Source organism: Glycomyces sp. L485, from assembly GCF_022548875.1.
Classification (GTDB): domain Bacteria; phylum Actinomycetota; class Actinomycetes; order Mycobacteriales; family Micromonosporaceae; genus Glycomyces.
Window position 1 is genome coordinate 112,302 of record NZ_JAKZEW010000002.1, and the last position, 112,760, is coordinate 225,061.

General features: G+C 67.4%; 108 protein-coding genes, 3 tRNA genes, 3 pseudogenes and 1 riboswitch (2 of these 115 cut by a window edge). Of the genes and pseudogenes, 40 read left to right on the top strand and 74 right to left on the bottom strand.

Annotated features, from left to right (window positions below):
* Together L0U85_RS20400 and L0U85_RS01860 are read left to right on the top strand one after the other, a co-directional pair.
* A protein-coding gene (locus L0U85_RS20400) for a helix-turn-helix transcriptional regulator (RefSeq protein ID WP_277605244.1) crosses the window boundary here: on the top strand, window positions 1-653 show its end. It extends 2,302 nt beyond the left edge of the window; only the last 653 of its 2,955 coding nucleotides appear in the window; its start codon lies off the left edge, out of view; its stop codon occupies window positions 651-653.
* A 111-nt stretch (window positions 654-764) separates the two neighbouring features.
* A complete protein-coding gene (locus L0U85_RS01860) occupies window positions 765-2,297 on the top strand; it encodes a multicopper oxidase domain-containing protein (RefSeq protein ID WP_241375911.1) in 1,533 nt (510 codons plus the stop codon).
* Window positions 2,298-2,440: 143 nt separating this feature from the next.
* Here the strand turns inward: L0U85_RS01860 and larC are convergent, their stop codons facing one another.
* Window positions 2,441-3,613 (bottom strand): nickel pincer cofactor biosynthesis protein LarC, encoded by a 1,173-nt coding sequence (larC, locus tag L0U85_RS01865; protein ID WP_241375912.1) that lies wholly within the window; start codon window positions 3,611-3,613, stop codon window positions 2,441-2,443.
* Window positions 3,610-4,296, bottom strand: a complete 687-nt coding sequence (larB, locus tag L0U85_RS01870) for a nickel pincer cofactor biosynthesis protein LarB (RefSeq protein WP_241375913.1) — start codon at window positions 4,294-4,296, stop codon at window positions 3,610-3,612. Before larB ends, larC begins: the two co-directional genes overlap by 4 nt.
* Window positions 4,297-4,335: 39 nt before the next feature.
* On the opposite strand from larB, the gene L0U85_RS01875 reads away from it, so the two are divergent.
* The 4 genes from L0U85_RS01875 (at window position 4,336) to L0U85_RS01890 (ending at window position 7,236) form a co-directional block, all read left to right on the top strand.
* Window positions 4,336-5,067 carry a glycerophosphodiester phosphodiesterase family protein gene (locus tag L0U85_RS01875; RefSeq protein WP_241375914.1) on the top strand — a complete coding sequence of 244 codons (732 nt, stop codon included), beginning with the start codon at window positions 4,336-4,338 and terminating at the stop codon, window positions 5,065-5,067.
* Window positions 5,068-5,178: 111 nt separating this feature from the next.
* Entirely contained in the window at window positions 5,179-5,676 is a 498-nt protein-coding gene (locus tag L0U85_RS01880; RefSeq protein ID WP_241375915.1) for an ATP-binding protein, read from the top strand.
* Window positions 5,589-6,860 (top strand): glycosyltransferase 87 family protein, encoded by a 1,272-nt coding sequence (locus L0U85_RS01885; RefSeq protein WP_241375916.1) that lies wholly within the window; start codon window positions 5,589-5,591, stop codon window positions 6,858-6,860. The genes L0U85_RS01880 and L0U85_RS01885 overlap by 88 nt, the downstream gene beginning before the upstream one ends.
* Before the next feature lie 88 nt (window positions 6,861-6,948).
* Window positions 6,949-7,236, top strand: a complete 288-nt coding sequence (locus L0U85_RS01890; RefSeq protein ID WP_241375917.1) for a zf-TFIIB domain-containing protein — start codon at window positions 6,949-6,951, stop codon at window positions 7,234-7,236.
* 15 nt (window positions 7,237-7,251) lie between these two features.
* Here the strand turns inward: L0U85_RS01890 and dnaB are convergent, their stop codons facing one another.
* The gene (gene dnaB, locus L0U85_RS01895) at window positions 7,252-8,697 is read right to left on the bottom strand and encodes a replicative DNA helicase (protein ID WP_241375918.1); all 1,446 of its coding nucleotides are present in this window, start codon (window positions 8,695-8,697) and stop codon (window positions 7,252-7,254) included.
* A gap of 324 nt (window positions 8,698-9,021) precedes the next feature.
* Between dnaB and L0U85_RS01900 the strand changes: the two genes are divergently transcribed.
* A complete protein-coding gene (locus tag L0U85_RS01900) occupies window positions 9,022-9,411 on the top strand; it encodes a hypothetical protein (RefSeq protein WP_241375919.1) in 390 nt (129 codons plus the stop codon).
* A gap of 89 nt (window positions 9,412-9,500) precedes the next feature.
* Here L0U85_RS01900 and rplI read toward each other — a convergent pair whose 3' ends face one another.
* Genes rplI through rpsF form a run of 4 tightly spaced genes read right to left on the bottom strand, consistent with a single transcriptional unit; the run spans window position 9,501 to window position 11,109 of the window.
* Window positions 9,501-9,962: a 50S ribosomal protein L9 gene (rplI, locus tag L0U85_RS01905; protein ID WP_241375920.1), complete on the bottom strand. Its 462-nt coding sequence runs from the start codon at window positions 9,960-9,962 to the stop codon at window positions 9,501-9,503.
* A gap of 15 nt (window positions 9,963-9,977) precedes the next feature.
* Entirely contained in the window at window positions 9,978-10,223 is a 246-nt protein-coding gene (rpsR, locus tag L0U85_RS01910) for a 30S ribosomal protein S18 (protein WP_241375921.1), read from the bottom strand.
* 43 nt (window positions 10,224-10,266) lie between these two features.
* Window positions 10,267-10,779, bottom strand: coding sequence for a single-stranded DNA-binding protein (locus L0U85_RS01915; RefSeq protein WP_241375922.1), 513 nt, complete (start codon window positions 10,777-10,779; stop codon window positions 10,267-10,269).
* Between the two features lie 39 nt (window positions 10,780-10,818).
* Window positions 10,819-11,109, bottom strand: a complete 291-nt coding sequence (gene rpsF, locus L0U85_RS01920) for a 30S ribosomal protein S6 (RefSeq protein WP_241375923.1) — start codon at window positions 11,107-11,109, stop codon at window positions 10,819-10,821.
* Between the two features lie 276 nt (window positions 11,110-11,385).
* On the opposite strand from rpsF, the gene L0U85_RS01925 reads away from it, so the two are divergent.
* Entirely contained in the window at window positions 11,386-13,047 is a 1,662-nt protein-coding gene (locus tag L0U85_RS01925; protein WP_241375924.1) for a fumarate hydratase, read from the top strand.
* A 6-nt stretch (window positions 13,048-13,053) separates the two neighbouring features.
* On the opposite strand, the pseudogene L0U85_RS21030 reads toward L0U85_RS01925, so the two are convergent.
* The 3 genes and pseudogenes from L0U85_RS21030 to L0U85_RS01935 form a co-directional block, all read right to left on the bottom strand.
* Window positions 13,054-13,164: pseudogene (locus tag L0U85_RS21030) on the bottom strand (DUF418 domain-containing protein); the annotation flags it as partial.
* 127 nt (window positions 13,165-13,291) lie between these two features.
* The gene (locus tag L0U85_RS01930; protein ID WP_241375925.1) at window positions 13,292-14,185 is read right to left on the bottom strand and encodes a hypothetical protein; all 894 of its coding nucleotides are present in this window, start codon (window positions 14,183-14,185) and stop codon (window positions 13,292-13,294) included.
* 74 nt (window positions 14,186-14,259) lie between these two features.
* Entirely contained in the window at window positions 14,260-15,627 is a 1,368-nt protein-coding gene (locus L0U85_RS01935) for a cystathionine beta-synthase (RefSeq protein ID WP_241375926.1), read from the bottom strand.
* 177 nt (window positions 15,628-15,804) lie between these two features.
* Here L0U85_RS01935 and gndA point away from each other — a divergent pair, with 177 nt between their 5' ends.
* Window positions 15,805-17,235: an NADP-dependent phosphogluconate dehydrogenase gene (gene gndA, locus L0U85_RS01940; protein WP_241375927.1), complete on the top strand. Its 1,431-nt coding sequence runs from the start codon at window positions 15,805-15,807 to the stop codon at window positions 17,233-17,235.
* Window positions 17,236-17,290: 55 nt separating this feature from the next.
* Here gndA and L0U85_RS01945 read toward each other — a convergent pair whose 3' ends face one another.
* Together L0U85_RS01945 and L0U85_RS01950 are read right to left on the bottom strand one after the other, a co-directional pair.
* Window positions 17,291-17,809, bottom strand: a complete 519-nt coding sequence (locus tag L0U85_RS01945; protein WP_241375928.1) for an NUDIX domain-containing protein — start codon at window positions 17,807-17,809, stop codon at window positions 17,291-17,293.
* Entirely contained in the window at window positions 17,806-18,339 is a 534-nt protein-coding gene (locus tag L0U85_RS01950; RefSeq protein ID WP_241375929.1) for an NUDIX domain-containing protein, read from the bottom strand. The genes L0U85_RS01945 and L0U85_RS01950 overlap by 4 nt, the downstream gene beginning before the upstream one ends.
* Window positions 18,340-18,563: 224 nt before the next feature.
* Between L0U85_RS01950 and L0U85_RS01955 the strand changes: the two genes are divergently transcribed.
* A complete protein-coding gene (locus L0U85_RS01955) occupies window positions 18,564-19,226 on the top strand; it encodes a DUF4386 domain-containing protein (RefSeq protein WP_241375930.1) in 663 nt (220 codons plus the stop codon).
* Window positions 19,227-19,279: 53 nt separating this feature from the next.
* On the opposite strand, the gene L0U85_RS01960 is transcribed toward L0U85_RS01955, so the two are convergent.
* The 9 genes from L0U85_RS01960 to metE form a co-directional block, all read right to left on the bottom strand.
* Window positions 19,280-19,804: an NUDIX domain-containing protein gene (locus tag L0U85_RS01960; protein WP_241375931.1), complete on the bottom strand. Its 525-nt coding sequence runs from the start codon at window positions 19,802-19,804 to the stop codon at window positions 19,280-19,282.
* A 42-nt stretch (window positions 19,805-19,846) separates the two neighbouring features.
* Window positions 19,847-20,383 carry an NUDIX domain-containing protein gene (locus tag L0U85_RS01965; RefSeq protein WP_241375932.1) on the bottom strand — a complete coding sequence of 179 codons (537 nt, stop codon included), beginning with the start codon at window positions 20,381-20,383 and terminating at the stop codon, window positions 19,847-19,849.
* A gap of 97 nt (window positions 20,384-20,480) precedes the next feature.
* Window positions 20,481-21,536 carry a tRNA (adenosine(37)-N6)-threonylcarbamoyltransferase complex transferase subunit TsaD gene (tsaD, locus tag L0U85_RS01970; protein ID WP_241375933.1) on the bottom strand — a complete coding sequence of 352 codons (1,056 nt, stop codon included), beginning with the start codon at window positions 21,534-21,536 and terminating at the stop codon, window positions 20,481-20,483.
* Window positions 21,537-21,983 (bottom strand): ribosomal protein S18-alanine N-acetyltransferase, encoded by a 447-nt coding sequence (gene rimI, locus L0U85_RS01975; RefSeq protein ID WP_241375934.1) that lies wholly within the window; start codon window positions 21,981-21,983, stop codon window positions 21,537-21,539.
* A 39-nt stretch (window positions 21,984-22,022) separates the two neighbouring features.
* Window positions 22,023-22,661 (bottom strand): tRNA (adenosine(37)-N6)-threonylcarbamoyltransferase complex dimerization subunit type 1 TsaB, encoded by a 639-nt coding sequence (tsaB, locus tag L0U85_RS01980; protein WP_241375935.1) that lies wholly within the window; start codon window positions 22,659-22,661, stop codon window positions 22,023-22,025.
* The gene (gene tsaE, locus L0U85_RS01985) at window positions 22,655-23,122 is read right to left on the bottom strand and encodes a tRNA (adenosine(37)-N6)-threonylcarbamoyltransferase complex ATPase subunit type 1 TsaE (protein ID WP_277605282.1); all 468 of its coding nucleotides are present in this window, start codon (window positions 23,120-23,122) and stop codon (window positions 22,655-22,657) included. The genes tsaB and tsaE overlap by 7 nt, the downstream gene beginning before the upstream one ends.
* Window positions 23,123-23,138: 16 nt before the next feature.
* On the bottom strand, window positions 23,139-24,353 hold the full coding sequence (locus tag L0U85_RS01990; RefSeq protein WP_241375937.1) for an alpha/beta hydrolase: 1,215 nt from the start codon (window positions 24,351-24,353) through the stop codon (window positions 23,139-23,141).
* Window positions 24,350-25,522 carry an alanine racemase gene (gene alr / locus L0U85_RS01995; protein ID WP_241375938.1) on the bottom strand — a complete coding sequence of 391 codons (1,173 nt, stop codon included), beginning with the start codon at window positions 25,520-25,522 and terminating at the stop codon, window positions 24,350-24,352. Before alr ends, L0U85_RS01990 begins: the two co-directional genes overlap by 4 nt.
* An 87-nt stretch (window positions 25,523-25,609) precedes the next feature.
* Window positions 25,610-27,841 (bottom strand): 5-methyltetrahydropteroyltriglutamate--homocysteine S-methyltransferase, encoded by a 2,232-nt coding sequence (gene metE, locus L0U85_RS02000; RefSeq protein WP_241375939.1) that lies wholly within the window; start codon window positions 27,839-27,841, stop codon window positions 25,610-25,612.
* 38 nt (window positions 27,842-27,879) lie between these two features.
* A riboswitch (cobalamin riboswitch) is annotated at window positions 27,880-28,121 on the bottom strand.
* 64 nt (window positions 28,122-28,185) lie between these two features.
* Here metE and L0U85_RS02005 point away from each other — a divergent pair.
* Window positions 28,186-28,926 carry an SDR family NAD(P)-dependent oxidoreductase gene (locus L0U85_RS02005; RefSeq protein ID WP_241375940.1) on the top strand — a complete coding sequence of 247 codons (741 nt, stop codon included), beginning with the start codon at window positions 28,186-28,188 and terminating at the stop codon, window positions 28,924-28,926.
* On the opposite strand, the gene L0U85_RS20405 is transcribed toward L0U85_RS02005, so the two are convergent.
* From L0U85_RS20405 to L0U85_RS02030, 5 genes are all read right to left on the bottom strand, one after another.
* Window positions 28,923-31,370, bottom strand: coding sequence for a S8 family serine peptidase (locus L0U85_RS20405; RefSeq protein WP_277605248.1), 2,448 nt, complete (start codon window positions 31,368-31,370; stop codon window positions 28,923-28,925). The genes L0U85_RS02005 and L0U85_RS20405 overlap by 4 nt on opposite strands.
* An 83-nt stretch (window positions 31,371-31,453) precedes the next feature.
* Entirely contained in the window at window positions 31,454-31,816 is a 363-nt protein-coding gene (locus L0U85_RS02015; RefSeq protein WP_241375942.1) for a CrcB family protein, read from the bottom strand.
* The gene (locus tag L0U85_RS02020) at window positions 31,813-32,265 is read right to left on the bottom strand and encodes a CrcB family protein (protein ID WP_241375944.1); all 453 of its coding nucleotides are present in this window, start codon (window positions 32,263-32,265) and stop codon (window positions 31,813-31,815) included. Before L0U85_RS02020 ends, L0U85_RS02015 begins: the two co-directional genes overlap by 4 nt.
* A 105-nt stretch (window positions 32,266-32,370) precedes the next feature.
* A complete protein-coding gene (locus L0U85_RS02025; RefSeq protein WP_241375945.1) occupies window positions 32,371-32,616 on the bottom strand; it encodes a hypothetical protein in 246 nt (81 codons plus the stop codon).
* A 9-nt stretch (window positions 32,617-32,625) separates the two neighbouring features.
* A complete protein-coding gene (locus tag L0U85_RS02030) occupies window positions 32,626-33,495 on the bottom strand; it encodes a hypothetical protein (RefSeq protein ID WP_241375947.1) in 870 nt (289 codons plus the stop codon).
* Between the two features lie 225 nt (window positions 33,496-33,720).
* Between L0U85_RS02030 and L0U85_RS02035 the strand changes: the two genes are divergently transcribed.
* Window positions 33,721-34,785: a hypothetical protein gene (locus L0U85_RS02035; RefSeq protein WP_241375948.1), complete on the top strand. Its 1,065-nt coding sequence runs from the start codon at window positions 33,721-33,723 to the stop codon at window positions 34,783-34,785.
* A gap of 95 nt (window positions 34,786-34,880) precedes the next feature.
* On the opposite strand, the gene L0U85_RS02040 is transcribed toward L0U85_RS02035, so the two are convergent.
* The 7 genes from L0U85_RS02040 to L0U85_RS02070 form a co-directional block, all read right to left on the bottom strand.
* Window positions 34,881-35,345 carry a hypothetical protein gene (locus L0U85_RS02040; protein WP_241375950.1) on the bottom strand — a complete coding sequence of 155 codons (465 nt, stop codon included), beginning with the start codon at window positions 35,343-35,345 and terminating at the stop codon, window positions 34,881-34,883.
* Window positions 35,342-35,851, bottom strand: coding sequence for a hypothetical protein (locus tag L0U85_RS02045; RefSeq protein WP_241375951.1), 510 nt, complete (start codon window positions 35,849-35,851; stop codon window positions 35,342-35,344). The genes L0U85_RS02040 and L0U85_RS02045 overlap by 4 nt, the downstream gene beginning before the upstream one ends.
* A 3-nt stretch (window positions 35,852-35,854) precedes the next feature.
* On the bottom strand, window positions 35,855-36,214 hold the full coding sequence (locus L0U85_RS02050; RefSeq protein ID WP_241375952.1) for a hypothetical protein: 360 nt from the start codon (window positions 36,212-36,214) through the stop codon (window positions 35,855-35,857).
* Window positions 36,211-36,582, bottom strand: a complete 372-nt coding sequence (locus L0U85_RS02055; RefSeq protein ID WP_241375953.1) for a hypothetical protein — start codon at window positions 36,580-36,582, stop codon at window positions 36,211-36,213. The genes L0U85_RS02050 and L0U85_RS02055 overlap by 4 nt, the downstream gene beginning before the upstream one ends.
* An 804-nt stretch (window positions 36,583-37,386) precedes the next feature.
* Window positions 37,387-37,830, bottom strand: coding sequence for a hypothetical protein (locus L0U85_RS02060; RefSeq protein WP_241375954.1), 444 nt, complete (start codon window positions 37,828-37,830; stop codon window positions 37,387-37,389).
* Window positions 37,827-38,552, bottom strand: coding sequence for a hypothetical protein (locus L0U85_RS02065; protein WP_241375955.1), 726 nt, complete (start codon window positions 38,550-38,552; stop codon window positions 37,827-37,829). Before L0U85_RS02065 ends, L0U85_RS02060 begins: the two co-directional genes overlap by 4 nt.
* Before the next feature lie 10 nt (window positions 38,553-38,562).
* Entirely contained in the window at window positions 38,563-38,820 is a 258-nt protein-coding gene (locus tag L0U85_RS02070; protein WP_241375956.1) for a hypothetical protein, read from the bottom strand.
* Window positions 38,821-39,112: 292 nt separating this feature from the next.
* Here L0U85_RS02070 and L0U85_RS02075 point away from each other — a divergent pair, with 292 nt between their 5' ends.
* Entirely contained in the window at window positions 39,113-40,267 is a 1,155-nt protein-coding gene (locus L0U85_RS02075) for a DUF418 domain-containing protein (protein ID WP_241375957.1), read from the top strand.
* Window positions 40,268-40,273: 6 nt separating this feature from the next.
* On the opposite strand, the gene L0U85_RS02080 is transcribed toward L0U85_RS02075, so the two are convergent.
* Window positions 40,274-40,648, bottom strand: coding sequence for an MmcQ/YjbR family DNA-binding protein (locus tag L0U85_RS02080; RefSeq protein ID WP_241375958.1), 375 nt, complete (start codon window positions 40,646-40,648; stop codon window positions 40,274-40,276).
* 76 nt (window positions 40,649-40,724) lie between these two features.
* Between L0U85_RS02080 and L0U85_RS02085 the strand changes: the two genes are divergently transcribed.
* Complete coding sequence (locus L0U85_RS02085) at window positions 40,725-41,129, top strand: hypothetical protein (protein ID WP_241375959.1); 405 nt, start codon at window positions 40,725-40,727, stop codon at window positions 41,127-41,129.
* Between the two features lie 40 nt (window positions 41,130-41,169).
* Here L0U85_RS02085 and L0U85_RS02090 read toward each other — a convergent pair whose 3' ends face one another.
* The 3 genes from L0U85_RS02090 to L0U85_RS02100 are packed head-to-tail and all read right to left on the bottom strand — an operon-like array spanning window position 41,170 to window position 44,210.
* Window positions 41,170-42,678: a tripartite tricarboxylate transporter permease gene (locus L0U85_RS02090; protein ID WP_241375960.1), complete on the bottom strand. Its 1,509-nt coding sequence runs from the start codon at window positions 42,676-42,678 to the stop codon at window positions 41,170-41,172.
* Window positions 42,679-43,215 carry a tripartite tricarboxylate transporter TctB family protein gene (locus tag L0U85_RS02095; protein WP_241375962.1) on the bottom strand — a complete coding sequence of 179 codons (537 nt, stop codon included), beginning with the start codon at window positions 43,213-43,215 and terminating at the stop codon, window positions 42,679-42,681.
* Window positions 43,212-44,210 carry a tripartite tricarboxylate transporter substrate-binding protein gene (locus L0U85_RS02100; protein WP_241375963.1) on the bottom strand — a complete coding sequence of 333 codons (999 nt, stop codon included), beginning with the start codon at window positions 44,208-44,210 and terminating at the stop codon, window positions 43,212-43,214. The genes L0U85_RS02095 and L0U85_RS02100 overlap by 4 nt, the downstream gene beginning before the upstream one ends.
* Window positions 44,211-44,310: 100 nt before the next feature.
* Between L0U85_RS02100 and L0U85_RS02105 the strand changes: the two genes are divergently transcribed.
* Both L0U85_RS02105 and L0U85_RS02110 read left to right on the top strand, forming a co-directional pair.
* Entirely contained in the window at window positions 44,311-45,960 is a 1,650-nt protein-coding gene (locus L0U85_RS02105; RefSeq protein WP_241375965.1) for an ATP-binding protein, read from the top strand.
* Window positions 45,957-46,622, top strand: coding sequence for a response regulator (locus L0U85_RS02110; RefSeq protein ID WP_241375967.1), 666 nt, complete (start codon window positions 45,957-45,959; stop codon window positions 46,620-46,622). Before L0U85_RS02105 ends, L0U85_RS02110 begins: the two co-directional genes overlap by 4 nt.
* Window positions 46,623-46,814: 192 nt before the next feature.
* Here L0U85_RS02110 and L0U85_RS02115 read toward each other — a convergent pair whose 3' ends face one another.
* The 13 genes and pseudogenes from L0U85_RS02115 to dnaA all read right to left on the bottom strand — a co-directional run bounded on the left by L0U85_RS02115 (window position 46,815) and on the right by dnaA (window position 60,819).
* Window positions 46,815-47,714, bottom strand: coding sequence for a nucleotidyl transferase AbiEii/AbiGii toxin family protein (locus L0U85_RS02115; protein ID WP_241375968.1), 900 nt, complete (start codon window positions 47,712-47,714; stop codon window positions 46,815-46,817).
* Window positions 47,711-48,316 carry a hypothetical protein gene (locus tag L0U85_RS02120; protein ID WP_241375970.1) on the bottom strand — a complete coding sequence of 202 codons (606 nt, stop codon included), beginning with the start codon at window positions 48,314-48,316 and terminating at the stop codon, window positions 47,711-47,713. The genes L0U85_RS02115 and L0U85_RS02120 overlap by 4 nt, the downstream gene beginning before the upstream one ends.
* A gap of 277 nt (window positions 48,317-48,593) precedes the next feature.
* Window positions 48,594-48,666: transfer RNA gene (locus tag L0U85_RS02125), tRNA-Ala, on the bottom strand.
* Between the two features lie 98 nt (window positions 48,667-48,764).
* Window positions 48,765-48,896: a DLW-39 family protein gene (locus L0U85_RS02130; protein ID WP_241375972.1), complete on the bottom strand. Its 132-nt coding sequence runs from the start codon at window positions 48,894-48,896 to the stop codon at window positions 48,765-48,767.
* Window positions 48,897-49,166: 270 nt separating this feature from the next.
* A tRNA-Ile gene (locus L0U85_RS02135) sits at window positions 49,167-49,240 on the bottom strand.
* Between the two features lie 200 nt (window positions 49,241-49,440).
* Window positions 49,441-49,878 (bottom strand): annotated as a pseudogene (locus L0U85_RS21035) (DUF3566 domain-containing protein); the annotation flags it as partial.
* Between the two features lie 243 nt (window positions 49,879-50,121).
* The gene (gene gyrA, locus L0U85_RS02145; RefSeq protein ID WP_241375976.1) at window positions 50,122-52,620 is read right to left on the bottom strand and encodes a DNA gyrase subunit A; all 2,499 of its coding nucleotides are present in this window, start codon (window positions 52,618-52,620) and stop codon (window positions 50,122-50,124) included.
* A 63-nt stretch (window positions 52,621-52,683) separates the two neighbouring features.
* The gene (gyrB, locus tag L0U85_RS02150; RefSeq protein WP_347177324.1) at window positions 52,684-54,642 is read right to left on the bottom strand and encodes a DNA topoisomerase (ATP-hydrolyzing) subunit B; all 1,959 of its coding nucleotides are present in this window, start codon (window positions 54,640-54,642) and stop codon (window positions 52,684-52,686) included.
* Between the two features lie 274 nt (window positions 54,643-54,916).
* Window positions 54,917-55,366, bottom strand: a complete 450-nt coding sequence (locus tag L0U85_RS02155; protein WP_241375980.1) for a DciA family protein — start codon at window positions 55,364-55,366, stop codon at window positions 54,917-54,919.
* Entirely contained in the window at window positions 55,356-56,492 is a 1,137-nt protein-coding gene (gene recF, locus L0U85_RS02160) for a DNA replication/repair protein RecF (protein ID WP_241375983.1), read from the bottom strand. Before recF ends, L0U85_RS02155 begins: the two co-directional genes overlap by 11 nt.
* A 74-nt stretch (window positions 56,493-56,566) precedes the next feature.
* On the bottom strand, window positions 56,567-57,442 hold the full coding sequence (gnd, locus tag L0U85_RS02165; RefSeq protein WP_241375986.1) for a phosphogluconate dehydrogenase (NAD(+)-dependent, decarboxylating): 876 nt from the start codon (window positions 57,440-57,442) through the stop codon (window positions 56,567-56,569).
* Window positions 57,443-57,527: 85 nt separating this feature from the next.
* Complete coding sequence (gene dnaN, locus L0U85_RS02170; protein ID WP_241375989.1) at window positions 57,528-58,676, bottom strand: DNA polymerase III subunit beta; 1,149 nt, start codon at window positions 58,674-58,676, stop codon at window positions 57,528-57,530.
* Between the two features lie 397 nt (window positions 58,677-59,073).
* Window positions 59,074-60,819 (bottom strand): chromosomal replication initiator protein DnaA, encoded by a 1,746-nt coding sequence (dnaA, locus tag L0U85_RS02175; RefSeq protein ID WP_241375991.1) that lies wholly within the window; start codon window positions 60,817-60,819, stop codon window positions 59,074-59,076.
* A 587-nt stretch (window positions 60,820-61,406) separates the two neighbouring features.
* Between dnaA and rpmH the strand changes: the two genes are divergently transcribed.
* The 8 genes from rpmH (at window position 61,407) to L0U85_RS02215 (ending at window position 67,613) form a co-directional block, all read left to right on the top strand.
* On the top strand, window positions 61,407-61,544 hold the full coding sequence (gene rpmH, locus L0U85_RS02180) for a 50S ribosomal protein L34 (RefSeq protein ID WP_241375993.1): 138 nt from the start codon (window positions 61,407-61,409) through the stop codon (window positions 61,542-61,544).
* 86 nt (window positions 61,545-61,630) lie between these two features.
* Complete coding sequence (rnpA, locus tag L0U85_RS02185; RefSeq protein ID WP_241375995.1) at window positions 61,631-62,041, top strand: ribonuclease P protein component; 411 nt, start codon at window positions 61,631-61,633, stop codon at window positions 62,039-62,041.
* Entirely contained in the window at window positions 62,038-62,373 is a 336-nt protein-coding gene (gene yidD / locus L0U85_RS02190) for a membrane protein insertion efficiency factor YidD (RefSeq protein WP_241375997.1), read from the top strand. The genes rnpA and yidD overlap by 4 nt, the downstream gene beginning before the upstream one ends.
* Window positions 62,370-63,503, top strand: coding sequence for a membrane protein insertase YidC (gene yidC, locus L0U85_RS02195; RefSeq protein WP_241375999.1), 1,134 nt, complete (start codon window positions 62,370-62,372; stop codon window positions 63,501-63,503). Before yidD ends, yidC begins: the two co-directional genes overlap by 4 nt.
* 68 nt (window positions 63,504-63,571) lie before the next feature.
* Entirely contained in the window at window positions 63,572-64,066 is a 495-nt protein-coding gene (locus tag L0U85_RS02200; RefSeq protein WP_241376001.1) for a R3H domain-containing nucleic acid-binding protein, read from the top strand.
* 9 nt (window positions 64,067-64,075) lie between these two features.
* Complete coding sequence (gene rsmG, locus L0U85_RS02205) at window positions 64,076-64,759, top strand: 16S rRNA (guanine(527)-N(7))-methyltransferase RsmG (RefSeq protein ID WP_241376002.1); 684 nt, start codon at window positions 64,076-64,078, stop codon at window positions 64,757-64,759.
* 316 nt (window positions 64,760-65,075) lie between these two features.
* Window positions 65,076-66,509, top strand: coding sequence for a ParA family protein (locus L0U85_RS21040; RefSeq protein WP_347177325.1), 1,434 nt, complete (start codon window positions 65,076-65,078; stop codon window positions 66,507-66,509).
* Window positions 66,510-66,512: 3 nt separating this feature from the next.
* Window positions 66,513-67,613: a ParB/RepB/Spo0J family partition protein gene (locus L0U85_RS02215; RefSeq protein ID WP_241376005.1), complete on the top strand. Its 1,101-nt coding sequence runs from the start codon at window positions 66,513-66,515 to the stop codon at window positions 67,611-67,613.
* A 361-nt stretch (window positions 67,614-67,974) separates the two neighbouring features.
* Here L0U85_RS02215 and L0U85_RS02220 read toward each other — a convergent pair whose 3' ends face one another.
* Window positions 67,975-68,550, bottom strand: a complete 576-nt coding sequence (locus L0U85_RS02220; RefSeq protein ID WP_241376006.1) for a GNAT family N-acetyltransferase — start codon at window positions 68,548-68,550, stop codon at window positions 67,975-67,977.
* A gap of 370 nt (window positions 68,551-68,920) precedes the next feature.
* On the opposite strand from L0U85_RS02220, the gene L0U85_RS02225 reads away from it, so the two are divergent.
* Window positions 68,921-69,394 carry a hypothetical protein gene (locus L0U85_RS02225; protein ID WP_241376008.1) on the top strand — a complete coding sequence of 158 codons (474 nt, stop codon included), beginning with the start codon at window positions 68,921-68,923 and terminating at the stop codon, window positions 69,392-69,394.
* A 49-nt stretch (window positions 69,395-69,443) separates the two neighbouring features.
* Here the strand turns inward: L0U85_RS02225 and L0U85_RS02230 are convergent, their stop codons facing one another.
* Complete coding sequence (locus L0U85_RS02230) at window positions 69,444-70,409, bottom strand: D-alanine--D-alanine ligase (protein WP_241376009.1); 966 nt, start codon at window positions 70,407-70,409, stop codon at window positions 69,444-69,446.
* Window positions 70,406-71,653, bottom strand: a complete 1,248-nt coding sequence (locus tag L0U85_RS02235) for a PLP-dependent aminotransferase family protein (protein ID WP_347177326.1) — start codon at window positions 71,651-71,653, stop codon at window positions 70,406-70,408. Before L0U85_RS02235 ends, L0U85_RS02230 begins: the two co-directional genes overlap by 4 nt.
* 235 nt (window positions 71,654-71,888) lie before the next feature.
* Here L0U85_RS02235 and L0U85_RS02240 point away from each other — a divergent pair, with 235 nt between their 5' ends.
* Entirely contained in the window at window positions 71,889-72,581 is a 693-nt protein-coding gene (locus L0U85_RS02240) for a GNAT family N-acetyltransferase (protein ID WP_241376011.1), read from the top strand.
* Between the two features lie 43 nt (window positions 72,582-72,624).
* Here L0U85_RS02240 and trxA read toward each other — a convergent pair whose 3' ends face one another.
* From trxA to murJ, 6 genes are all read right to left on the bottom strand, one after another.
* Window positions 72,625-72,939 (bottom strand): thioredoxin, encoded by a 315-nt coding sequence (trxA, locus tag L0U85_RS02245; protein WP_241376012.1) that lies wholly within the window; start codon window positions 72,937-72,939, stop codon window positions 72,625-72,627.
* Window positions 72,940-72,978: 39 nt separating this feature from the next.
* Window positions 72,979-73,911, bottom strand: a complete 933-nt coding sequence (gene trxB / locus L0U85_RS02250; RefSeq protein WP_241376013.1) for a thioredoxin-disulfide reductase — start codon at window positions 73,909-73,911, stop codon at window positions 72,979-72,981.
* 210 nt (window positions 73,912-74,121) lie between these two features.
* On the bottom strand, window positions 74,122-74,898 hold the full coding sequence (locus tag L0U85_RS02255) for a hypothetical protein (RefSeq protein ID WP_241376014.1): 777 nt from the start codon (window positions 74,896-74,898) through the stop codon (window positions 74,122-74,124).
* The gene (sigM, locus tag L0U85_RS02260) at window positions 74,898-75,596 is read right to left on the bottom strand and encodes an RNA polymerase sigma factor SigM (RefSeq protein WP_241376015.1); all 699 of its coding nucleotides are present in this window, start codon (window positions 75,594-75,596) and stop codon (window positions 74,898-74,900) included. Before sigM ends, L0U85_RS02255 begins: the two co-directional genes overlap by 1 nt.
* Window positions 75,597-75,601: 5 nt before the next feature.
* Entirely contained in the window at window positions 75,602-77,119 is a 1,518-nt protein-coding gene (locus tag L0U85_RS02265; RefSeq protein ID WP_241376017.1) for a protein kinase family protein, read from the bottom strand.
* 84 nt (window positions 77,120-77,203) lie between these two features.
* The gene (murJ, locus tag L0U85_RS02270; protein ID WP_241376019.1) at window positions 77,204-79,009 is read right to left on the bottom strand and encodes a murein biosynthesis integral membrane protein MurJ; all 1,806 of its coding nucleotides are present in this window, start codon (window positions 79,007-79,009) and stop codon (window positions 77,204-77,206) included.
* A 30-nt stretch (window positions 79,010-79,039) separates the two neighbouring features.
* Between murJ and L0U85_RS02275 the strand changes: the two genes are divergently transcribed.
* Window positions 79,040-80,497 (top strand): CCA tRNA nucleotidyltransferase, encoded by a 1,458-nt coding sequence (locus L0U85_RS02275; protein WP_241376020.1) that lies wholly within the window; start codon window positions 79,040-79,042, stop codon window positions 80,495-80,497.
* Here the strand turns inward: L0U85_RS02275 and L0U85_RS02280 are convergent.
* Together L0U85_RS02280 and L0U85_RS02285 are read right to left on the bottom strand one after the other, a co-directional pair.
* A complete protein-coding gene (locus L0U85_RS02280) occupies window positions 80,397-81,875 on the bottom strand; it encodes a glycosyltransferase 87 family protein (protein WP_241376021.1) in 1,479 nt (492 codons plus the stop codon). The two genes, L0U85_RS02275 and L0U85_RS02280, sit on opposite strands and share 101 nt — an antisense overlap.
* Before the next feature lie 52 nt (window positions 81,876-81,927).
* On the bottom strand, window positions 81,928-85,242 hold the full coding sequence (locus L0U85_RS02285; RefSeq protein WP_241376022.1) for a transglycosylase domain-containing protein: 3,315 nt from the start codon (window positions 85,240-85,242) through the stop codon (window positions 81,928-81,930).
* A 460-nt stretch (window positions 85,243-85,702) separates the two neighbouring features.
* Here L0U85_RS02285 and L0U85_RS02290 point away from each other — a divergent pair, with 460 nt between their 5' ends.
* From L0U85_RS02290 to L0U85_RS02305, 4 genes are all read left to right on the top strand, one after another.
* Complete coding sequence (locus L0U85_RS02290) at window positions 85,703-86,359, top strand: PadR family transcriptional regulator (protein ID WP_241376023.1); 657 nt, start codon at window positions 85,703-85,705, stop codon at window positions 86,357-86,359.
* Window positions 86,352-87,422 (top strand): inositol-3-phosphate synthase, encoded by a 1,071-nt coding sequence (locus L0U85_RS02295; protein ID WP_241376024.1) that lies wholly within the window; start codon window positions 86,352-86,354, stop codon window positions 87,420-87,422. The genes L0U85_RS02290 and L0U85_RS02295 overlap by 8 nt, the downstream gene beginning before the upstream one ends.
* A 78-nt stretch (window positions 87,423-87,500) precedes the next feature.
* On the top strand, window positions 87,501-88,850 hold the full coding sequence (locus tag L0U85_RS02300; protein ID WP_241376025.1) for an MFS transporter: 1,350 nt from the start codon (window positions 87,501-87,503) through the stop codon (window positions 88,848-88,850).
* Window positions 88,805-89,701: a peptidylprolyl isomerase gene (locus L0U85_RS02305; RefSeq protein ID WP_241376026.1), complete on the top strand. Its 897-nt coding sequence runs from the start codon at window positions 88,805-88,807 to the stop codon at window positions 89,699-89,701. The genes L0U85_RS02300 and L0U85_RS02305 overlap by 46 nt, the downstream gene beginning before the upstream one ends.
* A gap of 6 nt (window positions 89,702-89,707) precedes the next feature.
* Here L0U85_RS02305 and L0U85_RS02310 read toward each other — a convergent pair whose 3' ends face one another.
* A complete protein-coding gene (locus L0U85_RS02310; RefSeq protein WP_241376027.1) occupies window positions 89,708-90,391 on the bottom strand; it encodes a lysophospholipid acyltransferase family protein in 684 nt (227 codons plus the stop codon).
* A gap of 78 nt (window positions 90,392-90,469) precedes the next feature.
* Window positions 90,470-91,099 carry a bacterial proteasome activator family protein gene (locus tag L0U85_RS02315; RefSeq protein WP_277605262.1) on the bottom strand — a complete coding sequence of 210 codons (630 nt, stop codon included), beginning with the start codon at window positions 91,097-91,099 and terminating at the stop codon, window positions 90,470-90,472.
* Window positions 91,100-91,338: 239 nt separating this feature from the next.
* Between L0U85_RS02315 and L0U85_RS02320 the strand changes: the two genes are divergently transcribed.
* Together L0U85_RS02320 and L0U85_RS21045 are read left to right on the top strand one after the other, a co-directional pair.
* A complete protein-coding gene (locus L0U85_RS02320; protein WP_241376028.1) occupies window positions 91,339-91,935 on the top strand; it encodes a 3'-5' exonuclease in 597 nt (198 codons plus the stop codon).
* An 897-nt stretch (window positions 91,936-92,832) separates the two neighbouring features.
* Window positions 92,833-93,027 carry a DUF2399 domain-containing protein gene (locus L0U85_RS21045; protein WP_347177332.1) on the top strand — a complete coding sequence of 65 codons (195 nt, stop codon included), beginning with the start codon at window positions 92,833-92,835 and terminating at the stop codon, window positions 93,025-93,027.
* Between the two features lie 33 nt (window positions 93,028-93,060).
* On the opposite strand, the gene L0U85_RS02325 is transcribed toward L0U85_RS21045, so the two are convergent.
* From L0U85_RS02325 to L0U85_RS02355, 7 genes are all read right to left on the bottom strand, one after another.
* Window positions 93,061-95,115: an ATP-binding protein gene (locus tag L0U85_RS02325; RefSeq protein WP_347177327.1), complete on the bottom strand. Its 2,055-nt coding sequence runs from the start codon at window positions 95,113-95,115 to the stop codon at window positions 93,061-93,063.
* Between the two features lie 256 nt (window positions 95,116-95,371).
* On the bottom strand, window positions 95,372-95,602 hold the full coding sequence (locus L0U85_RS02330) for a hypothetical protein (protein WP_241376031.1): 231 nt from the start codon (window positions 95,600-95,602) through the stop codon (window positions 95,372-95,374).
* Complete coding sequence (locus tag L0U85_RS02335; RefSeq protein ID WP_241376033.1) at window positions 95,595-95,912, bottom strand: hypothetical protein; 318 nt, start codon at window positions 95,910-95,912, stop codon at window positions 95,595-95,597. The genes L0U85_RS02330 and L0U85_RS02335 overlap by 8 nt, the downstream gene beginning before the upstream one ends.
* A gap of 163 nt (window positions 95,913-96,075) precedes the next feature.
* The gene (locus L0U85_RS02340) at window positions 96,076-96,342 is read right to left on the bottom strand and encodes a DUF397 domain-containing protein (RefSeq protein WP_241376035.1); all 267 of its coding nucleotides are present in this window, start codon (window positions 96,340-96,342) and stop codon (window positions 96,076-96,078) included.
* Window positions 96,342-96,533, bottom strand: a complete 192-nt coding sequence (locus tag L0U85_RS02345; RefSeq protein WP_241376036.1) for a DUF397 domain-containing protein — start codon at window positions 96,531-96,533, stop codon at window positions 96,342-96,344. Before L0U85_RS02345 ends, L0U85_RS02340 begins: the two co-directional genes overlap by 1 nt.
* Entirely contained in the window at window positions 96,530-96,958 is a 429-nt protein-coding gene (locus tag L0U85_RS02350; protein WP_241376038.1) for a Scr1 family TA system antitoxin-like transcriptional regulator, read from the bottom strand. The genes L0U85_RS02345 and L0U85_RS02350 overlap by 4 nt, the downstream gene beginning before the upstream one ends.
* Complete coding sequence (locus tag L0U85_RS02355) at window positions 96,955-97,125, bottom strand: hypothetical protein (RefSeq protein ID WP_241376040.1); 171 nt, start codon at window positions 97,123-97,125, stop codon at window positions 96,955-96,957. Before L0U85_RS02355 ends, L0U85_RS02350 begins: the two co-directional genes overlap by 4 nt.
* A 498-nt stretch (window positions 97,126-97,623) precedes the next feature.
* Between L0U85_RS02355 and L0U85_RS02360 the strand changes: the two genes are divergently transcribed.
* From L0U85_RS02360 to L0U85_RS02390, 7 genes and pseudogenes are all read left to right on the top strand, one after another.
* Window positions 97,624-99,204: a type I restriction-modification system subunit M gene (locus L0U85_RS02360; protein WP_241376042.1), complete on the top strand. Its 1,581-nt coding sequence runs from the start codon at window positions 97,624-97,626 to the stop codon at window positions 99,202-99,204.
* Window positions 99,191-100,000 carry a hypothetical protein gene (locus tag L0U85_RS02365; RefSeq protein WP_241376044.1) on the top strand — a complete coding sequence of 270 codons (810 nt, stop codon included), beginning with the start codon at window positions 99,191-99,193 and terminating at the stop codon, window positions 99,998-100,000. The genes L0U85_RS02360 and L0U85_RS02365 overlap by 14 nt, the downstream gene beginning before the upstream one ends.
* Window positions 99,997-101,229, top strand: coding sequence for a restriction endonuclease subunit S (locus tag L0U85_RS02370; protein WP_241376046.1), 1,233 nt, complete (start codon window positions 99,997-99,999; stop codon window positions 101,227-101,229). Before L0U85_RS02365 ends, L0U85_RS02370 begins: the two co-directional genes overlap by 4 nt.
* Complete coding sequence (locus L0U85_RS02375; RefSeq protein ID WP_241376047.1) at window positions 101,226-104,336, top strand: type I restriction endonuclease subunit R; 3,111 nt, start codon at window positions 101,226-101,228, stop codon at window positions 104,334-104,336. The genes L0U85_RS02370 and L0U85_RS02375 overlap by 4 nt, the downstream gene beginning before the upstream one ends.
* A gap of 221 nt (window positions 104,337-104,557) precedes the next feature.
* Window positions 104,558-106,141 (top strand): ISAs1 family transposase, encoded by a 1,584-nt coding sequence (locus L0U85_RS02380; RefSeq protein WP_277605263.1) that lies wholly within the window; start codon window positions 104,558-104,560, stop codon window positions 106,139-106,141.
* Between the two features lie 405 nt (window positions 106,142-106,546).
* Complete coding sequence (locus L0U85_RS02385) at window positions 106,547-106,930, top strand: hypothetical protein (RefSeq protein WP_241376051.1); 384 nt, start codon at window positions 106,547-106,549, stop codon at window positions 106,928-106,930.
* Window positions 106,931-107,309: 379 nt separating this feature from the next.
* Window positions 107,310-108,152, top strand: a pseudogene (locus tag L0U85_RS02390) (replication-relaxation family protein).
* Between the two features lie 929 nt (window positions 108,153-109,081).
* On the opposite strand, the gene L0U85_RS02395 reads toward L0U85_RS02390, so the two are convergent.
* The 4 genes from L0U85_RS02395 to L0U85_RS02410 all read right to left on the bottom strand — a co-directional run.
* Window positions 109,082-110,932 (bottom strand): hypothetical protein, encoded by a 1,851-nt coding sequence (locus tag L0U85_RS02395; RefSeq protein ID WP_241376053.1) that lies wholly within the window; start codon window positions 110,930-110,932, stop codon window positions 109,082-109,084.
* Between the two features lie 31 nt (window positions 110,933-110,963).
* Window positions 110,964-111,046, bottom strand: a tRNA-Leu gene (locus tag L0U85_RS02400).
* Window positions 111,047-111,175: 129 nt separating this feature from the next.
* Window positions 111,176-112,153, bottom strand: a complete 978-nt coding sequence (locus L0U85_RS02405; protein ID WP_241376054.1) for an asparaginase — start codon at window positions 112,151-112,153, stop codon at window positions 111,176-111,178.
* Window positions 112,154-112,175: 22 nt separating this feature from the next.
* Window positions 112,176-112,760: the 3' portion of a folate-binding protein gene (locus L0U85_RS02410; RefSeq protein ID WP_241376056.1), read on the bottom strand. Its footprint extends 471 nt past the window's final position; 585 of the gene's 1,056 nt are visible here — the last part of the coding sequence; its start codon lies off the right edge, out of view — the gene reads right to left on this strand; its stop codon occupies window positions 112,176-112,178.

Genomic DNA, 112,760 nt, shown 5'->3' on the forward strand with positions numbered 1-112,760 from the left:
TGGCGCACGCCGCCCGGCGCGAGGGCGACCTCGACACCGCCAAGGACGCGGTCGCCAAAGGCGAACGCCTCCTGGCGCGCCTGCACTTCTTCCTCGAGCACGGCCGCCCGCTCTCCGGCGAGCTCGGCCCCGAAGGCCGCGCCTGGGTCGCCGTCGGCGAGGCCGAGGCCTCCCGCCTCGACGGCGACGGCGAAGCGGACCTGTGGCGCGAGGTCATCGACCTGTTCGCCTACAGCGAGTCCGGTCAAGGCGAGCCCTACCGGCAGGCGTACGCGCGCTGGCGCCTCGCCGAGACGCTGCTCGCGCGCGGCGACACCGCCGCTCGAGGCGACGCCGCCGAGCAGATCGCCGAGGCCAAGCGCACTGCCGGGCGGCTCGGCGCCGACCCGCTCCACACCCAGCTGTGCGCCCTGTCCCAGCGCGCCAGGCTCGACATCGCCAAGCCGACGACCGGCCCGCTCACCCCGCGCGAGCTCGGCGTGCTCCGCCTCGTCGCCAAGGGCCTGACCAACCGGCAGATCGGCGCCGAGCTGTACATCTCCGAGAAGACCGTCTCGGTCCACCTCTCGCGGGCCATGTCGAAGCTCGGCGTCGCCAACCGCGCCGAGGCCGTCAACGCCGCCCACCTGCGCGGATATCTCGCCGAACGCTGAGACGCACTACCGGCGGCGCACGCCGGGCGCGCGCGTAGTCCCTCTGGTGTACGGCGAAAGACCGCTCTCGCCCGATGCCGTCCCCCCTGCCGCCCGGCCAGGATTGCCGCCATGAAACGGCGCAAGGCATTGAAGTGGACCCTCATCGGCGTCGGCGGCGGCGTCGGAGCCCTGGTCCTCGGCGGCGGCGGCACGATCGCCTACCTCTACGGCAACGCGAAGCTCGACACCGTCGGCGAGGTCGACTTCGACAACCCCCTGGGCATCCCCCCGCTGGCCGAATCCGAGACGGACGCCTCGGGCACGCGAGTGTTCAACCTGTCCGTACGGGCCGGAGCGACCCGGTTCAAAGAGGGCGGGGCGACGAGCACGTGGGGCGTCAACGGCGACTTCCTGGGGCCGACGATCCGAGCCGGGCGCGGCGAGGAGGTCGCGTTCTCCGTCCATAACGGACTCGATGAGGCGACGTCGATCCACTGGCACGGCATGCACCTGCCGGCGGTCATGGACGGCGGTCCTCACCAGTGGATCGGACCCGGCGGCGAGTGGCTTCCACAGTGGACGATCGACCAGCCAGCGGCGACGCTCTGGTACCACCCGCACCCGCACGGGCAGACCGGCCGCCACGTCTACCGGGGCCTGGCCGGCATGTTCATCATCGACGACGAGGAGACCGGCGCGCTCAACCTGCCCGGCGAGTACGGCGTCGACGACGTCCCGCTCATCGTGCAGGACCGGAAGTTCGACGGCGGCAACCAGTTCGACGAGTCCGCGTCGTTCATGAGCACCCAGGGCGTCATCGGCGACGAGATCCTCGTCAACGGCACGCTCGGCCCCTACTTCGACGTGACGACCAGGCTGGTGCGCCTGCGGCTGCTGAACGGCTCGAACTCGCGGCTGTACAACTTCGGGTTCTCCGACGACCGGCGCTTCTCGCTCATCGGCACCGACGGCGGGCTGCTGCCCGAGGCTTGGGAGACCGACCGGCTCCAGCTCTCGCCCGGCGAGCGGGCCGAGGTCGTGGTGGCGTTCGAGCCGGGCGAGACGGTCGATCTGCGGTCATACCCGGCGCGCTTCGGTTACACCGGGCCGCTGGCGCGTCTCAACGGAGCCGAGGACCGGCTCGACATCCTCCGGTTCCGGGCCCCGGGGACGCTGGCCGACGAGACCGAGATCCCGGCGGCGATGGGCGCCGCGCCGGACGTGGACGGGGACGAGGTCGCCGAGGAGCGCTCCTTCGAGCTCTCGGGGTTCAACTCGATCAACGGCGAGCAGATGGACCCCGGGCGCATCGATTTCGGGGTGCGGGAGGGCACCGCGGAAGTGTGGGAGGTGACGAACAACGACGGCTTCATGCACAACTTCCACGTCCACGACGTGCAGTTCCAGGTGTTGTCGGTGGACGGGCAGGAGCCGCCGCCGTTTCTGCGCGGATGGAAGGACACGGTGCAGCTGGTGCCACAGGAGCGGTACCGGCTGGCGATGCGGTTCACCGGGTACACCGACCCGAACCTGCCGTACATGTTCCACTGCCACATCCTGGTCCACGAGGACTCCGGGATGATGGGCCAGTTCGTGGTCTTGGGCGAGGGCGAGCGGATCGGCACCGTCCCCGAAGGCGGCGTCGGCCACGGTCACCCCTGATCCTATAGGATATTTCCTATAGGATCTTGGTGGAGGTCCGGCCGGTCCGCAGGCACCGGCGGCCGGAACCCGAACCGTCGCGCCCCCGAGTCACGATTGAATCGGGGGTTCCCAAAGGTCCGATTTGAAGGCCCGCGCCGGATTCAGGAGTATTGCTCCGCCGCCAGCGCCGCGGCCTGCGCGATCACGACCTTCACCGGGCGGCCCAGCGCCGCCGCGGCCGCCACCGCGTCCTCGTACTCCACCGACGCGTTCACCACCTCGCCGTCCTCGACGGCGATCTTCACACCGATGTCGCAGCCGTCGACCGTCACCGAGGCGTACCGGCGCTCCAGCGCGAACTTGTCGATCTCGTAGGAGCGCATGCCGATCGTCGTCGTGTGCCGCACCAGCGCCGACCGGACCCCGGCCACCTTCTCCGCCCGGCACAGCACATGCACCGTGTGCGCGGGGCGGCCCTTCTTCATCAGGATCGGCGTCAACCACGCGTCCGACGCCCCGGCCTCCAGCAGCGCCGCCAGCGCCGCCGGCCACAGTCTCGGATCCAGGTCGTCCACGTTCGTCTCGATGACGACCGGTCTCGGCGCCGCCCCCGCGACCTCCCGGCCGACCACCATCCGCAGCAGGTTCGCCCGCTCGGCCGGGTCGCGCCCGCCCGCGCCGACACCGATCGCCTCCACGACCATCTCCGGCATCGTCCCGAAGGCGTCCGCGCTCGCGGCGATGATCGCCGCGCCCGTCGGCGTGCACGCCTCGTACGGCACCGCCCCCACCGTCGGGGCCTCGGCGTCGGCCAGGATCCGCAGCACCGCCGGCGCGGGCAGCGGAATCGAGCCGTGCGATCCGCGCGTCGTCCCGCCGCCGACGGTCACCGTCGACGCGGTCACCCGCTCGGCCCCGAGCGAGTCGAGTCCGGCTGCGGCACCGATGATGTCGGCGATCGAGTCGAGCGCGCCCACCTCGTGGAAATGCACGTCGTCGACGTCGATGCCGTGCGACGACGACTCGGCCGCCGCGAGCCTGGCGAACGCGTCGAGCGCCCTCGCCTTGATCCCCTCGCCCAGCCCGGAACCCTCGATCATGCCGCGGATCGCCCGCCAGCGCCGGTCGACCTCCACCACGGGCGCCTCGACGTCGACCTTGACGCCGGCCAGGCCGTGGCGCTTCACCGTGGTCGACCTCAAGCGGACCTCCTCGACGCCGAGGGCGTCCACCGCCTGCTGCATGACCGCCAGATCGACGCCCGCGCCCACCAGGGCGCCCAGGAACATGTCACCGCTCGCGCCCGCCGAGCAGTCCAACCAGGCGACCGTCACCGCTCGGCCTTCACGTTCAGGATCCGCGCCGCGGCCATCGCCGCGCCGAAACCGTTGTCGATGTTCACCACCGTCACCCCCGGCGAACAGGAGTTCAGCATCGTCAGCAGCGGCGCGAGCCCGCCGAAGGCCGCCCCGTAGCCGACCGATGTCGGCACTGCGATCACCGGAGCGCCCACCAGGCCCGCCACCACGCTCGGCAGCGCCCCGTCCATGCCCGCCACGACGATCACGCACGCCGCCTCCCGCAGCTCCGGAACCTTGTCCAGGAGCCGGTGCAGGCCCGCGACCCCGACGTCCGCGATGAGCCGGGTGTCCAGCCCGCTCGCGCGCGCGACCAGCTCAGCCTCTCGCGCCACCGGCAGGTCCGACGTGCCTGCGCACACCACCGCCACCGGCCCCGTCTCCGGCTCGGGGAATTCGCCGATCGCCGCGACGCCCCGGTCGCACACCGCCTCGTCCCCGAAGGCCTCCTTCACCTGCGCGACGCACGCCTCGTCGCACCGGGTGGCGATCGCCACCCGGCCCGGGTGGGACTCTCGGAGCGCACGGAGCGCGCCGACCACCTGGTCGGGCGTCTTGCCGGCCGCGAAGACCGCTTCGGCCGCGCCGGTGCGCGCCAGGCGGCCCGTGTCGATCTTGGCCCAGCCCAGATCCGTATATCCCTGCTCGTCGTACTGCACTCCACGATCCTCGCATCCAGCACAAGTTATCGTCATGGTGTGTCCCAACCGCTGATCATCGCCCACCGGGGCGCGAACGAGCTCTTCCCGGAGCACTCGCTGGCCGCGTACAGGCAGGCGATCGTCGAAGGCGCCGACGGCTTCGAATTCGATCTCAGGCTCACCGCCGACGGCCACCTCGTGCTCCACCACGACCGCACCGTCAAACGCACCTCCGACGGCAAGGGCGCCGTATCCGACCTCACGCTCGCGCAGCTGCGCGAGTTCAACTTCGCGGCGCTGCGTCCCGACTGCGGCGCCGATCCCGAAGCCGCCCTCATCCCGACCGTCGAGGACCTCTTCGGCCTCGTCGTCGACTCCGGCAAGGACCTCAAGCTCCTCATCGAGGCCAAGCACCCTTCCAGGTTCGGGCCGCGCCTGGAGATGCGGCTGTGGGAGACGCTGCGCCGGTGGCCAGGGCTCGACGTCACCGTCATGTCCTTCTCGCGCGCGGCCTTGAAGACCTGGCGCGAGCTCGATCACGGCACGCCCCTGGTGTGGATCTTCGAATACCCGTTCCGTCGCCCGCCCGAGGGCGTGCAGGCGCTCAGCGCGAAGGTCGACTACGTCGACTCGGCCCCGACGTTCATCGACCGCACGCACGATCAGGGCTACGAGGCCTACGTGTGGACCGTCAACGACGCCGAGACCGCCCTGAAGGTGGCCGGCGCCGGAGCCGACCTGTTCTTCACCGACCGGCCGGCCGCGATGCGGGAAGCGCTCGCCGTCTGAGGGGAGCGGAGACGGACCCGGGGTCCGTCCGTAATGCTGGCGTCAAGTCGAGGTAACAGGTAGGTTGCTGTATAGCTTTCGATGGTGCGGACCACGGGTGGGGAGGGGGTCATGATGCCAGCGGCGACACCGGCGCCCGAGCGGCTCCGCGTCCCCCATCAAGCGGGCGCCCCCACCATCGTCCGCCGATGGCTGCGCGAATCCCTGCCCCACCTGCCCGACGACGTCCGCGACGACCTGCTCGTGTGCGCCACCGAGCTCGTCTCCAACGCCGTGCGCCACGCCAGGCCGCTGCCGGCCGGGGACCTGTGCGTCACCTGCATCGTCGGGCCGCGCGACGTCGAGGTCCGCGTCGTCGACGGCGGCTCGGTCACCCAGCCCCACGTGTGCTCCATCAACCTCGACTCCGCCCATGGCCGGGGCATGTTCATCGTGTCCAAACTGTCCGCCGTCTGGGGCGCGAAGTCGCTCGACGACGGCACACAGGAGGTCTGGGCGCGAATCCCCGTACGCTTAGGCGCGTGTCGAAGCGTCCGCTCATCCTCGACCTGGTCCTCTACGGCACCGCCGCACTGTTCGCCGGCGCCACCGCGCTGTGGACGACGCTGACCCCGCACGAGCACTGGGGCGCTGTCGCCTTCGGCGGGTACGCCTCCGCCGCGTTCGTCGCCGCGGTCCTGCTCATGCAGTTCGGCGCCTCCTGGCTGAAACGGGCGCTCGTCGCCGGCGCCACCGGCATCGCCGTCGTCGCGATTCCCCTGGTGGCGCAGGCGATCGAGCGGGCGAACGGGGCCACCGGCCGGGCCCAGGAGGAGGTCCTCGTGGTCGAGGGCTCCGGGCGGCGGCTGCTCGACACCGGCAGCCCCTACCTCCACGCCGACGCCATCGCGGGCATGGCCGACCCGGTCCTCGGCTACAACCCGTACCAGCCGGGCATGGCCGTGTTCGGGCTGCCGTCGGCGCTGTTCGGTCACCACTGGTGGACCGACGCCCGCGTCTACTTCCTGCTGGCGACGCTCGCGTGCCTGGCCGCGGCGCTGCGGCTGCTGAGCGAGCACGCCGGGAAGGGCACGCTGCTGCGCGCCCTCCAGGTCAGTGTCGTCTTCCCGGTGTGCGCCTTGACGTTCGTGACCGGCGGCGACGACATGCCAGTGGTCGGGCTGATGGTGCTGGCGCTGGCGTTCTGCGCGAGCGGGCGCCCGCTCGGGGCCGGGCTCGCGATCGGCACGGCCGGCGCGCTCAAGCTGTTCGCCTGGCCCGTCGCCGTGGTGCTCGCGTTCCTGGTCTGGCGCCGGTTCGGCGCGCAGGCGTCACCGTTCGGCGCCTTGCGCCGGTACCTGCTCGGCTTCGCCGTCCCGGTGGCGGCGACGATGGTTCCGGTGCTGCTCCTCGACGCGCGCGGCTTCTTCGACAACGTGATCGCGTTCGGCCTCGGCCACGGCGTGGTCGAGTCCCCGGCGCAGTCGCCGCTGCCGGGTTTCCTTGTGGCGCGGTATGTGCCCGGCGGCGAGCTGTTGGCCCCGGTGCTGCTGGGGTCGGCCGCGCTGGTGATCGCGGTGCTGCTGTGGACTCGTCCGCCGGCGACGGCCGCGTCGGCGGCGCTGTGGTCGGCCGCCGGGCTGTCGGCTGCGTTCTTGCTCATGCCGTCGACGCGGTTCGGCTATCTGCTCTATCCGGTCGTGCTGCTGGGGTGGTGGCTGCCGCTGCGGGACGCGGCGGCGACGGCGGCGGAGCAGCTGAGCGACGGCGCCGAGAGTCCGGGGCCGTCGCTGGCCGTGGAGTGGTGGCGTTGACGTCTGTCGTTGGGGCCGTGGCGGGTCGGACCAGGTGCGCTTTCGCGTCGAATTAGCGGATCGCGACGTTTGCATGTACGGTTTCGCCATGGATCTCACCTGTCCGAAATGCGGCGCGATGATGCGCCAGTACGAACGGAATCGCGTCACGGTCGACCAGTGCACCGAGTGCCGGGGGATCTTCCTCGACCGGGGCGAGTTGGATCACCTGCTGGACGCCGAGGCCGCGTTCAACGCGCCGCGGGGGGCGCCGGTGGCGCCGGCTCCGCAGCAGTACCGGGATGATCGCCGCTACGACGACCACCGCGGCCGGGACGACTACCACTACAAGAAAAAGAAGAAGCGCTCGCTGTTCGCGGAGCTCTTCGACGACTGACGCCGGGAGGCCGCCCTACACGGCCATGTCGACGAAGCGCGACAGGTGCAGTTGGGCGGCGACGGTGATGGTGTCGGTGGCGCCGTTGCGGTGCTTCGCGACGATGAAGTCGGCCTCGCCGGCGCGCGGGGACTCCTTGTCGTAGTAGTCGTCGCGGTGCAGCAGGATGACCACGTCCGCATCCTGCTCCAAACTGCCGCTTTCACGCAGGTCGGACAGCTGCGGGCGCTTGTCGGTGCGCTGCTCGGGGCCTCGGTTGAGCTGTGCGACAGCGATGACCGGGCATTCGATCTCCTTGGCGAGCAGTTTGAGCCCACGGCTGATCTCGGAGACCTCCTGCTGCCTCGACTCGGTCTTCTTCGGCGAGGTCATCAGCTGGAGGTAGTCGACGACCATGAGTTTGAGGTCGTGGCGCTGCTTGAGTCGGCGGGCCTTGGCGCGGATCTCCATCATCGTCATCGACGCGGTGTCGTCGACGAACAGCGGCGCTTCGGAGATGTCTCCCATGCGCTTGGCCAGGCGCGTCCAGTCGTCGTCGGACAGGTCGCCCGAACGCAGGACGTGCATGGGCACGCGGGTCTCGGCCGACAGCAGGCGCATGACGATTTCGAGCTTGCTCATCTCGAGGCTGAACAGCGCGGCGGCGTGCCGGTGATGCAGAGAAGCATGCCTCATGAAGTCCATCGCGGCGGTGGACTTGCCGAGGCCGGGGCGGCCGGCGACGATGATGAGCTGGCCGGCCTGGAGGCCCGACAGAAGCCGGTCGAGGTCGGCGAAACCTGTGGGGATGCCGGTCATGACGCCCTGGTTGGCGCCGATGGCCTCGATCTCGTCCATGGCCGGCTGGAGCAGGTCGGACAGGATCGAGAAGTCCTCGTTCTCGCGTTTGTCGGTGACGTCGTAGACGGCCTGCTGGGAGAGGTCGACGAGGTCGTCGATGTCTCGCCCGCCCTGGCCGCCGCCGTAGCCGTACTGGACCACCTTCGTGCCGGCTTCGATGAGGCGGCGCAGGATCGCCTTGTCCTTGACGATGCGGGCGTAGTAGCCGGCGTTGGCGGCCGTGGGCACCGCGTCGAGCAGGTCGTGCAGGTAGGGTCCGCCGCCGATCTTCGCGAGGTCGCCGGAGTCGGCGAGCGCGGCGGCGATGGTGACCGCGTCGGCGGGCTCGCCGTTGCCGAACTTGTCGGTGATGGCGTCGAAGATGATGCCGTGGCTGGGCTTGTAGAAGTCCCCCGATTTGAGGGTTTCGACGACGTCGGCGATGGCGTCCTTGCTCATGAGCATGCCGCCGAGGACGGACTGCTCGGCCGCGAGGTCTTGGGGCGGGGTGCGCTCGTACGTGCGGGCGCCGCCGCCTCCGAACGGGTCGTCGGACGGTGGCGAGTCGAAGTAGGAGCCGTTCTGGGCTCTCGCGCCGTTCGAGCCGCGCGAGTAGGCGCCCTCCGTGGACACGTCGGCCATAACGCCCACCCCCTCAATCACCGTGCGTTCATCGGAAATCTACCGCCCGGTTGCGACCGCCCGGCGGCCTCAGTGACGCTATGTCGTTCCCGACACCGATGCAAACGCCCCTGTGGACAACCTGTGGACAAGTCTGTGGAAAACCTGTGGATAACCACCTCATAGCTGTGGACAACCTGTGGACAGAAACAGAATCCTTGCTCACTTTGCGTGTGTGAGCTGTGGCTTCGTCATCCACTGCCTGTGGATGGGAAATTCTTCGTGCCAAGTTGGCATGATGGTGATGGCGGCCGCCGCCGCACCCCCGTCTGAGGAAGGCCCGCGATGAGTTCGAACCCGCGCCCCGAGCGCCGCCCTCGGCTGGACCCGGACGGCGACGACCGGCCCGGTGAGCGGGCGTTCACTCCGACCCTGCTGGTGGCGCTCGCGTGGTACGTGGTGCCGGCGATCGTGTACCTGGCGTGGGTGGCGTGGCAGCCGGCGGTGGAGGCGAACTGCGTCGACACGGGTTGCGCGGCGACGGCGCGGATCTCGGCGGCGATCTCGGGCGGGTGGGCCTGGCTCGGCTCGTCGCTGACGGCGAGTCTGCTGGTCGCGGTGCTGCTGCGGCTGCCGCGCGCCGGGTGGCGGGCCGGAGTGGCCGGGACGGCGGCGGCGATCCTCGGCGCGGGGTTGGTGACGGTGGTGCTGCGGACCGCGGGATGGGTGATCTGAGCGCATACCGACAGGCCACGGTTCACTCCGTGGAGGGAACGAAGAAGACCCGTGATCACGTATGTGATCACGGGTCTTCGCGCTCAGCGCTACTTCTTGCGGCGCTTGGCCGGGGTCACCTGAAGCTTGAACTTCGCGGTCACCTCCGGGTGCACCTTCACCGCGATGTCGTAGGTGCCGATGGACTTGATCGTCCCCGGCAGCTCGACGCGGCGGCGGTCGATCTTCGGACCGCCGGCCTCGTCGACGGCCTTGACGACATCGGCCGCGGTGATCGAACCGAACAGACGGCCGGCGTCGCCCACGCGGGCGACGATGTGCGCGTCGGTCTGCTTCAACCGATCGACCAGCGCGCGAGCCTGGTCGAGGTCGTGGACCTCGCGGGCGGCGCGGGCGCGCTGGATCGAGTCGACCTGCTTCTGACCGCCCTTGGTCCAGGCGATCGCCAGGCCCTGCGGCAGCAGGTAGTTGCGGCCGTAACCGGGCTTGACCTCGACGACGTCACCGGCCGAGCCCAGGTTGGCGACCTCATGAGTCAGGATGATCTTCATAAGTGCGCTCCTTCCTTAACGGGTCTGGCTGGTGTACGGCAGCAGCGCCATTTCGCGGGCGTTCTTGACGGCCGCGGCGATCTGCCGCTGCTGCTGCGAGGTCACGCCGGTCACACGACGGGCACGGATCTTGCCGCGGTCGGAGATGAACTTCCGCAGCAGCGCCGTGTCCTTGTAGTCGACGTATTTGATGTCCTCTTTGTCAAGAGGATTGGGCTTCTTCTTCGGCTTCCGCAGGGGAGCCGATTTCGGGTTGGCCATTGGTGTCTTGCCTTACTTGAAATCGAGCCGGGTCTGAGCCCGGTTAGAACGGCGGGTCTTCGTCGAAGCCCTGGCCGGTAGCAGAGCCGGAGCTCTGGCCTGCCGGGGCCGCGGAGGCCCAGGGATCGTCCGGAACAGCGCCGCCGCCGCCACCGCCCCCGAATTGGGAACGGCCGCCGCCTCCGCCGCCGCCGCCGGACTTGTTGACCTTCGCCGTGGCGAATCGCAGTGCCGGGCCGACTTCTTCGACGTCGAGCTCGTAGACGGTGCGCTTCTCGCCCTCGCGGGTGTCGAAACTGCGCTGCTTGAGCTTGCCCTGCACGATCACGCGGGTACCGCGCGACAGTGACTCGGCGACGTTCTCGGCGTACTGGCGCCACACGCTGCAGGTCAGGAACAACGCCTCACCGTCGCGCCACTGACCGGACTCCCGGTCGAAGGTGCGCGGGGTGGAGGCGATCCGGAACTTCGCGACGGCTGCACCGGAAGGCGTGTAACGCAGCTCCGGGTCGTCGACGAGGTTGCCGATAACCGTGATGACTGTCTCTCCTGCCATGACCTCTTCTCCCTAAGGTCTCGCAGTTGCAAGGTCGGGTTACCGAAGCTCCGGCCGCAGCACCTTGGCCCGCAGCACCGACTCGTTGAGCCGCAACTGCCGGTCCATCTCCGCCACGGGAGCGGGCTCGGACTGCAGGTCGACGACGGCGTAGATGCCTTCGTTGTTCTTCTCGATCTCGTAGGCGAGACGACGCCGTCCCCAGACATCGATCTTGTCGACCGTGCCTCCGGCGTCCTTGACGCCCTTCAGGAACTTCTCCAGCGTCGGGCTGACCTGGCTTTCCTCGAGGTTCGGCTCGAGAATCACCATGAGTTCGTAATGCCGCAAGATCGCTCCACCTCCTCTGGTCTCATCGGCCGCGGTATCTCCGCGGCAGGAGGGTCACTTGCACGTCGCCCTCCCGGCCACGCCTCACCGGAGGCGGTCGGGTGGACAACCTGGCAATAGTACCTGCGTTTTCGTGGCCCGAATCCGCCGGACCACGCCTTTGTGACGCTACCGGTGGGCACCGACAACCCAGGGCGCTCGAGGTCGGCGGCGGTGTGCGCGAACCAACCCCTCCGCTGCCGTGTGCGCAGGCTCTCCCGCGCTAAGTTAGGACGCGTGACAGCGTCGTTCCAATACACGGATCTGCTCCCCATCGGCCCCGACACCGCCGAGTACCGGTTGCTCACCAAGGACGGGGTGAACACGGTCGAAGCCGCCGGCCGCCGGTTCCTCACCGTCGAGCCCCAGGTGCTCACCGACCTCGCGGCCGAGGCCATCCACGACATCTCCCACTACCTGCGGCCCGCGCACCTCGCGCAGCTGCGCTCCATCCTCGACGACCCCGAGGCGAGCGGCAACGACCGTTTCGTGGCGATGGACCTGCTCAAGAACGCGAACATCGCCTCCGGCGGCGTCCTTCCGATGTGCCAGGACACCGGCACCGCGATCGTCATGGGCAAGCGCGGCCGCCACGTCCTCACCGACGGGCGCGACTCCGAGCACCTCTCACGCGGCATCTGGCAGGCCTACCGCGATCTGAACCTCCGCTACAGCCAGATGGCGCCGATGACGACGTGGGACGAGAAGAACACCGGCTCGAACCTGCCCGCCCAGATCGAGCTCTACGCCGACGGCGACGACGCCTACAAGCTGCTGTTCATGGCCAAGGGCGGCGGCAGCGCCAACAAGTCGTTCCTGTTCCAGGAGACCAAGGCGATCCTCAACCCGGACGCCATGATGGCGTTCCTCGACGAGAAGCTGCGCCAGATCGGCACCGCCGCCTGCCCGCCCTACCACCTTGCGGTCGTCATCGGCGGCACCAGCGCCGAGTACGCGCTCAAGACCGCGAAGTACGCCTCCGCCAAGTACCTCGACGCGATGCCCGCCGAAGGCTCGGCGACCGGGCACGGCTTCCGCGACGTCGAGCTGGAGCAGCAGGTCCTCGAGCTGACCCGGAACTTCGGGATCGGCGCGCAGTTCGGCGGGAAGTACTTCTGCCACGACGTGCGGGTCATCCGCTTGCCGCGCCACGGCGCGTCTCTTCCGGTGGCGCTGGCCGTCTCGTGCTCGGCCGACCGGCAGGTGCTGGCGAAGGTCACCGCCGAGGGCGTGTTCCTGGAGCAGTTGGAGACCGACCCGTCGACGTACCTTCCGGACACAGAGGAGGCGGAGCTCGACGGCGACGTCGTGCGCATCGACTTGAACCGGCCGATGTCCGAGATCCGCGAGGAGCTGTCGAGGCACCCGGTCAAGACCCGGCTGTCGCTGACCGGCCCGCTCGTGGTCGCCCGCGACATCGCGCACGCCAAGATCAAGGAGCGCCTCGACGCGGGCGAACCGATGCCGGACTACCTGCGCGACCACGCCGTCTACTACGCGGGTCCGGCCAAGACGCCCGAGGGTTACGCCTCGGGTTCGTTCGGGCCGACCACGGCCGGGCGCATGGACTCCTACGTCGACCTGTTCCAGGCGGCGGGCGGCTCGATGGTCATGCTGGCCAAGGGGAACCGCTCGCAGAAGGTCACCGACGCGTGCAAGTCGCACGGCGGGTTCTACCTCGGCTCGATCGGCGGCCCCGCCGCGAAGCTCGCTCAGGACAACATCAAGGCCATGGAGGTCCTGGAGTACCCCGAGCTGGGCATGGAGGCGGTCTGGAAGATCGAGGTCGAGGACTTCCCCGCGTTCATCGTCGTGGACGACAAGGGCAACGACTTCTTCGAGGACACCCGCAAGCCCACGCTCTCCATCGGCCGCAAGCCCAAGATCTCGGTGTCGTAGTCCGGCTCACCCGCGGCCGTAAGTGAGCCGCCTGAGCAGGGTCTCTGCCGGGCCGCGGTAGGAGCGGCGCCGCATGAGGTCGGCGGCGGCGACCGTGGCCAGCCAGACCGCGACCGCGCAGAGACGTCGGGCTGCGCGCGCTGCGCCAGACCGGTCTCGACTGGGGCTCGAAGGTCGGCGTGGCCATGCTGGTCGGCGAATACGTGCGGCGTGCTCGAAGGCACCTTCGCGGCGTGCCCGGGGTTCAAGCGTCGGGCGAGGTGAAGACCTCGTCAGCGCTGTCCGCGCTCAGGGCCCGGCGGAGCCACAGCAGGAAGGTCGCCTCGTCCTCGCAGACTGACACAAGCTCCCGTTGAGACTGGCTGAGCTCGATGCCACGGGCGGCGAGCAGCTCGAACAGCATTGTCGCCTGACCTTTGTACATGCCGCGTTCCTCGCCGCGTTCTTCGAATTCGCGGCGGAGTTCAGATCTGAGCGGGTAGGTCGTGGCCATGATTATGCTCCTCCAGTGTTTGCGTGCGCTACCTTCGCCGAGGCCGATCTCGACGTACTCGGCGAAGAACTTCGCGGATTCGAGGTCGATGTCGACGAGGACCTCGGCGAGTGTGTCGAGCGCCGCGTGGATCCCAGGGTCCCGCCGATGAGCGAGCGCCGCGAAGACCGCGAGCATGACGTCTTCGGCGGCTTGAGCCTTTTCGGTGATGAACGGCGTGTTGTCCGGGCCGATCACGAACGGGTGGACGGTGGCCGAGGCCCTCCGCTCCGGTCCGAGCGTCATCGGCCTCCGGCAGGAGGTCGCCGTGGCCTTCTCCGCCGTGATGATGATCAGCGTGGCCGCCACGTCGAAGTGCGCCTCGAAGTACGACAGGTACCAGTGCCACGCCCGTATCTTGGCCTGCGTGGGCGGCTTCGACTGCGGTTCGATGATGAGGATCTCGGCACCCTCGTCGGTCTCGACCATGAGCGCCGTGTCCACTTCGCGGGTGATGGCCTTGATCTCGGTCGGATCCGAGTCGATGAGCGCCACGCTCCGGAACCTGGGGAAGTCCTCGTCCAGACATTCCTTCAGCGCGCGCCGGACCAGGTCAGGATCGTCGCGGAACAGATGGTGGAGAGCCTCATGGGGAGCTTTCGGCATGACGCGAGACTAGGAAGCACGAACGGCGAGCCCTCGTATTTCGACCGGCGAGTCTCCGTGCCGTGATCACCGTCTCAACGTTCGACGTAGCTGAGCAGGTCCTGGCGGGTCAGCACGCCGGTCGGCTTGCCCTCGGTGAAGACCATGAGCGCGTCGTGGTTCTCCAGGACCTCCACGGCCCGCTCCACGTTCTCGCCCGATCCGATCGTCGGCAGTCCCTTGCCGATGTGCCGCTCGATCGGGTCGTGCAGCGTCGCCTCGCCCTTGAACAGCGCGTCCATCAGGTCCCGTTCGGCCACCGCCCCGGCGACCTCGCCGCTCATCACCGGCGGCTCGGCCTTGAGCACCGGCATCTGGCTGACGCCGTACTGGCGCATGATGTCGATCGCCTCACGAACCGTGTCCGTGGGGTGGACGTGGATCAGCTCGGGGATCTCGCCGTCTTTGCCGCCCAGCACCTGCCCGACCGTCGTGTCGCCGCTGCCGGCGCCCATGAAGCCGAACTCGGTCATCCAGCCGTCGTTGAATATCTTCGACAGGTAGCCGCGCCCGCCGTCGGGCAGGACCACCACGATCACCGCCTCGGGCCCGGCCTTGCGCGCCACATCCAGCGCGCCGACCACGGCCATCCCGGAGGAGCCTCCGACGAGCAGGCCCTCCTCGCGGGCCAGGCGCCGCGTCATCTTGAACGCCTCGGCGTCGGTGACCTCGACGATCTCGTCGGGCAGGCCCCGGTCGTAGTTGTCCGGCCAGAAGTCCTCGCCGACGCCCTCGACCAGGTACGGGCGGCCCGTCCCTCCCGAGTAGACCGATCCCTCCGGGTCGGCGCCGACGATCCTGACGCGCCCGTTCGAGACCTCCTTGAGGTACTTGCCGGTCCCGGTTATGGTCCCGCCGGTGCCGATGCCCGCGACGAAGTGGGTGATCTTGCCCTCGGTCTGCTCCCACAGCTCGGGGCCGGTCTGGTGGTAGTGCGAGGCCACGTTCGCCGGATTCGAGTACTGGTCGGGCTTCCAGGAGCCCTCGATCTCGGTCAGGAGCCGGTCGGAGACCTTGTAGTAGGAGCGCGGGTCCTCCGGTTCGACCGCGGTCGGGCACACCACGACCTGCGCCCCGTACGCCTTCAGCACGTTCCGCTTGTCCTCGGAGACCTTGTCCGGGCACACGAACACGCAGTCGTAGCCGCGCTGCTGGGCCACCATCGCCAGGCCGACGCCGGTGTTGCCGCTCGTCGGCTCCACGATCGTCCCGCCCGGCTTGAGCTCGCCGGAGGCCTCGGCCTCGTCGATCATGCGCTGGGCGATGCGGTCCTTGATCGAACCGCCGGGATTGAGGTACTCGATCTTCGCGAGCACCGTGGCCGCCACCCCGTCGGCGACCGCGTTGAGCCGCACCAGCGGGGTGTTGCCGATGAGGTCGAGTACCGAGTCGTAATACTGCACACCCCCAGCCTAGGCCCAGCCCGATCGCGCCGTCCGCAGTCCGGGTCCGTGTCATCATCGGGCCGGGTCGATCCCGCGAGGTGGATACGATGAGCCGTGACGGCGTCACCGCCTGGCGCCTCCGGGACAATCACGGCACACACGGAACCTCTTCGAAACACAAGCAGGGAGACAGGCATGAGCACCGCCGACATCGGAGTGGTCGGGCTGGCAGTCATGGGCTCCAACCTCGCCCGCAACTTCGCCCGCCACGGCTTCACCGTCGCGGTCTACAACCGCACCTACGCCAAGACCACCGAGCTCATCGACGACCACGGAGGCGAGGGCGACTTCGTCCCGTCCGAGGAACTCGCCGACTTCGTGGCCTCCCTCAAGCGCCCCCGCAAGGCCATGATCATGGTGCAGGCGGGCAAGGCCACCGACGCCGTCATCGAGGCCCTCGCCGACCTCATGGAACCCGGCGACATGATCATCGACGGCGGCAACGCCCACTTCGAGAACACGCGGCGCCGCGAGGCCGCCCTGCGCGAGCGGGGCATCCACTTCGTCGGCACCGGCGTCTCCGGCGGCGAGGAGGGCGCACTGCTCGGCCCGGCGATCATGCCCGGCGGTTCCGAGGAGTCCTACGAGAGCCTCGGCCCGATCCTGGAGGCCATCGCCGCCAAGGCCCCCGACGGCACCCCCTGCTGCACGCGCCTCGGCCCCGACGGCGCCGGGCACTTCGTCAAGATGGTGCACAACGGCATCGAGTACTCCGACATGCAGCTCATCGGCGAGGCCTACGACCTGCTTCGGCGCGGCGCCGACATCGAGCCGACCGAGCTGGCCAAGATCTTCTCCGAGTGGAACACCGGCGACCTCGACTCCTACCTCATCGAGATCACCGCCGAAGTCCTCGGCCACACCGACGCCGAGACCGGCAAGCCGTTCGTCGACGTCGTCCTCGACCAGGCCGGCCAGAAGGGCACCGGACGCTGGACCGTCCAGATCGCCCTCGACCTCGGCGTCCCGGTCACCGGCATCGCCGAAGCCACGTTCGCACGGGCCCTGTCCAGCGGCACCAAGCAACGCGAAGGCGCCGTCGGCGTCCTCGCCGGCCCGAACGGCAAGATCGACCTGCCCGAGAGCTTCGTCGACGACGTCCGCCAGGCCCTGTACGCCTCGAAGATCGTCGCCTACGCCCAGGGCTTCGACCAGATCGCCGCCGCCAGCGCCGAATACGACTGGGACATCGACCTCGGCTCGTGCGCGGCGATGTGGCGCGCCGGCTGCATCATCCGGGCGCGTTTCCTCGACAAGATCACCGCCGCCTGGCGCGACAACCCGGGTCTGCCGACGCTGCTGGCCGCGCCCGAGTTCACCAAGATCGTCTCGGACGCCCAGGACGCGTGGCGCCGCGTGGTGGCCGCCGCGGTGCAGGCCGGGATCCCGACGCCGGGCTTCTCCTCGGCGCTGGCCTATTACGACGGGCTGCGTTCGAAGCGGCTCCCGGCGGCCCTGATCCAGGGCCAGCGGGACTTCTTCGGCGCGCACACCTACAAGCGGGTCGACCGCGACGGCGTGTTCCACACCGAGTGGTCCGGCGACCGTTCGGAGACCGAACTCTAAGCGCCACTGGTCAAGAGAGGCGGCCCGGGCTCTGCCCGGGCCGCTCTTGCGTCTCTCAGTCGCCGAATCGGGGACTGTAGGAGCCGCCGACGTCGATCGGTGCGGGCGGCACATTGCCGTCGCGCAGCCGTTTGACCAGCGAGACCAGGAGTCCGGGATTGAGCATGCCGTCGCTCGCGCCGCATTCCTCGATCGGGCGCCAGGTGAACCCTAGGTGCTGCTCGTAGCCGACGTCGCTGTGTATGCGCGGCTCGAAGCGCCGGACTCGGTGGAAGTAGTACCGGTTCTTCTGGACGAGCAGTCGCCCGTGGGGGAATGCGGCGAAGGTGCCGTGTGCGACCGGTCCGACCAGGTGGTCGGGGTCGATGCGCAGGCCGGTCTCCTCTGCCAGTTCTCGGACGGCGGCGTCCGCGGGCGATTCCCCGGCCTCGATGCCGCCGCCGGGGATGAACCAGTGGGTGAGTCCGTCGAGGCACTGGCCTCCTCCGATGTGGAGGACGGTGTCGTGCTCGTCGAGGAGGATGACTCTCGCGGCGGCGCGGAAGACGGCCCCGGTCTCGGATTCGATGCTCATGCGCGAATCGCCGCACCGGGGGCCGTGCGCGGGCCGATCGGTTCGAGTTCGATCGGTTCGGCGGGGACCTCGCCGCCGATGAGCCGCTTGATGAGGCCGAGCAGCGGTTCGATCTGGCGGAAGCCGTCGGTGGAGAGGAAGTCGCCGACGGCGACCCAGTTGAACTCGAAGTCCTGCTCGTAGGCGTCGCCGCCGGTGACGCGCGGTTCGAAGCGCTGGGCGCGGGTGAGGAAGAAGTTGTTCTCCTGCACCCACGGGCGGTCGTCGCGGATTCCCAGGTACAGCTGCCGGGCGACCGGGCCGATGAGGCGCTCGGGCGTGAGGCGCAGTCCGGTCTCCTCGTACAGCTCGCGGATCGCGGCCTCGGTCATGGTCTCTCCGGGGTCGATGCCGCCGCCGGGGAGGATCCAGTGGGCCGCGCGGTCGGGCGTCGCAGGTCCGCCGATGAACAGGACGTGGTCATGTTCGTCGATGACGATGCCGCGTGCGCCGCGCCGGTTGATCTGGGGTGTCTGGTCGATCGCGCTCACCGTCCAAGTATCCCGGGGCGGCCCACCGCAGTCCAACCGCTTTCGACGCTCGCGCTTCGCGCATGCGCGGCGCTGGTGGCCGGCCCCGGGCGGCTTGCGCTCCGTGTCGCCTCAGCCGGCGATCCGTCATTATCTTACCTTGTAAGTCTAGAATGCTTGACCTCCGTTCAATCTTGCCTTACATTGTAAGAGGAATCCTTCCCCCTCGAGAAATGAGTCAGTCGATGACCCTCGCCGAAGCCCCTACCCGGTCACTGCGACCCGCCAGCCTCACCGCCGGAATCTCGCTCTTCTTCGTGATCGGACTGGCGTTCTTCGGAGCGTTCGGCGCCGTCGACGCCCTGGTGACCCCGGGCGACGCCGCGCAGACCGCCGCCGACATCGCCGCCTCTGAGACCCTGTTCCGCTGGGGCATCGCCTGCCTGGCCGTGGTGGCGATGCTCGACCTCGTCCTGGCCGCGTCGCTGTACGTCGTGTTCGAGACGGTGAACCGCGCCGTGTCGATGCTCACGGCCTGGTTCAGGGTCGCCTTCGCGGCGGTCTACCTGGTGGCGATCTCCCAGCTCGTCTTGGCGGTGACGCGGCTCGACCACCCCGAGCAGGTGCTGGCTTCGATCGAAGCGTTCGAGATCATCTGGAACCTCGGGCTCCTGGTCTTCGGGGTGTACCTGGTGCTGCTCGGTTGGCTCGCGTACCGGGCGAGCTTCATGGCGAAGGTCGTCGGGGTCCTGCTCGTCGTCGCCGGACTCGGGTACTTGGTCGACAGCTTCGGCATGGTCCTGGTCAGCGACTACTCGCTGCAGGTGGTCCTGTTCACGTTCGTCGGCGAAGTCGTGCTGATGCTGTGGCTCCTCTTCAAGGGAACCCGCACGACCGTGGAGGCGTGAGTCCTGCCGGTGGCGGTAGGAGTACGGGCCGAACCACGGTTCGAAAACGCGGTCTAGGGGAGCGGGCAGCGCTTGTTGTCGCCGCGCCAGTTCGCCCATTCCAGTTCGACGGGTTCGGGCGGAGTCTCACCGCTGAGGAGGCGTTTGACCAGGGAGGCGATCGGGACGGGGAAGACGGCTTCGTCTGCGGCCTGGAGCTGGTCGATGGAGAGCCAGGCCAAGCCGTTGAGGTCGGCGGCTTCGATCGGTTCGAGGTTCGCGAAGCTCACGTCGAAGCGTTCGGTGCGCAGGAAGAAGTAGGAGTGGTCCTGGTGTCCCGCGTGCCATACGCCCTCGGTGCGGGCCACGACCGGGCCGAGGTCGGCCGGTGCCACACGAAGCCCGGTCTCCTCGAACGCCTCGCGTGCGGCGGCCTCGGCGAGGCTCTCGCCCTCTTCGACGCCGCCGCCGACGGTCACGTAGTACTCCGATTCCGGTGTGACGTAACCGGAGCTGTGCAGCAGGAGGACGTTGTCGCGTTCGTCGGCGATGAGCACGCGGGCGCAGTGGCGCACTTCGGGTGAGATCTCGTTCGTCATGCAGTGAGTATCCTTGTCGTCACGCAGTTTGGCAACCGTATTCTATTGCGGCGCCGGTGGTTCGGCCGACGTGTCCACCCAGGGCAGTTCGAACGGCTCGGTGAAGGATTCGCCCGCGATGAGCCGCTTGAGGATCCCGGCGAGGCCGATGGGGAAGACGTACGCGTCGGTGGCCTTCAGGTCGTCGAGGCTGAGCCATTCGTGGCGGCTGATCTCCTTCTCCTCGCCGTCCTCGAGTCCGTCGAGATTGACTTCGAAGTGCTCGGTGCGCAGGAAGAAGAAGTTGTCGTCGGAGTAGAAGCGGACCCCGTCGTGTGTGGTCCAGGCGCCTTCGGTGTGGGCGACGAGGTTGCCGAGTTCTTCGGGCGTCACGTGCAGGCCGGTCTCTTCGAACGTCTCGCGTGCGGCGGCCTCGGCGAGGCTCTCGCCGTCTTCGACGCGGCCGCCGACGGTGAAGTAGTAGTCGGCGTCCTGCCGGACCAGTCCGGCGCCGAAGAATAGGAGCGCGCGGTCGTCCTCATCGACGATGAGGACCCGCGCGGCACGTCGGTGGATGAGGCCGTCAGGGGTTCGCTTCATGCGGCAAGCCTAGCCGGATGCCGAAGGAGCCCAGACTGACCGGAGCTCGTTTCCCGAGATGCGGCCGCTCACTCAGCCGTGGCGCTCCATTCGGTGATCAGAGGGCGTCGGCGAGGCTGACGATCGTCACGTCCATTGAGGAGTTCGCCGGGAAGTGCATCTCGGACGGGGCGACCCCGGCCGCGACGAGGTGCGAGCCGAGCGCCGCGACCATCGCGCCGTTGTCGGTGCAGAGCTTCGGGCGCGGGAAGCGCAGCGTGAGACCGGCGTCCTCGGCCCGCTCGGTCGCCATGGCCCGGAGCCTGGAGTTGGCCGCCACGCCGCCGCCGAGTAGCAGCGTCTCGACGCCGTGCTCCTTGGCCGCGAGGATCGCCTTGCGCGTGAGCACGTCGCAGACCGCCTCCTGGAACGCCGCTGCGACGTGGTTCACCGGGATCGACTTGCCCGCGCGCTTCTCCATCTCGATCCAGCGGGCGACGGCGGTCTTCAATCCGGAGAACGAGAAGTCGTAGCGGTGCCGCTCCATGTCCTTCGCGGCGCTCAGGCCGCGCGGGAACTCGACATAGCCGCGGTCGCCTTCTTCGGCGGCCTTGTCGATGTAGGGGCCGCCGGGGAACGGCAGTCCGAGCAGCCGCGCGACCTTGTCGAACGCCTCGCCGGCCGCGTCGTCGATGCTCGCACCGAGCTGATGCACCTTTCCGGCCAGGTCCTCGACCATCATGATCGTGGAGTGCCCGCCGGAGACGAGCAAGCCGATCGCCGGCTCGGGGATCGGGCCGTTCTCGAGCGTGTCGACCGCGATGTGGGCGCTGAGGTGGTTGACGCCGTACAGCGGGACGCCGGTGGCGAGCGAGTACGACTTCGCCGCGCCGACGCCGACCATGAGCGCCCCGGCCAGGCCCGGGCCCGCGGTGACGGCGATGCCGTCGAGGTCCTCCAGGGTGACCCCGGCGTCGTCGAGTGCGCGCTGCACGGTGGGCACCATGGCCTCCAGGTGCGCGCGCGAGGCCACCTCGGGGACCACGCCGCCGAATCTGGCCTGCTCTTCGACCGAGGAGGCTATGGCGTCGGCCAGCAGCTCGGTTCCGCGCACGATCCCGACACCGGTCTCGTCGCACGAGGTCTCGATGCCCATCACCAAGGGTTCACTCATCTACAGATCCATCCTCATAACCGCGGCATCGGTGCCGGTGAACTGGTAGTAGTTCTTGCGCACTCCGATGCCGTAGAAACCGTACCGGTCGTACAGCCGCTGGGCCGGGCCGTTGTCGACCGCGACCTCCAGGAACACCGCCTTCGCGCCGCCCGCGCGCGCACGGGCGATGAGGTCGTCCATGAGCATCGTCGCGATGCCGCGGCGGCGCATGGACGGGTCGACGGCGATGTTGTTGATCCACGCCTCATGGCCGGTCAGCGCCACCCCGGCGTAGCCGAGGACGAACTCGCCGGAGAGCACGGCCCGGTAGTCGTGCCCGGCCGCCAACTCAGTCCACAAGAGACCTTCGCTCCAGGCCTCGGGCCCGAAGACCGCCCGCTCCATCCTCGCCACCACCGGCAGATGCCACCAGCGCAGCCGGCCCATATGCAAGTCGCCGTTCATCATCCCAGGTCTACCACGGCGCGGCGCCCGCCACCACGATCACGGCTTCGCCGCCTGCGCGTCAGGGCGGCGCAGGTACAGGGGCGTGAGCTTCTCGGTCGGCGCGCCCGATCGGACCCGCCCGGCCGCCAGCTCGGCGAGCTTCACCGGGTCCGGGTAGGCCGCGACGGCCTCCGCCGGGATGCGCAGCTCGTCGGCGTACTTGCTCGCGCCCTCGCCAATCGCGTAGTCCGCGTCGAGCTCGCCCAGCTCGGCGGGCTTGCCGACCTGCGGCTCGCCGACGCGCGCGCCGTTCTCGTACACGGCCCAGTAGATCTCCTTGCGCCGCGCGTCGGTCGCCACGAGCGCCCGGCCCCTGGTGTTGCCGCCGATCCCGTCGAGCGAGCAGACTCCGTAGACGGGGATGCCGCGCCCGTCGGCGAACGCCGCGGCGGTGACCATGCCCACGCGCAGCCCGGTGAACGGGCCGGGTCCGACCCCGGCGACGACCGCGCCGACATCGGCGCTGGTGCGCCCGGCGTCGGCCAGGCACTCCTCGATGAACGGGGTGAGCCGCTCGACGTGCCCACGGCTGTCGATCTCGCGGCGGAAGGCGGACAGGAACAGCTCGTCGTCCTCGATCTCGACGAGCGCGGCCTGGACGGCGCTGGTGGCGGTGTCGACGACGAGTGTCAGCATGCGACCGCGCCCACCGGCTGCCCGAGCGCTTCGAGGCGGCTCGCCCAGTCGCCGCCGCGAGCGTGGAGCGACAGCGAGCGGGTCTCGTCGGCGTCTCGCTCGATCGCGATCTCCAGGTGCGACTCGGCGAGGCGGTCGGCGAGCCCGGCGCCCCATTCGACGACGGTCACCGAGTCGGCGACGTCGGTGTCGAGGTCCAGGTCGTCGAGCTCGTCGAGGCTTTCGAGGCGGTAGGCGTCGACGTGGACGAGCGGCAGGCCCGCCGTTCCGCCCCGGTGGGTGCGGGCGATGACGAAGGTGGGGCTGGTGATGCGGCCGTCGACGCCGAGACCGGCGCCGATGCCCTGAGTGAGGGCGGTCTTGCCGGCGCCGAGCGGGCCGGTGAGGATCACGAGGTCTCCGGCGCGCAGCAGCCCTGCGAGGCGCTGCCCGAACTCCTGGGTGTCTGCGGCCGTCGGCATGGTAAGCCTCACGATGTCACTCCTCAGTCTGCGTTCGTGTTCCGCTTTCGACGCGGCGCTGGTCGTGTCTGGTGAAAGGAGACCAACGGCGGCGCTGGTGCGGAACGGTGCCGGTCCGCCCAGAGTCTGCCGCAGTGGTGCCCACCGAGTCGATCTCGACCGCGACTTTGTCGATCATCTCCAACAACAGTTGTGAGATCTCACCAGGGTACTCGAGTTGCGGTGAGTGGGCCGCCTCGGCTATGAGCACGAAACGGGACCCGGCGATGGCGTCCGCGAGCCGCCGCGAGTGCTGCGGCGGCGTCAACAGGTCGCTGTCGCCCACCGTGACGAGCACCGGAACGTCCTTGAACTGCGGCAACGTCTTCATCTCATCGTGGTCGAGAATAGCGCGCACATAGCCGACGACGCTCTGCACGGGCGTGTGACGGTTCATGCGTTCGACGAGGCTGACCAGGGAATGCGGCGGATCGGCGCTGGCGAAGGCGTTGCGCCGGGTGACGAGATAGCCGATGTCGCCCGACAGGAGCCGGGCCCGGTCGATCAGCTGCGGCGTCCAACCGGTGATCTGCTGGAGCATCGGCAGGACCGTGCGCCGCATGCGCCGCAGCGCCCGCATCGGCTTGGTCTCGACGGTGTCGAGCCCCGCCGGGCTCGTCGAGAAGAACGCGACGCCCTTCACCCGTTCGTCGAAGACCTCGGACCTGATGCGCGCGAACGCCTGGATCGTCATGCCGCCCATCGAATGCCCGACGAGGATCAGCGGGCCCTTCGGCGCGACGGTCTCGATGACGTCGAAGAGGGTCTCGGCGAGGTCCTCGATCGAGTACTCGGTGATCGGCAGCGGCCCCGAGCGCCCGTGCCCGGGCTGGTCGTAGAACACCGCCCGCAGCGAGGCGCCCTCCTCGGCGGCCTTCGCGATCGCCTTGCGCTGGAAATAGAACGTAGAGGAGTCCTGGAGGTAGCCGTGGGCGAACACGATCGTGAGGTCGGCGTCCTCGGCGCCGACGGTCTCCACGTGGACCGGCACGCCGTCATGGCTGATCACGGTCCGCACCGAGTTCGTCGGCGGCAGCTCGAACGGCTCGTGCGCGTACGGGTCGCTCGCCTCCGAGCGGGCACGGCGGGCGAGGTAGCGGGGGACCCCGACGGCGATGGCGGCCCCGGCGGCCACCCCGCCTGCGACCCCGCCCGCGAGCGCCAGGCCGCGCAGGCCGTTGCGACGGGTCACTCCGCCCCCCGGTTCCAGTAGCGCGGCACGCGATCGCCGATGCCGGTGAGTATCTCGTTCGGGATGGTCCCGGCCCACGCCGACCAGTCGTCGGCGTCCGGGTGGTGGGCGCCTGCGCCGATGAGGACGACCGGCTCGCCGGGCGCGACGGTGTCGTCGCCGAGTTCGACCACGAACTGGTCCATGCAGATCCGGCCGAGCACCCGGCGGCGGCGCCCGGCGAGGTACACCTCGGCGCGCCCCGAGGCGGCCCGCGGGATCCCGTCGGCGTAGCCGAGCGGCACGAGCGCGACGTTCGTGTCGCGCTCCAGGTGGTGGGTGTGGCCGTAGGAGATGCCGGTGCCCGCCGGGAGGCGTTTGACGGTGGCGACCTGGCTGCGCAGCTCCATCACAGGTTTGAGGTCGACGCGGATGTGCGGCACCGGGTTGTAGCCGTAGAGCGAGATGCCGGGCCGCACGAGGTCGTAGTGCGTCTCGGGGTCGGCGATGAGCGCGGCCGAGTTGGCGAGATGGCGCACGGCCGGTTCGAGCCCGGCGGCCCCGACGGCGGCGAGGAAGCGCCCGAATGCGGCCTTCTGCTCGGCGTTGGCCGGATGCTCGACCGCGTCGGCGCAGGCCAGGTGACTCCAGGCGCCGACGACTTCGACCGCCCCGGCGGCCTGGTGCTTCGCGGCGGCCTCGGCGAAGGCCCCCCAGTCTGACTCGGCGACGCCGCCCCGGGAGATCCCGGTGTCGCCCTTGAGGTGGACCCGGGCGGTCGCGCCGGCGCGTTCTGCGGCCGCGGCGACCGCGGCCAGCTGCGCCTGCGACGAGATCCCGAGCTCGGCCCCGGCCTCGATCGTCTCGGCCAGGCCCGGCTGCTCGGGCGTGTAGAGGAACGCGAGCACCGGCACATCGGCCAGGTCGGGCAGGCGCCGCAGACGCCACGCCTCGCGGAGCGTCGCGACGCCGAGCCGCGCGGCCCCGGCCTCGACGCTGACGCGCGAAGTCGGGACGGTGCCGTGCCCGTAGCCGTCGGCCTTGACCATCGCCATCAGCGGCGCGTCGGTGAGGCCGGCCAGCGTCTCGACGTTGTGCGCGAGCCGCCGCCAGTCCATGCTCGCCTTCGCCAGCCCGGACATATCTCCCGATACCGGCTCAGACACGATGCGGTAGTTGTCAATCGCCACGCATTCAAGATTACGTGCCCGATCGGCGAACCTCGGAACGGCTTGCAAGCCGAGCTCGACGCGGCCGATCGGGCACGCACGGGTCCTTTACTCGAGCTCGCCGCGGACGGTCCGGGCGGCGGCGACCAGATTCGCCAGCGCCGGGCGCACCTCTTCATACCGGCGCGTCTTCAGCCCGCAGTCGGGGTTCACCCAGACCCGCCCGGGGTCGACGGCGGCGACCGCGAGCCGCAGCGAGGCGGCCATCTCCCCGGTCGACGGCACGCGCGGCGAGTGGATGTCCCACACACCCGGACCCACCCCGCGCCGGTAGTCGGCGCGGTCGAGGTCGGCGAGGACCTCCATCTTCGACCGCGACGCCTCGATCGAGGTGACGTCGGCGTCGAGGTCGGCGATCGCGTCGATGACGTCCCCGAACTCCGAGTAGCAAAGGTGCGTGTGGATCTGGGTCTGGGTCTTCACCCCGGCCGTGGCGATGCGGAACGCCCGCGTCGCCCACCGCCGGTAGTGCTCGCGCCGGTCCGATCGCAGCGGCAGCAGCTCGCGCAGCGCCGGCTCGTCGACCTGGATGATCGCGGTCCCGGCGGCTTCGAGGTCGGCGACCTCGTCGCGCAGCGCGAGCGCCACCTGGTCGGCGGTGTCGGCCAGCGGCTGGTCGTCGCGCACGAACGACCAGGCCAGGATCGTGACCGGGCCGGTGAGCATGCCCTTGACCGGTTTGTCGGTGAGCGATTGGGCGTAGGAGGTCCACTCGACGGTCATCGGCTCGGGCCTGGCGACGTCGGCGTACAGGATCGGCGGGCGCACGCACCGCGAGCCGTAGGACTGGACCCATCCGGCGGCGGTGGTGGCGAAGCCGGTGAGCTGCTCGGCGAAGTACTGGACCATGTCGTTGCGCTCCGGCTCGCCGTGCACCAGCACGTCCAGACCCAGTTTCTCCTGCTCGGCGATGACGGCGGCGATCTCGGCCCGCATGCGGGCGTGGTAGTCGGCGTCGATCATCAGTCCGCGCCGGTGGGCGGCGCGGGCCCGGCGCAGTTCGGCGGTCTGTGGGAAGGAGCCGATGGTGGTGGTCGGCAGCAGGGGCAGCTCCGGTTGCGCCGCGACGCGCTCGGCGTAGTCGGCGCGGCGGTCGGCGCCAGCGGGGAGGGCGTGGAGGCGGGAGCGGACGGTCTCGTTGCGCCAGTGCTCGGGGGCGGCCGGGCGCTGCAGGCGCGGAGCGGCAGAGTCGGCGAGACTCGCGACCTCCCGGAGTTTCTGGCGGGCGAAGGCGAGCCGGTCGGTCAGCGAGGACGGCAGCTCGCTCTCGGCTTCCAGATCGACCGGGACGTGCAGCAGCGAGCACGAGGACGACACGGCGAGCCGGTCGGTGATCCGGTGCAGTCGTTCGAGATCGGCGGCGGCCGCGAGCAGGTCGGTGCGCCAGATGTTGCGCCCGTCGACCACGCCGGCCGCGATCGATGTTTCACGTGAAACGTTCAGGGACTCGAGCATTGCGATATCGCCGCGCCCCCGGACGAGGTCGAGCGCGATGCCGTGGACACCGGCCTCCACCAGCACCGGCAGCGACTCCCCAAGGGGCCCATAGCCGCCCGTGACCATCACGTCGACGAGCGGGGTCAGGCGCCGGTAGGCGGCGCCCACTGCCTCGAGTTCGCTCTCGTTGCGGTCGGCGCACAGCGCCGGTTCGTCGAGCTGGACCCAGTCGGCGCCCGCCTCCACGAGCGCCGACAGCAGCCGCTCGTAGACGGCGGTGAGCTCGCCGAGCTTGTCGAACGGGTCGAAACCGGTCGGCGCGTCGTCGGAGGCCTTGGCGAGCAGCAGGAACGACGCCGGACCGAGCAGGACCGGGCGGGCGGCCAAGCCGCGCTGGCGCGCCTCGTCGAACTCGGCGAGAGCCTTCTCGGGCCTGGCCTCGAACGCGGTCCCGGGCCCGATCTCGGGCACGAGGTAGTGGTAGTTGGTGTCGAACCACTTCGTCATCTCCAGCGGCACCGCCTCGTGGTCGCCGCGGGCTGCGGCGAAGTACGTGGCGGTCTCGGTGCCGCGGCGGTGCCGGGGAGCGATCGCGTCGACGGCGACGATCGTGTCGAGCACGTGGTCGTACAGCGAGAACACGCCGGTCGGAACCGAGTCCAGTCCCGCCGAGGCGAGATCGTCGAGCATCTGGGAGCGGATCGCGGCGGCCGCCGCGTCCAGGCCGGCCTCGTCGAGCCGCCCGGACCAGTGCGCCTCGAGGGCGCGCTTGAGGTCCCGGTTCGCGCCGATGCGCGGGTATCCGAGCACGGTGGCGTGCACGGTCTTCTTCTCATCGTTCATGTGTCAGTTCCCTCGAACTTGCGACAGCGTGGACCGCGCGGAACGCGCGGTACGTCGGCAGGTATTCGGACTCGCGGGCCCGCCGGATGTTCGTCCGGCGCCTACCGGCCGTCGCTTCCCAGGCTTCCACACCGTTTCCGATCGGAAAGGGTCTCGGCCAAGTGCTCATGACGGCTTTCGTTCCCGCTCACCGCTGCGGGGCAGTCCTGGATTCCCACCAGGTTCCCTCTTAGCCGGGGCAGCGTGCCGCTGCTCCGGAACCGGCGTCGCTGTCGATGGTACGGCCGCCCACAGAGATCCGGGACGGGCTCGGCCGCAGTGTGGGACAGGTACCGTGAACTGCCATGGACACTCGCAAGATCGCCGTCGTCACCGGGGCCAGCAGCGGTATCGGCGCCGCTTCCGCGAAGGCGCTGGCCGCGGCCGGATTCGACGTGGTCCTCGGCGCCAGGCGCACGGAGCGCCTGTCCGAGGTCGCGGCCGAATGCGGCGGGACCGCGTTGCCGCTCGACGTCACCGACGAGGCGTCGGTGGCCGCGTTCGTCTTCGAGATCGGCCGCTGCGACCTGCTCGTCAACAACGCGGGCGGCGCGTTCGGCCTCGACACGTCGGCCGAGGCCGACCTGGATGCCTGGCAGCGGATGTACGACGTGAACGTCCTCGGCACGGCCCGCATCACCAAAGCGCTGCTGCCGCTGCTCGTCGCCTCGGGCGACGGCCAGGTCGTCACGATCGGCTCGATCGCCGCCCGCGTCCCCTACCAGGGCGGGGCCGGTTACAACGCCGCCAAGCACGCCGAGGCCGCGATCACCCGCGTCCTGCGCATCGAGCTGCTCGGCCAGCCGGTGCGGGTCTGCGAGATCGACCCGGGCATGGTCGAGACCGAGTTCAGCCTCGTCCGATTCGAAGGCGACCGGGCCAAGGCCGACGCGGTCTACGCGGGCATGACGCCGCTGACCGCCGAGGACGTCGCCGAGACGGTGGCCTGGGTGGCGACCCGCCCGCCGCATGTCAACATCGACCAGATCACGGTGATGCCCCGGGACCAGATCGGCCCCGGGATCGTCCACCGCTCCGCCGATTAGTCCAGCGTGAACTCGGGCGAGGCCCACTGCTCCCAGTGGTCCGGGTTCGCCTCGTCACCGAGGGCCTTGAGCACCCGGACGTGGATCCGCCACCGGCCGGGTTCGAGCGCGCCGGGGACGTCTTCGGAGAACTGCGCCAGGTCTATGACGAGCGTGTCGTCAGGCCCGGGTGAGCGCTGGAGGAACTCCTTGCGTTCCCACTCGTGGACCTCGCCGGTGCGGGCGCTCTCGAAGGCGACCTCCATCGCCGCCGGATGGTGCCCCAGGTGGACGAGCGCCGTGGGCAGCCGTCCACCGATGCCGAACGTCTCGCCGTCCTCGATGTCGCGGTAGTCGACGTCGCCGGTCTCCGCGTCGGCGTCGATCGCGAGGGCCAGCTTCGGGTAGTCCGGGTGGGCGAGCACGGGGTTGTCGAGGTAGTCGCCCATGTAGCCGGAGTACGCGGCGGCGAGCGGCACCCCGCCGTCCACCGGCTTCGCGACGATCCGGCCGCCGAAGACGCTCCCTTCGGGCAGTTTCGCGTTCGGCTCGACGGTGACCTTCACGGTCGCGGCACGGCCGACGCCGACCTCGACGGTCTTCGGTTCGAACGTCACGGCGGGCTTGGCGACGTGGAAGCCGGTGTCGCGGATGTCGCCGGTGGTCGCGATCGCGCTCTGGTGGCGCAGCCGGTAGGTCTCGGTCCGCCACGACTCCGAGGTGAGCTCCAGCTCGAACGTCCTCGGGCCGGTGCCGTCGCCGACGTTGACGCCGCTGGGGGTCAAGGTGCCCCCGGCGTCGAGCGTGCGGATCGCGTCGACGACCCCGGTGCCCTGCCGGTGCGTCGCCTCCAGGTAGCCCAGCTCCGGGTTCTCGCCCCACTTGACGGGCCTGGCAGTGTTGGCCAGTCGCGTGCGCACCTGCGCCGGTTCGAGGTCGGGCCGGACCTGGAGCAGCAGCGCCGCGACGCCCGCGACGTGCGGCGCGGACATCGAAGTGCCCGAAAGGGAGTCGTAGGAGTCGTCCTCGACCGGGACGGTCGACCAGATGCCGCCGCCCGGCGCGGCCACGTCGGGCTTGAACGACAGGTCGGGCGCTGGACCGTAAGCGGTGAACGAGGACGCGAGCCCGCCGCGCGGCAGGTCGACCAGGACGGTGCCGCCGGTGAACTCGATGACCGGATCGGCGCCGATCTCGGCGAGGTCGCGCAGGTCCTGACCGTCGGTGTCGGCGATGCCGACGAGCGGCACGTCGAGGTCCTCGGCGCCGGTGCCGCCGAACGGGCCGGGCCGGTCGTTGTAGACGACGACGGCGCTCGCGCCCGCCTCGACCGCGCGCTCGTACTTCTCCTTGAACGTGCACTGCCCGCGCACGATGAGCGCGGTCTTGCCGTCGACGTCGTTTTCGGGTTCGTCGTCATCGCAGGCGCGCCCGAACCAGGCGAGCGGGTCGGTGACAGTCCCCGGCTCGGGCTCGACGGCCTCGGCGATCGGCTTGTATCCGATGCGCCGCTCGAGCGCCTCCACACGGGCGGCGCTCATGCGCTGCGCCGGATTGTCGGTCGAGGCGACGCCGATGACGTCGGCTCCGACACCCGGGGCCGAAGCCGAGTACACGCCGGACTCGCCCGAGTTGCCGATGGAGGCGACGACGGCGACGCCCTCCGCGGTGAGGGCGTTCGCGGCCTCGGAGGTCGGGTAGCCGGGCCATTGGAACGCCTGACCCAGTGAGAGGTTGACGACGTCCATGCCGTCGGCGAGGCTCGCTTCCAACGCCAGCATGATGACCTCGGCGCTGGTGGATCCCTCGCAGCCGAATACCTTGTAGGCGCCGAACTCGACGCCGGGCGCGGCACCGGTGACCTCGCCGTCGGCTCCGACGATCCCGGCGACGTGGGTGCCGTGGCCGCCGCAGTCGGTCGGATCGTCATCGGGTGCGGGTACGTCGTTGTCGGGGTCTTCGGAGTCGAAATCGTCGCCGACGAAGTCGGTGCCGGTGACCACTCGGCAGCCGGGGCCGAAGCAGCCGCCGAGGTCGGGGTGTGTGTAGTCGATGCCGGTGTCGATGACGCCGACCTTGACGCCCGAGCCGTCGATGCCGCGCGCGTGGGCGTCGACGGCGTTGGTGGTCTTAGTGGCGAGCGCGAGCTCGGCGCGGCGATCGGGCATCGCCGGGCCGGTGAACTCCACGTCGGACCAGACGCGCTCGACGACACCGAGCGATTCGAGTCTGCGGGCGGTGGCGGCGTCGGCGCCGACCGAGACGCCGTTCCACACGCGCTCGAAGTCGTGGCGGAGCGTGAAGTCGAGGTCGTGCGCGGCGGCTTCGAGCGTCTCGGCGCTGACGCCGGCGTCGAGCTCGACGAGCCAGACGTCCTGGGGCCCTTCTGCGTGCGCGGGCAATGCGGTGAACAGCGGCAACAGCACCGCGGCGGCGGCGAGCGGCAGGGAGCGGTGGCCCGGCATCGGGGTCCTCTCGATCGGCGGCAGGAACCTGATATTCGGGTACCGGGGCAGGTGATCGGCGGACGCGGGCCCGGCGTGTCGGCTCAGACGAAGAAGAGGTGCGCGACGCCGAAGCCGAGCAGGCCCGCGGCGAGCCCGCCGCCGAGGTTGGCGGCCACATTGGCCAGCGCGTGGTGCCAGCGCCCGTCCTCGACGAGCCGCAGCGTCTCGTACGAGAGCGTGGAGTAGGTGGTGAGCGCCCCGCAGAAGCCGATGATGAGCAGTGCCGCCAGGTTGGAGTCGGCGATGGCTACGGCGAGGAAGGCGGCGAGCCCGGAGCCGGCGACGTTGACGACGAGCGTGCCCCAAGGCAGGTGGCGGCCCGCGTAGTGGGCGAGGACCAGGTCGGTCAGGAACCGCATGGGTGCGCCGACGGCGGCGCCGGCGGCCACGAGCAGGAGCGTCACTCGGTCTCCTTTCGGCGGTGGCGCACCAGGAGCCGTCTGGCCGCGTACATGCCGACCGCGGCCGAGAGCAGCGCCGCGGCCATCGTGGCGAACGCGAAGGTGAGCGCGAGGAATGTCGCCCCGGCGTTGGCGGCCTGCCCGATGTCGAGGATGTAGGTCGAGAACGTTGTGAAGCCGCCGAGGACGCCGACGCCGAGGAACGGCCGTACCAGGCGCGTCCCGGGCGCGACTTCGGTGATGATCACCATGAGGACGCCGATGAGCAGCCCGCCTGCGACGTTGGCGGTGAACGTGGCGATGTCGAACGAGCCGGGCTCCATCGGGAAGGCGACGGTGAGCGAGTAGCGGGCGAGCGCGCCGATCGCGCCGCCGATGGACACGGCCAGCAGCGCGGAGCCCGGTGTCGCTCGCAACACCTGGCTCAGTCGGGGGCCCTGCTCGTCTGGCACGGTACGAATGTACTTGTGGCCGGTGTTCGTTCACTCACCGAACCTCGCGCTGCGAAGTCGGCTGCCGGCCGGTACCCGCCGGACTTGGCCTCACAACGTGGTTCGCTAGCCCTCGAACAACTCGGCCGCGCTGCCCGCATACGGAGCGCGCATCATCCAGCGCCCGAGTTGTGCGATGTCGGCGCATTCGGCGATGCGCGCCCGGTCATCTTCACTGATCTCCACTCCACGCTCATCCAGGAACGCGAAGATCGCCTTGACGAGCGTCTCGACAGTGGCCTCAGCACGAGCCTCCGCACGAGCCTCGGCGCGAGCCTCGCGGCGGATCTCAGAGACGTAGCGGTATGACATCGGGTTTCGCTAGCCCTCGAACAACTCGGCCGCGCTATCCACGGACGAGGCGCGCACCAGCCAGCGCATGAGGGTCTCGGGATCAGTGCTTTCGACAATGCGCCCCCGATCGGCTTCGCCGACCTCCACTCCGCGCTCATCCAAGAGCGCGAAGATCGCCTTGACGAGCGTCTCGACAGTGGCCTCAGCAACGGCCTCGCGGCGGATTTCGGAGACGTATCGGTACGACATGGTCTTCATTATCTTCCTCCAGGTTTCTTTGGCGCAACCTTTGCCGAGACCGCCTTCGGTGAACTCGGCCCAGTAGGCGGCCGTCTCGGGTTCCAGAGAATCCAGCGCGTCGGCCAGCGGCCGCAGCGCCTTCTCGATGTCCGGATTCAGTCGGTGGGTGAGAGCGGCGAAGACGGTGAAGACCACGTCCTCGACCGCTACCTCCGGTTCGGTGATGAACGGCATGTTGTCCGGCCCGCACACGTAGGGGAGCAGCCTCATGGACGGGCGCTGCGGCGGCCCGAGCGTGAGCGGTCCGCGCGCCCAGCGGGTGGTCGCCTCTTTGGGTGAGATCACCAGCAGCGTTGCGGGCAGTTCGTACTTGTTCTCCAGGAAACTCAGGTAGTAAGCCCAGCTTCGGATCTTCTGGCGGTCCTCCTTGGTCTGCGTCTCGATGACCAGCAGATGAGCGCCTTGTGAGGTCTCCGCCTTCAGGATCGTGTCGGCACGTCGTTCTAGGGCCTCCGTCTCGGTCAGGTCGGTGTCGATGACGCTGACCTCAACGATGTCTGGAAAGTCGGTCTCGAACACCCGCCGGAGAGTCCCGGTGAACAGAGCTGGGCTGTCGCGGAAGATGCGATGCAGCGCTTCATGGGGGATCTTCGCCATGTCATGAAGTTACAGAGCGCCCCATCCGATCCACTGGAACTCATCCGCGTGTCAAAAGTCCGAAATCTGACATCGACTGTCAGCCAGAGACACAGGTCCACACGGTGACGGGACTCCACAACGGGATCGCCGGCTTTGACGGCCTCAATTAACGTGGGTCTACTTGGCGAACAACGAGATCGCATCGAGCACGACGGAGTGGTGTACATGGAGCACGACGAGCGGATGAACACACGTGAGATCGATGCTTTGGCAAGCAGGATCGACGGTATCGAGCCGTTCTACGAACGCACCGAGAGCGGCATGCGGAAGCTGGCCGCCGACATCGGGTGGCAGCCGACCGAGGACGTCGAGTGGCCCCGCGCGGCCGACGGATCGCTGCGCGGAGTGGCCTGCACGGCGTCGGTCGACGGCACGGAACGGATCCGATTCGCCTATTACGGCACCGACGGCGTCGTCGTGCCGGTCTCCCGGGTCGCCGATGATGCGGTGACGCAGGCTGAGGAGTTCCGGCGCGTGGCCGATGTCGTGCAGGACGCCATCAACCCGGCGTCCTTCTTCGGGAACCGCTCGCCTGACAGTCGCGGCGACCGGCCTGATCGGGGCACACCGTATCTGCGTTGGCGCGGCAAGTACACGACAGTCGAGCTGCGCGCCGGAGAATCAGGGCCCGAACTGGTATCCGACTACACCGACAGCTGGGAGGACGCGTACCGGTACTCGATGGCGCGCAAACCCACCGGCTTCGTCGGCGCGGTCGCCGGCCCCGACCGCATCCAACGCGCGAAGTTCTCACCGGCGAACGACTGGGACGAGTTCACCGATGGCTTGGTCGATCTTCTGGCCAATCTGCCGGCGGAGACGCTGGCCCTTGGAGTGTCATTGAGTCTGCCGCTGTTCGGACGCATCCACTTCGAGGACGGGACGAGCGACAGTCCGCTGCTTTTCGACATCAGATGCTTCGATCGCCTGCATATCGGCTATGACGGGCCCGACTCGGCCGATCCCGCCTCTCTCGGATGGAGGCCCACCGACCAGCAGAACCTCAGGGGCGCAACCGAGGTCGAGCACTTCGAGTCCCCGTGGCATTTCGACGCCGGCGGTCCCGGCGCCGTGAAGGCAGCCGCGGCGGCCGAGCTCATCGTGAAGACCGCCGAAGCCGCAGGCGTGCGGGCAGTGGACGAGTTGATGCTCGGAGGCGAGGCAGAGCTCTCCGGAGACCAGAGCCACGCGAAGTATCGCGGCCCGTACGTCTTCCGTTATCCCGGATTGCGGCTGCGGACGGTATAGGGACTCGCAACGAGAGTTCATGCAGAGCAACATGCCTGTATCCGGGCTTCCGCCGCTCTTGAGGGGTCGGCCCGTTCGGGCCGACCCCTCGCGAGTCACGGGCCCAGGAGCCAGTAGCGCATGATCTTCTGGGCTTCGGTGATCACCTCGTCAAGGTTGTCCTGGATCTGCGGTTGCAGTCGGACCATGTGCCGAAGGACGACGTAGAAGCCGTGGCGGCTCTCCCGCAGCCCGATCTGATCGAGCAGGTACTCCTCGCCGTAGAGGGAGCGGATGGCGCCCTCCACCGCGAGGTGGTTGAGCGGCGGTTCGGCCGAACGTGTGTCGTGACGCAGCTCGGCCATGAACCGGCCGAGTTCGACGTGGTCGATCCGTTCCGCGTCGATGCCCGCGCCCGCGCCGAAGCGACCACCGATGAGTATCGCGACGACGGCGCGCAGGTAGTCGAAGGCGCCCTTGTCGCCGTATTTGCCGAACTGCTTGCGAAGCTCGGCGGCCGTCTCCAGATCGCCTGCGGCGAGGGCTTTGACATGTGCCCGTTGAAGTTGCTCGGGCGTCATCGCTGCTCCGATCCGTTGCTCGGGATCGGATCGGGCCCGTCGTAGAAGGCGGCGAGCGCGCTCGACTCGAAGACCGACTCCACGAAGCCCTTGGCCAGCAGGTCTACGTGCCCGAACAACTCCGTGAGATGGTCCTCGGTCCGATCGGGACCGATCAGGTGCGTGATCACCGCCCACATGTAGAAGCCGTGCTCGGCCTGCGGGATCTCCACGTACAACTGGCTTTCGCCGTATACGACCCGGACGAGCGCCTCGGCCTTGAGTGAGGCGAACCCGCTTCGCTCGGCGCGGAGCGCCGCCATGGTCCGGGAGAGTTCGTCCCGGTCGAGCTCGTCGCCGAAGTGTTCGATGAGGACGGTGGCGAACAGGGCGAAGACGAAGATGGTGTGGGCGATCATCTGGTCGGGGTAGATCAGGCGGTGCGCCCGCGACGCCGTCGGCTGGTCGTCCCGGATCATTGCGACGGCATGTTCACGGAAGAGGGCTCTCCGCTCGTGCTTGTCCATTCACTATCCCTCGCAATGCTTCTGGCAGTCGAACCAGATGTCGGCGGCGGCCTGTTTGATGCCCGGTGCGTTGGTGCCGGCCCAGGCCAGGTGCGCGGACTCGCAGACCCACAGGTCGGGTTCGCCCAGGACCAGGCCGGAGAGGAAGCCGAGCAGCGCCGGTTCAGTGTCGCCGAAGGTGACCCACAAACGCGGGGCGTCGGCGCACACTCCGAAGTCGACCGCTCGACCCGCGACGTTCGCCGATCCGAGCACGGTGAGACCTGCCGGATCGGGCGCCACGACGGCTTGAGCCGGGATCGGTGTGCGATTCAGCGCCCGGCCGTAGGCGGCGCGAATGCGCGAGGGCGCGTAACGGTTCACAGCGACGTACCTCCGACTGCCGGGTGGAGTTGGTCGAAGTGCCGCTCCCACTGGAGGACGTAGGGCGCTTCGGACCTGGGGTGCGGGCTGGGCCTGTTGGCCGGGACGTGCCGCATGTCGACCGGGTTCGTGTTGGCCGGCGAATCTGAGGGTGCTGCTGCCTCTGGCCCCTTGAGTACCACGACGATCCACCGGACGAGACGGAGCAGGGCCGCGATCGTGCGCCCGCATTCGCGTTCGGTCGCCGAAAATGTGGACGTATGGGCGGCGGCTAGCGGCTCGGAGTCGACCAGCCACCGGTCCCAGGCATCCTCGCGCAGGTTCGAGAACCGGTACGGCTCTTCGCCGCCGGAGTCTTCTTCGCTCAAGACCCAGCGACGGCTCGGGGCCGGGCTCGGCCTTGCCTCGGCGACCGGATCGGGCTCTTTCTCCCACGGGGGAATCGGATCGGGCAACTCCCCGCGACGATGGCGGCCGGTACGCCGGTCCTGACGCCAACCCGGCGTCCCGTACGGGCCCGTGTCCTCCGGGTCATGGGGGCGGTTGGCATCAATGATCCAGGTATCACCCGGCTGGTGCCGCAGGTGCGGCGGCTCGTAACGCGGCGAAGCCGGATCCGAATCCGGCGCTTCAACATCGCACAGGTCCGGACGCGTTTGATACCGGTACGCACCAGGCGTCGCCGGATCAGGTGAGCCGTCGGGAAGGAAGAGGCGACGGTTCGCCCAGTCGTAATAGCCGCGCCCTGGGACCTCGGTGAGGCCGGGGTTGTCCGGGTGCGGGTATTGGTCCGCAGGAGCTTCGAAGTCAAACGACTGGCTGTTTTCAGGCAGCGTCGAATAGCGTATGGTCGTAGGCAGCACAGGAGGCTTCCTCTCTGTGTGGGGCCGCCCGGTGGACGTGTAGTTGGTAGCTGACAACCACCGGGCGGCGTTTACATTCTGACCTATTGAATTGTATTGATACGATCCGCATAGATCGTAAGAAGATCTGTTCTAGACGTAAACCCTTGTGCGGGTTGTCCTTTCGCAGACCAGTGCGTTTGATGATGAACCAAGATCAAAGCAATGTCAACCATCAGGTCAAGCCCGTCAACAAATCCAGATGGGAATGCAAGCAGGACAGACCCAAAGGGCCTGCCCCACAAGAGATAAGGCTGATCGAGAGCCTCGTCACTCCCCGCTTTGCCACTGGGTCGCAAGCGTTTCAGCGTCAGTCAGATAGTCATCCATCCGAGCCTGCATTTCGGGTGACTGCCCGACGATTTTTCGGATTGCGAGCAGTTGAGTTCGGTATTGCTCCTGTGGGCTGATCTCATCGAACATCTGCTCCTCGCCCAACATTCCGCGAATGAGACCTTCGACTACCAGCTGCTTTACAGGCGGCTGTGCATCGCGGTAGTCATACCGCATCTCATCGGCGAACCGCTTGATCTCGGACAAGCTCTGGTCCTCCTGGAACCGGACGCCCAGAGCAGCGGCGAAGAACGCCACCACGAACATGTGGTATTCGTTGAGATCTGATTTCGGGATCTGGTCATAGAGACGACTTGCTTCGTCTGCGTTCCCCAAGGAGGCAGCGCGAATTGTCTCGCGGAACAGAGGGTTTCCGGTCATGATTTGCCTCTCCAGTTTCTGATGCCCCTAGCAGCCCAATCGGTCACTAGCACTGCCACAACCACGAGATTACCCATCGGGTTCTGGAAATCGGCCTGCACCTGTTGAGGCGCGGTAAAGGTTGCAGCAGGCTCAGCTACACCAACCGTTGGGTAGGTGTCAGTCGGCGGCTTCCAGCCGTTCTTCATCGTGGTGAAGGCCGGCTTGCTGAGCTCTTCAACGGCCTGCTTGAAGTCACCACTGTTCCGGACGGCACTCCGCGCCCCTCTGGCGAAAGGATTCAGGTTCCGATCGGCGTTCGCGTTCTCGTGCTCCTTCTGGAACGGGCCGACGCTCGAGTCGATTCCCATGAGCTCATCGCCGGTCGGGTTCCTGCCATGCCTCTCATGCGGCGGCATGACATCCAAGCCTCCGAGGCGCTCATCCATCTTCTCCTGGCTCGGTGCCTTCGGCGCTCCCGGACCGATCCCGTGAATGGCCGCCATGACCTGCCAGCGGGCCTTCTCCAGACTGCCTTCGAGCGTGGCCCTTCCACTCTCGGCCTCTTCGAGTTCGGTCACGGCCTGCTCCATGCTCACCGCCATGCCCTCCGCGCCGAGCTCGCGCATCTTCGCGGCAGCCTCCTCGGCGGCCTGCTTCGCCGCCGCGAACTGCCCGGCGATCTGCGCCACCTGCTCCTTGTCGGCCTCTATCTTCCCGGCCAACTCGTGGGCACTCGTCATCCGAGACCGCTCAAGCGTGCTTAGAGGCTTCGGCAGCGCCGCGCGCCTGCTCAAGCTTCTGCGCGAGCGCCGCATTCTGAGTCAGGCACTCCTCCAACTGATCCTTGGCCGCACTCAACGCGTGCCCGGCGGCCTCGATCCCCAGCTGCTGCAACGCCGTGAGGACTTCCTCGGCCTGCTGCTTGCTGCTCTCGATCTGGGCCCCGATCTCGCTCACCGCTTGCGTGTTCGCGTCGATCGAGCTGATCACTTCATCGATGGATGCCACGTGGGACGGGCCTCTCCAGTGATTGGGGGTGCAAGTCGGCCGAACACTCAATGACACTGCGCCATAAGCGGTCAGCGTACGACACGTTACCGGAATCCGGCCTCACACGCAGAACAGCCGCCGACCGCAGTCCCGCAACGGAGTGACCGCCTGAACCGGAACAGGAGAACGGCCGGTGGCCCGGCTGCGACTTTGGTCGCAGCCGGGCCGCGCCACTCCACCGTTCGGACCGGGAGAAAGTCCGTCCCGCAGGAGGATTCATTGCGGCACAGGCGCGGACAGCCTTGGACCCATGCACACCGCCACCACGACCGATGCCCCTGCCTCGCCGGGCGAAGCCGCCTCGAAACGGCTGCCGCTGCTCGACGTCCTTCGCGGCGTCGCCATCCTCGGCACCCTCGGCACCAACGTCTGGATCTTCACCGCCCCGCACGGCGAGGCCGGACCGCTCCTCGGATGGGCGGCCACCGACGCGACGGTCTTGGGAGCCGCCTTCGAATTCCTGGCCAACGGCAAGTTCATCGCGATGCTGACGATGCTGTTCGGCGTCGGCCTGGCCATCCAGCACCGGTCCGCTGCGAAGCGAGGCAGACGATGGCCCGGCCGCTACCACTGGCGGACCCTGTTCCTGTTCGTCGAGGGCGCGGTTCACTTCACACTGGTGTTCGCCTGGGACGTCCTCATGGGATACGCCGTCACCGCGATCGCCGTCGCCTGGATGCTGACGAGATCGCGTACGTTCCGGCGCGCCGCGATGTGGACGAGCCTCACCCTTCACCTGGCGCTCATGGGGCTGATCACGAACGCCATGTTCACCGGCCCCGGCATCGACCCGCAGCGCGAGCCGTCGGTCGAGGCGCTCTACGCCTCGGGCTCTTGGATCGAGCAGGTCCAGTTCCGGCTCGACAACGCGCTCGCGTTCCGCATCGAGCCGATCGTGGCCTTCCCGCTGATGACGTTCCTGTTCCTGCTCGGCGTCGAACTGTTCCGGGCCGGGGCCTTCGGTGCCGACGAGCGGGCCCGCTCGGTCCGATCCCGCCTGCTGCGGTGGGGACTGGGCGTCGGCGCACCGGTCACCATCGCCCTGATGGCCGGACCGGAGGAGCTGTTCTTCCTCGAACGCTATGTGGCCGCGCCGGTCCTCGCGCTCGGCTACATCGGACTGACCGGGTGGCTGGTGGACCGCTTCAGGCCCGGCCCGCTCATGGCAGGGCTTTCGAGCCTCGGCCGCACCGCCCTGAGCGGCTACATCCTGCAGAACCTGCTTGCCTCGGCGGTCTGCTACGGCTGGGGCCTGGGGCTCGCGGCCCGCTTCGGCAACTCGGCGTGGTTCGGTGCCGCGCTGTGGCTCGCGATCAGCGCCGTCCTCGTCGTCGGCGCGCGTCTTTGGCTGAGGCGCTTCGCAACCGGTCCGGCCGAGATGCTCCAGAAGACCCTCATCCGCTGACCGTGCTCAGTCGCCCTCCGCGTCGAGGAGGGCGACGAGCTTCGGCGGCGCGACGACCCGGTAGGCGTCCTCGCACAACCCCGCGATCTCGTCCCAGTCGTTCACGCCGTCGAGACGCACTCCCAGCCAACCGCGATGACCGACATACGGCGGCTTGAAGAAGCGGTCCGGCGCCATCGCGATCGCCTCCTCCAGCGCACCGAGGGGAGCGGCGCACCACAGGTGCGCGAAGTCCTGGTCGTGGTGGCCCTGGTGCCACAGCATCACGAACATCTTCTTGTCGCGAACGAACCAGGTCGGTGTGCCGTGGCTGGGCCGCTCGGTCACCTCCGGCAGCGCCGAGCAGATCCGGCGCAGACGATCCGGCAGATCAGTGCTCATGCGGGGACGCTACCGCAGGTCGCCGACATCCCGTCGGATCCGCCTGACCGTCTCCAGCCTCTCGTACGCTGACGAGATGGAATGGTGGCAGTGGACGGGCCTGGGGTGTCTGCTCGTCATGTTCGCGATCGGCTTCGGCTGGTGGGCGCTGCTCCGCTCGACCGACACCCGCGGCACGGGCCTCGACTACGGCCGAGGCCCCAACGGCGGCCCGGTGCTGCTCGACACCCAGGACAACTGGGCCGAATTCGTGCAGCGGACCCAGCAGGGCATCGAGCTCGAACGCGACTTCCGCGGCCCGAACCGGCTGCCGTTCAACCGCCCTCCGGGCATGACGCCCGAGGAGGCCGACTGGGGCCGGTGGTGGCTGGAGCGCCTCAGGTACTACAACGAGGACAACACCGAGAACCCGCAGCGCCACCGCGACCACATCATCCAGGCGCGCCGGGCCGCGGGCCTGCCCGAGCTGCCCGAGCAGTGAACGGCGGTGCGGGCCGGGGAACCAGTCCGGCCCGCACCGCTCAGGCGTCGACCGTCTCCCTGTGCCTTGAGAGCCGACGCCGGGCCAGCATGACCAGCGGCCACGCCAGGATCACCGCGAGGATTCCGTAGATCGCCCACGACACCGGTCCGCCGACGAGCCCCGACAAGTCCCCGCCGGAGAGCTGGAGGCTCATGCGCGCCTGCCGCTCCGCGATCGGGCCGAGGATGACGCCGACGATCAACGGCAGCACCGGGATCCCGAAGCGGCGCATGGCGAGTCCGACCAGGCCGAACACCAGCAGCACGAACAGGTCGAACGGCTGGGCGTTGACCGCGTAGGCGCCCATCGAGGCGAAGAACAGGATGCCGGCGAACAGGTACGGCTTGGGGATGCGCAGCAGCTTGACCCATATCGGGATCAGCGGCAGGTTCAGCACCAGCAGCAGCAGGTTGCCGATGAACAGGCTCGCGATCAGCGTCCACACCAGCGCGGACTCACGCTCGAACAGCAGCGGTCCAGGCTGGATCCCGTAGCTCTGGAACGCGGCCAGCATGATCGCCGCCGTCGCGTTCACCGGCAGGCCCAGCGCCAGCATCGGCACCAGCGCCCCGGCGGCCGAGGCGTTGTTGGCCGCCTCCGGTCCCGCGACGCCCTCGATCGCGCCCTTGCCGAACTCGTCCTTGTGCTTCGAGACGCGCCGCTCGGTGATGTAGGACAGGAACGTCGTGAAGTCCGCGCCCCCGGCCGGAATCGCGCCGAACGGGAACCCGATCGCGGTGCCGCGCATCCACGGCCCCAACGAGCGCTTCCAGTCCTTGCGGCCCATCCACACCCGGCCGACCGGGAACAGCTCGTCGCGGCCCCCGCGAGCGCGCCCGGCCAGCCACAGCGCCTCGCAGACGGCGAACAGGCCCACCGTCACCACCACGATGTCGAGGCCGTCGGCCAGCTGCGGGACGCCGTAGGTCAACCGCTGCTGCCCGGTCACGGCGTCGATGCCGACGACGCCGATGACCAGGCCCACCAGCAGGGAGGTGAAGCCCCGGATGCGTGAGGAGCCGAGCACCGAGGCGGTCGCGACGAAGGCCAGCAGCATGATCGCCAGGTAGTCCGGGGCGCCCAGGCTGATCGCGAACGCCACCGTCGCGGGAGTCACGAACACCAGCGCCAGCGTCGCGATGGTGCCGGCGACGAACGAGCCGATCGCGGCGGTCGCCAGTGCCTGCCCGGCGCGGCCGTTCTTGGCCATCTTGAAGCCTTCGAGCACGGTCACCGCCGACGACGCCTGCCCCGGAGTGTTCAGCAGGATCGACGTGGTCGAACCGCCGTACATGCCGCCGTAGAAGATCCCGGCGAACATGATGAACGCCTGCGTCGGCTCCATTCCGTACGTGATCGGCAGCAGCAGCGCGATCGTCATCGCCGGGCCCAGGCCCGGCAGTACGCCCACCGCGGTTCCGACGGTGACGCCGATGAGGGCGATGAGCAGGTTGCCCGGGGTCAGGATCGAAGCGAATCCCTCGAGGAGGGCGTTGAGGTTGTCCATTTACAAGATCCCTTGGAGCACACCGGCGGGCAGCCCGACGCCCATGCCGATCGCGAAGCCGTAGAAGGTCGCCAGCGACAGCGCCACCGCGGCCGCCAGCGCGAGGACGTAACGCTTGCTGCCCAGAATGAGCGCCGAACCGTAGAACAGCAGCGAGCCCGCGATCACCCAGCCCAGCCAGTCGATGACCAGCGCGTTCGCGATGAACACGGCGCACAGCAGGCCGATGGTCCTCCAGTCGAAGCCCGCGTCCGGATCCGCGGCCTCGCCGCCCTCCGCCTCGCCGCGCCCGCCCCTGGCCACGTCGAGGGCGTAGAACGCGGCCAAGACGATGCAGAGCGCGCCGAGGATGATCGGCACGGGTTTCGGCCCGATCGGGTCGTTCGAGGCGGTGAACGCGGGAATCTGCGACGCGTCGACGATGACCAGGACTCCCAGCAGCGCCAGGAAGGCGCAGACCCAGTACTGCGCGCGGTCGCGCGGGGTGCGCGCCGCCCGGCCGTCCTGGCGTTGCTCGGTCGATTCGGCCCGCGTCATACGAGACCGAGCTCCGAGAGGATGTCGGCGACACCGGTGTCCTGCTGGGTCAGGAACTCGCCGAACTCGTCGCCGGTGACGAACGCGTCGGTCCAGCCCTGCTTCTCCAGCTCGTCCTGCCACGCCTGGGAGTCGTGCATCGCGGTCAGAGCGCCGATCCACGCCTCGCGGTCCTCGTCGGAGATCTCGGGGGGAGCGACCCAGCCGCGCCAGTTGGTGAACACCAGGTCGACGCCCGAGCCGACGAATGTCGGCGCGTCGGGCAGGAGCGTCGAGCTCTCCTCCGAGGAGACGGCCAGCACCCGCAGCTGCCCGGCTTCGATCTGGTCGATGAACTCGCCGACGCCGCTGGCGCCGAAGGCGATCTTCTCGCCGAGCAGCGCGGGCAGCAGTTCGCCGCCGCCGTCGTAGGTGACGTAGTTGACCGCGGTCGGGTCGATGCTGACGGCGTTCGCCAGCTGCATCGGCAGCAGGTGGTCGGGGCCGCCGGGGGAGGAGCCGCCGCCGACGACCACTCCGGACGGGTCCGCCGACCAGGCCGACACCAGGTCGTCGATGGTCTGGTAGGGGGAGGCGGCGGGCACCACGATCGCGCCGGGCTCTTCGACGAGCTTGGCCAGCGGCGTGGTCTGGGTCAGCTTGGCTTCGGAGTTCTGGGTGTAGGAGGCGCCGACGACGCCGAGGCCCATCTGCATGGCCAGCTCGCCGTTGCCGGACTCGTTCACGGTCCGCTGGAGGCCGACGGTCCCGCCGGCGCCCGAGAGGTTGAACACCTCGATGCCGCTGGCGATGTCCTCGTCCTCCATGACGCGGGCGATCGCGCGGGCGGTCGTGTCGTAGCCGCCGCCGGGGCTGTTGGGCACCATGATCTGGAGGCCGGTGAGGGGACCGCCGTCGGAGGATCCGCCTTCGGCGGTCGCTCCGCAAGCGGAGGCGGCCGCGGCCACCGGTACGGCCGCCGCAGCGCTGAGGAAGGCTCTCCTGGGGAATTTCATGGTCGTTGCTCTTTCATTTCGAGGAATGTTCGAGAGACGATGGTCACCCCTGCGCTTGCCCGGCGTCAGCATTGTGTCCGTAACGAAAATTGAGTTCATTGTGTTCAAGCTCTCACCACGCCCGACATTGGCGGGCCAGCTGCTCGCCTTCCAGCTCACGATCATCCTGATCGTGCTCGCGGCGGTCGCCGGCCTGTCGCTCGCGCAGTCCGCGGCGACGTTCAACGCCGAGCAGGGCAGGCGCGTCACCCAGCTGGCGGAGCGACTCGCCTCGAACGACCTCGTGCGCGCCCGCGTCACCCGGCCCGCCCCCGAGCAGACCCTCGCGCCGCTGGTGCAGAGCACCCTGACGCAGTCGCAGGTCGCGTCCGTGACGATCGCCGACGCCGACGGCCGCGTCGTCGTCTCCACCAACCCGCTGCTCGTCGGCGACGAGCTGCCGGTCGGCGACGCGGCCGTGTTCGACGGCCGCGGCTGGAGAGGCGAACTCGACGTCGGCGAAGACCGGCAGCTCACCGCCCAGATTCCCGTCATCGGCGCCGAGTCCTCCAACCTGGGCGACCTGCTCGGGATCGTCATGATCGGCCAGTCCTCCCCGACCCCGTGGGAGCGCCTGGTCGACGCCACCCCGAACCTGCTGCTCTACCTCGGCGTCGCCAGCGCCCTCGGCGTCGCCGGGTCGTGGCTTCTGGCCAGGCGCATCAAACGACAGACCCTCGGCATGGAGCCCCGGGAGATCGCCGGTCTCGCCGAGCACCGCGAGGCGATGCTCTACGGCATCGCCGAAGGCGTGGTCGCCATCGACGACCAGCAGCGGATCACCCTCGCCAACGACGTGGGCCGGCGACTGCTCGGGCTCCCGGACGACTCGGTCGGGAAGTCCCTGGCCGAACTCGAGGTCGGCGAGCGGCTCCGCGACGTCCTGACCGGCGTCGTCACCGGCTCCGACCAGGTGGTGCTCCAAGCCAACCGGGTGCTGGTCGTCAACCGCATGCACGTCGAGAAGGACGGCCGGAACCTCGGCGCCGTCGCGACCCTCCGCGACCGCACCGAGCTCGCGCAGCTCGAGCGCGACCTCGGCTCGTTCCGCTCCACCGCCGAAGCGCTCCGGGCGCAGGCCCACGAGTTCGACAACAAGCTGCACACCATCTCCGGGCTCATCCAGATCGGCGAGTACGACGAAGTCGTCGGCTACATCGACGCGCTCAACCGGCACCGCCGGTCGCTCGACCTGTCGATCACCGGGCCCGTCCGCGACAAGGCGATAGCGGCGCTGCTCATGGCCAAGTCCGCGCAGGCATCCGAACGGCAGGTGCGGCTCGACGTCGCAGAGGGGACCGCGCTCGCCTCGCTGCACCCCGAGGACTCGGCCGACATCGGCACCGTTGTCGGCAACCTCGTCGACAACGCCGTCGAGGCGGCGACCGGCAGCCCGGAAGCCTGGGTCTCGGTCGAGATCCGCCAGCGCGAGGCCGACGTCGAGATCGTCGTCTCCGACTCCGGCCCCGGCGTTCCACCGGAAACCGCGCAAGAAGTGTTCACGCACGGATTCACCACGAAAGCGGCCGAGTCCGGCGACCACGGCATCGGCCTTGCGCTCACGAAACTCGTGTGCGAGCATCGCGGAGGCGGCGTCACCGTGGCGAACACCGCCGACGGCGCTCGGTTCACCGCGAGGCTCCCCCTCTCGCACCCCGTACACGAAGCGCCCGCGCGACTGGCCGGTCCGGCCAGTGAGGAACTGACATGATCGATGTGCTCGTAGTCGACGACGACTTCAGAGTCGCCGCCATCCACCGGGGCTTCGTGAAGCGGACCCCCGGTTTCCAGGTCGTCGGGACCGCCGCGAACGGCGAAGAGGCGCTGCGGGCCGCCGCCGAACTGCGGCCCGACCTGGTCCTGCTCGACCTGTACCTGCCCGACGCGTTCGGGCTCGACCTGGTCACCAAGCTGCGCGCCGAGGGGCACGACTGCGACATCATGGTGATCACCGCGGCCCGCGAAGCCGACGCCGTGCGCGCCGCGGTCCGCAACGGCGCCGTCAGCTACCTGCTGAAACCCTTCGGCTTCAACGACTTCCGCGACCGCATGGAGCAATACGCCGCCCAGCGGGCGGGGCTGAAGGCCGCCGCGGTGCGCGACCAGGCCGATGTCGACAAGGTCTTCTCCCGCGCGACAGCGCCCGCGGTGAGCATGCCGAAGGGCTTCAGTCCGGAGACCGCCGCGTTGGTGGAGGCCGCGCTGCGCGAGGCAGACGGGTCGCTCTCGGCCGCCGAATGCGCCGAGCGCATCGGCGTCTCCCGGGTCAGCGCCCGCCGCTACCTGGAACACCTCACCGAGAGAGGCAAGGCCGAGGTCACCCTCAACTACTCGGGACGGGGCCGCCCGGAGCGCCGCTACCGCTGGCAGTGACCGCGCCGCCTGCGGCGGGAAGCGGTAGGTGCGTCGGGGACCGACATCAGGCAAGAAATGAGGGACCATCAGCATGATGGTCCCTCATTTTCTGTATGTCTGTTTCTGTGGACCTGGCAACGACCTACTTGAACCCACTGACACTCCACTGGGGAATACGGATAGCCGTCGGAGCTGAAACGCTGCTCGGTTTCAGTGTGATTGCCACTGTTGCTCGGCGGCACTCCAGGTCCAACCGTTGACCGTGCCGCTGACGACGGGATCGGCGAAACCGGTCACGGCGTCCAAAAGCTCGCTGAACTGCTCCGGCAGTCGGCCGTCGAGCCGTTGCTTGCGCCGCCACGCCCGCCACCGCGCTTGCGCGATTCCGGCGAAACCGTCGAGGGCTTCGCTCAGTGGCGCGAGCAGCGCTTGGCGGTGGGCGGCGACGCGGCCGACTGCCTCGGCCAGTTCGACACCGTTGACATCATGGCGGCGGAAAAGCAGGTAGATGTCGGCGAAGTCGCGCCAGCGAGTGTTGGCGGTGCCGCGCTGGATCGCGGTGACGAGTTTCTCGGCGAACACCATAGTGAGCGGGTACCCGACGAGATCGATGTGTCCACCGAGCAGTCGCGGAAGGGGTACCGGCCGTGGTCCGGGCCAGACAGGGTCTCCGACATTGATGTCGACATGGAGCCGGAGCCTCGCAACCGAGAGGCGGGCGCTGAAGATGATCCGGACGCCACTGTAGGTCTCCTCGTCGCGGATCGTCTCAACCGCGACATCGTCGTAGTCGAAATCCAGCCCATCGTCGAGTTCGATGTCGGCAATGCCGAGAACGACGTCCCGGAGGTACGTCTCATCGCCCGGGATCCGCTGGCCCTGAAAATCGATGTCGCGGGTCGGACGGCGGGTGTCGAAGGCGGCCAGGAGCACGCCGCCTTTGAGGACCAGCCGGTCGGCGTGCTCGGAGACCGCCAAACGGGCGAGGAATCCTTCGAGCGCGTAAATCTGGAGCAGCTCATCGGTCGGCCGCCGGTCGCGGCGGGCGAGATTCTGCAGATCGAGATAGGCGCGGCCGGCTGTGGTCGCTCGGGTCGGTCGCTCGGTCACAGCAGGATCTCCAAGGCGTTCTGCAGCGCGGGGCGCGCATTCGGGAAGTCGCGGGACATGGCAAGGATGGCGGCTGGGGATGATCCAGGGCGACGCAGCCATCGTTTCAAGGCCTCGACAGCGAGTTCGTGACCTTCGAGGTGTCGGAGGCGAAATGCGTCGATGATGCTCCGCTCGGGTCCGTACAGACCGATCGTGGTCGCCTCATCGAGCTGCAGTTCGGTGCGGCCGACGGTGAAGGTTGCTGGATCGAAGGAATGCCAGGCGACCGGCGATTCGGTGACGGGGCGGCGGTGGCCTCGCGGGACCGCCATGTCTATGACGGGCGGGATCTGGTCGGTCAGGTCATGGCGGCTCAGTGCCGAGACCAGGCAGATCGTGGCTTGCGGCGCCCGCTGGACGATCTCGTGGAGCTCAAGGTCCGCGGGGAGATCGGCATCGGCGATCCGGAACCGGCCACGCCCGATCGCCTCGATGAACCCTTGGTCTCGCAAGCGGTACAGGGTCGATTTCGCGACGCCCGCTTCAGTGGCCATACGGTAGGTGAAGACGGGAGGCAGCTCTTGCAGCCGCGCTCGGGCTTGTCCGCGATTCCCCTTCATGGGAATAAGTGTACACACATCCATAGCATGTGTAGACGATTACTCCCAACAGCGGCCAGCCCGGCGGGGCGATGGCAACCATCAACATGATGACCGCTCTCGCGCCAGCACAGACCGCGCCGCCATCGTCGGCGACCACCAAGCAGGCGCAACCCGGAAGACGCTCGCGCAGAAGTACAGCATCAGTAGGCACGCGAAAGCGGCACCTGCCCGGAGGCCGGTGCCGCTGACGTCGACGATATTCACATGGCCCTGGGTCCAAGACCAGGCCTTATTGTGGAGCCAAGGGGAATCGAACCCCTAACCTCCTGCTTGCAAAGCAGGTGCTCTGCCAATTGAGCTATAGCCCCGGTACCCCGTGAGGAGTGCTGCGAACAGTACGAGTATCCCCGCCGCGCTCATCGCACCAGCGAGGATACCCGGAGCGCAGTGAGGTGGCTAACGCCTTCTAGCGCACTTCTTCCGCGGATGTGGTGGCCTCGTGCCACAGGGTGCGCTCGTCGTTGATGGACTTGACCTTCTTGGCCACTACGACGGCGACGGTCGCGACACCCGCGACGATCAAAAGTTTCTTCCACATGAACCCAGGCCCCCTGCATCCAGAGCTTGCTCCGTACGGCGACGTCAGGATCGACATCGCGCGATGCCGTTCAGCATAGCGAACACCGCCTCGCTCGGACTTGCGGCCAGCTTGCGGGAGGCGTCAAAGGGGTGATCCGGGCGTGTCGGATAGGTCGCGGTCGAGGTCGGGATGTCCAGGCCGAGGGCCGGATCAGATCCCAGATCTGTGATACCCGTCGCAAGACCGGCGGGATATGAAAAAACCCGCCGTCTCGCGGCGGGTTATCGGTGGGCGTACCAAGACTCGAACTTGGGACCTCAGAGTTATCAGCTCTGCGCTCTAACCACCTGAGCTATACGCCCTGATCAGGTGTCCTCGTCGCCTGTCCGGCAACGCTGAGAAAGGTTACCTCACCAGGCGAAGCGGTGTTGACTCGACCCCCGGCGGGAAGGGACCGGCGTCACTGGCCTCCTTCGCCTTCCGAGTCTACGGCCGTCCGGTCCCGTCGTCGAACGCGAAACGGCCCGCGATCCCCATCGGGATCGCGGGCCGCTCCTCGCGTTCAGTCGCGTTCGGCGAGGGTGACCTCGACGCCGCCGACCAGGTCGGCGCACACGTTGTAGATGAACGAGCCCAGCGTCGCCAGGGCGGTGAACAGCACCATGTTCACCACGCCGAGCAGGGCCGCGGCGCCGATGACGCCCTTTGCGGTGATCCGGATGCTCTCGGTGTCGACGCCGGCTTCGCCGTTGGTGCCCATGAGCATCGCCAGCATGTCGTTGACGGTGTCGAAGACGCCCATCGCGTCGAGCGCGATGTAGAGCACGGTGGTGGCGACGACCATGACGATGAACAGCACGATCGACACGGCGAAGGAGAACTTCATGACCGACCACGGGTCGATCCGCTTGAGCCGCAGCTTGGCGCGCCTAGGGCCGCGGGCCGCGGCCTGCGAGACGGCCGCCCTCGCGGCGCGGACCGCGTCGGCCACGCGCGCGGAGCTGGCTACGCCCGTGTTCGGTGCGGCGGGTGCGCCCTGCATCTGCGAGACCGCCTCGGGCGTGACCGGCGGCGGAGTCATCCCCGGCGGGCGGCGGATCGTCAGGGTCTTGTCCTGATCCTCCGCGGACGGCTCCGACGACGGCGAGTCGCCGCCGTCCGCTTTCGACTCCTCGTCCGGATCAGGCGTGGCCTCGGCGTCCTCGCGCTCCGTCTCCGCAGCGGTAGCCTTCGCTTCCGTCATCTACTCGTCCTGCCCATCATCGGGTTCTTCGGCGCTCTTGGTGATGGCGAGCAGCGAGACCTCGTCGGGGAGGTCGATCAGTTTGACGCCCATGGTGTTGCGGTCCGTGGTCTTGCGGACCGGCTTGACCGGAGTCCTGATGACGCCTCCCTCCGAAGTGATCGCGAACAGCTCGTCGTCCGGCGTCACGGACAGCGCCCCCACCAAGTCGCCGCGTCGTTCCGTGATCTTCGCTGTCAGGACGCCCTTGCCCCCGCGGCCCTGCGGCGGGTATGCGTCGACCGGAGTCCGCTTCGCATATCCGCGGCTGGTTGCCACGAGGATGTCCATGTTATCGCGCAGCACGATCATCGTGAGCAGTTCGTCGTCTCCGACGAAACGCATGCCGATCACACCGCTGGTGGCGCGGCCCATGGGACGCAGGGAATCGTCCGAGGCCTGGAAGCGGATCGCCTGGGCCTTACGGGAGACGAGCAGCAGGTCGTCGGCGGGATCGATGAGCGCCGCGCCGACGAGTTCGTCGCCGTCGCGCAGGTTGATGCCGACGATGCCGCCGGTGCGCGGCGAGTCGAAGTCGCCCAGGCGGCTCTTCTTGACCAGGCCGTTCCTTGTGGCCAGCACCAGGTGAGGGGCGGCGTCGTAGGACCCGAGCTGGATGACCTGGGCGATCGTCTCGTCAGGCTGGAAGGCCAGGACGTTCGCCACGTGCTGGCCGCGGGCGGTGCGGCTCGCCTCGGGCAGCTCGTAGGCCTTGGCTCGGTAGACGCGACCCTTGTTCGTGAAGAACAGGATCCAGTCGTGCGTGGTGCAGACGAAGAAGTGGCTGACGATGTCGTCCTGCTTCAGCTGCGCGCCCTGGACGCCCTTGCCGCCGCGCTTCTGCGAGCGGAAGGAATCGGTCTTGGTGCGCTTGACATAGCCACCGTGCGTGATGGTGACCACAATGTCTTCGCGGGCGATGAGGTCCTCCATGGAGACCTCGCCGGCGTCGGGCAGGATCTGCGTGCGCCGCTCGTCGCCCCAGCGCTGCACGACCGTCGCGAGCTCGTCGCGGACGATCGCCCTCTGGCGCTCGGGCTTGGCGAGGATGTCCTCGAAGTCGGCGATCTTGGTCTCGATCTCGACGAGCTCGTCGATGATCCGCTGGCGCTCCAGGGCGGCCAGGCGCCGCAGCTGCATGTCGAGGATCGCGGTGGCCTGGATCTCGTCGACGTCGAGGAGGCTCATCAGGCCGGACTTGGACTCCTCCGCCGAAGGCGAGCGCCGGATGAGCGCGATCGTCTCGTCGAGCAGGTCGAGGGCCTTGGCCAGACCACGCAGGATGTGGGCGCGCTCCTCGGCCTTGCGCAGCCGATACCGGGTGCGGCGGACGATGACCTCGATCTGGTGGGCCACGTAGTAACGCACCATCTGCGCGATGTTCAGGGTGCGCGGCACCCCGTCGACCAGCGAGAGCATGTTGGCGCCGAACGTCTCCTGCAGCTGCGTGTGCTTGTACAGGTTGTTCAGCACGACCTTCGGGACGGCGTCGCGCTTGAGCACGATGACGATCCGCATGCCGGTGCGGCCGGAGGACTCGTCGCGGATGTCGGCGATGCCGGTGAGCTTGCCGTCCTTGACCAGCTCGGCGATGCGCTCGGCGAGATTGTCCGGGTTGACCTGGTAGGGCAGCTCGGTGACGACGAGGCAGGCGCGGCCCTTGGAGTCCTCTTCGACCTCGACGACGGCGCGCATCTTGATCGAGCCGCGTCCGGTGCGGTAGGCGTCCTCGATGGCGGCGCGGCCGAGGACCGTCGCGCCGGTCGGGAAGTCGGGGCCGGTGACGATGCCGAGCAGGGCCTCCAGGGCCTCCTCCTCGGTGGCCTCGGGGTGGTCGAGGCACCAGTTGACGGCGGCGGCGATCTCGCGCAGGTTGTGCGGCGGGATCTTGGTGGCCATGCCGACCGCGATCCCTTCGGAGCCGTTGATGAGCAGGTTCGGGATCCGCGAGGGCAGGATCGTCGGCTCGGTGGTCTTGCCGTCGTAGTTCGGCTCGAACTCCACCGACTCCTCGTCGATGTCGCGCAGCATCTCCATCGCGAGCGGGTCGAGCCGCGACTCGGTGTACCGCATCGCGGCGGCCGGGTCGTTGCCCGGGGATCCGAAGTTCCCCTGGCCGTCGATGAGCGGGTACCGCAGGCTCCAAGGCTGGGCCATGCGGACCAGGGAGTCGTAGATGGCCGAGTCGCCGTGCGGGTGGTACTGCCCCATGACGTCACCGATGACACGGGAGCATTTGACGTAGCCCCGGTCGGAGCGGTAACCGCCGTCGTACATCCCGTAGAGGATCTTGCGGTGGACCGGCTTGAGGCCGTCGCGCACATCGGGCAGGGCGCGCCCGACGATGACGCTCATGGCGTAGTCGAGATAAGAGCGCGACATCTCCACTTCGATGCCGACCGGATCGATGCGGCCGTGGCCCTCCGGCAGTTCCAGCTGGTCTTGGTTGTTCTCAGGCACCAGTGCTTCCTTGCTCTGTAAGGCGGATCGTGGCGAGCTCCGCTCGCTCATCAAATGTCCAGGCTAGATATCCAAGAAGCGGACGTCCTTGGCGTTCTCCTGGATGAAGCGGCGGCGACTCTCCACGTCCTCACCCATGAGGACGCTGAAGAGCTCGTCGGCGGTTGCCGCGTCGTCGAGTTGGACTTGGAGGAGATTGCGGCTGGCAGGGTCCATGGTCGTCTCCCACAGCTCGGTGTAGTTCATCTCACCGAGGCCCTTGTAGCGCTGGACGCCGTCCGAGCGGCGCGGATCGGCCTTGCCCTGGGCGACGCCCTCCTCGATGAGCCGGTCGCGCTCGGCGTCGGAGTAGGCGTAGGAGACCAGGTCGCCCTTCTTGTTCCACTTGATCTTGTAAAGCGGCGGCTGGCTCATGTAGACGTGTCCGAGCTCGACGAGCGGGCGCATGAACCGGAACAGGAGCGTCAGCAGCAGCGTGTTGATGTGGTGGCCGTCGACGTCGGCGTCGGACATCAGGATGACCTTGTGGTACCTGAGCCGCTCGATGTCGAACTCTTCGTGGATGCCGGTGCCGAGGGCGGTGATCATGCCCTGGACCTCGTTGTTCTTGAGGATCTTGTCGAGGCGGGCCTTCTCCACGTTGAGGATCTTGCCGCGGATGGGCATGATCGCCTGCGTGCGCGGGTTGCGGCCCTGCTTGGCCGAGCCGCCGGCCGAGTCGCCCTCGACGACGAACATCTCGCACTCTTCGGGGCTGGTCGACTGGCAGTCGGCCAGCTTGCCGGGCATCGAGGAGGTCTCCAGAAGGCTCTTGCGGCGGGCCAGCTTGCGGGCCTGCTGCGCGGCCTTGCGGGCCTGGGCCGCCGAGGATGCCTTCTGGACGATGATCCTGGCTTCCTTGGGGTGGCGGTCGAGCCAGTCGGGCAACCACTCGTTGCAGACGCGCTGCACGAAGCCCCTGACCTCGGTGTTGCCGAGCTTGGTCTTGGTCTGGCCCTCGAACTGCGGCTCGCGCAGCTTGACGGAGATGATCGCGGCCAGGCCCTCGCGGATGTCGTCGCCCGAGAGGCGGTCCTTCTCGCTCTTGATGATCTTCTTGTCGAGGCCGTACCGGTTGACCGCGTTGGTCAGCGCCGAGCGGAAGCCCTCCTCGTGGGTGCCGCCCTCGTGGGTGTTGATGGTGTTCGCGAATGTGTAGACCGACTCGCCGTAGGACTCGTTCCACTGCATCGCGATTTCGAGGGACTGCTCGGACTCCTCGGCGGAGAAGGAGACCACGGTGGGGTGGACGGAGGTCTTGGAGGCGTTGAGGTGGCGCACGAAGTCGGCGATGCCCTCGTCGTACTTGAAGGTGACCTCGCGGATGTTGCCTTCCTCGTCGAGGTGCTCGGGGCGCTCGTCGCGGAAGGTGATCGCCAGGCTCTTGTTCAGGAAGGCGTACTCCTGGAGGCGCCGGTAGATCATCTTGTAGTCGAATTCGAGCGTCTCGAAGATGTCGCCGTCGGGCCAGAAGCTGACGATGGAACCGGTGGTGTCGGTGACCTCGCCCTTCTCCAGCGGCCCGGGCTGGGCGTGCTTGTAGAACTGGCGCCACACGTGCCCGTGCTTGCGGATCTCGACCGACAGCTGGGTCGAGAGGGCGTTGACGACCGAGACGCCCACGCCGTGCAGGCCGCCGGAGACCGCGTAGCTCTGGGAGTCGAACTTGCCGCCGGCGTGGAGCACCGTCAAGGCGACCTCGACGCCCGGCTTCTTCAGCTTCGGGTGGGGGTCGACGGGGAAGCCGCGACCGTTGTCGGTGACGCGGACGCCGCCGTCGGAGAGGAGGGTCACGTCGATGTCGGTGCAGAAGCCCGCGAGCGCCTCGTCGACCGAGTTGTCGACGACTTCCCAGATGAGGTGGTGAAGGCCACGTTCACCGGTCGAGCCGATGTACATGCCCGGGCGCTTCCTGACCGCCTCGAGGCCTTCGAGGACTGTCAGCGAACTGGCGCTGTACTCGTCCTGCTTCTTCGCCGCCACCGGCAACTCCTTCTGTCGTCGTTCACGGTCTGTGAGAAAGCTAATCCGTCGGTGTGACACTTTCGGCCGTCTCGGCCGCAGTGCCCCGCTCTGGGCGTCCCCAGCTCACCGGAGTCAAAGGGGAAGCGGTCGGAGCGCTGCGCCTCCGACCGCATCACATGTCAAGTCTACTGCGGTCGCGCCCTGAGTTTCCTGTCTCTACGGCGTGATGTCGTCACAGTCGCATCCGGAGACGAGGACATGAACCCCCCTACGGACCTAGGGGCGTATCGCTTCAGAACGTGTCACGAGAGCCATTAAATCGTACTCGCCTCGGACCGTACGAACGTGTCGGCTGTCTGGGCCCTACGATCTTCAATCGTTTGACTACGCCGGGCCCGAGCGCGGCGCCGATCTTCGCGTAGATCTGCGCCGAGAACAGGCGCAGCTGAGTGGCCCAGGCGGTGGACTCGGCGACGACCAGCAGCTCGCCGTCGACGAGCTGCTCGGGGCGGCAGTGGCCGGCGATCTCGGGGCCGACGATCTCGGTCCAGCGGCCGAACACCGAGGCGTTGGAGACCTTCCCGGTCCAGCCCTTCTTGCGCACGACCTGCCCCAGCAGCGAGCCGAGGGACTCGGGGTCGCGCTTGTCGGGCCCCGGCCCGGACCACTCCTTGCGGAATCGGGGGTCGTCGCTGCGGCCCCGCCTGCGGCGGGGCCGGTAGTCGTAGCCGCTAGAGGACACGTCGGATCTCCCCTTCCCAGACGTCGAACCGGGCGCCGGCGAGGCGATCGGGGACGTCGCCTGCGACGGCGCAGGTGATGAGGGTCTGCGGCGCGGCCTCGGCGTATTCGGCGAGGCGTTCGCGCCTGGTGGTGTCGAGCTCGGCGAACACATCGTCGAGGATCAGGATCGGGGCGGTGCCGTCGGCGCGCAGCAGTTCGAACGCGCCCAGGCGGAGCGCGAGCGCCACCGACCAGGTCTCGCCGTGGGAGGCGTAGCCCTTGACCGGCAGGTCCCCGAGGACGAGGTCGATGTCGTCGCGATGGGGCCCTACGAGGGTGGATCCGCGCTCGACCTCCTTGGCGCGCGAGCCGGCCAGCGCCGCCGAGAGCCGCGCGGTGAGCAGTTCGCGGTCGTCGGTGAGGTCGTCGCCGAGCTCGGAGGTGTAGGCGAGGGCGACCTCGCTGCGGCCGTCGGCGATGCGGGAGTGGGCCTTGGCGACGGGTTCGGCCAGGTCGGCGACGAGCGCGAGCCGTCCGGCGAGGAGCTCGGCGCCGTGCTCGGCGAGGTGGGCGTCCCAGGCGTCGAGGGTGGCCAGTTCGGCGCTGCCGGGTCCGCGGCCGCCGGTCTTCTTGGCGAGGTAGGCGGTGCGCAGGAGGGTGTTGCGCTGTTTGAGGACCCGCTCGTAGTCGGCCTTGACTCCGGCGAAGCGCGGGTAGCGCGAGCACAGGAGTTCGTCGAGGTAGCGGCGGCGCACGCTCGGTTCGCCGCGCACGAGCGCGAGGTCTTCGGGGGCGAAGGCGACGGCCTTGAGCGCCCCCAGGAGGTCGCGGGGGCGGGTCAGGGCGTTCTTGTTGAGGCGCGCTCGGTTGGACTTGCCGGGCACGATCGCGAGCTCGGCGAGGAGGCGGCGGGCGTCGTGGAGGATCTCGGCGCGGATGACGGCCTCCTCGGCGCCGACGCGCACGAGCGGGGCGTCGTTCGCGACCCGGTGCGAGCGCAGCGTCGCGAGGTAGACGAGCGACTCGACGAGGTTCGTCTTGCCGTGCCCGTTGGGGCCCACCAGAATCGAGGGCCCCTCGTCGAGCATTATCTGGGCGTGCGCGTAGGACCTGAAGTCGTTGAGTTGCAGCTGCCGTACTCGCACGCCTCTATTGTGCCGCCTTCGGACTACTCGGGGCGCACCGGATGCCGCGACCGCTTCGCGGCCCGCGCCCGCCGCTATTCCGGCCTCACGGCGTGCCCGCCGAATTGATTGCGCAGGGCGGCGACGGCCTTCATGGCGGGGGAGTCGTCCTGGCGGGAGGCGAATCGGGCGTACAGCGAATCGGAGATCGCCGGAAGCGGCACGCGCAGGCGGATGGCCTCCTCGACCGTCCATCGGCCCTCGCCGGAGTCCTCGACCCAGCCGCGGATCTCGGCCAGTTCGGGGTCCTCGTCGAGCGCGCGGTCGAGCAGGTCGAGCAGCCAGGAGCGGATGACGGTGCCCGAGCGCCAGGACTTGATGACCTCGGCCACGTTCTCGACTTGGTCGGAGGCCTCCATGAGCTCGTAGCCCTCGGCGTAGGCCTCCATCATGGCGTACTCGATGCCGTTGTGAACCATCTTTGCGTAGTGCCCGGCGCCGACCCCGCCGGCGTGGACGAAGCCGTGCTCGCCTTCGGGTTTGAGCTCGTTGAAGATCGGCATGAGCCGTTCGACGTCGGCCTTGGCTCCGCCGACCATGAGCGCGTAGCCCTCGGTGAAGCCCCATACTCCGCCGGAGACGCCGACGTCGACGTAGCCGATCCCGCGTTCGGCGAGCGTCGCGGCATGCTCGGCGTCGTCGGAGAACCGGGAGTTGCCGCCGTCGACGACGAGGTCGCCCTCGGAGAGCAGGCCGGCGAGCTCGGCGACGGTGGAGCGGGTGGCCTCACCGGCCGGGACCATGACCCAGACCGCCCTGGGGGCGTCAAGCGCGTCGACGAGTTCGGACAGCGAGCCGACGTCGGCCTTGTCCGGGTCGCGGTCGTATCCGACGACCTCGTGTCCGGTCTGTTGGAGCCGCAGCTTCATGTTGCCGCCCATCTTGCCGAGCCCGATCATGCCGAGTTGCATGTCGCGCCCCCTTCCACATGCTCGAGCGATGTTCGCGCCGAGGTACGCACGCCGCCATGCGAACCATGGGTCGGCAGAGCGCCTGTCAGGCGTCCCAACGCAATGGTTGCAGCATGTAGAGGTAGCCGTCGTAGTTTGTGTCGGACTCCTCAGCTTCGGGCGCGGCCTCCCCGGTCATCACGACCGGCCTGCCGAGCTCGTTCATCTTGAACGCGGTGATCGGCGAGTCGACGACCGAGAGCCCGTCGAGCAGGTAGGTCGGGTTGAACGCGATCTTGCCGGGTTCGCCCTCGAAGGTGCAGTCCATGGCCTCGGAGGCCTTGGCGTCCTCGGCGCCGCCGGCCTCGACGACGAGCCCGTCCTCGTCGAAGGACAGCCGGATCGGCGAGTTGCGGTCGCCGACGAGCGCGACGCGGCGGGCGACCTCGATCAGGTCCGAGGTCTTGACGCGCAGCACGGTGGCGTAGGCGGTGGCCAGAAGGCTCCGCAGCGGCGGCAGCTGGCCGTCGAGGACCCGCGAGGTGGTCTGGCGGCCGCCGGCGATGAAGCCGACCATGCCGGGAGCGCCCTCGGTGCCGGAGGGCACGGCGATAGTGACCGGGCCGGAGGAAGATCCGAAGGTGCGGGCGGTGTCGGCGAGGGCCTTGGCGGGGACGAGGACGGTGACGTCGACATCGGATTCGCCGGGCTCCCAGGCGGAGTCGCGGATGGCCATGCGGTAGCGGTCGGTGGCGAGCAGGCCGATGCCGCCGCCGGTCATCTCGATCTGGACGCCGGTCATCGTCGGGAGGGTCTCGTCCTTGCCGGCGGCGATGGCGGTCTGGGCGACGGCCTTGGCGAACTCGTCGGCGTCGATGGTGCCGATGGCCTCGGGCATCTGCGGCAGGCTCGGGTAGTCCTCCAGCGGCATGGTCGGCAGGGTGAAACGCGCCGAGCCGCAGGTGAGCTCCGCGTGCGGGCCGTCGACGGTGAAGTTCACCGGCTTGTTCGGCAGGGCTTTGACGATCTCGGCCAGCAGCTTGCCAGAGACCAGCGCGGTGCCCGCGGATTCGCCGGTGACATCGACGGTGACGCGGGTGGAGATCTCATAGTCGAAACCGGAGATGGTCAAGGTGCCCTCGTCGACTGACAGGCGGGCGCCGGCCAGCACGGGGACGGACGGTCGGGCCGGAAGGCTCTTGGCGGTCCACGAGACCGCATCGGCGAAGGTGTCCCGATCAACTTGGAACTTCATGGCGAGGTTGCTCCTCATCTGGCTGATGCCTGGTTGTTCACAGCGCTATTACTAATGGTTTCTCTATAGATATAACTGTCGTCGTAGTAGTCGGTGCTGTGGAAACTGTGGAAAACGTGTCTTTTCCCTGCTAGACATCGATTTCGGGTTGTGGACGGACTGTGGAGAACCTGTGGATGAATCGGCAGTTTATCCACAGCGTCCGAGACTCGGGTAGTTTTCCACATCTCGTCCACAGCTGTATCCACAGCTTTTCCACAGGTTCTCCACAGGCTTGTGCACAGGGAAAACGCGAAGCGAATTCGCGCCTCCGACTGTTTTCCACACGCCGTCCACAGGCTTTCCACAGTAATCCCGGTTTATCCACAGCTTTTCCACAGAGTTGTCCACAGGTGGTTCATTCGTCTGTGTGTTTCAGACGATTGGTCAATTCGGCGATCTGGTTGTACAGCGCCCGCCGCTCGGCCATCTGCTTGCGGATCTTCTTGTTCGCATGCATGACCGTGGTGTGGTCCCTGCCGCCGAACGCCTGCCCGATCCGCGGCAGCGACATGTCGGTCAGCTCCCGGCACAGGTACATCGCGACCTGGCGGGCGTTGACGAGCACCCGCGAACGCGAGTTGCCCTTGAGATCGGCGGTGGCGACACCGAAGTAGTCGGAGGTGGCGTGCATGATCTGGTCGACCGTGACCTCGGGATTCTGCCCGCCCTCGGGGATGAAGTCGTGCAGGACCTCCTCGGCCAGCCCCAGGTCCACGGGCTTGCGGTTGAGGCTCGCGTACGCGGTGACGCGGATGAGCGCGCCCTCCAGCTCGCGGATGGAGTGGTGTATCTGCGAGGCGATGAACTCGACCGCGTCGGTGGGCACCTTCAGGTCGTCCTGGACGGCCTTCTTGCGCAGGATCGCGATCCGAGTCTCCAGGTCCGGCGGCTGGATGTCGGCCAGCAGGCCCCACTCGAAGCGGGTCCGCAGGCGGTCCTCCAGAGTCTGGAGCTGCTTCGGCGAGCGGTCCGAGGAGATCACCAGCTGCTTGTTGGCGTTGTGGAGCGCGTTGAAGGTGTGGAAGAACTCCTCCTGCGTGCGCTCGCGGTCCATGAGGAACTGGATGTCGTCGATCAAGAGGATGTCGACGTCCCGGTAGCGGCGCTGGAAGGCCTGCTGACGCCGGTCCGACAGCGAGTTGATGAAGTCGTTCGTGAACTCCTCGGTCGTGACGTACCGCACGGAGGCGGCCGTGCCGAGATCGTGGGCGTAGTGCCCGACCGCGTGCAGCAGGTGCGTCTTGCCCAGCCCGGAGCCGCCGTAGATGAACAGCGGGTTGTACGCCTTCGCCGGCGCCTCGGCCACGGCGAACGCGGCCGCGTGGGCGAACCTGTTCGACGAGCCGATCACGAACGTGTCGAAGTTGTAGCGGGGGTTGAGCCGCCCGACGCCGTCGACGGCCTTCGGCGTCGGGGCGGCCTTCGTGGTCTTGGAGACGCCGCCGCGCCGCTCGGGGTCGGGGTCGTCGGAGGGCGGCGGGGCGATCGGCGGGGAGGACGTCCCCGACTCGGCGGGCCGCTGCGACCGCTCGTCCTCGGACGGCTCGTTGTGCGGCTGCTGCTGGGGGATGCCCGGGTACTCGGCTTCGGCACGCTGGTCGTGGACCTGCGCCTCGTACTCGGCTTCGGCCGCCCGGGCGTTCGAGCGGCGCTCGCCGGCCCGGAACGCGTCGGTGTCGAACAGGCTCGGCGGGTTCGGCGGGGCAGCCTGGTGGGGGACGGGGCCCGGGGGCTGTTGGACCGGGTCGATCTTCGGCATCTCGAAGATCAGCGTGTCGTCCGCCTCGGCCGGACGCGCCGGGGCCGGGGCAGGCTCGGCGGGGCCGTCGGCGGCGTTGTCCTGCATGGTCACGGCGATCTGCGTCGGCTGCCCCAGGCGTCGCGACAGCGAATCGCTGATCGGGTCGCGCAGCTTCGACTCGAAGGCCGCGCGGGCGAACTTGTTGGGGGCGGCGATGATGAACGTGCCGCTCACCGCCACCACCGGCTGCGTCAGCCGCATCCACGCCTGTTGCTGGCGGGTCAGCACCGACGCCTCAGTCAGCTCGGCGGTCACCGCCGACCAGACTGCCGCCAGATCTTGGTCGGTCAACTTCGCCATCCTTCACCAAACTCATTGACGTCGACGCGAGCGTCAACGTCCCATGCTCATGTACGTCTCCGCGAGCGTCGACGCGATGGGCTAGACTGCTGTACTCCAGCGGCCCGCATCGCCTCGCCCCGCGGACCGGTCGATCCACGCCGAACCAGGCATTCGCCCAAAGCGCGTCTAAGCAGTTTTCCACAGGTTATCCACAGGCTCTCAGCTGCCCTGTGTATATACGCCTCTCCTGACATTGCCTCACAAGCAACGGTCATGACCTGCGATTCTGTTTTCAGTGTCCGGTGATCGTCTTGCGGGGACACTGAAACCGTCCACCGATCGGGGGAAGTTATCCACAGGCAGGTCACGGCGCGCGTCGCCTCCCTCGGCGCCGCCCGCGCAACGGTACGGTCACAGTCGGACCACCGGTGGCCGCGCCCGCGCGTCGGCGAGTAACATGAGCGAGTTGCCCTCTGACCGGAGGGACATGCCACACCCGCTGTCCGCGGCAGGAGCGGCACACGAAAGCCCTGCTAGGCTGACTTCTGCGTCCCGTAATACGCGGTCCGCAGCAGTCATTTGATTCGTAATGGGAGAAATCCGACGTGAGCAAGCGCACCTACCAGCCGAACAACCGCCGTCGCAAGCGCACCCACGGCTTCCGGCTGCGCATGCGCACCCGTGCCGGGCGCGCCATCGTCAACGCTCGTCGCAACAAGGGCCGCAAGAGGCTGACCGTCTGATCGGTCGAGCGCTCAACGACCCCGGAGCGCTTGCCGCCGGGCCGGGAGACGGCCCGCAGGCTTCGCCGTGGACGGACGTGATCCAGGTGCTTCCAGTCGACGCACGCATTCGCCGCAGCCGTGACTTCAGCTCCGCGCTGAAGCGGGGCAGCAGAGCGGCCCGCGGCGGCGTGGTGGTCCACTGGGCACCGGCCCCCGATCCGCAGGCCACACCGAGCACGACACCGTCCGATGCCGAACACCAAGCGGCGCGGGCGGGTTTTGTCGTATCCAAGGCCGTCGGCAACGCCGTCGTCCGCAATACCGTCAAGCGCCGGCTGCGCCACGCCGCGGCCGAGCAGATGCGCTCCTGGCCCGACGGCGTCGACGTGGTCGTGCGGGCCACACCGAGAGCCGCCGAGCGCGACTTCGCCGCGCTGAGCCGCGACCTCGCCCAGGCCGTCGAAGCCGCCCGCAGCGGCAAGAGCCGCAGGCCCCGGAAGACGGATCGGCCATGAGCGGCCGGGTCTCGGCCGCCGCCACCCGAGTGGTGAGTCTGCCGATTGTCGCGTACCGTCGGTGGGTAAGCCCGGCGCTACCCGACCGGTGCCGCTTCTACCCCAGTTGCAGTGCATATACCCTCGAGGCGCTGTCCCGACACGGACTGGTCCGTGGCATATGGTTGAGCTTGCGGCGACTGGGACGGTGTCACCCCTTCCATCCGGGCGGCTACGACCCCGTGCCCCCTCGGCGGGGAAGCTCAGACACGGCTCACGAGCTTCACCGGAATGCCCCGCGAGCCGTACCCGAGCCAACTGTTGGAATTGAGACGACTGGAGTCCGCCAGTGAACTTGAACTGGTTCTACATCGGTGTGTCATGGCTGCTGCTGCGATGGCATGACCTGTGGAGCAGCGTGTTCAACGGGGCACACGCCCTCGCGACCGACTGGGCCTGGGTACTCGCGATCGTCGGCGTGGTCATCACCATCCGGGTCATCTTGTTCCCCCTGTTCGTCAAGCAGATCCGCTCGCAGCGGGCGATGCAGAAGCTGGCGCCAGAGATCAAGGCGCTGCAGGAGCGCTACAAGGGCGACCGCGAGACGCTCCAACGCGAGATGATGGAGCTGTACCGCAAGGAGAAGGCCAACCCGCTCATGGGCTGCCTTCCCATCCTGCTCCAGATGCCGGTGTTCCTGGGCCTGTTCTGGGTGCTGCGGCGCCCCGACCCGCACCAGACGCTCAACACCACCCTGTACGGCTGGACGGGCTACAACGACGGGCCGGGCTCCGATTGGAACTCCTACGTCGACGCGAGCCTGCTCGGCGCCCCCTTCTGGAGTACCTTCGGCACGCCCGCCTCCGACCTGGCGGAGGTCGGCGCCTCCGAAGTCACCGTCAAGATCGTCGCGGGCATCCTCGTCGCGGCCATGATCCTGACGACCTACCTGACCACCCGCCAGATGATCCTCAAGACCGGCTGGTCCGAGGACGCCAACCAGCGCATGATCCAGAAGGTGATGCTGTACGGCATCCCGGTGATCATGATCTTCTCCGGCGCGATCTTCCCGATCGGCGTGGTCATCTACTGGACCATCAACAACCTCTTCTCGCTCGGGCAGCAGCAGTACGTGCTGCACAAGTACCCGCCACCGGCGCAGAACTCCGCGAACAAGCCGCCGAAGCCCGGCTCGAAGGCTCACGAGAAGATGCTCGAAGACCAGCGCGAAGCCGAGGAACGCAGGAAGTCCCTGGCTCCCAAGCCGGGACAGAAGCCGAAGCAGACCAAGGCGCCGCAGCCGAAGGCTCCGCAGAACAAGGACGACGGCTCGAACCCGACCGACAAGGCCAAGCAGGGCGGTCCCGGCTCGGGCAAGAACCTCTCGCGGGCCGAGCGCATCGCCCGGGCCAAGAAGGTCAGCGGCGCGCAGCAGGCCGGCAAGAAGAAAAAAGGCAAGGGGGGCGGCTCGCAGGCCGCGTAAGCGACCGAGTGCTAGCCGCAATGGGGCAAACTAGGCTTGTAACTAGCGATAGGACATAGTTAGCGATTATGGGAGCAACGGTGCGGGAGGACGAGGTGGCCTCCGAAGACGAACTGTTCGAGCAGAGTGAAGTGGCGGCCGACTACATGGAAGGCCTGCTGGACATCCTCGACCTCGATGGCGACATCGACGAGCTGGTGGTCGGCGACCGCCCGCAGGTGGAGATCGTGGGAGAGGACCTCGGCGGCCTGGTGGGCCCGAAGGGCCAGACCCTGGAGGCATTGCAGGAGCTGTGCCGTCTTGCGGTGTACCGCAAGACCGGTGACCACTCGCGGCTGATGCTGGACATCGGCAGCTACCGCGCGGGCCGTCGCAAGAAGCTGGCCGAGTTGGCCGAGAAGACCGCGAAGAAGGTCATCGACGGCGGCGAGGTCGTCAAGCTCGACCCGATGAGCGCCTTCGAGCGGAAGTGCGTCCACGATGTCATCAACTCCACGGCGGGCGTGCAGAGCGAATCCGAAGGCGCCGAGCCGCGCCGCCGGGTCGTGGTGAAGCCCGAGTAGCAGGAACTGATGACCCAGGAGCCTGAGAGCTCCGAAGACGTCGAGGCCAATGTTTCACGTGAAACATTGGCCTCTGTGTTCGGGGACGATGATGAGCGAATCCAACAGGCACAGGACTATGTGGGCCTGCTGCGGACCGCGGGAATCGAGCGCGGTCTTATCGGCCCGCGGGAAGTGCCGCGGCTGTGGGGTCGCCACGTGCTCAACAGCGCGGTTGTCGGCGAGTTGATCGGCCGCGACTCGGACGTGATCGACGTTGGCTCGGGGGCGGGCCTGCCGGGGATCCCGCTGGCGCTGGCGAGGCCGGACCTGTGGGTGACGCTCGTCGAGCCGATGCAGCGGAGGGTGGACTTCCTTCAGGAAGTCATCGGGACGCTGGGCATACCGAACGTAGAGGTGCTGAGAGCCCGAGCCGATGAGGTCGCGCCGAGAGGGCGGGCCGACGCGGTGGTGTCGCGGGCCGTTGCGCCGTTGGGGAAGCTGGCGCGTTGGTGCCTGCCGCTGGCGAGAGTCGGCGGAGCGATGCTGGCGATCAAGGGACAGAGCGCGGCGGAGGAGATCGAGCGCGATGCCAAGCATCTCAAGCGAGCAGGCGGCGGGAAAGCCGAAGTGAGGCTGTGCGGCCGGGAGAAGTTGGTCGATCCGGTGTTCGGCGTGCCCACTACGGTAGTGAGGGTCGAAAGGGCCCGCTGAAGAAGGCGAGCTGATCGGCGACGGCCCCGGACCGTGAAGCCACACACGGCAGGCACGCCCGGAGCCCGACGGGTCCCCTGAAGGGACAAGTCGGGAGATATCCACTGTCACTTCCAGCCTGGAGTATTCGATCTCTCAGCAGAGGTAAAGTCCTCGTCTATTGTGTTGCCGCGCAGGGCGTTCAGTATCGTCGCCCGCGTTGGCGACTCTTCGAACGCGGCAGGATTCACTCTGTTGGGCTAATGTATGGCTCGTAAGCTTCTTCAAGAACGGGGTCGATGTTTCACGTGAAACATTCGGCCCGTAATCTGTGGCGGTGAATGTGCGCGACCCCCTTCCCTCAGAAGATCGTGAACACCAGAGCTCTCTCGGCGGCGATACCCCTGCTGAACGCCGCATCAAGAACCTTCTCGATGCCGCTGTGAGCGAGGATGAACCTACTCCCCGTCGACGCCGCTATCGAGAAACTTCACAGTCGCCGGGTGGCGAAGCACAGCGCTACGGTTCCGCTGGGCCAGAATCGGTCCCTAGGAAGACCGGCCAGACGGCCGGAACCACGGACCCGGTCTTCCGCAGTCAAAACGATCTGTCGAACGACAGCGGGGAACGGGACGGGATGCGCAGATCCACATCGCAGCGAGGCAAGTCCGGACGTCACACCGCGCCGGAGGCCACGGCCGACGGCGCTGGGCTCAAGCCGGGCAATGACTCGAAAGCTTCACAATCTCACGACACCGAGACGACTTCGAAGTCGAACAGCTATGACAGCATCGCCGATGCCTCAGGTGATTCGATGCCGCTGGTGGAGGAGCGCAGCGACGAGATCCCGCAGCAGTCCAACCCGCTCGAGGACGATCTGCCGCTCGCTCGAGAGGCGCAGCGTGCCGTTCGAGTTCTGAACCCGGCCGGCGAAGTCACCATGCCCCGGCCGCCGCGCCGTCGCGTGATCGCCGTGGCGAACCAGAAAGGCGGCGTCGGCAAGACCACCAGCGCCGTGAATCTCGCGGTCGCGCTCGCCCTGCACGGCAACCGGGTCATGGTCATCGACCTGGACCCGCAAGGCAATGCCTCCACCGGCCTCGGTGTCGAGCACGGCGCCGGCACGCCGAGCGTGTACGAGGCGCTCGTCGACGCCATGCCGCTTGAAGAGATCGAACAGCGTGTCGATGGAATTCCATCGCTCCACTGCATCCCGGCGACCATCGACCTCGCAGGCGCCGAGGTCGAGCTGGTGAACGTCGTCGCCCGCGAGGCGCGGCTGGAAAAGATCATCGCGGCCTATGGCGGTGAAGTCGACTACATCCTCATCGACTGTCCGCCGTCGCTCGGCCTGCTGACCGTCAACGCGCTTGTCGCGGCTGAGGAAGTGCTCATTCCGATCCAGTGCGAGTACTACGCGCTCGAGGGACTGGGGCAGCTGCTGAGGAACATCGAACTCGTCAAGGCTCACCTGAACTCGCGGCTGCGCGTCTCGACGATATTGCTGACGATGTACGACAAGCGCACCAAGCTCGCCGATCAGGTCGAGAAAGAGGTGCGCGGTCACTTCAGCGAGATCGTGCTCGACTCGGTAGTGCCGCGAAGCGTCCGAGTCTCGGAGGCTCCCGGATACGGCCAATCGATCATGACGTACGATCCCGGCTCGCGGGGCGCGACGAGCTATTTCGAAGCAGCCGAAGAGATCGCCCACAGGGGCGCGAAGCTGAGTTCGCGGCGATCAGTTCAGAAGAATGAGAAGGGCAGGAACTAGTCGATGGCAGCGGCGAAACGTGGGGGGCTCGGTCGCGGGCTCGGGGCACTGATCCCGACCGGACTGGCCGAGACCACGACCACCGAAGTCGATGAGGTCGACGAAGAGCCCGCTCCGAAATCGAACGGGGCGCCACGACAGGATGTCCCGAGCACCCGCGATGTTTCACGTGAAACACCACCGGTGGAGGGAGCTGATGTTTCACGTGAAACATCGGCGCCCGAGCCGACGGTTCCCGACTTGGTGCCGGTCCCCGGGGCCAGCTTCCAGCTGATCCGGATCGACGAGATCTCGATGAACCCGAAGCAGCCGCGGCAGGTCTTCGACGAGGAGCATCTTGTCGAACTCCAGACCTCGCTGACCGAGGTCGGCATGCTTCAGCCGATCGCGGTCCGCGAGAGGGCGGAGGACGAGTCGTTCGGTGGCGCAGACGACGGATCCAAGTTCGAACTCGTCATGGGCGAGCGCCGGCTCCGCGCCGCCACCGCACTCGGCTGGGAGAGCGTTCCGGCGATCATCCGGCGGACCTCTGACGACGAGCTCCTGCGCGAGGCGCTGCTGGAGAACATTCACCGCGTGGAGCTGAATCCGCTTGAAGAGGGAGCGGCCTATCAGCAGCTCCTCGAAGAGTTCAATGTGACACAGGAGGAGCTCGCGAAGCGGATCGGCCGGAGCCGCCCGCAGATCTCCAATATGATCCGTCTGCTGAGCTTGCCGCCGACCGTGCAGACGAAGGTGGCGGCCGGCGTGCTGACGGCGGGTCATGCGCGTGCGCTGCTCGGCCTTGACAGCAATGACACACAGGAGCACATCGCCGAGCGGATCATCAGCGAAGGGCTGTCGGTGCGCAGCACCGAGGAGCTTGTGACCGCATGCCGCCTGGAGGAGACGCCGGAACTCGACGAGCCGAAGAGCGCCGCCGCTCGGGCTTCCAGTAAAGACCGGATCAAGGCACCTGGGCTGGACGAACTGAAGGACCGTCTCTCCGATCATTTCGAGACGAAGGTCGGCGTCACGTGGGGGCGCAAGAAAGGCAAGATCGTCATCGAATTCGGTTCACTGGCGGATCTGGACCGGATCGTCGAGCAGATCGGCGTCGAGTAACCGAGGCGATCATCCGGGTCGGCCGCCGAACATGAAACCGGAAATTTAGTGAAATGTCGCCCCTAAGGGACCCCTTGTATTAAGTCTAATCAGGAGGGGCGACAACTCGCCCGTTCACGGTGTCACTGAATCAGGTGAGAGCGGCCGTGGGCTCGGATGCATTGGGATGCCCGGCGAAGATGCGGAGTCGGTTCGGCGCGATCTTGGACGAGTCTCGATCAGGCGGATGGTCGTACCGGGCGGAGGACCCGGGAGTCGAGGACAAAGCGCCGGGGCCGATGTTTCACGTGAAACATCGGCCCCGGCTTCTCATCGGTCTATTCGGTTCCCGCCGCTGCGGGTTCGCCTATCCGGTTCTCGGCTAGTTCAGTTCGCGCCACATGATGATGTCGTCGCGGTAATCGTCGTCGGCCACGCGCACAGCGCGCGGGAGACGGCCGACCTCGGTGAACCCGTGCCGCCTGTAGAAGGCATCGGCACCGGTCCCCGAGCGGACCTTGAGGCTGAGCGCCTCCAATTTCAATTCCTCGCGTGCCACTCGATCGACCGCACTCAGGAGCTTGCCGCCAAGGCCGCTGCCCTGACGCTCCGGGTCGACCTGTACGTGGCGGATGGTGCGCCATCCCTGCCTCGGCGGGCTGTCGTTTGATGTGAGAACACACCAAGCGACAATGGCGGCTCCTTCCTTTAGAGCGACCAGCGTGTCAGTCTGGTCGATCACTCGCGCGAGAATGGAAACGGTGTGAGGGCGAACCTCTTCGATGTTCACCGGCGGGACGAACCCGACGGAACCGCCGGCGTTCGTGACCTGTACCCAGAGGTGGCTGAGTTCATCGACGAGCGCGGCGGTGACCGGCGGATCCACCAGAACCGAGATGTCGTCGCCGTTGGCCGGCGACAACTCTGGCGTGGAACTATCAGTCACTGTTGCTTGCACGCCTACCAGCTTGCCCTAAGTCCTCGGCCCGCCGACACCCCCGTCCCGCCATATGGGCGCACGTCACTATCGGACACCAATCGGCTCCTCTGACCATGATTTGCACCATTCAAACCCGACGCATAGGTCACGTATCGAAGTTCGTGATAGTCAGGACTTCGCAAGCTGCACCAAGAGGTCGATTCCGGTGCTTTCCAGGCTCGCGCCCATGCGGTACCTTTCGGGTGTGGCATCAGCGAGTACCCCCGGTCAAATCCCCCAGTCAAATCATTCGACACCGAACTCGCAGCAGGGAAACCAGCGCGCGAGCGGCGCCCGATCCGATCTGCCCGCCTTCGTCGCCTGGCCGGCCTTCCCGTTCGAGGGAGAGATGCGTCTCAAGCCCCTCCAGGAACCTGTCAGCGCCGAACCACCCAGGCGCGGTGATCGCCAGGAGCAGTGCTCCGCCTGCCATACACCGGACTCCGCGTACCTGTGGAGCAATGAGCGTTGGCGACTCAAGAGCCCGCCCGCGCCGAGCGGCCTGCCCGTCGTGGTGATCCTGGAGCCGCGCGCACACCTCGACCTCGGAGACCTCTCTACGATGCACGCCGCCGAGCTCGGTGTGCTCACTGTGCGGCTCGAACGCGCTATTCGGAACCTCGAGTCGGTCGCCCAGGTCCATGTGAACCGCTGGGGCGACGGGACTGCGCATTTGCAGCAGTGGTTCCTCGCGCGCCCCCACGGCTACCTTCAGCTGCGGGGGCCGTTCATGACCATGTGGGACGAGATCCTGCCGCCCGTCGAAGAACACGAGTGGCGCATGAACCTCGAGTACATCGCCGCCTGGCTCGCCGACGATTGAAAAGGTCGAGATGTTTCACGTGAAACATCTCGACCTGAGTCGTGCCGGATCAAGCCCGGGCCAGTGCCAGTCGCACCATCTTCGCCAGAGTCTCGCCGAAGTCCAGTCCCGCCGCCTCGATCGCCATCGGCAGCAGTGATGTCTCGGTCATGCCCGGTGCCACGTTCGCTTCGAGGACCTGCATGCCGCCGGCGTCGTCCACCATGAGGTCGATCCGCGACATGTCGCGCAGACCGAGGGTCTGGTGGACCTTCACCGCGATCTCGGCGAGGCGCGCCGCCACGTCCTCGTCGATGTCGGCCGGGACCGTCCAGCGGGTCGCGCCCGGGTTGTACCGGGCCGCGTAGTCGTAGTCGCCGTGCAGCGGCGTGATCTCAACCGGTGGCAGCGCCGTCGGGCCGTCGCCGAGATCGACGACGCCGACGGCGATGTCGCGGCCTTCGGCGAAGGATTCGACGAGCGCGTCGTCGCTGTAGGAGAAGCAGCCCATCATCGCGGACGGGAAGTCGTCCTCCTTGTGGACCGCGTGCACGCCGAGTCCGGAGCCTCCCGAGTTGGGCTTGACGACCAGCGGCAGGCCCATCTTGGTCGCGATCCGGTCCAGGAGCGTGCGCGCGCCGAAGTCCGAGAATGCCTGGCGCGGCATCGTCGTCCAGTCGGGCGTGGGGAGACCGACCGAGCGCATCAGGTCCTTCGCGGTCGACTTGTTCCACGCGCGCCGGGCGCCGACGGAGTCGGTGCCGACGTACGGGATGTCGGACAGTTCGAGCACCCCGCGCAGCGAGCCGTCCTCGCCGGGAGAGCCGTGTACCAGCGGCAGCACGACGTCAGGCGGGAATTCTTGGAGCGCGGGGAGCAGGTCGCTGTCGAGGTCGCGGATCTCGCAGACCATGCCCTGCCTCTGGAGCGCCGCGGAGGCGCGTCGGCCGGACTTGAGGGAGATCTCGTGCTCGTAGGACATGCCTCCGGCGAGGATCAGCACGCGGAGGTCCGAGGCGGCTGCGCTGTCCTTCATACGGTCCCTCCTGCGAAGGTGTCTCGCAGTTCGATGTCGCCGGCGACGACGCCCGCGAGGCGCCGGACGCCTTCGCGGATCGAGTCGGACGACTGGGTGGAGAAGTTCAGGCGCATCTGCCTGCGGCCGTTGCCATCGGCGTAGAAGCCGGTGCCCGGGACGTAGGCGACGCGTTCCTGCAGGGCGCGGGGGAGCATCGCCTTCGAATCGAGTCCTTCGGGGAGAGTGGCCCACACGAACAGCCCGCCGCCGGGCCGCGTCCAGCTCATGCCTTCGGGCATGTAGTCGCCCAGCGCGGTGAGCAGCGCGTCGCGCCGGTCGCGGTAGAGGGTGGTGAAGACCTTGACCTGCTGGCGCCATTCCATCTCGGTGAAGAACCGCAGCGTGGCCTCCTGGATGAGCGCCGAGGGGCACAGGATCGACGCCTCGACGGCGAGAAGCAGCTTGTCGCGCACGGCCGGCGGAGCCAGCACCCAGCCGAGCCTGAGGCCCGCGGCGAAGATCTTGGAGACGGTGCCGAGGTAGATGACGCCGCGGTCGGCGCGCGCCCGCAGCGACGCCGGGGGCGCCTCGTCGAACGAGATCATGCTGTACGGGTCGTCCTCGATGATGAGCAGGCCGTGCCGCTCGGCGATCGCCAGGATCGCCTCCCTGCGGTCCTCGGTGAGCGTGACTCCGGTCGGGTTCTGGTAGCTGGGGACGGTGTAGAGGAACTTCGCGCGGCGTCCTTCGCGTTGCAGTTCGACCAGCGCGTGTTCGAGGCCTTCGGGGACGAGCCCGTCGTCGTCCATCGGCAAGTGCCGGACGTCGGCCTGCGCGGCCTGGAAGACGCCGAGTGCGCCGACGTAGGTCGGGCCTTCGGCGAGGACGATGTCGCCGGGGTCGAGGAAGGTGCGGGCGAGCAGGTCGAGGCCCTGCTGCGCGCCGTTGGTGAGGACGAGGTCGTCGGCCGAGGCGCGTACTCCGGAGAGGTCCATGACGCCGCACAGGGCTTCGCGCAGCGCGGTGCTGCCCTGGCCGGGGCAGTAGCCGAGCGCCTGGGCGCCGTTCTGATCGAGAAGCCGGGTGAACATCTCGCCGAGTTCGCCCATGGGAAGCGCGGCGGTGTAGGGGTTGCCTCCGGCGAGGGAGACGACTTCAGGGCGGTTTGCGACCGAGAAGAGTGCGCGGATCTCCGACTGTGCCATCCCGTGAACCCGGGATGCGTACCGACCGGTGTAATCGTCGAGTGTTGTACCGGACACGCGGAGACCTCCTTCAAGGGCCTTCATAGCCCGTGGACGTCGCCCGCGGGCCTTCTGTCTGTTGTGCGCACGGAAATCAGTGTTCGGATCGCGTTTCGGACGCGCAGTGGCGTGCGAAGCGCTGATGACCAGCCTACGGGAACCCCGCACCGATCGGGCAACTCTACTGGCCCACGGTGTCTGCCACGTGCGTGTTTTCCATCATGTGAACTCCCGTCCGTCGTAACCTGGTGGGGTGCATAGGCGCATGGTCAACCTCACGCTCGACTCCTTGGACGCCCTTCCGCGGCGCTGCCGCTCCTGTGTGTTCTGGGAGCTGTCGCCGCTTTGCGCGGGCGAGGGCGACGCCGAGCTGGAGAAGGAGGCGTGGCTGTCGCGAACGCTGCTGGAGTGGGGCGGCTGCGGCCGGGTCGCCTACGAAGGCGATCGTGTCGCGGGTTACATCACGTACGCGTCACCGAAGTTCGTGCCGAGGTCGATGGAGTTCCCGTCGGGTCCGGTGTCGCCGGACGCGGTGCTGGTGATGACGGCGCTGGTGAAGCCGGCCTATTCGGGCACGGGCCTGGGCCGCCAACTGGTGCAGACGGTGGCGGCGGACGTGGCGCGCCGCGGGATCTTCGCGATCGAGGCGTTCGGGGACGCCCGAGGCGAGTCCGACGCATGCCTGGTCCCGGCGGACTTCTACCGTTCGGTGGGGTTCAAGACGGTGCGCTCGGATCCGCGCTATCCGCGGCTGCGGTTGGAGACGCGCCCGTCGATCGACCGGCCCGAGCAGGCCACGGACGAGTTGGAGCTGCCGGAGTCGCTCGAGTGGTTCGAACTCGACGACTTCGAACTTGAGCAGTTCTTCAGCGGGTCCGGCTTCGAGGAGCCGAGCATCGTTCGTCCGCGGTCGGACCGGCCGGGCGTTCCGCGGCCGGGGACGTGAAACGAGGCGAGACCTGCGGTCCCGCCTCGTGCCCTGCTCGTACCTACTTTGCCAGGAACCGCTTGATGGCGGCCTTGGGCTGAGCGCCGATGAGCTGGTCGGCGGGCTGACCGTCCTTGAACAGGATCATGGTCGGCACGCTCATCACCTGGAACTTCCGGGTGATCTCCGGGTTCGCGTCGATGTCCAGCTTGCGAATCTCGATCGCGTCGGACTCGGTGGCGATCTCTTCGAGCACCGGGGCGACCTTCTTGCACGGCCCGCACCATTCGGCCCAGAAGTCGACCAGGACCGGCTTGTCGGACTCGAGCACCTCGGACTGGAAGTCGGTGTCGTTGACTGCTTTGATGGCGCCCATGGGCATCCTCCTGTTGTTCGGGTTCAGAGCTCGTGAGTTCTAGTCGGCGAGGCTGGAGATGAAGCGCTCCGCGTCGAGGGCGGCGGCGCAGCCGGTGCCGGCGGCGGTCACGGCCTGCTGGTAGGTGTGGTCGACGAGATCGCCGCAGGCGAAGACGCCCTCGAGGTTCGTCCTGGTGCTCGGCGAGGCGACCCGGACGTAGCCGGTCTCGTCGAGGTCGACCTGGCCCTTGACCAGCTCCGAGCGCGGGTCGTGGCCGATCGCGATGAACAGGCCGGTGACGGGCAGGACGCGCCGCTCGCCGGTCTCGGTGTCGGCGACTTCGACGCCGGAGACCTTGCCGCCCTCACCGATGATCTCCTCGACCACGGTGTTCCACTCGACCTCGATCTTCGGGTTCGCCAATGCCCGGTCGGCCATGATCTGGGAGGCGCGGAACTCCTTGCGGCGGTGCAGGATCGACACCTTGGAAGCGAACTTGGTGAGGAACGTGGCCTCCTCCATGGCCGAGTCGCCGCCGCCGACGACGGCGATGTGCTGGTCGCGGAAGAAGAAGCCGTCGCAGGTGGCGCAGGCGGAGACGCCGCGGCCCATGAGCTCGGTCTCGCCGGGGACGTTCAGGGGGCGGAACGCCGAGCCGGTGGCGAGGATGACCGCGCGCGCCTGGTACTCCTGGTCGCCGACCCACACCTTCTTGACGTCGCCGGTGAGCTCGACCTTGGTGACGTCGTCGGCGACGAGTTCGGCGCCGAAGCGCTCGGCCTGCTTGCGCCAGTTGTCCATGAGGTCCGGGCCCATGATGCCGTCGGGGAAGCCGGGGTAGTTCTCGACCTCGGTGGTCTGCATGAGCGCGCCGCCGAACTGGGAGCCCTCGAAGACCAGTGGGCGCATGTTGGCGCGGGCGGTGTAAAGCGCGGCGGTGTAGCCGGCCGGGCCCGAGCCGATGATGATGACATTGCGTATTTCGCTCACCGGAATATGCTCCTCAGCGGTGTTTCGGCGGTTTCTCGCGGCCTTCCACGAGCAGGCGTCTGGATCGATGCCGGGGATCGTGCTCGGACCTTGAGGCTGACAGCTTCAACGCCATCCTATTGACAGGAAATTCCTCAGGACAGGCCTGCGGCGCGCGTGTGACAGGCGAAATCGTCCAACGTGTGCAGTCTCACGTTCCTCGCGCGGTGCTCACTGCTGGGTGAAGAGCTGCTCGATGACCCCTTCGGCGCACCGAGGCGTGACGGCGACGGCGATCTCGCCCGAATCGGACACGAGGAGCGCCACGACTGCGGGCTCGGTGCTGAAGCGGGCGAAGTCGGCGGCGACGACCAGGCCGTCGTAGTACCGGGCGATGGCCTCCTGGCAGTTCAGCCACAGCTCACCGCCTTCGGCGAGCTCGGCGAGCTCCTCGGGGACGGTCGCGTCGGTGGTGTCCTCGCCGAGCCGGCGCAAGGCGGCGAGGAGGTCCGTGTTCGCGCTGTAATCGGTGCCGCTGGCGAAGGTCTCGACGTCGCTGGTCGCCTCGAAGTCGTCGGGGCTCTCAGCCTGCGTCTCCTCTTCGGCGTCGAACTCCTCGGCCTCGGGGCCGGCGTCGGCGTCGTCGTCGGCGCGCCCTTCATCCAGGCCCGACTCTCCGGCGCTGCTGTGATCGGCGAGCGCGCCCGCCTCGTCACTGCCGCCGCCGGCGCCCGTGACCACCTGGACGGCGAGGGCCACGCCGCCGACCGTGACGAGCAGGGCCGCGGCGGCGCTCACGATGGCATACCGGACCCGCTTGGGCCGCAGCCGGTCCGTCCAGCGCTCGGCGCCGGACTCCTCGCCTGCGTGGAGGGTGTCGGCGGTGGGGAGCTGATCGAGCACCCGGTCGAGCCGGTCGGCGACGTCCACGGGGAGGTCGCCGTACCCGGCAGATGCGCTCCGCAGCAGCCTGGCGGCATCGGTCTCGTCTTCGCGCCGTCCGCTCATCAGCGGCCTCCCTCCTCTCGAACCGGTCTGTGCTCACTGGGTGTACCTGGTTCGACGACCGGCTGGGTCGGCGGGTTCCCGCCCCGCGGTGCAGCCTGCGGACCGGCGCCCGCCGGGTCGAACTCGGGGAGGATCGCGGCCAGGCGCCTGCGGCCTCTGGAGGCACGGGACTTGACGGTGCCCGGCCGGATCTTGAGGATCGCGGCGACGTCGTCGACGGGGTAGCCGAGCATGTCGATGTAGACGAGGACGGCCCGCTGGTCGAACGGCAGCTCGGCCAGGGCGCGGTGGACGCTGACCTTCAGCGCCGACGCCTCGGGGTCGGCTCCGGAGGCGGCGCGCGGCTCCTGCTCGGGCAGCGGAACCGTGGGGCGCCGCCCCGCGGCGCGGATCCGGTCGAGGCAGGCGTTGACGACGATGCGGTGCAGCCAGGTGGTGACCGCCGAGTTCCCGCGGAAGGAACCGGCGGCCTGGTAGGCCTTGACCATGGCGTCCTGCAGCGCTTCGGCGGCGTCCTCGGGGTTCGCCAGGGTGCGCACGGCGACGGCCCAAAGCCGCCCGCGGTGGCGCCTGAACAGCTCGCCGAAGGCGTCCCGATCGCCTGCGGCGTGGCGGGACAGCAGTTCGGCGTCGGAGGGATCGCTGCTCGGCTCAGGCGAGGGCGAACCGCGTTCGGGCGGGCGTGGGGCGGCGGGCATGGCTCCTACCGGACGAAGACGTTGATATCGCTGATCGTGATCTTATATCCGCCTGACGACGGCGGCAGCTTCGTCACCCACACCACGACGTAGCGTGTGGCCTCGCCGCGTCCTTGGAGCTCGATGTTCGTGTCTGTGTCCTCGACCGGTTCGGCCAGGACCGAGTAGTTCTCGGCGATCGACTGGTCGCCTTCGGAACTGTCGCCGGGGTCTTCGGCGCCGCCCAGCAGGCCGATCGTGCCGCCCGCGCTGGTCATCTGGACGCGCACGGACGCGACCTCCATCTCCTCGCCGAGGTCGACGAGGATGCCCATGCCGTCCTTGCCCGAGATGTTGCCGAACTCCGGGGCGTTGTACGTGTCGGTCGACCAGCCGGTGGAGGCGTTGCCGTCGACGACGGCGTCGACGCCTTCGAGTTCGGTGCGGTCGCCGCCGGGGTCGATGACGCGCACGTCACCGGATCCGAGATCGGCCTCGGTGGGGGCGGCGACCTCGGTCTCCTCGTCCGCGGGGCTCTCCGAGTCCTCGGTGACGACGTCGTCGCCGGTGAGACCGAGCGAGTCCTCGCTCGTCGAATCGGGCCCGTCCTCGCCGCCGCCCCACACCAGCGCACTGGTGACGACGCCGGTGAAGATGACCGCTGCGCAGGCCGCGGCGATGATCGCGAGGCGCTTCATCCCGGCGGGGGGCACTTCGGGCTTGACCGAGGCGCCGGCGCCCATGACTTCGAGCGGTCCCCGCTTCGAGGGGGCCTTCGCGTCGTCGACGTGGTGGCCGCCGGTCTCGGCGAGTTCGCGCAGCTCTACGGCGAGTTCGGCGGCCGACGGCGGGGCCTCGGCGGCGTCGAGCAGATCGCCGGTGAGGCGGCTCAGCGATGCGGGGACGCCGGTGGTGACGGCGCTCGCATCGAGCGGCCGCCCCCATTCGTCGGTCGCGGCATCCGGAAGGCCGGTGTCCTCGGTGGGGACGACGCGCGGCCAGGTGCCGGTCAGGCAGGCGTAGAGGGTGGCGCCGAGGGCGCGGACGTCGCCGACGGGCGTGTGCCCGGGCTCGTTGCGCGGCTCGGTGACCATGACGCGGTCGTCCTCGGACAGCAGCACTGAGCCGGGGTGCAGCTCGCCATGGGTGACGCCGCCCTCGTGGAGGGCGGCGACCGCGTCGGCGACGGAGGCGACCAGTTCGAGCGCGTGCGTCGGCTGGAGCGGCTGCCGCTGGAGCACGTGCCGCAGCGACGAGCCGTTGACCCATTCGCGGACGACGTAGGCGAACCGGCCCTCGTCGACCGCGTCGTAGACGTCGACCATCGAGTCGACGTGCGCGCGGGAGGCGGCGACGGCTGCGGTCATCGTGGGGGCGGCGTCGTCGCCGCCGGGGGAGCGCAGCACCACGGCGACGCTGCGGTGCAGGAGCACATCGACGCCACGCCACAGCTGGCGGTGGCCGTCAGCGCCTCCGACGTGCTCTTCGAGCCGATACCTTTCCGCGAGCAGGTCACCCACGGACGGCACTTCGACAGAACTCATGATGCGGGGTCCTCCCCTCTAAAAGCGACCCGGCGAGGGGTCGTGTCCAGCCGGGGGCCGGCACACGTATGGATGGTACTTGCCTCATCGTCGCAGCTTTGCGCGCACCGTTGTCTTCAACGACGCTACTTCGGGGACCCGCAATACCAGGCACGCGGCGATGTAGACGGCCACCAGGCCCGTACCCAGCACCGCAGCGGCCCCGAGCTGCCCGGCCTTGGCCGCGGCCCCGTCGCCGGAGACGTCGGGCCAGGCGAGCCAGCCGAGGTAGGCCGCGCCGCCGGCGATGACGGCGGCGGCGGCGGTGCGCAGTAGGCCCAGCGCGACCCTTCTCATACCGAGCAACCCGACCCGCTTGCGCAGTAGCGACATCGACAGCAGCAGACTGACCAGGTAGGAGACGCCGTTCGCGGCGAAGAGGCCGACCACCACCCACTCCAACGGGAGCAGGGTGAACGCCAGCAGGTAGCAGCCGATGCGGATCGCGATGACCGGCAGGTTGAACAACGCCACGGCCTTCGTGTCCGTCTGCGCGAAGAACGCGTAGATCTGCAGCTGGCTGATCGAGAACGGCAGCAGGATGATCCCGACCACGGCCAAGGCGATGCCTGTGGCGTAGGCCTCTTCAGGCTTGTAGGCGCCCCACTGGAAGATCGCGCGCGCGAACGGCTCGTTCAGCGCGATGAAGGCCGCGGCGATCGGCACCAGCAGGAACGAGGCCATTCGGATGCCGCCGGACAGATGGTCGGTGAGATCGGGCCAGCGCTTGTCGTCGGCGGCGCGCGTCATGCGAGGCATGATCGCGGTGATCACCGAGACCGCGACGATGCCGTGCGCCATCATCATCATGAGGTAGGCGTTGTTGTAGACGGTGGTGCCGGGCACGAACACGTCGGTCTGGTCGGCGTCCCCCACGGCGGCGTTGGCGATCTTGATGACGGCCATGACCGCGACCTGGTTGGCGGCGACGAACAACAGCGTCCAGGAGCCCATCCGGCGGATGTCGCGCAGCGGCAGGGCTCGGAAGTCGAACCGCAGCCGCCAGCGGAACCCGGCGGCCCGCAGCGCCGGCCACAGGCACGCGACCTGGATGACGACGCCCGCAGTCGTGCCTCCGCCGAGGAGCAGCAGCATCCCGGTCGAGATCTGGTCGCCCTCGATGAACAGGCGTCCCTCGCCGTCGGGGACGGCCTCGCGCGTGTAGACGAAGTAGAAGGCCGCGCCGACGGCGATGACGACGAGGTTGTTGATGATCGGCACCCACATCGGCGCGCCGAAGCGTTCGCGGGAGTTGAGCACCCCCGACAGGACCGCGAAAAGGCCGTAGAACATCAGCGCCGGCAACATCAGATACGACAGCTGCGTGACCAGGTCGTACTGGACGGGCTCGGCCATGGCCCTGGCGATGAGCGGGGCGGCGAGGGTGACGACGAGCGCGGCGACGCCGAGGACGAGGAGCGCGAGCGTGAGCAGGCGGTGCGCGAAGGCGTCGCCGCCGTCGGAGTCGTTCTTGTGAGCCTTGACGAACAGCGGCAGGATGATCGAGGCGAACACGCCGCCGAGGACGAGCTCGTAGATCATCTGCGGGAAGTACTGCGCGGTCGTGTACGAGTTGCCGAGCAGTCCGGCGCCGATCGCGGCGCTGATGACGACGGTACGGCCGAAACCGGTGACGCGGCTGACGAGCGAGCCGGCGCCCATGAGGACGCTGGAGCGGGCCACGCCCTTGTTGGCGCTTGCCGCCGGCTCCTCGGCCAGCGGCGGCGTTCCGTTCGGCACCGGCCCGGTCGGGGCGTAGCCCGAACCCGTCCGGGGTACCTGCGAGTCGAAGTTCGAGCCTGGGTGCGGGGCCTGCGGGCCGTTACTCGGCCTCGCTCTACTTTCGGCCATTCGTGCTCTCTCCGATAAGCTTGCCCGGCGATGTCTGACAACAGTAGCGGTAACCAAATCACAGTCCCGCCCGTAGCCGACGAGCTGGGTCGGGTCTTCTCCGACGCCGGTTTCGAGCTGCACCTGGTCGGTGGCTCAGTACGAGACGCCGTCCTGCGCAGGACGACCAACGACCTCGATTTCACCACCGACGCGCGCCCTGAGGACACCGAGCGCCTCCTGCGCGCGTCGTGTTCCACGGTGTGGACCACGGGCGCCGATTTCGGGACCGTCGGCGGCATGTTCCGCGGCCACCAGGTCGAGGTGACGACGTTCCGCGCCGACGCCTACGACCGTGTCAGCCGCAACCCGATCGTCCGCTACGGCGACAGCCTCGTCGACGACCTGGAACGCCGCGACTTCACCATCAACGCGATGGCCGTCTCCGTCCCCGGGCACGTCTTCGCCGATCCGTTCGGCGGGATCGGGGACCTCGCGCGGCGCACGATCCGAACCCCGGCGAGCCCCGAGTCGTCCTTCGCCGACGACCCGCTGCGGATGCTGCGCGCCGCCCGCTTCGCCGCGCAGCTCGGCTTCGACATCGAACCGGGTGCCCGTGAGGCGATGACCCGCATGTCCGAGCAGCTCGCCCGCATCACTCCCGAACGCGTCCGCGAGGAGTTCGTCAAGCTCCTGTCCTCGCCCGACCCCGTCGTCGGGCTCCGTGTCCTGGTGAGCACGGGCTTGGCCGAGCAGTTCCTGCCCGAACTCGGGGCGCTGCGCATGGAGATCGACGAGCACGCCCAGCACAAGGACGTCTACGAGCACTCGCTCCAGGTGCTGCGCAACGCGATCGACCTCGAAGACGACGGCCCCGACCTCATCTTGCGGCTCGCGGCGCTCCTGCACGACATCGGCAAGCCCGAGACCAAGGGCGTCACCCCAGGCGGCAACGTCACCTTCCACCACCACGACGTCGTCGGCGCGCGCATGGCGCGAAAGCGCATGCGGGAGTTGAAGTTCCCCAAATCCGACATTCAAGCTGTTTCGCTGCTGATCTCGCTGCACCTGCGGTTCTACGGCTACGGAGACAGCGCCGATGGGCGGTCTGCGCGCGGCGCCGAGACCGGCTGGACGGACTCGGCGGTACGCCGCTACGTCACCGACGCCGAAGGCGAACTCGAGCGGCTTCACAAGCTCGTCCGCTCCGACTGCACGACCCGCAACCGCCGCAAGGCCGAGCGTCTGCGTCGCGACTACGACGCCTTTGAGGACCGGATCGCGCGGATCCGCGAAGAGGAGGACCTGCGAGCCGTCAGGCCCGATCTGGACGGCAACGCGATCATGGAGCTGCTGGGACTGGGGCCGGGCCCGGAGGTCGGGAAGGCCTGGAAGCACCTCAAGGAGCTCAGGCTGGAGCGGGGTCCTCTGCCTCGCGAGGAGGCAGAGGCCGAGCTTCGTGACTGGGCCGAGCGGGAAGGCCTCGTACCGCGTCGAGACGCGGATTGAGGATCTCCGAGACCACCAGCGCGCACATCGCCGCGACGGCGACCCAGCGTCCAGTGGCGGCCGTGAGGAACAGCCACTCGGGGATGCCGCGCCCGTCCTCGGCCGACACTTGGAGCATCTTGCCGTAGAACGCGGCGAAGTAGCCGAGCTCGGCGATCTGCCACACCAGGAACATCCCCCACTTCGGGCGGGCGAGTACGGCGAGCGGGACGAGCCACAGCACGTACTGCTGCGACCAGACCTTCCCGAACAGCAGGAATGCGGCCACCACGAGGAAGCACAGCTGCGCCAGGCGCGGCACGACGTCCTCTTCGGGCAGCGCGCCGCGTTGCGCGAAGTAGCCGAGTGCGGCGATGCCGACGCACGCGAGGGCGAACAGCACCAGGTAGGCGTCGTTGACGAACTCGTGGTCCCACAGCGCGTCCCATTCGGTGACGCCGCGCAGCACGTACCAGCCGGTGCCCCAGTCGACGGGCCGCTCGGAGTTGAGCTCGAAGAACCGCAGCCACGACTCGGGCCATAGGGCGGCGACCGGCGCGTTGATCACGCCCCAGGTGACCGCGGCGGTGGCCACGGCGGCCAGCGCCGGCGTCAGGCGTCGCCGGCGAAGCGCGAGGATGAGCAGCGGTCCGGCGAACAGCAGCGCGTAGAACTTGGCGGCCACGGCCAGGCCGAGGAACAGGCCCGCCATGACGGGCCGGCCGCGTTGCCAGTAGAGGAAGAACGGCATGGCGAGCGCGACGGCGAACAGGTCCCAGTTGACGGTGGCGGTCACGAGCATGATCGGCGCCGCGGCCAGCATCATCGCGTCCCATGGCCGGCTCAGCCTGTCGGGCGGCGTTCCCTCGACTTCGCGGTCGCTCAGGTCGGTGCGGCGATTGTCCGCCCGGATCGCGTACAGGACGGCGATGGCGGCGATGCCGCAGGCGAACAGGGTGACCGCGTTGAGGTGGTAGAAGATCGTGCCGCCGTCGGCGCCGACGATATTGCCGATCCGGTAGGCGATCTGGCCGAGCACGCCCATGAACCAGCCGGTCAGGACCGGATATTCGACGGGGTGGTCGCGGTAGGGGATCGCGCCCTCGTTGAGGCGCTCGACGCCCCACAGCGCGCGGATGTCGGTGTAGCAGGCGTTGGTGTACTGGCTCCAGTCGAGCCAGCCGCCGCTTGCGCACGGGTATTTCTGGAGCCAGGAGATCGCGAAGAACACCAGGCCGGTGAAGAGGATGACGCGCACCGGGGTCCAGAATCGGCGGCGCGGGGGGTCGACGGCGTGGCCTCCGGACGGCCCGCCGATGAATCCCGAGGCGAACCGCGCGAAGCGGTCCTGGAGGGAGGGGGCCACGGGGGTGGCCTTGGGTGAACGCGACGACGGCATGGGACTCATTGTGTCCCATGCCGCCGTCGGGTGTCTTAACGGTCGAGGCCGGTTATCCGCCGTCCTCCGGTCCCGTCGGTTCGGTGGTCTCCTCACCGCCCGTGCCTCCGTCCTCTTCGCCGGGATCGGTGGGCTCGTCGCAGTCGTCGGGCCACAGTTCGTTGCAGGTCGGCTCCTCCTCGCCGGGAACCGGATCGGTGGGCGTCTCCTCGCCGGGCTGGGTCGGATCCGTGCTCTCGCACTGGTTGCCGTTGCCGTTGCCGTTCTGTTCGCAGGACTCGTTCTCGTCCTCTTCCTCTTCTTCCTCGACACCGCACTTGGTGTCGTCGGGGTTCTTCTGGCAGTAGGCGCTGTCGGGGTCGATCGTGCCGTCGGCGTTCTCGATGTCCTCGGTGATCGGCGAGCCCTTTTTGATCGGGCCTTCCCACTCCTGGCTGCCCCAGCCGTCGTCGCCCTGCTTGCTCTCGAGGATCCGGTTCATGGCCGCGTGCCAGACCGGATAGGCGGTGTTCGAGCCGTACACGTTGGCCTTGTCGCCGTTGGGATCGGCGATCGGGTCCGATTCTTTGGTGGCGTTGCCGACCCAGGTGGCGATGCTCACCTGCGGGATCGCGCCGACGTACCAGGCGTGGGCGTTGTAGCTCGAGGGGTAGTCTTCGCCGTCCTTGTTCTTGCCGCTGGCCTCCCAGGTACCGGTCTTGCCGAAGTAGGGCCGGCTGAATTCCTCGAAGGACGACTCGCCGGCGATCGTCGACGCGACGAACTGGAGGTCCCTGGCCGTCTCCACGTCGAGGGCCTTCTTCTGCTTCAGCGGATTCTGCTCGGGGACCGGTTCGCCTTCGCGGTCCTCGACCTTGGCGACGAAGTGGGTCTCGTTGTGGACGCCGTTGTTGGCGATCGTCGCGTACATCGCGGCCATGTCCCGGACGCTCGTCGGGTACTGGCCGAACGCGAGGTGGTTGTAGAACGGATCGGTGTTGCCGCTGCCGCCGATGTCGCGCTTGTCGGCTTCGCCGTCTTCGTCGGCGTAGAACCGGCCGTCGCAGTCGAGGACGGGGTTGTTGCCGTCGAGCTTGAGCGGCGTCTCCTTGGCGATGAACTCCCGGCTGTCGACGATCCAGTCGCCGTCGGCGTCGACGGCCTCGCCGTGCATGGTGTAGGTCGCGTCGTCGTGGAACTTGTAGACGATACTGCGGTCGTGCTGCTCGCCGCACTCGTCGGTGAGCTGCCGGGTCTGGCTCATCTGGTTCAGGCCCATGTCGTCGGCGTACCTGAGAATCTCCGACGCCCCGTACTTCTCGGAGATGGCGTACATCGGGGTGTTCTTCGACTTGACCACCGATTCGGTGAGGGTCATGTCGAGATTGGAGTTCACGGCGCTGCCGTTGCGCAGGGTGCAGTCCGGGTACTCGCCACCGCCGATGCAGGTCTCGCCCTCGTCGTCGGTGAGGGAGTCGAACTTCCGTGGCGAGCTGGCGTCCCACCACGATTCGATGGACGCGTCGTTCTGGACGGCGGTGGCGGCCGTGATCAGCTTGAACGTCGAGGAGGGCGGGTGGGGCGATTCGGGACCGGCCTTGTCGATGCCGAAGCCGTCGTCACCGCCGTAGTAGCCGACGACGCCGCCGGTCGCCGGATCGATGGCGACCTGGGCGCTGGTCATATAGGGCTCGTACTCCTTGAGCGCCGCCTCGTCGTTCGTGTTCTCGAACTGCCAGTAGCCCTCGTTGGTGAGGATCTTGTCGGCCTGGCTGGCGGAGTCGACCACGGTCCCCTCGTCGTCGACGTACTCTCCGTCGTCGTTCGTCTCGGCCTTGAGGTCGCCGCGCGAGTTCGTCCGCTCGAGCGCCTTCTGGATCTCCGAGTCGAGGGTCAGAGTGATCTGGTAGCCGCCTTCGCCGCCGCTGCCCTCCGCGCCGCGGAGCATCTCCTTGGTGATGCCGTAGCGCCGTTCGAGCTCTTCGAAGACGTAGCCGTCCTGCTCGTTGACGATGAAGCCGACAGCGGTGTCGCCGCCCCATGAGCCGCGGTTCTCGAAGTCGGAGATCGGCTCGGGCACCTCTGCCGCGTCGTAGTACGCCTGGTCGATGTAGCCCTCGCTGAGCAAGGCGCTCATCGCGTCGTTCCAGCGGCCGGTCGGGTCGCCGCCGTAGAACTCGTCGTAGGCGCCGTTGGGGGACTTCACCTGCATGACGATGAAGGCGGCCTGTTCGTAGGTGAGGTCCATCAGCGGCGTATCGAAGTACACTTCGGCCGCCGCGGCGATGCCGTTGGCGCCCCGGCCGAAGTAGGCCAGGTTGAGGTAGTGGGTGACGATCTGGTCCTTGGTGTACTGCTGCTCCAGCTTCATCGCCATGACCGCCTCCTTGGCCTTGCGGCCATAAGAGATGTCGTCGCGGATCGCGGCGACCATGCCGGCGTACTGCTGGGTGATCGTCGAGGCGCCCTGGGTGTCGCCGCCGGAGACGTTGTTGACCAGGGCGCGCATGGTGCCCTTGTAGTCGACTCCGCCATGTTCGTAGAAGTTCCGGTCCTCCAAGGACACGAGGGCTTCGATGACGGTGTCGGGGATCTCGTCTCGGGAGTCGACGAGCTTCCTGAGCTGGTCGCCGTACCCGCCGGCCTCGGTCGAGCCGTCGGCGTAGAGGAAGGTGCTTGACTCGCCTTCGCGGCGCAGGTCGGCGGGGAGCTCGACCTCCTGGAAGAACCAGGCGCCGACCACGGTGACCGCGGCGACGAACAGGACGCCCATGGCGATCAGGCCGGCGTAGACCTTGCGGCGCAGGTGCTTCTTCTTCAGCTTCTTCTGCTCGGCGAGCTCGTCCTCGTCGAGCGGGTCGGGACCGGCGCGGCGCTTGCCGGCGACGCTGGTGCGTCCGGGCCCGGCGGGGCTGACCGGCCTGGCGCTGCCCACCGATACGGAGCCGACTGAAGCGGAGCCGACGGATGCCGATCCGACCGACGCCGATCCGACCGACGCCGATCCGACCGACGCGGAGCCGACCGACGCCGATCCGACCGAGGCGCTGCCCACGGAGGCCCTGCCGGAGCCGCCGCCCACGGACGCGCTGCCTACTGAGGCGCTGCCCGAGGCGCGGCCGACCGAGGCGCTGCCGGAGGCAGGCGTGCCGTAGGAGCCGGGCCTGGGCGGGGGCGCGGCGCTGCCGCCGTACGACCCGGTGCCCTGGTGTTGGCTCCCGGAGCCGCCCCATCCGTAGTCGTTGCCGTTCGGTGGGTTGCTGGGAGCACTGCCGTGCGCGGCGTTGCCCGGGGAGGCGCTCCCGCGGGCTGCGCCCGAATGCTCGGCGTCACCGAAGGAACGTCCGTCCTCCGGGGGCGGGGCCGGACGATAACCGTAGTCGCTCATGCTCAACCATCCACGTGATGCTGTACCGGCTTGGGGCTCGCATATCTGCCGAGGGGCCAGGGTATGGCCGCAGGCGCTCGCGAGCCTCAGGTCGGCTTCGCCTGGGTCCGCTTCCGGCGTGGGGTGCCCGGTCGCAGCGGCGTTTCTCGATCGGAGGCCGCCGTCACCGGTGGTGTTGAACGGCCGTGCGAAGCGTCTGGCCGCGTTCATCGCCGAATTGGTGGCCTCGGTCGTCTCGCAGTTTCGCACACCGAATCTGAGAGAACTCTGCTAGATCACTTGATCCAAGCGAGCTTATCGGATGAGTGTCCGGCTGAACAGTCTCGCGAAGCCCAGGTTGACGTGATTTGCGCACGAGGCTATGGTGTTGTCAGATGTATCGTTCCGATACATCGCAGCGTCAGATCGACGCGCGATGTTCTGTCAAGCGTCGCCGGTGCCGAGAGGGAAAGGGGGAGCGATGCTCGAACTGGCCATTCTGGGGCTCCTGCACGAATCCCCCATGCACGGATATGAGCTGCGTAAACGCCTGCTCTCCCTCTTGGGCGCGATCCGGGCGGCCTTCAGTTACGGCTCTCTCTACCCCACCCTCAAACGCATGCGTCAGCGTGGACTCATCGCCGAAGAGGTCCCGGGCGAGGGAACGGCCGAGAAGCCGCTGCTCACCGGGCGCCGGGCCCGCAAGGTCTACCGGCTCACACCCGAGGGCAAGGAACACTTCGCGCAGCTCATGGCCGAGGCCGGTCCCGAATCCGCCGACGAGGCCCTCTTCGGGGTGCATTTCGCGTTCTTCTCCCGCACCGACCCGGCGACGAGGCTCCGCATCCTCGAAGCCCGCCGCCGCAGGGTCGAAGAGCGCCGTGAACGTATCCGCGAGGCCCTCGCCCGCACCGCCGAGCGGCTCGACTCCTACGGGCTCGAACTGCAGCGGCACGGACTCGAGACCGCCGAGCGCGAGGTGCGCTGGCTCAACGAGCTCATCGCCACCGAGCAGAGCCAGGCCCCGCAGCGAAGTGACTTCGGCGACCGGCTCGCCGACCCGGGACGGTCCGCCTGGACCGCCACGGAGGATGAAGAACAAAGTAAACAAGATGAAGGAGGCATGCGCGATGGGTAATCTCCGCGTGGCCATTGTCGGCGTAGGGAACTGTGCGTCGTCACTCGTCCAAGGTGTCGAGTACTACCGCGACGCCGCTGTCGAGGACCGGGTCCCCGGTCTCATGCATGTGCAGTTCGGCGACTACCACGTGCGCGACATCGAGTTCGTGGCGGCGTTCGACGTCGACGCCAAGAAGGTCGGGCAGGATCTCTCCAGCGCCATCAACGCCTCGGAGAACAACACGATTCAATTCGCCGAGGTGCCGCTCACCGGTGTGACGGTCCAGCGCGGTCCGACGCTCGACGGCCTGGGGCAGTACTACGACGAGATGGTGACCGAGTCGTCCGAACAGCCGGTCGACGTGGCCCAGGCGCTCCGCGACGCGCAGGCCGACGTCGTCGTCTGCTACCTGCCGGTGGGCTCCGAGGAAGCGGCGAAGTTCTACGCGCAGGCGTCCATCGACGCGGGCTGCGCCTTCGTCAACGCCTTGCCCGTGTTCATCGCTTCCGACCCCGAGTGGGCCCAGAAGTTCGTCGACGCGGGTCTGCCGATCGTCGGAGACGACATCAAGTCGCAGGTCGGCGCCACTATCGTCCACCGCGTGCTGGCGAAGCTGTTCGAGGACCGCGGGGTTCGCCTCGACCGGACCTACCAGCTGAACTTCGGCGGCAACATGGACTTCATGAACATGCTGGAGCGCACGCGCCTGGTCTCGAAGAAGATCTCGAAGACCCAGTCGGTCACCTCGCAGATCCCGCACGAGATGCGCGGCGCCGACGTCCACATCGGTCCGTCGGACCACGTGCCGTGGCTGACCGACCGCAAGTGGGCCTACATCCGCCTCGAAGGCACCACCTTCGGCGACGTGCCGCTCAACGCCGAGCTCAAGCTCGAAGTCTGGGACTCGCCGAACTCGGCCGGCGTCATCATCGACGCCGTCCGCGCCGCCAAGATCGCCAAGGACCGCGGCGAGGGCGGCCCCGTCCTCAGCGCGTCGAGCTACTTCATGAAGTCGCCGCCGAAGCAGTTCTCCGACGAGGAGGCCCGCCTCTCGGTGGACGCCTTCATCGAAGGCAAGTAGCCGTACCGTCCGAAGGGAGGCCCTCCATGCACCGAAAAGAGGGTCTCCCTTCGGCGTCCCCAGAGTTATCCTCGGACAATGCGCACCGACGGGCACGTCCGGACCCTCGCCTCGAGCAGCGGGTTCCGCAAGCTCCTGGCCGTCCGCCTGACTTCGCAGGCCGCGGACGGGATGTTCCAGGCGTCCCTCGCTCTGAGCGTCTTCTTCAACCCCGCCCTCGGCGATGCCGGCGACCCGTTCCGCTACGCCGCCGCCGTCGCGCTCCTCCTCGGGCCCTACTCACTGCTCGGGCCCTACGTCGGCGTCGTCCTCGACCGGTTCAGCCGCCGCAACCTCATCGGCGCCGCGAACGTCCTGCGCGCCGCCCTGGTCGTCATCATCGCCTTCACCATCCAGACCGGACTGGACTGGACATGGGTGGTGTGCGCCATGGTGGTCCTCGCCGCCAACCGCTTCGTCCTCGCCGGCCTCGGCGCCGCCCACCCCCACGTCGTCGACCCGCCAGAGCTGGTCACCGCGAACTCCCTCGCCTCGACGCTCGGCGCGCTCGCCTACGGCCTCGGCCTGGCCACCACCGGCATCGCCAGGCTCCTCGACTCCGGCGTCTCCTATTCGATGCTGGCGCTCGCCGCCGGAGGCGGCTACCTCGTCTCCGCCGTCATCGCCTCAGCCGCCTTCAAGACCGCCGACCTCGGCCCCGACTGCGAATCCACCGCTTCCGGCGGCCTGTGGGCGGGCCTCGCCGCGACCACGGCCGGCATGGTCGAAGGCCTCAAGCACCTGGGACGGCGCCGCGGCCCCGCGCTCGTCATGGCCGTCCAGGGCTTCCACCGCTTCCTGTACGGCATCGTGTTCATCGTTGCGATCGCCCTGTTCATGGGCTTCTTCTGGGACGTCGAGTCCGACCCGCAGGGGAGCAACACGATCAGCTGGCTGCTGGTCCTCGCCGTCCTCGGCAACGTAGGCGTGCTCGCCGCGGCCGTCGCCACGCCCCGGGCGACGCGCGTGTGGGGCCCGAAGAACTGGGTCGTCGTGCTCATGTCGTTGTGCGCCGTGGTCATCGGCGCCCTCTCGGGGACGATGCAGCCGGTGATGTTCGCAGTCGCGGTGCTGCTGGTGAACATCGCCTCGCAAGGCATCAAGATCACCGTCGACACGAGCATCCAGCGCGGCGTCGAAGACGAATACCGCGGCCGCGTCTTCAGCGTCAACGACACCATCTACAACGTCGGGTACCTCGCGGGCCTGTTCGCCGCCGCGTTCGTCGTCCCCGTCGACGGCTACGCACCGAAGACTCTTGCGGCCGTTGCGATCTCTTACGGACTGATATGTGTGGGATACGCCTATCTCGCCCGTGACGATGCCCCGTACGATTCACAGGCATGGAGCCAAGCGGCACCCGAGCCGAGACCGAGCACGAGCCAGTAGCCGCCAACCCCTTCGGCGGCACGCCACCGTGGCAGCGCGGAGGCGGCTGGAAACGCGGCCTGGCAGGCGTCGGAGCACTCATCCTCACCGTCGGATCGATCGTCGGCGTCTCCTGGCTCGCCTTCCGCGACACCGGCGTTGAAGACAGCGTGGCCGGCGACGTCATCTTCGAGCGGTGCACCGTCACCGAGGCCGACGACGCCGAGCCGACCGTGGACGCGCCGAGGCTCGGCACGCCGGCCGACCGCACCATCGCCACGATCGAGACGAGCCACGGCAGTCTCGACGTCATGCTGTGGGGCGACGTCGCCCCCTGCGGCGTCGAGGCCTTCCTGCACCTCGCTGGGGCCGGGTACTACTCGAACCACGACTGCGACCGGCTCACCACGCAGGAGGTCATGCCCACCGCGATCCTGCACTGCGGCAGCCCCGGCGCCGAACCCGAGGCGACCGAGTCGTTCGGCCCCGGCTGGCGCTACCAGACAGAGGTCGGGATGGAAGGCGTCGACGTCCAGGACGTCCTCGCGCTCGTCACCGACGAGAGCGGCAGAGCCGGCAGCGCCTTCACGCTCATCCGCGGCGAAGCCGTCCCGACCGCCGGGGTCAGCATCATCGGCGGGATCATCGACGGCTACGAAGTGCTCGACGCCATCGCGGCCCTGCCCGATACGATCGCCTACGACGGCGCACCGCCCCAGCCGGTCACCGTCTACGGCATCACGATCCTCGAGGAATCGGACCTGCCGACCGGCGACAACGGCGCACCCGAGACCGGCGGACAGACGCCGACCACTCCGGCCACCGAGACACCCTCGACCGAACTGTCGCCCCCGGCGACCTCGGAGAACTAGGGCGCCCTAGTCCGACTCTTCCTTACCGGACCGGTCGCGCTTGGCGTACTTGTCGACGTACTCCTGGCCGGTGAGCTGCCGGATCGAATCCATGATCTCGTCGGTGACCGCCCGGATGATGACCCGGTCGTTCTCCATGCCCTCGTAGCGGCTGAAGTCGAGGAGCTTGCCGATGCGCACGCCCACAGGCGCCACGCGCGGACGCGACTCGCCGATCGGCAGGACCTTCTCGGTCCCGATCATGCCCACCGGGACGACCGGTGCGCCCGTGGCCAGCGCGAGGCGGGCGACGCCGGGCTTGCCGCGGTAGAGGCGACCGTCGGGAGAGCGCGTGCCCTCGGGGAAGATCGCGAACACCCGGCCCTTTTCGAGGACCTTCATGGACGGCTCCAGCGAGGCCGCGCTCTTGCGGCCGCCGGAGCGGTCGACGGCGACCTGGCCGAGCGCCTTGACCGTCTTGGAGATGAGCTTGCCCTTGACGCCCGCGCCGGTGAAGTACTCGATCTTCGCCATGGTCGCGATGTGCCGCTTCGTGGTCAGGCCGAGGAAGTAGTGGTCGGCCACGGAGAGGTGATTGGACGCCAGGATGACCGGACCGGTCTCGGGGATGTTCTCCCTGCCGTCGATCCACGGCCGCCAGACGAGTTTGATCGTCGGGGCGGCCGTCCATTGCAGCGTCTTGTACAGCACCGTGTTCAGCTCTCCAGTGGTCTCACGCCGGCCGGCGGGAAGGATCCGGGCACGGTGAGTCTATGGCATATGGGGCGGCTACAGGTACTGGCCGGGATGGTGATCGTGATCGTCACCGCGCGCGGCGCGTTCCGCCATTACCGCCCTCAACTGGGGTGGGAGGTCGCCACCGGCGCCGGCGGGCAGTGCCCGCATGTCGCCCGAACGCATCTGGTCGAGCTGGAGACGGGCTGCCATCTGTTGCGCCACAAGCGCGGCCTGGATCCCGTGGAAGAGACCTTCGAGCCAGCCGACGAGCTGGGCCTGCGCGATGCGCAGCTCGGCTTCGGTCGGGATCTCGTCGGCGCTGAACGGCAGCGAGAGGCGTTCGAGCTCGTCGCGCAGCTCCGGGGCCAGTCCCGATTCGAGTTCGGCGATGGAGCGGGCGTGGATGTCGGCCAGGCGCTGGCGGCCCTTGTCGTCGAGGTCGGCGGCGCGCACCTCCTCAAGGAGCTGCTTGATCATGGAGCCCACGCGCATGACCTTGGCGGGCTCGGCGACCAGCTTGGACGGGTCGGTTTCAGTGACCCCGTCGGCGGCCGCCTCCAGCTGCTTCCGCGCCTCGTCGGCCGAGATGGGGTTGCCTTCGGCGTCGACGATGAGGAGTTCGTCGTCGGACTCGTGCTCCTGGTACTCGTCGGGCTGCGGCTTCTTCTGCTCTTCGCTCATCGTCTTGACGTTTCCCCACAGTCGTCTCAGGTTGGGTCTGCTCCCTCTCCTCCGAGCCTAACGCGGTCGACTCGAGCGATCTTCCCGCCGAGGTGCTCGAAGACGTGAGAGAGAGGATGAACATACAGAAAGGCCCCACCCTCGGGCCGCGGGGCCTGTCCGGGACGTTCGACGCGGACGGGTTCGATAGCCTGACCGGAGCCAGCGTACGAACTGGATGCTCCGACCAGAGGACGCCGATGGACTCATGGGTGGCGATCGACTTCGAGACCGCGAACGCGCACCGCGCGAGCCCATGCTCGGTGGCGATGGTGCGCGTCACGGACGGCAAGGTCGAAGAGGTCTTCGAGACGCTCATCAAGCCGCCGGAACGATACTCGTGGTTCGAACCCCGCAATGTCGGTATTCACGGCATCACCGAGTCCCAAGTGGCCGGTGCACCGCCGTGGCGCAAGGTCTGGGCCCAAATGAGCGAGTTCATCGACGGATCCCCGCTGGTGGCCCACAACGCGGCGTTCGACACCGGAGTGATCCGCGAGGCGAACAGCGCCGACGGCCTGCCTTGGCCGGAACTCCGCTACGCCTGCACGGTCGTGATCGCAAGGCGGACTTGGAAAGGCCTCCGCTCCTACACGCTGCCCCGCATCGCGGAGCTGGCCGGAGTCTCACTGAGCGACCACCACAGGGCCGAAGCCGACGCCCGGGCCGCCGCCGGGGTCCTCGTGGCCGAGCAGCGGGAGCACGGCGTCGACACGATCGGCGCGCTCCTGCACACCTCCCGCGTCGCGTGGGGCCGGATTAGCCCCGACGGCTGGGACGGCTGCCGCAAACGGTGACCGAGCACGGCTGCGGGCGCCGAGATCTCGGCGCACGGTGAAAGCAAGAATCCCAGGCCATCGGGTGATGACCTGGGATTCTGACTGTGCACGTTGTGGCGGCGTATCTGAACCCGTCGCCGCAGGTCAGGTCCCTGGTTTCGCGCCTTTCGGCCGTATTGGCCGCCCCGGCGGCCGAACCGGCCGTATCCGGGCGCGGCGGGACTCCGGCCGATGACTCCGAGCCCACAGGCGAACTTGTTCCTGACCATTGCACGGGACCGGCTCGCCCGTGGCGGCTCTACGACCGGCTGGCGCCCGGCGACATCGAAGTCATGGTCCGAGACCGTAGGGCCGGTGCCCGGCAAAAGGACCTGGCGGGCAAGTTCGGCATCAGCGTCAGCAGTGTCCAGCGAGTGCTCCGCGACCATGACGGCCGATGACATGCACGGGGCAGTGGGCCCGGTTGTTTGACTGTATCGTTGGATCGGACGGACACTGCGGTAACCGCGCGCCTGCGGAAAGGCCACCCCCATGGCGACACCCCTCGTCCCACGTCGACCTACCGCCGTCGCCGCCGTGCTAGGCGCAGCGCCTTCCTCGGATACGACCTTGACGGGATCTTCCCGAGTCTGCTCGGTTCCCACGAGGCCCGCCGTATCCCTGCAGAGGCAGCAGTGTGGACGAATTAAGGACCAAATGGATAATTCTTCTCAAGGGTGACAAACGTAGCGTGAGAAAGGCCACCGGTGTGTCTCCATCCGCCATCCCGACGATGTTAAACGCAAGCTCATCATCGCCGTCACCGGTGTCTACCGACGCACGGAGACTGGTCTCGCCATACTCGAACTGGCCGGTCTTGCCGAGTATCTCGAAGCCACCTACGGTCTGTCGCTGCACGATGCGATTACACAGGTCATCGGCTCAGCGCCGCGCGACCGCAAAGCCGAACGCGCCGAGTGCGAACAGCGCCGCGGCATCGTCCTTGCCGGATCGCGCGCCTTCGCCCCCTGGGACCCGGAACTCTCCGACGCGATGGTCCGCAGGAAAAGAGCCGTCATGGAGGAATCCCTCATCACCGAACTCCTAGCCGACCTCGCCTCGTCATGCTGACCCGTCGTCTTCGGGAGCCGTGCTGCTTCGGCGCTAACTTGAGGGCAGGCCGAGCTTGTCGAAGAACGCCCGGTTCCGTTCCGTGGCCACGTTGACGAGACGGTCGAAGCTCATCACTTCGATATACGCCTTGGCGGGTTCGTTGAAACCGAAGTAACCCAGTCCGTCATGGGTCGCACGGAGGTTCGCCATCTCGCATCTTTTCACCATGCGCTTCGTCAGATCGGCCACGATGTAGCAGAAGGCGGGGGACTCTTCGGATTTCGGGATCGGACGCCCGGAGGCGGTCCGGACGCCACCTTCTCGTACGCGCATCGCGTAGTCGAGGCACTGCTCGATCGGGTTGTCCCCTTCCGACGCGTCGCCGCGCATCGGCCGCTTGAGCTCGATGACGACGATCGACGGCAGCGGGAGCTTCTCGCCCGCTGCCGCCAGCACCGGGGCATTCGGGGCCTCGACGAGCCTCGTCGCGAGTATGTCGGGTTCCTTCGTCGAACCGTCTCCGGTGACCGGCATGCTCTTGAGCGGCTTGTCGGAGGCGAGGTAGTCGTGGAACGCGAGCCTCTCGTCGATGATCCACAGGTTCGATGCGTCCGTGCCGATCTCGTTCGAATCGGTCCGCATCGGGATGAGCAGGGAGTGGATGGCGTCCTCTCGGCTGTACTTACCGTGATCGTCGGACCGGATCAATCCGGCCAGGATGTCCAGAACGGCTCGTCGCCGTGAGACGTAGGCCGCCAAGTCGGACTGGTTGATGTCGCTGATCTTGTCGAGATACCGGTTGAGCCGTTCCCGGTAGCCCTCGGACTGCGCGGAGCCGGTCTCGGCGAAGATCTCTTGGCCTTCGGCGATGGCATCGGCTTCGAGCTGCTGCAGAGCCCGATGCAGTACAAGCTCAAGGTCCTGGTCCTTGATCGACGGGTCGACGGTCACGCCGAGGGATTCGAGCCGCGACAGGACGGGCCGGTATCTCGGCGCGCGGCGGCTGACGAAGTTATTGACCCGTTCCTTGCTCTCCTCACGGGCGGCCTGGAGCGGGGCGTCGAGGAGCTTCTCAACCTCTTCCAGCACGCCTCTACGGATATCCTCCAGTGCGATCTCGTTCGCCGCGAACATGCCCGAGGCCGATTCGTCGACGATGTCGAAGGCGACGCGGTCCGCTCGAACGCGGTCGTCGAGAAAGCCGGAGGACAGATAGCAGGCATAGGTGAATTCGGCGGAGGTCTCGTCCTTCAATCTTCCCGACAGGCCGGGCACTTTTCCGGTGAGGTTCTCCTCTAGCACCACGCGATTTGCGGCGCACCAGTTCAGCCGCGGCACGGCGCTGCGTGCGGAGGACTTGAGGCGGAGGTTGACCATCGTGAACTCCTCGCCTTTGACGTTGACCGTCGTCGTCGGCATCTTGGAGAACACGAAGTCCTCAACCAGCGCGTTGAGCGAGATGGACTCATCATCATCGGTCACCGTCACCTCAGGCGCGCCGCCGGGTCGGAGGAAGTACCAGATGCAGTGCTCGAACACTTCACGAGCGATGGATTCGACGGTCTTCGGCGCGTTCTGCTGGAACGCGGCCTTAAATCCATCCAGGCTCACAGTCGTACCGGGCTCGTCGAAACCGTTGGGCTTCCCCAACTGCTCGATTTCCCCCCTTACCGAGAACCTGAACTCACGCCCCTGAAGGTCTCCCGCCTCGTCCTGGTAGGCACTGCGGATCGAGACTTTGTCGAACGCCTTGAGCCAGAGCAGGCGGCCCACGCCTCGGCATCCGAGCCCTGCCTTGAAGTCACTATCCAAAGTCAGGAATGACTTCATGTTCTCCGAGTTGAAACCTGTGCCATTGTCCTCGACGCTGAATCCGACGATCGGGTTCAATGCCGTGCGACCCGGCCCGGAGGGGCCGAAGTCCAATTCGTCCTGCGGTCCGCGCAAGATTCTGACATGAAGATGTCCTTGCCCGACATCATCGCTGAAACGGTCGTCAATAGCCTGCACCCCGTTGACGATCGCCTCCAGCAGCGGCAGGAGGGCATGACTTTTCGGCAGACTCGTGTTCCGGACCCGACCTGCCAGGGAAGTGGTGAGTGCCAAGGCGTACCTCTCGACGGTTCGATCTTGCAAACTATATCGGCATACAGGGGACACTCGCGAACGAGCAACGCGCATCGGGCTCATTAGCGGAATGCGAGCCCGAATCGCGGAGATATGAGAGCCGCGCTGGTCGCGTTGCTGTGCGACAAGAGCGGGAATATGGGGAGGCCGACCGGTTTCCCCACCGAGACCGGCCGGCCCGAGAGGCTCCCCGATCCGCCCCGAGGCTCAGTCGCGCGGGCAGGGGAGCGGATTTTCAGACGACGCCGATCAACTTGCGGGTCTGAGCTTCTATCCAGTCGCACCACTGGTCGCCGTCCCAGGCGCCGTGCCACACCGGTTCACCGCCGGCGGTGAACCGGCAGACCTCGCTCGGCTCGGCGTTCGGGCTGTCGCGGCAGTCAACGCGGTAGGCGCCCCGTCCGGTGCGGTAGACGAGGAAGTTCGCGGGGCCGCGCCGGAACTCGCCGAGGAAGACCTCATTCATTGCACACCCGGACCTTCCCGGGCGGAGGCGTCTGCCCGTTGTAGAAGACCATGAATGCATGCTCCTTGAATTGGAGCTTCCAGTCCTCGCCCCAGGACCGCCAGCCGTGGCCCCATGTCGCGCGGAGGTTCCAGGCGTTCAGCCCGGAGACGATGAGCACGATGTCGGCCGGGTTCCCATTCGCGTACACCTGGAACGAGTCCGGGGCGTCGGGACCGGAGGCCCGGACGGTGAAGGTCATGCTGCCGTAGGTGAACCGCCCCCGGTCCAACCCGGCCCCATCTTGGTTCGCTGTCTCGCCTCTGCTCATGAGACCGAGCCTATGAGCTGCGACGACACTCACGCCATGATCGACTCTGACGGGCGAGGCATGCTGGACTATGCGGCCGTGAGAACGAGTCGGGCGTCCAGAGCAGACAAAAAGACGCGCCGTGGTGTCCCGTCGGCGCGTCTGAGTCCTGCTGTTGTCGAGGCTATTCGCCCGCCTGCCTGGCGTCCTCGATGAGGACGGAGAGATCCAGCTCCCCGTCCTTGACGCCTTCGACGAACGCCGCCCACTCCTCGGGGGTGTAGATCAGGATCGTCCCCTCCGGGGCGTCGAAGCGGCGCATGGCGACCAGGCCGTCAGCGGCGAACCCGATCTCCAGCTCGCCGGGAGCGCCGTCGTCGGCGTCGGGGTGGACCCAGCGTGCGGCGGCGGCGTCGAACCGGCCTTTGAGCGGGTGCTCGCGGACAGCCATCAGCCGTGGTCTTTCACCCAGGACAGCAGCCCGTTGTAGGAGGCGGGCGTGACGGTGACGATGGGTCGGTCCTCAGGGAGCTTGGAGTCCGAGACCTGCGCGGAATCGCCGTTGAGACGTACCTCGACGCAGCTGTTGTCCTGGTTGGCACCACTCCGGCTTGACTTGCGCCAGGGACCAGTCATGCTCATTGAATGAAATCCTCCAGAGCGATCGAGATTCGTGACGCTTCTTTGAATGCGTCTGCCAAGAACTTACCTCGCGTCGAGTCGGCAGGGACGAAGCCCCCACCGCGTACCGTCTCGACGTTGATCACCGTTTCCTGGCCGTTGTCGTACTCGAATAGATTCAGCTGCCACGGCTGGAGGTCATACCGCCCCGCAGCGAGCGGGATTACTCGCACATCGGCGAAGGGCAACGCTGCGACTTGCTTGAGATCGGCCAGGACAGCTTCACGGTCGTGCCCGAGCCGCCTGGAAAGGGCCTCTTCACCCATGACGATCAGGGCCGGGCGTTCAGAATCGATCCAGCGTTGGCGGCGCTCCATCCGGAACTCCAGGCTTTCGTCCCAGTCGATTTCACCGATGTACGAAAACCTGGTGGTTCGTTCGATCATCCGCGGCTCAGGGTCTTCTCAGAGCAGATGTCGCGCGGAACCTCGCTCTTCTTATAGCCCTTGGGGAGCCGCGGCCGGGGCCGAACTCGCTCGACTTCGAGCTGGCGCCCGAGTTCCTGCAACGGCGGCGGCGCGGGCGGGCCGCCTTCTTCCTCGATGTCCACCATGCCAATGGATTCTAGATTGAGTGATCAACCCATTACAAATACCACCAGGTTGGACGTCCAGTTGCATCGCCCTTCGCTGGATCCACCACGGTCCAATCGGGGGCGACGGCGCTACGAGATTCGATCTAGTCGACCATATCCTCATATAGAGGACATTTACGAACGGGCAACGCGCACCGCACCCCGTTTGCAGCATTCGCGACCGGACAGCCGAGACGCGAGCGCCGAGCCGGTCGCGGTGCCCCGCGACGAAGACGAGAGGATGCGGGCCGACCGATTCCCGCGGCGGTCCGAGGCCCCTGATCAACCTGTGTCGCTCGCGAACCCTCGTCGCATCCGGAGGGCAATGCCGTCGAGCACACCGCGCAGCTTCGAACAACGGGGCTGGGGTCGCTCTATGCCGCGCCCGTGCGGTGTCGGCGGTCGCCGCCGGTACCCTGGGAGCGCATTTCAAGGGGAACGTAGTTGCGCCGTGGCGCGGAGGAGAACAACTGCAACATGGCACCGACCACCAAGGAAGCGCAGCGGACAGAGCTGCACAAGACGATTTGGCGCATCGCGAACGACCTGCGCGGCAGCGTCGACGGCTGGGACTTCAAGAGCTACGTACTGGGCATGCTCTTCTACCGTTTCATCTCCGAGAACCTGACGGCGTACATCAACCACGGCGAGCACGAAGCGGGCGATGAATCCTTCGACTACGCGCTGATTCCCGATGAACACGCCGAGTTCGCCCGCGCTGAGGTGGTGGCGGAGAAGGGATTCTTCATCCTGCCGTCGGAGCTGTTCGCCAACGTCCGAAAGGGGGCCGCGCAGAACGAGAACCTGAACGAGACTCTCTCGCAGGTCTTCAAGAACATCGAGGGCTCAGCACTGGGCACCGAGAGCGAGGACGACCTGAAAGGGTTGTTTGACGATCTGGACGTCAACAGCAACAAGCTCGGAGCAACGGTCGCCAAGCGCAACCAGAAGCTTGTGAAGCTCCTCGACGCCATCGGCGATCTGCCGCTGGGGCGCTTCGAGGACAACTCGATCGACCTGTTCGGCGACGCGTACGAGTACCTGATGCAGATGTACGCGGCCAACGCGGGTAAGTCCGGTGGCGAGTACTACACGCCGCAGGAGGTCTCCGAGCTGCTGGCGCACATCACGGTCGTCGGCAAGAAGCAGGTCAACCGGGTCTATGACCCGGCGGTCGGATCGGGCTCGCTGCTGCTGAAGTTCGCCAAGGTGCTCGGCAAGAACAACGTCCGCCAGGGCTTCTACGGTCAGGAGATCAACCTGACCACGTACAACCTCGCGCGGATCAACATGTTCCTGCATGATGTGAACTACTCCGATTTCAGCCTCGCGCACGGTGATACCCTGATCGATCCGCAGCACTGGGATTATGAGCCGTTCGAGGCGATCGTCTCCAACCCGCCGTACTCCATCAGGTGGGAGGGCGACGCGAACCCGCTGCTGATCAATGATGAGCGGTTCGCACCGGCGGGTGTGTTGGCGCCGAAGTCCAAGGCCGACCTGGCCTTCACAATGCACATGCTCAGCTGGCTCGCCGTTGATGGCACGGCCGCCATCGTCGAGTTCCCGGGAGTGATGTATCGAGGGGGAGCGGAAAGGAAGATCCGCAGGTACCTCATCGACAACAACTATGTTGACGCGGTCGTCCAGCTCCCGCCAGATCTCTTCTTCGGCACCACGATCGCCACCTGCATCCTCGTGCTGAAGAAGTCGAAGAAGACCAATGACGTGCTGTTCATCGATGCTTCTGCCGAGTTCAAGCGCATCGGCAACAAGAACAAGCTGCTTGCGGAGCACCAGACGAGGATTCTCAAAGCGTTCACCGCACGCGAGCCGGAGGAGCACTTCGCCGCGCTCGTCAATAACGAGGACATCGCGGCGAACGATTATAACATCGCCGTGTCCAGTTACGTCGAGGCAGAAGACACTCGTGAAGAGGTCGATATCGTCGAGCTGAATGCCGAGATCGCTCGCATCGTGGCCCGCCAAGCGGAGCTGCGCACGTCGATCGACGCGATTGTTCTTGAGCTGGAAGAGGGGGGAAATGCGCCTGTCTAAACTCCTCTCCGATGCCCCTGCAGGGGCAACTATGCAGGTCGATGGCTTCCTCGACGGGCGCGTACTCAAGTGGGGCAAACATAAGAAGGTCAAGGTCGGCAATGTAATCCGCAATTTCCATTGCCGCGCCTGTCGAGCCCATCGAGACTTCAAGTCAGGAGAAGAACTGTCTTGTTTGGGTCTCGGTGACAATCAGATCAGTATCGATGTCACACTGCAATGCGTTGGATGTCGGTCGTCCGTGGAGATCTGGTTTCTCATCGGCAGTAGCGGCGATGTTTCCGGTGTCGCACCGGAGGTGCGTATCGAGCGATACATGGTCAATCTTCGCGACCGAGCCGACCGGGTTGGCAGCCATCGAGGACCGTTCTCGGATCTGGTCAAGCGATCGCAGATTGCATACGAGAACCAGCTTGGTGCCGGATCGATCGTCTATCTTCGTACGATCTTCGAGCGCATCACATTCGAAGTAGCGGAGATCGCCAAAATCGAGACCAAGAAGCCTAACGGAAAGAAGCGCCCATTTTATGATGTACTGAAGGAGGTCAACGAAGCCCGCAAGATCATTCCACAACGTTTCTCGAGTAACGGCTACAAGCTGTTTAGTGAGCTGAGCAAGGTTATTCATGGAGAGTCAAGCGAAGAAGAGGCGCTCCAGAAGTACAAGCCATGTCGCGAGTTGGTACTAGGTGTCGTTAACGAAGTCAATCGAGACAACGAATATGCGCGAGCGATTGAAGAGCTGGGCTGGAACGTCGAGAACCTCAGCGCAATCACAGATGAAGGCATCTCATGAATAATGTAGACGAAATGGTCGAACATCTTTGTCCCGCCGGGGTTGAGCACAGAACGCTTGGGCAAGTCGGAGAATTCATCCGTGGGCACGGGTTGCAGAAGGCAGATTTGCGCAATGACGGTGTTCCGGCAGTGCACTACGGCCAGATCCATACGTTCTATGGGGTGTGGGCGACTGAGACGAAGTCTTTTACCGACGAGGCGATCGCTGCCAAACTTCGCCACGCTAGGCCGGGTGACCTCTTGATCGCGACCACCAGCGAAGACGACAATGCTGTTGCGAAGGCAACCGCTTGGCTGGGCGAGGCGGAGACGGTTCTGAGCGGGGATGCCTACATTTATCGTCACGAGCTTGACCCGAAGTACGTCGCGTATTTTTTCAATTCGACGTCATTCCAAGACCAAAAGCGTCGCTTCATCTCGGGCACAAAGGTCCGTCGTATATCTGGACAGTCGCTTTCGAAAATCCGAATCCCTGTCCCGCCCATGGAAGTGCAGTGGGAAATTGTGGCAATCTTGGATCAGTTCACTCAGCTGGAGGCGGAGCTCAAGGCGGAACTGGAGGCGGAACTGGAGGCTCGAAGGTGCCAGTACGACCATTACCGTCGCAAGATATTCTCCTTCGAATCTCGCAGTGATGTCAAATGGTCGACTTTGGGTGAGATAAGTTCACGAGTATCATCGGGAGGGACACCGCCTACTGGTCGTTCGGACTACTACGGAGGCAATATTCCATGGGTCCGCACGCAAGAGGTCGATTTCGGGTACATTACCACGACTGAGAAGACTATCACTGAAATTGGGCTAAAGAACTCCTCGGCGAAGTGGATCCCAGCGAACAGTGTGATTGTCGCAATGTACGGAGCCACAGCGGCCAAGGTGGCCATAAACTCAATTCCAGTCACAACCAATCAGGCTTGTTGCAACCTTGAGATCAATCCTGCTCAATCTGAGTTCCGCTACGTGTTCCACTGGATTTCTTGTGAGTACGAGAGCTTGAAATCTCTAGGGGAAGGCTCGCAGTCCAACCTGAATGCGAAGAAGGTCAAGAATTACCCAATTCCATTGCCGCCCTTGGAGGAGCAACGACGTATCGTGCGGCTTCTCGATAACTTTGATGCCCTCGTGAACGACTTGAGTATAGGCCTTCCAGCCGAACTTGGCGCCCGTCGCAAGCAGTACGAGCACTACCGGGACAGGCTTTTTACGTTCAAGGAGGCTGCGGCATGAACGAAGTATCATCGCGCAGGTTCGACCCGATCGCTGTCTCCGCCGAGAGCACGGTCATCGCCGAGTACGTCCCGGATCCGAAGCAGGAGACCTCTTACCAGTCGGAGGCGGCTCTGGAGTGGGAGATGATCGGCCTGCTGGAGTCGCAGGCGTACGATTACCTGCCGATCACCTCTGAGGCGCAACTGGTCGCGAACCTGCGAACCCAGCTGGAGGCGCTGAACCACGTGTCGTTCTCAGACGCCGAGTGGGAGACGTTCTTCTCCACCAGGATCGCCGGGCAGAACGAGGGCATCGTCGAGAAGACGATCCGCATCCAGGAGGACCACGTCCAGATCCTGCAGCGTGACGATGGCTCGACGAAGAACATCACGCTGATCGACAAGAAGAACGTCCACAACAACCGCCTGCAGGTCATCAACCAGTACGAGGTCGGCCGGGGCGAGGGCGGCGCGACCTTCGCGAACCGGTACGACGTAACGGTGCTGGTCAACGGTCTGCCGATGGTCCACGTCGAGCTGAAGCGCCGGGGTGTGGACATCCGGGAGGCGTTCAACCAGATCGACCGTTACCAGCGTGACAGCTTCTGGGCGGGCTCCGGTCTGTTCGAGTACGTGCAGGTGTTCGTGATCAGCAATGGCACGCTGACCAAGTACTACTCCAACAGCACCCGCGCGAAGCACCTGAAGGACAACCAGAAAGCCGCCGGAACCGTCAAGGGCAAGAAGTCGGGCAACTCGTTCGAGTTCACGTCGTGGTGGGCAGATGCGCAGAACGAGCCGATCGCGGAGCTGTCGGCTTTCGTCAAGACGTTCTTTGCCAAGCACTCGCTGCTGAACGTGCTGACGAAGTACTGCGTGCTGACGGCCGATCGCGAGCTGCTGGTGATGCGCCCTTACCAGATTGTGGCGACCGAGCGGATCCTGCGGAAGATCGAGTGCTCGACCAACCGCAGGGTGCTCGGCACCGTCGAAGCCGGCGGATACGTCTGGCACACGACCGGATCGGGCAAGACGCTGACATCGTTCAAGGCCGCGCAACTGGCATCGAAGCTGCCCGATGTCGCCAAAGTGCTGTTCGTGGTCGACCGCAAGGACCTCGACTATCAGACGATGCGCGAGTACGACAGGTTCGAGAAGGGCGCCGCCAACTCGAACGCCTCGACGGCGATCCTGAAGAAGCAGCTGGAGGATCCGAACGCGAGCATCATCATCACGACGATCCAGAAACTGTCGGCCTTCGTCAAGGCCAACAAGGGCCACGAGGTGTTCTCCGGCCATGCCGTGATCATCTTCGATGAGTGCCACCGCTCGCAGTTCGGCGACATGCATACCGACATCACGCGGGCGTTCAAGCGGTACAACCTGTTCGGCTTCACCGGCACGCCCATCTTCCCGTCCAACGCGGCGAGCGGCGGGAACCCGCTCCTGAAGACCACCGAGCAGGCGTTCGGCGAGAAGCTGCACACGTACACGATCATGGACGCGATCAGGGACAGGAACGTCCTGCCGTTCCGGATCGACTACATCAACACGATCAAGGTCGACGACCCCGAGGACAAGCAGGTCTCGGCGATCGACCGTGAGCGCGCCCTGCTGGACGGCCGCCGGATTCGTGAGATCACGGCGTACATCTTGGAGCACTTCGACCAGAAGACGAAGCGGCAGACGAGCTACGAGCACTCGGTCGTCTCCAACGTCGCGGAGTCGATCCGGACGAGGCGCCGGGCCGAAGCGCTTCGTGCGAAGAAACGCGTGCGCGGATTCAACGCCCTGTTCGCCACCGCCTCGATCGAGGCGGCGCAACGCTACTACCTGGAGTTCAAGCTCCAGCAGGAAGCGCTCGCGCCCGATCGGCGCCTGAAAGTGGGCATCATCTTCTCGTACGGTGCGAACGAAGCCACCGACGACGGCATCCTCGATGATGAGGCATTCGACACCGATGGGCTCGGCGGCGACGCACGCACGTTCCTGGAGGAGGCGATCCAGGACTACAACGAGATGTTCGGCACCAGCTACGACACCAGTGCGGACAAGTTCCAGAACTACTACAAGGACCTTTCGCTGCGGATGAAGAACCGCGAGATCGATCTGGTCATCGTGGTGAACATGTTCCTGACGGGCTTCGATGCGACCACGCTCAACACGCTGTTCGTGGACAAGAACCTGAGGATGCACGGCCTGATCCAGGCGTACTCGCGCACCAACCGGATTCTCAACTCCGTCAAGCGCCACGGCAACATCGTGGTCTTCCGCGACCTTGAGGAGGAGACGAACGCGGCGCTTGAGCTGTTCGGGAACAAGGATGCCAAAGGCATCGTCATCGTGCCGTCTTACGGCGAGTACTACAGCAAGTATGCCGGGAAGGTCACCGAGCTGCTGCAGACCTTCCCACTGGGCGCCCCGATCCTGGGGGAGGAAGCGCAGAAGGCCTTCATCAACCTTTTCGGCGCTGTGCTGCGGCTGCACAACATTCTGACAGAGTTCGACGACTTCGCCGGCAAGGACCTGTTGACCGAGCGCCAGCACCAGGATTACCGCAGCGTCTACCTCAACCTGTACGCCGAGTTCCGCGCGGATACCGCAGTGGAGAAGGAGCGTATCAACGAGGATGTCGTCTTCGAGATCGAACTGGTCAAGCAGGTCGAGATCAACGTCGACTACATCCTGATGCTCGTCGAGAAGATGCGTGCCGAACGCGGGGACGGCGATGACAAGGAGATCCGCGCCCAGATCTCGCACGCCGTCGACGCGAGTCCGAGCCTGCGCAGTAAGCGCGACCTCGTGGAGGACTTCGTGAACTCGTTGTCTGTGGACGGCGCTGTGGATGATCAGTGGCAGGCGTATGTGGATGCGAAGCGTGATGCGGAGCTCGAGGCGATCATCGACGAGCAGAAGCTCAAGCCTGAGCAGACACGGGAGTTCATCGATGCCGCGTTCCGCGACGGGCAGATCCGAACGACAGGTACGGAGATCACGAGGATCTTGCCTCCCGTGTCTCGTTTCAATCGCGAGGCCGGCCACAGTGAAAAGAAGAAGCGTGTGGTCGAAGCGTTGAGCCAGTTCTTCGATCGGTTCTTCGGGCTGGGTGCTGGAAGGAACTCCTAGCGCCGGACGTTCCCAGCTCAGGACATGACCAAGCTGAGTAGGTGCGCTTCTGCGCGGCGGCGAACCTGAGTGAACAGCTCTACGCCGGGCATCACGGCTTTCACGAGAAGTAGTCGGTTGTGTGTTTCGCCTGGTGAAGCCGTTACATGATGGCGGGTTCGGTCGTTGAGATGTTCGTACACGATGCGTCTTGATGGAGGAAGCCCTTGTCTGGCAAGGGCATGACCGAATCGTTTGGTATCGCGCGGTTTGAGGAGTGTGTCGCCGAGTTGTCTGACCCTCGCGGTGCGCAGGGGCGCTGCTATCCCCTTGCCGTGTTCGTGGCGGTCGCGTTGGCGGGGTTGTTGTGCGGCAGGAACACTCCGGCGCAGTGGGCCAGGTGGGCCGCTGACGCACCGGACGCGGTCGTGCGGGCCCTCGGTGGGATCGGCCTGGAGGTCGGCGGTGCGGCCTGGTGGTCGCTGCCGTCCTACAACCGTCTGATCGAGGTGCTGTCCGGACTTGATCCGGACGAGCTGGCCCGCTTCGCCGCCCGGATCGTCCCCGCGGAGGAAGAGGCGAGCGCGAGCAAGACCCGGCAGGTGCGCATCGACGGCAAGCGTCCGGTGACGGCCGGGCGCGTCACCGGCGACGGTTCGAAACTGATCCTGGTGGGCGCGTTGGGCCCCGACGGCCGCATGGCCGACCAGGTATGCGTCGACGACGGTGACGAGATCGGCGCGCTCCGAGCGGTGTGCGGACGCCTCGATGCCGAGGGAGCGCTGGTGTCCGCGGACGCGTTGCACTGCAACGAGGACACCGCAGCGGCGATCGTGGAGGCGGGGGCTGATTACTGCCTGGCGTTGAAGGGGAACCACCCGAGCCTCTACGCGGCGGCGAAGGCCTTGCCGTGGAGCGAGATCGACAACGCCGTCGAGACTCGCGAGACCGGGCACGGGCGCAGCGAGACCCGCACGGTGAAGATCCTCGCTGTCGGCGGAGCGGTGCGCCTGTCCTTCCCCGGCGTGGCCCAGATCGCCCGGGTCCGCCGCTGGACCCGCGATGAGGCCACCGGCGAGGTCGTCCACCATGTCATATTTTACCCGACCAGCAGGGACGCTACCGCGTTGCGACCGGTCGAGTTCGCCGAGGCCGTCCGGAACCATTGGGGCGTCGAATCGTGGCACTGGGTGAAGGATGTCGTCTTCGACGAGGACCGGTCCACTGCGACGGCCGGAAACCTGACCGCCAACCTTGCCAGCCTCCGAGCCGCTGCCATCGCGATCCTGACCCGTTTGGGCGGCAAGGGCATCACCGCCTGCCGCGATCATATCGGCAGCCATCCTTACACCAAACCGCTAGAAATCCTCGGCATCGCCCACATCAAACAAGAGCTCCAAATGTGCTTATCTCGTGAATGCCGTGGCCGGGCATGGAGACGGCGGCCAGACGGTGAGGAAGGCGCTGGCCGAGGTGCTCGACGGCGCGGTCGCCAAGCTGAAGGACGATCTGGGTGTGACCTCCTCATGCCGGGCCGTGGGCGCCGCGCGTGCCTCCTGGCACAGCCGACGCCCAGTAGTCGGTCAAGACCGATGAGCAAGCGCATCGCCAGGGCACAACTGCTCCGACAGGTCGTGCGAGTCGCCCTCGTACGCGAGGTTGAGCTGGTTCTTCAGGTCGGTGAAGTGATTGTTCACTGGGGGTGGCCTAGAGCATCTTTGAAGCCTGCCGGCGCAGCCTCGTGTGTCGTAGACGTCGCCGTCCTCGCCGCAGTAGCGCTTGAGCACCTCGAACAGGTGGCGTCGAGCGAGAAGACACCGCAGTAGACCGTGTACCGCCACTGCTCACCCCGTTTGGGGTTGCGGCGGCGCAACGGTTCATCGCCCTCCCACGGCAGTGGCTTCCCTTCGACGACGTCGTAGACGTACTGCCTGGGGTTCGGTCTCGGGATGCGCTGCGGTTCAAAGATCTCCACATCGCGTCAGTACCGGATGACGTCGGAGTGGGGGTCGCGAGAGGAAGAGCAGAGGGACATCACCTGCAAGGACCGAAGGAAATGTGACTGTGAGTGTACCGAATGTGAATACCTGGCATAATCTAATGGAGTGGGGAAGTGACATGTTCGCCGCGGGTCATCGAACTTCGGCAAGTGCGGCTTGCGCTCCGATGGTGATGTCCGAAAGCCGACAACTGTCTTCACGGGGTTTACTCGGTTCGTTACTTTCCGTTGCATGGCGAAGAAGAAGTCGACGCTCTACCGCAACTGGGGTTATCTGCTGCTGGCCGGGGCGGTGGTACTGCTGTTCGCGCGCGATATCGGGCCACTGGCCGTCTCGGGGGCGTTCGCGCTGTGCTTCCTGTGGCTGCTGCTTGCGGCGCCGACGTGGTGCGGAGCAAAGAACCGCAGTGAAGGGTACTGCCGCAACAACACCTCCGGGTTGCTCGGCGGTTGCAGGCAGGTCCGCCAGCACAAGTGGCAGCGGTTCCGCGGGTTGGTGCGGTTGGAGCCGTTCCGCACAGTGTGCCGAGGCTGGTTCACCGGCGCACCGCAGCAGATCGCCACCTGCGCACTGGTGGTCTCGGCGATCGGAGTGGTAGCCGGGCTGTTCAAGTAGCGGAGCGGAGTCGGCCCGCTTCGGCCGCCTCGATTCTCGTGCCCGCTCGGACATGTCTATGTCGTCGGGTTCAGGGCGGGACCGTGATTCGGGCGGTGACCTGCATAGACGAGAGCATGTCCGCGCCTCGTGAGTGTGGAGTCTTGGGAAGGTCGTGTGGCGCCTTGATCGTGGTAGGTCAGCCGTAGCCGGGTGCTGAGCGCCTGAATTCTGTCTGAAGTACTGCTCCCGAGCGATGATCAGGATTCCATTCTCAGCCGCGACGAGGTCGGGAAGGCGATAATGCTTGCCTGATCGGTCGATGCGGGAGGTGGGGTTGTTGGGTTCGTGGCGGACACCGGCTGCGAAGGCGGTCAACCTGACCGAGTTGGCTTACCGGTTGACCGATCGGGACCGGGCGATCATCGAGGATCTGGGGCATCTGCGGGTGCTGACCCTGGAGCAGATCGCTCGGGCGCACTTCACGTCGCTGTCTTCGGCCCGAGATCGCCTGACCACCCTGTACGAGCTGGGTGTGGTCGACCGGTTCCGGCCTTCGAATCGGGCCGCTTACCGGTGGGTGCTGGCGTGGAACGGGCTTCGGCTCCATCATGCCGCCGTCGAAGACGCCCGCCTTGCTCTGCCCGAATATCTCCGAGAAGGCGGGGCCAAGCCCCGGCCGCAGCCGAGTCGTCCGGCCGCCGAGGCGCTGATCGCCCGCTTGATCGCCAATCCGATGCGTGCCCACTTGGAGGCGGTCAACGACTTCTACTCCCGCTTTGCCGCCTCCGTCAAGACTCACCCTGAGGTCTAGTTGCTCCGCTGGTACGGAGAGCCTGAGGCCACCGGGCTCATGAAGGCCTCAGTCCTGCGTCCTGACGGTGGCGCCCTTGCTGATGTATCCGGTGAGGAGCGGGTCTTCTGGTTCGAGCACGATACCGGCACCGAGACCCTTGCTGCATTGGCGCAGAAGGCCGCTTGGTACAACGGGGCGACCAGCTGGAACAAGGTGGTCGATCGCGTCGACTGGAGGCAGGCGCTGCTGATCGAGCTGACCAAGCCCGGTCGTGAGGCCAACCTGCATGCCGCGCTCTCCCAGAGCGGGTTCAAGTTCACCATCGCCACGGCCACGACCGGTCGCAGCGCCGACCCGCTCGATGCGATCTGGCAGGTCGCCGGTGATCCACCGGGGCACTTCCGGACGCTTGCTCAATTGCCGTTCGTTCCCAAGGATCGCCGTTAGCCGGTGCAGGGTGACCGCGGTTCCGCTCTGATGCTGCTCCCGATGCTGAGCCCGAGTCGCGGCCCGCTGCTGACCCCGAGTCCTCTGGTACTCAAGGTGGTCGGTGTCTCCGCAGGCAGGGGCCGGAATGGCCGGTCACCCGCCGGTCCGACCTCTTTATATTCGTGCATAGAGGTCTCTCCTCCTCTCCCCGCGCGGCGATATTTTCCGCGGGTGCGATAGTCGGCCATGACAGCCCCCGTAGGGGCTTATCGAGGCGACTTCCTACACCTGTCCTCAGCAGCGGCTTTAACGGTCCGTGTGCGGCGACAGGCGGCCGTGCATGGCCGCTACCGAGGTGCGCGTGCCGAGAACAGGGGGAGGCGATCGTAAGGACGGCTCTGCGCGGGCTTAGCGGACCGCCCCCGGTAATCGCGCTGCGGAAGTGGAAATCGAGGGGTAGTCGCCGATGGTGGGAGACGAGAACGTCTCGACTCGGAAAGCGCACCGAGTATCCGACCGTCGCGACAGAGGGTGGGCCCACCCTGCGGTCACCTGGCTGCCCTCAGCCCCGGTTACCTTCACGAACAGGCATGGACGGTGATATAACTCCCGAACCTCGGCTGGTTACCCACCCTGGTTGCTGAGCTGAGGGTGGGCGTAGGTAACCGGGAGGGTGCGCGCACCCTCCTAGTCTGAGCGCGCGCAGTAACCGCTGGGCACAAAAAACTGTATCGAAATATTGACTCACGGTGATGCTGCGAGTATAATTTATGGCTGCCTGGATCGCTCGATGCTCGGTGGGACGCCCGCCTTGCCGTATATCTTCTCATCACCCGACGCTGAGCTGCCTGCTCTGGGCAACTCTTCTGGCGTCACCGCAGCTGCTCCACTGCCGAACCCGCGGCCGACTCCGCCTGGCTTGATGGGCCGCCGGAGCGGAGCTACCTTCACATGCCACGTCCTCGTCGGCGCCTGTACGGGCCGGTAGTCGCGATGACTGGCCGGGACCACTCGATCCGGGTCACCGGGGAACGGCGGCGGCACATCGACACCCGCCGCCTGGCCAAAGCGCTGGTGCGCATCGCCATCCGTGACCGCGAGCCCGAAAACCACGGGCGTGAGCCGCAGGGCGTGATCGACCGCGACAGTGAACCGGGTACGGAGGGGCAGCGATGAGAGGACCGAACAGCAAGGCGAGCAGCGGCGCTTGGCACGCGGGGAGGGCGGTGCTGTATCTGCGGGTCTCCGACCCCAAGCAGGTCAACACCGACTACGACCCCGAGGGCAACTCGATCCCCGCCCAGCGCAAGGCCTGCGCTGCCCTGGCGGCCGATCTGGGGCTGACTGTGGTCGACGAGTACGTCGAGCCGGGCCGCTCGGCTAAGGCCATCGACCGCCGACCGGCCTTCGGCGCGATGATGGAACGCGTCCGCACCCGCGGCGACGTCGACGTCATCCTCATCTACATGCGCAGCCGGATCTTCCGCAACGCAACCGACGCCGCACTGACCCGCCGGGAGCTGAAAGGGCTGGGAGTATCGCTCCTGTCGGTCAAGGATCCGACCGCCGAGACCATCTCCGGGGAGATGCTCGCCGGCATCCTCGACGTGGTCAACGAGTTTCAGTCGAAGGCCGCCGGAGACGACATCGCCTACAAGATGGAGGCCATGGCCCAGCGCGGCGGGACGCCGAACCGCACCAGACTGGGCTACCTCAACTCGGTCGAGACCATCGAAGGACGGTCCGTGCGCACCGTCGTGCCCGACCCGGAGCGAGCGCCGCTGGTGCGGATGCTGTTCGAGCGGTACGCGACGGGGCAATACACCTTCGCGCAGCTGCGCGAGGCCGCCACCACCGCCGGACTGCGCACCCGACCGACCAAGCGTTATCCTGCCGGGACACCCGTCTCGATGCACACCCTGGGCCGGATCCTGCGGGACCGCTACTACCTCGGCAAGGTTCCCTATAAAGGACGCGAGTACGACGGGCGGCACGAGCCGTTGGTGACCGCCGAGCTGTTCAACCGGGTCCAAGAGGTGCTCTACCAGCAGCGCCAGGCGGGGGTGCGCGAGCGCAAATGGGACCACTTCCTCAAAGGTCTGGTCCGCTGCCCCCGCTGCAAGCAGCGCCTGACCATCGAGCGGGGAAAGTCCAAGACCGGGCGGTTCTACTTCTACTACCTGTGCCTGGGTCGCGCCCACGGCGAATGCGACCTGCCCAGGCTCCCGGTGACCGCCGTCGAGGACCACGTCGCGGTCCACTGGGCCACCATCGCCCTCACTTCGGCCGAGGCTGATGAGGTCCGGTCCCATCTGGCCGCCGTGCTCGAAGCCGAGGAACGCACCTCCAAGGCCATGCGCGACCAGCTGACACGCGAGCGAGGCCGCCTCGAAGCGCAGGAGGACCAGTACGTGGAGCTGGTCGGGCACCCGGACTGGCCCGCCGACAAACTCACCGCCAAGATCCGCGACCTGCGACTCAAGAAGACCGCCATCGACGAACAACTCGACCGATCCGACGCCGCCGAGCTGGTCCAGGCCCGCGAGACGGTCGAGATACTCCTGGAGTTCCTCGCCGACCCGAAGGCGGTCTACCGGCGCGTGGCCGATGCCGACAGGAAGGTCCTCAACCAGATCTGCTTCGCCGGGCTCTACCTCGACCGCGGCACCCACGGCCCGCGCATCGAACGGAGCGAGCACGGCTCCGTCGTCGAACCGCTGCTGAAGCTGGCCAGGCCCCGGAAAGCCAGAAGCGGCGCCGCTCCGGAGAACAACGCCGCCACTGAAAACGGTTTTCAAAAACCCATGGGTTCAAACAATGAACCCTACGTGCGCGAGGTGGGAGTTGAACCCACACGTCCTTTCGGACACTGGCACCTGAAGCCAGCGCGTCTGCCATTCCGCCACTCGCGCTCGCGAGCGGCGGAATCTGAAGCACAGGTGCCACTCGCGTGAGTGTGTCGGCGAAGCCGACGCGACGATACTACCCTGCCCGGTCTCCAGACAGCGACAGGGTATTGCCCTCGCTGAGCGCTGCGCCACTCACAGCAGCGTGCGGAGCCTGCCGACCGGCATGCCGCCGCCGTAGACCTCGGGCCACACCAGTTCTTCGATCATGGTCTGGGCCTCTTCGGGGAACGTGTACCCGGCCATGGTCTGAAGCGCCCGCAACGCCACCGGCATCGAGGCCCGGCCCGCGCCGTCGTCGATCTTCACCGCGACCGCGCCCACGCCTGGGACGGCCACCGCGTGCAGTCCTTCGGCCCCGACCTTTGCGAGCAGCCCCGGTACGGCCAGCATCGAACGCGAGTCCGAGCCCTCCGTGCCGTCGACCAGCCGCGGGTGGGCGCGCATCGCGTCCGCCACCGTCCGCTCCATTGTCCCGGCCTTGGCCGCGACCAGGCGTGCGTACGCCACGGCCAGCCCTCTCAGGGGCACGGCCAGCACGGGTGCGCCGCAGCCGTCGACGCCGGTCGCCGCGACCGGCTCGCCGCACATCTCCTCGACGGTCGCCGAGATCTGCTCCTGCAGCGGGTGCAGTGGCTCCCGGTACGTCGCGGGGTCCCAGTCGTTCGCGGCGCACGTCGCGAGCATCGCCGAGTGCTTGCCCGAGCAGCTCATGTACACCCGGCGCGCGCCCCCGCCCATTGCGATGACCGCGCGCCGCGAGGCCGGGTCGCCGGGCAGGTCGGGCGGGCACTGGAGCTGGTCCTCGCCCAGGCCGGCGTGCCTGAGCACTGAGTCGACCTGCGCGATGTGCATCGGCTCGCCCTTGTGGCTGGCCGAGGCGATCGCGAGGTCGGCGTCCGTGTCGGGCTTCCATCCGGCGCGCATCATCGCGAGCGCCTGGAGCGGCTTGGCCGAGGAGCGCGCGAACACCGGCGCGGTGACGTCGCCGATGGAGGCGAGCACCCGCCCGTCGGGATCGGTCACGGCCACGGAGCCCCGGTGGAAGCTCTCGGCGAAGCCGGATCGGACGAGTTCTGCGACGGGTTCGCCGCCGCGGTAGGCAGAAGTCATACCGCGGAGACTAACGCCGGATTCACTGGTGCGCTGCCTGATCTCCCACGATGAGACGCGCATCCGCCTCTGCGGCAACGTTTCGCCTGAGCATCGCGAGGGCGATCTGGCCCTCCTCGAAGTGCTGGGCGGCTGTGCCGATGAAGCCGACCTCCTTGCCGTCCGAAGTCACCGGGGTCCCGGTCGCGGGAGGGTGCTCGTCGGTGCCGTCCAAGTGGAGCCGGACCAGTCGCCGCGGCGGCTGCCCCAGGTGGTGGACCTTCGCGACCGTCTCCTGGCCGCGGTAGCAGCCCTTGTCGAGATGGATTGCGGCGGTGAGCCAGTACGGCACCTCGTGGGGGACGGTGCGCTCGTCGGTGTCGACGCCGAATCGCGGCCATGCGGCCGCGACGCGCAGCGCGTCGAACGCCCACGAGCCGGCCACGGCGGCGTCCGGGTCCTCTTCTCGGATGGCGGCGATCTCGTCGCGCCGGACGAGCCGGTCGAAGGTGCCGGTCGTGAGCGTGTCGGTGCGGCGGACCCATCCGCCGCCCCCGACGGCCTTGCCGGGGTAGACGGCCGTCGGGACCGCCTGGAGGTCCTTGGCGGCGAACTTGGCCATCGGCAC

Coding starts and splice junctions, on each gene's coding strand:
- L0U85_RS01860 (WP_241375911.1), top strand. CDS start 765: ATGAAACGGCGCAAGGCATTGAAGTGGACCCTCATCGGCGTCGGCGGC.
- L0U85_RS01880 (WP_241375915.1), top strand. CDS start 5,179: ATGATGCCAGCGGCGACACCGGCGCCCGAGCGGCTCCGCGTCCCCCAT.
- L0U85_RS01890 (WP_241375917.1), top strand. CDS start 6,949: ATGGATCTCACCTGTCCGAAATGCGGCGCGATGATGCGCCAGTACGAA.
- dnaB (WP_241375918.1), bottom strand. CDS start 8,697: ATGGCCGACGTGTCCACGGAGGGCGCCTACTCGCGCGGCTCGAACGGC.
- L0U85_RS01900 (WP_241375919.1), top strand. CDS start 9,022: ATGAGTTCGAACCCGCGCCCCGAGCGCCGCCCTCGGCTGGACCCGGAC.
- rplI (WP_241375920.1), bottom strand. CDS start 9,962: ATGAAGATCATCCTGACTCATGAGGTCGCCAACCTGGGCTCGGCCGGT.
- rpsR (WP_241375921.1), bottom strand. CDS start 10,223: ATGGCCAACCCGAAATCGGCTCCCCTGCGGAAGCCGAAGAAGAAGCCC.
- L0U85_RS01915 (WP_241375922.1), bottom strand. CDS start 10,779: ATGGCAGGAGAGACAGTCATCACGGTTATCGGCAACCTCGTCGACGAC.
- L0U85_RS01930 (WP_241375925.1), bottom strand. CDS start 14,185: ATGCCGAAAGCTCCCCATGAGGCTCTCCACCATCTGTTCCGCGACGAT.
- gndA (WP_241375927.1), top strand. CDS start 15,805: ATGAGCACCGCCGACATCGGAGTGGTCGGGCTGGCAGTCATGGGCTCC.
- L0U85_RS01945 (WP_241375928.1), bottom strand. CDS start 17,809: ATGAGCATCGAATCCGAGACCGGGGCCGTCTTCCGCGCCGCCGCGAGA.
- L0U85_RS01955 (WP_241375930.1), top strand. CDS start 18,564: ATGACCCTCGCCGAAGCCCCTACCCGGTCACTGCGACCCGCCAGCCTC.
- L0U85_RS01960 (WP_241375931.1), bottom strand. CDS start 19,804: ATGACGAACGAGATCTCACCCGAAGTGCGCCACTGCGCCCGCGTGCTC.
- L0U85_RS01965 (WP_241375932.1), bottom strand. CDS start 20,383: ATGAAGCGAACCCCTGACGGCCTCATCCACCGACGTGCCGCGCGGGTC.
- tsaD (WP_241375933.1), bottom strand. CDS start 21,536: ATGAGTGAACCCTTGGTGATGGGCATCGAGACCTCGTGCGACGAGACC.
- rimI (WP_241375934.1), bottom strand. CDS start 21,983: ATGAACGGCGACTTGCATATGGGCCGGCTGCGCTGGTGGCATCTGCCG.
- tsaB (WP_241375935.1), bottom strand. CDS start 22,661: ATGCTGACACTCGTCGTCGACACCGCCACCAGCGCCGTCCAGGCCGCG.
- tsaE (WP_277605282.1), bottom strand. CDS start 23,122: ATGCCGACGGCCGCAGACACCCAGGAGTTCGGGCAGCGCCTCGCAGGG.
- metE (WP_241375939.1), bottom strand. CDS start 27,841: ATGAACGATGAGAAGAAGACCGTGCACGCCACCGTGCTCGGATACCCG.
- L0U85_RS02005 (WP_241375940.1), top strand. CDS start 28,186: ATGGACACTCGCAAGATCGCCGTCGTCACCGGGGCCAGCAGCGGTATC.
- L0U85_RS20405 (WP_277605248.1), bottom strand. CDS start 31,370: ATGCCGGGCCACCGCTCCCTGCCGCTCGCCGCCGCCGCGGTGCTGTTG.
- L0U85_RS02025 (WP_241375945.1), bottom strand. CDS start 32,616: ATGTCATACCGCTACGTCTCTGAGATCCGCCGCGAGGCTCGCGCCGAG.
- L0U85_RS02030 (WP_241375947.1), bottom strand. CDS start 33,495: ATGGCGAAGATCCCCCATGAAGCGCTGCATCGCATCTTCCGCGACAGC.
- L0U85_RS02035 (WP_241375948.1), top strand. CDS start 33,721: ATGAACACACGTGAGATCGATGCTTTGGCAAGCAGGATCGACGGTATC.
- L0U85_RS02040 (WP_241375950.1), bottom strand. CDS start 35,345: ATGACGCCCGAGCAACTTCAACGGGCACATGTCAAAGCCCTCGCCGCA.
- L0U85_RS02045 (WP_241375951.1), bottom strand. CDS start 35,851: ATGGACAAGCACGAGCGGAGAGCCCTCTTCCGTGAACATGCCGTCGCA.
- L0U85_RS02060 (WP_241375954.1), bottom strand. CDS start 37,830: ATGACCGGAAACCCTCTGTTCCGCGAGACAATTCGCGCTGCCTCCTTG.
- L0U85_RS02065 (WP_241375955.1), bottom strand. CDS start 38,552: ATGACGAGTGCCCACGAGTTGGCCGGGAAGATAGAGGCCGACAAGGAG.
- L0U85_RS02075 (WP_241375957.1), top strand. CDS start 39,113: ATGCACACCGCCACCACGACCGATGCCCCTGCCTCGCCGGGCGAAGCC.
- L0U85_RS02080 (WP_241375958.1), bottom strand. CDS start 40,648: ATGAGCACTGATCTGCCGGATCGTCTGCGCCGGATCTGCTCGGCGCTG.
- L0U85_RS02085 (WP_241375959.1), top strand. CDS start 40,725: ATGGAATGGTGGCAGTGGACGGGCCTGGGGTGTCTGCTCGTCATGTTC.
- L0U85_RS02090 (WP_241375960.1), bottom strand. CDS start 42,678: ATGGACAACCTCAACGCCCTCCTCGAGGGATTCGCTTCGATCCTGACC.
- L0U85_RS02095 (WP_241375962.1), bottom strand. CDS start 43,215: ATGACGCGGGCCGAATCGACCGAGCAACGCCAGGACGGCCGGGCGGCG.
- L0U85_RS02100 (WP_241375963.1), bottom strand. CDS start 44,210: ATGAAATTCCCCAGGAGAGCCTTCCTCAGCGCTGCGGCGGCCGTACCG.
- L0U85_RS02110 (WP_241375967.1), top strand. CDS start 45,957: ATGATCGATGTGCTCGTAGTCGACGACGACTTCAGAGTCGCCGCCATC.
- L0U85_RS02120 (WP_241375970.1), bottom strand. CDS start 48,316: ATGAAGGGGAATCGCGGACAAGCCCGAGCGCGGCTGCAAGAGCTGCCT.
- L0U85_RS02130 (WP_241375972.1), bottom strand. CDS start 48,896: ATGTGGAAGAAACTTTTGATCGTCGCGGGTGTCGCGACCGTCGCCGTC.
- gnd (WP_241375986.1), bottom strand. CDS start 57,442: ATGCAACTCGGCATGATCGGGCTCGGCAAGATGGGCGGCAACATGAAG.
- dnaN (WP_241375989.1), bottom strand. CDS start 58,676: ATGAAGTTCCAAGTTGATCGGGACACCTTCGCCGATGCGGTCTCGTGG.
- dnaA (WP_241375991.1), bottom strand. CDS start 60,819: ATGGCGAAGTTGACCGACCAAGATCTGGCGGCAGTCTGGTCGGCGGTG.
- yidD (WP_241375997.1), top strand. CDS start 62,038: ATGAGCGGCCGGGTCTCGGCCGCCGCCACCCGAGTGGTGAGTCTGCCG.
- L0U85_RS02200 (WP_241376001.1), top strand. CDS start 63,572: ATGGGAGCAACGGTGCGGGAGGACGAGGTGGCCTCCGAAGACGAACTG.
- rsmG (WP_241376002.1), top strand. CDS start 64,076: ATGACCCAGGAGCCTGAGAGCTCCGAAGACGTCGAGGCCAATGTTTCA.
- L0U85_RS02215 (WP_241376005.1), top strand. CDS start 66,513: ATGGCAGCGGCGAAACGTGGGGGGCTCGGTCGCGGGCTCGGGGCACTG.
- L0U85_RS02225 (WP_241376008.1), top strand. CDS start 68,921: ATGCGTCTCAAGCCCCTCCAGGAACCTGTCAGCGCCGAACCACCCAGG.
- L0U85_RS02230 (WP_241376009.1), bottom strand. CDS start 70,409: ATGAAGGACAGCGCAGCCGCCTCGGACCTCCGCGTGCTGATCCTCGCC.
- trxA (WP_241376012.1), bottom strand. CDS start 72,939: ATGGGCGCCATCAAAGCAGTCAACGACACCGACTTCCAGTCCGAGGTG.
- L0U85_RS02255 (WP_241376014.1), bottom strand. CDS start 74,898: ATGAGCGGACGGCGCGAAGACGAGACCGATGCCGCCAGGCTGCTGCGG.
- sigM (WP_241376015.1), bottom strand. CDS start 75,596: ATGCCCGCCGCCCCACGCCCGCCCGAACGCGGTTCGCCCTCGCCTGAG.
- L0U85_RS02265 (WP_241376017.1), bottom strand. CDS start 77,119: ATGAGTTCTGTCGAAGTGCCGTCCGTGGGTGACCTGCTCGCGGAAAGG.
- murJ (WP_241376019.1), bottom strand. CDS start 79,009: ATGGCCGAAAGTAGAGCGAGGCCGAGTAACGGCCCGCAGGCCCCGCAC.
- L0U85_RS02275 (WP_241376020.1), top strand. CDS start 79,040: ATGTCTGACAACAGTAGCGGTAACCAAATCACAGTCCCGCCCGTAGCC.
- L0U85_RS02280 (WP_241376021.1), bottom strand. CDS start 81,875: ATGCCGTCGTCGCGTTCACCCAAGGCCACCCCCGTGGCCCCCTCCCTC.
- L0U85_RS02285 (WP_241376022.1), bottom strand. CDS start 85,242: ATGAGCGACTACGGTTATCGTCCGGCCCCGCCCCCGGAGGACGGACGT.
- L0U85_RS02290 (WP_241376023.1), top strand. CDS start 85,703: ATGCTCGAACTGGCCATTCTGGGGCTCCTGCACGAATCCCCCATGCAC.
- L0U85_RS02295 (WP_241376024.1), top strand. CDS start 86,352: ATGGGTAATCTCCGCGTGGCCATTGTCGGCGTAGGGAACTGTGCGTCG.
- L0U85_RS02300 (WP_241376025.1), top strand. CDS start 87,501: ATGCGCACCGACGGGCACGTCCGGACCCTCGCCTCGAGCAGCGGGTTC.
- L0U85_RS02305 (WP_241376026.1), top strand. CDS start 88,805: ATGGAGCCAAGCGGCACCCGAGCCGAGACCGAGCACGAGCCAGTAGCC.
- L0U85_RS02315 (WP_277605262.1), bottom strand. CDS start 91,099: ATGAGCGAAGAGCAGAAGAAGCCGCAGCCCGACGAGTACCAGGAGCAC.
- L0U85_RS02320 (WP_241376028.1), top strand. CDS start 91,339: ATGGACTCATGGGTGGCGATCGACTTCGAGACCGCGAACGCGCACCGC.
- L0U85_RS02330 (WP_241376031.1), bottom strand. CDS start 95,602: ATGAATGAGGTCTTCCTCGGCGAGTTCCGGCGCGGCCCCGCGAACTTC.
- L0U85_RS02335 (WP_241376033.1), bottom strand. CDS start 95,912: ATGAGCAGAGGCGAGACAGCGAACCAAGATGGGGCCGGGTTGGACCGG.
- L0U85_RS02340 (WP_241376035.1), bottom strand. CDS start 96,342: ATGGCTGTCCGCGAGCACCCGCTCAAAGGCCGGTTCGACGCCGCCGCC.
- L0U85_RS02345 (WP_241376036.1), bottom strand. CDS start 96,533: ATGAGCATGACTGGTCCCTGGCGCAAGTCAAGCCGGAGTGGTGCCAAC.
- L0U85_RS02350 (WP_241376038.1), bottom strand. CDS start 96,958: ATGATCGAACGAACCACCAGGTTTTCGTACATCGGTGAAATCGACTGG.
- L0U85_RS02355 (WP_241376040.1), bottom strand. CDS start 97,125: ATGGTGGACATCGAGGAAGAAGGCGGCCCGCCCGCGCCGCCGCCGTTG.
- L0U85_RS02360 (WP_241376042.1), top strand. CDS start 97,624: ATGGCACCGACCACCAAGGAAGCGCAGCGGACAGAGCTGCACAAGACG.
- L0U85_RS02365 (WP_241376044.1), top strand. CDS start 99,191: ATGCGCCTGTCTAAACTCCTCTCCGATGCCCCTGCAGGGGCAACTATG.
- L0U85_RS02370 (WP_241376046.1), top strand. CDS start 99,997: ATGAATAATGTAGACGAAATGGTCGAACATCTTTGTCCCGCCGGGGTT.
- L0U85_RS02375 (WP_241376047.1), top strand. CDS start 101,226: ATGAACGAAGTATCATCGCGCAGGTTCGACCCGATCGCTGTCTCCGCC.
- L0U85_RS02380 (WP_277605263.1), top strand. CDS start 104,558: ATGACCGAATCGTTTGGTATCGCGCGGTTTGAGGAGTGTGTCGCCGAG.
- L0U85_RS02385 (WP_241376051.1), top strand. CDS start 106,547: ATGGCGAAGAAGAAGTCGACGCTCTACCGCAACTGGGGTTATCTGCTG.
- L0U85_RS02405 (WP_241376054.1), bottom strand. CDS start 112,153: ATGACTTCTGCCTACCGCGGCGGCGAACCCGTCGCAGAACTCGTCCGA.